Raw genomic sequence first — 114,630 nt, forward strand, 5'->3', positions numbered from 1 at the left:
ACGTGCGTCGAACGATTCTGCGACGATCGTGACTCTTACGAGGGCTTCTCCGACCCCTCTCTGCCCGGATTCCGACTCCTCCGTGTCATGATCCGCCCGGTTGTGCGTGGGACCCCTACCCGGCGCCACCCATACGGCAGACTGGAGCCCGACGCCGGCGCCGGTGCCCCCGCTGCGTCCACCGCGCCACCCGGTGCGCCGGACGCACCCGATGCTCCCGTTGCTCCCGCTCCCGGAAAGAGGCCCCATGCCCCAGAGTCTGCCGACCGACCCGACCCACTTCGCCGCCGACATCGACACCGGTCTCGACGTGGAGACCGACGTGTCGGCCGACCCGCGGACCGCCTCGGCCGCCGGTACCGAGATCCTGCTGGAACTGGTCGACGACGAGGGCGTCACGATCGGCACCGCCGAGAAGCTCTGGGCCCACCAGCAGCCGGGTCGGCTGCACCGCGCCTTCTCGGTGTTCCTCTTCGACCGCCAGGGCCGCCTGCTGCTCCAGCGCCGGGCCCTCGGCAAGTACCACTCCCCCGGCGTCTGGTCGAACACCTGCTGCGGCCACCCCTACCCGGACGAACCGCCGTTCGTCGCCGCCGCCCGGCGCACCGCGGAGGAGCTGGGCGTCGCCCCGGCGCTGCTCTGCGAGGCCGGCACCGTCCGCTACGACCTGCCGGACGAGGCGTCCGGGCTGATCGAGCGGGAGTGGAACCACCTCTTCGTGGGACTGGTCACCGCCGCGGTCGAGCCGAACCCGGACGAGGTCGACGACTTCGCCTTCGTGACCGCGCAGGAGCTGCGGGAGCTGCGGGCCGAGCGGCCGTTCTCGGTCTGGTTCGAGACGGTCTTCGAGGCGGCGCTGCCGGGGATCCGGGAGATCGCCGGGCGGGACTGGTAGGCGGTCGGTCCCGGTGCGGGGCCGGCGGCCGGTCCGGGTGCGTCGCTCGTCTACGGCGGACCGGTCAGCGCTCGGGCTCCGGGGGGACGGGCAGTGAGGCCCAGATGACCTTTCCGCCCTCCCCGGTCCGCTCGACGTCGCACACCCCGCCGGCCTGCAACGTGACGCTCTTCACCAGCAGCAGGCCGCGCCCGCCGGTACGTCCGGTGTCGTTCTCCAGCGCCTTGGGCCGGTACGGGTCGCCGTCCTCGACCGACACCCGCACCCATCCCCCGCGCACCGACAGCTCGGTGATCACCTCGGGCGAGAGCTCGGCCGCGTGTGTCACCGCGTTGCTCACCAGCTCCGAGACGATCAGCAGCAGGTCGTCCACCAGCTCCTGGTAGCGCACCCCGGCCATGCCCTGGGCCAACAGGCGGTCGCGCACCGCGTGCCTGGTGAGCGGCACCGAAGCCTCGGCGGCGGGCACCGGGAAGCGCCACAGGCCCTCGGCGGGGCCGTTCCCCGGACTGCCGCGTCTCGGTTCGGCCTCCGCCGTCCCGCTGATCTGCTCCACGTCCAGCCGCCCTTCGTCCGCGACCCGGGAATCAGGCGATCCGCTCATGGCGCCCTCGGTCCACAGAGGCTAGGAGAGCGGTCCCGGCGACTGTGGCACCGTCGACAACTTGCCCGTGTCGGATCGCTTCCGACCGGAACCGATCGCTGGCGCCACCGGAGTCGACCGGTTCCTTCGCGGTCGCCATCGCTTCGGGCGGGGTTCGAGCGTGTTCGCCAGCTGTACCAACCTGTGCGGCGGGCCTCCCGGGGCACCCCGGGGCCCTCCGGGCAGGTCTCCGGGCCCCTCGGCGTCCCTCGGGGTCCGGAGCCGAGGAAGCGCAGGTGAGAAGCACTCCAGAACCCTGGTAATGTTCTCTCTGTCGCCGAGGGGACGAGAGAAAAACCCCCGAAGCACACACCCTGTCCGGGTGGCGGAATGGCAGACGCGCTAGCTTGAGGTGCTAGTGCCCTTTATCGGGCGTGGGGGTTCAAGTCCCCCCTCGGACACAGTTGAATTCCCCGTGGGATCCGAAAGGAACCCGCGGGGAATTTTCTTTTTCCCGTCCGAGTTCCCGTCCGACTTTCGGCCGCTTCCCGACCGCAGCCTCCCGTGGCGGTGTGGCGTCGGCCTCTCCGCAGGTGCTCGCCGGTCCGGAAACCGGACACGAGATGGCAACGATCGAACGGTTTGAGCTTCCTCTGAGGTATTCGCCCGTTTTTGGACCATAAGCTGCTGTGCGTTTGTCCGGAATACGGACTCAAAACCGCAAAAACACCGACACCACCCCATGAACCCCGAGCGAAAGGACCGATACGTTGAGTGAGCCCGAATCCTCGACGGCATCACACCAGAACTACCGCCGATCGCTCGGCACCATCAGCCTGACCGCGGTCGGGCTGGGGTCGATCATCGGATCCGGGTGGTTGTTCGGTGCCGAGCGGGCCGCCAGGCTCGCCGGGCCGGCCTCGATCCTCGCCTGGGTGATCGGCGCCGCGGTGGCGCTGACCATCGCCCTCACCTACAGCGAGCTGGGCTCGATGTTCCCCAAGGCCGGCGGCATGGTCCGGTACGGCCAGTACTCGCACGGCTCGCTGGCCGGGTACCTGGCCGCCTGGGCCAACTGGATCGCCATCGTCTCGGTCATCCCGGGCGAGGCCACCGCCTCCGTCCAGTACATGAGCTCCTGGCACTTCGGCTGGGCGAAGGGGCTCTTCGACGGCCAGGAACTGACCCTCAGCGGTGTGGCCCTGGCCAGCGTGCTGCTGGTCGTCTACTTCATCCTGAACTGGTTCGCGATCACGCTGTTCGCCAAGACCAACACGGCGATCACCGTCTTCAAGGTCATCGTGCCGACGCTGACCGCCGGCGCGCTGCTCCTCGCGCACTTCGACACCGCGCACTTCACCGACCACGGCGGCTTCGCGCCGAACGGCTGGAGCGCGGTGTTCACCGCCGTCGCGGTCTCCGGCATCGTCTGGGCCTTCAACGGCTTCCAGTCGCCGCTCAACCTGGCCGGCGAGGCCCGCAACCCCGGCAAGTCGCTGCCGAAGGCCGTCATCGGCTCGATCCTGATCGCCCTGGTGATCTACGTCGCGCTGCAGATCGCCTTCCTCGGCGCCATCCCGAGCGGCGACCTCTCCAAGGGCTGGAGCGGCCTCGGCTACACCTCGCCGCTGGCCGACCTCGCGATCGCCTGGGGCATCAACTGGCTCGCGATCCTGCTCTACGCGGACGCCTTCATCTCGCCGTCCGGTACCGGCATGATCTACGCCGCCACCACCTCGCGCATGATCCACGGCGTGCAGGAGAACGGCCACCTGCCGAAGATCTTCGGCAAGGTCGACGCCAAGACCGGCATCCCGCGCCCGGCGCTGCTGCTCAACCTGGTGGTCGCCTTCCTGTTCCTCGCGGTCTTCCGCGGCTGGGGCTCGCTGGCCGAGATCGTCTCCGTGGCCACCGTGATCTCGTACATCACCGGCCCGGTCGCCGTGATGGCACTGCGCCGCCTCGCCCCCGACCTGCCGCGCCCCGTCCGGCTGCGCGCAATGCCGGTCATCGCCCCGGTCGCGATGGTCTTCGGCTCGCTGGTGCTGTACTGGGCCCGCTGGCCGCTCACCGGCAAGGTCATCCTGCTGATGGCCGCCGGTCTGCCGATCTGGGCCTGGTACGAGCTGCGCAAGCCGTTCGCCGAGCTGAAGCCGCACCTCGCGGCGGGCGCCTGGATGGTCGCCTACCTGTTCGTGATGGCCGGTGTCTCGTGGGCCGGCAGCAGCGACTTCGGCGGGCACGGCTACCTGCCGGAGGGCTGGGACCTGCTGATCGTGGCCGCGATCGGGCTCGCCTTCTACTACTGGGGCGTCGCCAGCGCCTGGGCCAACCCCTCGCTGGCCGCTGTCCGGCAGGAGATGGCGGAGGCGGAGCTCGCCGAGGACGCTTCGGCTCCCGCCGAGGCGGGCGAGCCTTCGCGGGTCTGAGCCGCTGAGTCTCCGAATCGGGTGACATGTCGAAGGGCCGGTCGGGTACCGGCCCTTCGGCGTTCCCGCAGGACTTGCCCGGCTTCAGGACTTGCCCGCCTTCAGGACTTGCCCGGCTTCGGGACTTGCCCGCCTTCAGGACTTGCCGGCGGTCAGGGCTTGTCCGCCGGCACGCAGGAGGCCCGGACGGTCAGGTGGAAGGTGTCCGGGGCGGTGTCGGGCTCGCCGAGCACCACCGAGGCGGTGAACTCGTCGGATCCCTTGGCGAGGTCGAGCCGCCGGTCGTCACGGTGCCGGACGCCGAAGCCGTCCTGCGCGAGCCGCTGCCGTACCGCTTCGAAGACCTCCGGCGCCTTCGAGGCAGACAGCCCGCTCAGGTCGTACGTCAGGTACGGCAGGTAGGTCGGGGTCGAGCCGACCGGCCCGGGAGCGCACTCGTCCCTGTCGGGCTGGGGTGCGGACACCCGTGCCGCGTCCTTCCCGGGGACGGCGGCGAGCGCGGCGGTGGCGTAGGCCCGGACCTTCTCCTCGGCCCGGCCGAGCCGCATCGACGGGGTGTCGCTGCCGCAGGCGGCGAGGGCGAGGAGGGTGGCGGGCAGCAGCAGGCCGAGCGCGGCGGTCCGCCGGGGGTGGGTGGGCCGGATCATGTGACCGGCTGTCCCGCGATGACCTGGCCGAAGGCCTTCCAGGACGGCGTGTTCGCGTTCCAGTAGTGGTCGTGGTCGGTGTCCTGGGCCGGCAGGTGCTGGGCGCCGAAGGCCGGGTTCATCGGGTCCCGGCCGAACCGCAGGTGGTAGTCGTCGCTGGTCGGGTCGAGGTTGTCGATGTCGATCGCCGGGGTCCAGTCCGTGATCGAGTCCTTGCCGCCGAGCACGGTGTAGACGTGGCTGGGGTCGATCTTGGTGCCGTTCCCGAGGTCGGTGTTGAGGTCGGCGGCCCGTTCGACGCCGACGCCGGGACTCCCGGCGAAGATCACGGTGTCCACCGGCAGTCCCTTGTCGCGCATGGTGTAGCCGACCACGGTGCTGCCGTAGCTGTGCCCGATGATGGTGTTGTGGGACGGCGTGCCCTGGTGGGTGGCGCGCAGGCCGGACTGGAAGTTGAACAGGTCCTGCTCGGCGTCCTTGGCGTAGCCCTCGTAGGCCGCGTCCGGGACGGGCGCCCCGAGCGTGGGCGAGGCGGTCTGGGGCGCCGCGTAGTTCACGTACGCGATCGTGGAGACCTTGGCGCCCGGACTGGACTGTTCCGCGCTGCGGTACATCTCCTTGGCCTTGTCCATGGTGCCGCCGACGCCGCCGAGCCGGGACTCGGTGCCGGGCACGAAGGTGGCCACGTGGTCGGCGGTGTCCGGGTCGTTCAGGGCCAGGATCGCGCGGCCGCCCACCGCCGCGGCGTCGAGCCGGAGCAGGTACGGCCGCGGGTTGCTGTCGGTCACGGGCTGGGCGAGGCGGTCCTGGAGCGTCTGGAGGCCGTGCAACTCGTCCTCCAGGCCCTTGCGCTGGGCCTCCCAGACCACGTGCTCCGGGTTCTTGGCGGCGCCGCCCGGCGTACCCACCCAGGAGGTCGGCTCGGCCTGGTCGAGGGCGGCGAGCTGGGTGCGGAGGTCCGACTGGGCCCGGGTCAGGTTGGTCCGGTTCGCCTGGTCCCGGGCAGCGGCGGGGATGCCGTCGAGATTGCCGACCTGGTCGGGGTGGTTGAGGATCAGCCGCTGCTGCTGGGCCGACGTCAGACCGTCCCACCAGGTCTTGACGTCCGCGGGCTTGGTGCCGGCCGGCGGGACGTGGTCCGTCGCGTCGTCCGCGGCCCGGTCGGCCGAGACCGCCGCGCCGGTCAGGCCGGTGCCGTCGGCGGCGTGCTGGGCGAAGCGGTTCAGCCGGCCGGTGATCGCCCGGTCCGCCTGGGCTCCCTCGTTGAGGGCCGCGGTGATCCGCGCGCTGATGTCCTCCGCCCGCTTGCGCATGGCCTCGTCGGCCGAGGCCGCCTGGGTGCCCCCGGGCTGACCGGGGGCGGGACCCCAGCTGATCTGACCGTCGGGGGCCACCGTGAGACCGTCCGCCTTGGCGTCGTCGAGGGCGGCCACCAGGTGGGACTGCGCCAGTGCGAAGGCCTCGCCGGCGGCGCTCAACGAGCGGCTGACGAAAACGAGTTCCTCGTGCGCGTTCTGCAGCTTGGTGGTGAAGGCCTGGAGGTCGCCGAAGACCTGGGTGGCGGTCGTGCCCGTCCAGCCCGACAGCCGGTTGACGACGGTGCTCTGCCAGACGTCGATGTGCTCGGCGAACTTGCCGGCCAGGGCTTCGTAGGCGTTCTTGGCGCCGGCCAGGTCGTTGAGGTCGGCGTCGTGGAGCGTCGCGATGTCCACGGTCACCGTCCCTTCGCGGACTGGTCGCCGACGATCACCGTGTTGAACGGGTCCGGTCTGGACGGGCCGGGCGTGGACGGGGAGGTGCTGGCGGCCGTCCGGGCGGCAGTGCCGTCCAGGTCGTCGGCGATGTTGCGGTCGCTCGACCCGTAGGACTGCGCGATCTGCTGCAGCTTGGTCCCGTACCGGCCGAGGTCGCCCGCCAGACTGTTCAGCAGCGTGGCCCAGTTGGCGGTGCAGTTGTGCAGGGCCGTCGCGGTGGTCCAGCCCTTGAGGCCGCCCTCGGCCTTTCCGCTCGCCTCGGTCAGCGCCTGGTCCTCGCCCGGGACGGCCTGCGCCAGTTGCTGGGCACTCTGCCCACTTGCCGTCAGATCGCTTGGCCTGACGACGAGTTCGAGTGCTTTGTCCGGATCCACTGTCGCTGTCCCCCCTGATCGCCCGTCGATGGACGAGGACAAGGACGCCGGGGACCGGAGGGCAGTTCCGTGCGGAACCGGGCTTCGTGTACCTCCGTTCTGCCTGGTCCGAGGCCTCCTGGTCACCCCCTTCGAGGATGGCCTCCGTCTCGGTTCGCGCGCCCGGCGTGGTGGCGGGCAGTCCTCGCCAGGGAGGTCGGGAGCAGCGTTGCGGCACCCGGATCGGCGCGGTGGCGGATGGCAGGCCGGTGCCGTCGCCGTGCGAGGACCCGGAGCGGCTGGACGCGCGGCGCGCCGAGGTGGGCATCGAGCGGTTCGACAAGTGCACCGCACGGTTCTGCCCCGTGGAACCGGCAAGTTGCCGGGCCGGATGGGCTCTTGCGCGCGGCTGCCCGGCCGTTTTGACTGGCCTCCGACCAGCACTGTCAGTCAAGCGGCTGAGCTGACGAGAGGACAACCGGTGCAGCAGTACGCGGAGTACAGCGACCAGTACATCGACGGGGCCTGGCGGCCCTCCGGGGACCCCGGCTCGATCGCCGTCCTGAACCCGGCGACCGAGCAGGTGCTCGCCACGGTGCCGGCCGGCGGGACGACCGACGTCGACGCGGCGGTGGCGGCAGCACGCCGGGCCGCCCGGAGCTGGGCCGCGACCACCCGCGAGGAGCGGCTGGACCTGCTGACCCGGCTGCGCGACGGGCTCGCCGCCGCACAGAACGAGATCACCGAGACGGTCGTCGCCGAACTGGGCGCCCCGGTCGGCTTCACCGCCGCCGTGCACGCCGGGCTGCCGCTGACCGTGGCGACCTCCTACCTGACCCTGCTCGCCGAGCACCCCTTCGAGGAGCGGATCGGCAACTCGGTGGTACACGCCGAGCCGGCCGGGGTGGTCGCTGCAATCACGCCGTGGAACTACCCGCTGCACCAGATCGTGGCCAAGGTCGTCCCCGCCCTGGCGGCCGGCTGCCCGGTGGTCCTCAAGCCGGCCGAGGACACCCCGCTGGTGGCCCGGCTGTTCGCCCGCCTGGTGCACGAGGCCGGGTTCCCGGCCGGCGTGTTCAACCTCGTCACCGGCACCGGGGAACTGGCGGGCGCGGCGCTCGTCGCCCACCCGGGGGTGGACGTGGTCTCGTTCACCGGCTCCACCGCCGTCGGCCGGCAGGTCGCCGAGACGGCCGGCCGGGGCCTCAAGCGGGTCGCCCTGGAGCTCGGCGGCAAGTCGGCCAACGTCGTCCTGCCGGGCGCCAACATCACCCGCGCGGTCAAGACCAACGTCGCCGGCGTCTTCGCCAACTCGGGCCAGACCTGCAGCGCCTGGACCCGCCTGCTGGTGCACGAGGACCAGTACGAGGAGGCGATCACGCGAGCCGCCAAGGCTGCCGCCCCGTACGTGCCCGGCGACCCCACCGACCCGCAGACCCGGATCGGCCCGGTGGTCAACGCCAAGCAGCTGGCCCGGGTGCGCGGCTACATCGACGGCGCGCTGGCCGAGGGCGCCCGGCTGGTCGTCGGCGGCTCGGAGCCCGTCGCCGAACTGCCCACCGGCTTCTACGTCCGCCCGACCGTACTCGCCGACGTGGCACCGGAGATGGCGGTGGCCCAGGAGGAGGTCTTCGGCCCGGTCCTGGTGATCCTCGCCTACCGCGACGAGGACCACGCCGTCGAACTCGCCAACGGCACCCTGTACGGCCTGGCCGGCGGCGTCTGGGCCCGCGACACCGACACCGCCGCCGCCTTCGCCCGCCGCCTCGACACCGGCCAGGTCGACCTCAACGGCGGCCGCTTCAACCCCCTCGCGCCGTTCGGCGGCTACAAGAACTCCGGCCTCGGCCGCGAACTGGGCCGCCACGGGCTGGAGGAGTTCCTGCAGTACAAGTCGCTGCAGTACTAGCGGAATCGGGTGTCGCCCGGGGCCGCCGGCGGAGGTGCCGGCGGCCCCGGGCGTTCCCGGCGGGGTGTGGGGGTGCGGGGGGGTGTTGGGGGGCTCCCCGTGTTCCGGGCGGTCGTCAGGCGAGGTCGATGCCCGGGTAGAGGGGGTACGGGGTGAGGAGGTCGGCGGCGCGCTTGGCGGTGGCGTCGCGGAGGGCGGCGTCGAGGGTGTAACCGGCCTTGGACGGGGTGCCGTTGGCGGCGGTGGTGGGGATGGTGGCGCGCAGGACGGTGTCGATCAGTTCGGCGATCTCGTCCATCTCGGCAGCGCCGAGGCCGCGGGTGGTGAGGGCGGGGGTGCCGAGGCGGATGCCGGAGGTGTACCAGGCACCGTTGGGGTCCTGCGGGACGGAGTTGCGGTTGGTGACGATGCCCGAGTCGAGCAGTGCCGCCTCGGCCTGCCGGCCGGTCAGGCCGTAGCCGGAGACGTCGGCGAGGACGAGGTGGTTGTCGGTACCGCCGGTGACCAGCTTGGTGCCGCGGCGCAGCAGGCCCTCGGCGAGGGCCTGGGCGTTGGCGACGACGGCGTGGGCGTAGGCCTGGAACTCGGGGCGGCGGGCCTCGGCGAAGGCGACGGCCTTGGCGGCCATGACGTGCGAGAGCGGGCCGCCGAGCACCAGCGGGCAGCCGCGGTCGACGTGTTCGGCCAGCTCGGCGGTGCAGAGCACCATGCCGCCGCGCGGGCCGCGCAGGGACTTGTGGGTGGTCGTGGTGACGATGTGGGCGTGCGGGACGGGGTCGTGGTCGCCGGTCAGCACCTTGCCCGCGACCAGGCCGGCGAAGTGCGCCATGTCGACCATGAGGGTGGCGCCGACCTCGTCCGCGATCTCGCGCATCAGGCGGAAGTTGACCAGCCGCGGGTAGGCGGAGTAGCCGGCGACGATGATCAGCGGGCGGAACTCGCGGGCGGTCTCGCGCAGCGCGTCGTAGTCGATCAGGCCGGTGGCCGGGTCGGTGCCGTAGCTGCGCTGCTCGAACATCTTGCCCGAGATGTTGGGGCGGAAGCCGTGGGTGAGGTGGCCGCCGGTGTCGAGGGACATGCCGAGCATGCGCTGGTTGCCGAGCTCGTGGCGCAGCTGTGCCCAGTCCTCCTCGGTGAGGTCGTTGACGTTACGGACCCGGGCCCGCTCGAGAGCCGGGCTCTCGACCCGCTGGGACAGGACGGCCCAGAAGGCGGTGAGGTTGGCATCGATGCCGGAGTGCGGCTGGACGTAGGCGTGGTCGGCGCCGAACAGCTCGCGGGCGTGCTCGGCGGCGAGGGTCTCGACGGTGTCGACGTTGCGGCAGCCCGCGTAGAAGCGGCGGCCGGCGGTGCCCTCGGCGTACTTGTCGCTGAGCCAGTTGCCCATGGCGAGGAGGACGGCCGGGGAGGCGTAGTTCTCGCTGGCGATCAGCTTCAGCGAGGCGCGCTGGTCGGCGAGTTCCCGGCCGATGGCGGCGGCGATCCGCGGTTCGACGGCGGCGACCACCTCGAGGGCGCTGCGGAAGGCGGTGTCGGCGGCGGGGGTCGCGGCGGTGTGGGGCTGCTGGGCCAAGGCGGTCTCCTGACGGGGATGCGGATGGCCCAGGCGCTCGGCAACTTCACGTGAGGTTTCACGAGGCCGCTTCCCGATGGTTGATTCCATCCCTACGCGCCAGTCGCAGCCCACCGGGATCGTATCAACATCGGACGGACTGTGGCGGAGGTCTCAGAATGCGGAACGCCCGGTCCGATTTGCCATCTTATGTCCGTTTCTTTTGCGACGCCGGTGTTGCGGCGAAATGAAGCCGCCACATTTCCCGAAACAGTGTCGCAGGAATACCAACGAGCGCCCGAAAGGTGATTTGCGGTCCCTCGGACGCATCCGATCAAATGTCGTTCGAACGGCCCACGGGAAACCCCCGTAGGCCGTACCGGAAATGCACATCAGCGCACCCTCACCCATGGGCGGCGGAGAATTCGGGGGTTACGCCTCATGGCAGTGGTCGACACAGTCCCAGTCCCTACGGCCGGGCCCGCGACCGCCGCGGCCCCGAGCCCGCTCCGCCGGATCCTGCGGAACCGGGTCGGTGCCGCCGCCCTGGCCGTCGTGCTGCTGTTCCTGCTGCTCGCCATCGCGGCCCCGCTGATCGCCGCGCTGTACGGGAAGAACCCGGTCGAGCACTACGGCCAGAACACTCCGGGCCTGCTCAGCGACGGCGGCCTGCCGATGCTGCCGAACGGCGGGATCTCCGGAGATTTCTGGTTCGGCCTGGAGCCCGGCCTCGGCCGGGACGTGTTCACCCAGCTGCTGTGCGGCATCCGCACCTCGCTGCTGATCGCCTTCGCCGCCGCCACCGCGACCACCGCACTGGGCGTCCTGGCCGGTGTCGCGGTCGGCTATCTCGGTGGAATCGCGGACCGGCTGTTCGGATTCCTCGCCAATGTGCTGCAGGCCTTTCCGACCCTGCTCCTGCTGCTCGCACTCAGCCCGGTCATCCAGTCCCGGCTGGTCGATCCGGGCGCCGCGGAACCGGAATGGATGCAGTTCCTGGTGCTGATCCTGGTTTTCTCCGTGTTCGGCTGGATTCCGCTCGCGCTTTCCCTTCGGGCCACTGTGCGCTCGCTCCGAGAAAGGGATTTCGTGCAGTCCGCCCGGCCCCAGGCCGCGAGCCGGCTCCATGTCGTCGTCCACGAACTGCTGCCGAATGTGCGCTCGCAGCTGCTGGTCCACGCCACCATGGCGGTGCCGGGCTACGTCGCCTCCGAGGCCGCGCTGTCCTTCCTTGGTGTCGGCATCACCGAGCCGGTCCCGGACTGGGGGCGGATGATCTCGCGCGGTTCGGAGGTCTTCCAGGCCGACCCCACCTACCTGGTCTTCCCCGGGACGGCGCTGCTGCTGTTCGCGATCGCCTTCAACCTGCTCGGCGACGCCGTCCGGGACGCGCTGGATCCGCGTGCCGGCGTCCGCTGAGACCTGCTGAACCCTGCTGAATCCGCTGAGTCCCGCTGCGTCCGCCGAGCCACACCCTTCCCATCCGTCAACCCGAACCCTCCCCGGCGCGATCCGCCGGGGCGAGGAGAGATTCGCCATGCGCTGGACCAGACCGTCCCTCGCCGTCACCGCCACCGTCCTGCTGGCGACCTCCTGCTCGGCCGGCGCGGGCAGCACCGGCTCCGCCGGCGCCGGGGCCTCCGCCAAGGAGACCTCCCCGCTGACCGCCGTGCACGGCACCGAGCAGGACAGTGCCGGGCCGGCCCCCGCCGTCCCGGGCGCCCGCGCGGGCGGCACGCTGAACGTGTACAACAGCGTCGAGTTCCGCCACCTCGACCCGCAGAAGGTCTACGCGGGCGCCACCTACAACACCTCGCTGCCCTGGGGGCGCCCGCTGACGCAGTATCAGATAGTGGACGGCAAGGCCAAGTTGGTCGGCGACCTGGCCACCGACACCGGCACCTCCGCCGACGGCGGGCGCACCTGGACGTACCGGCTCAAGCAGGGCGTGGCCTGGGAGGACGGCAAGCCGATCACCGCCCAGGACGTCAAGTACGGCATCGAACGCACCTTCGGCAAGGGCTACGAGGTCGGCCCGCCCTACTGGCCGCAGTGGCTCACCGGCGAGGCGAACTACGAGGCGGCGCGCGCCCAGTACGCGGGCCCGCGGGACGGCGACCTGGCCGCGATCGAGACCCCGGACGAGCGCACCGTCGTCTCCACTTCCCGCAACCGCAGGCCGACGTCCCGTACATGGCCGCGCAGTCCTCCTCCTCGCCGGTGCGCCGGGACAAGGACACCGGGGGACGGACTACGACCGCCGGCCGTTCGCCACCGGCCCGTACCGGATCGTCGAGCACGTCCAGAACACCCGGATGGTGCTGGAGCGCAACCCGGCGTGGAAGCCCGAGACCGACCTGCTCGACCGGGTCGGCATCCCGACGGCCCGGGTGCGCGACTACCCGCACCAGTTCTCGGGCGGGATGCGCCAGCGCGTGATGATCGCGATGGCGCTGATGAACGATCCGCAGCTGCTGATCGCCGACGAGCCGACCACCGCCCTGGACGCCCGCGTCCAGCGGCAAGTCCTCGACCTTCTGGGCGAGTTGCAGCGCGAGCACGGCACCGTCGTGCTGCTGGTCAGCCACGACCTGGGCGTCGTCGCCGGGACGACGGACCGCACGCTGGTGCTGCGCGGCGGCGTCCGGGCCGAGTCCGCGCCGACCGCCGACCGCCGAACTGCTGACCGCGCCGGGTGAGCCGTACACCCGGGCACTCGTGGGGGCCGCGCTCCGACTGGGCTCCGTACCGGGCACGACACTGCCGACAGTTGATGGCCCGTCACTTTCGCGGGCGTACCGGCCGAGGGTCGTCGAGCGATCCGAGCGATGGCTGGTCGAGGTGGAGGACCTCACCGTGCACTTCCCCGGGCGACGGCGCCTCCTCGGAAGGCGTCGCTTCCCCGGAGGGTGGCGTCTCCCCGACCTGCGGGCCGAGCCGGTCCGGGCGGTCGAGGGCGTCAGCCTGCGGATCGCGCCCGGCGAGACGGTCGGGCTGGTCGGCGAGTCCGGCTCCGGCAAGTCCACCACCTCGCGGGTCCTGGCCGGCCTTCAACGGCCGACCAGCGGAAGGGTGTTGTACAACGGCCTGGACGTCACCCGCCCGGACCGGGAGCTGCGGCACCGGCTCGGCCGCGAGATCCAGTTGGTCTTCCAGGACCCGTACGCCTCGCTCAACCCGCGCCGTACCGTCGCCCAGACCCTCGACACCCCGCTGCGCCTGCACACCCCGCTGACCCCGGCCGAACGGCGGGAGCGGTCCGCCGAGTTGCTGGAGCAGGTCGGACTGAACGCCGGACACCTGGACCGTTACCCGCACGAATTCTCCGGCGGGCAGCGCCAACGGATCGGCATCGCCCGGGCCCTGGCCCCGCAGCCGCGCCTGATCATCGCGGACGAACCGGTCTCGGCACTCGACGTGTCGGTGCGGGCACAGGTGCTCAACCTGCTGATGGAGCTGCGCGAACGCCTCGGCGTGGCCTTCCTGTTCGTCTCGCACGACCTCGCCGTGGTCCGGCACTTCTGCGACCGGGTGGCCGTCATGCACCGGGGCCGACTGGTGGAGTCCACCGACCGGGACCGGCTGTTCGCCGCGCCGCACACCGAGTACACGGTCCGCGCGGGCGGGGTTCCTCGCGGGCGGGTTCCTCACCGACGGCTCACGCGGGCGGCCCGCCCGGGCGGCTTCGCTCGCGGGGTCAGCGCGGGTCGTCGGGGAGGAGCGCGTAGAGGTACATGTCGCGGCGCTCCCCGCCGATCGTGCGGTGGGAACGCAGCAGGCCCTCGCGGCGGAAGCCGGTCCGCTCGGCGGCGCGCAGCGATCCGGTGTTCCACGGCTCGATGGACAGCTCCAGCCGGGCCAGGCCCAGTTCGTCCAGCGCCCATTCGGCGACGGACCGCAGCGCATGGCCCGCCACGCCCCCGCCGCGCGCCGAGGGAGCCGTCCAGTAGCCGATCGAGGCACGGTCGTCGGGCTGCGGGAACAGGCCGACGAAGCCCACGGCCCGGTCCGGCGCCTCTGCCCCGTCCGCTTCTGCCCCGCCGCCCGCCCCTCCCCCGTCCGCCTGGCAGGCGACCGCGAAGGAGCAGCCGGCGCCGTCGGCGGCCTTCGCCCACTGCCGCTCGACGAAGGCCCGCCCGGCCGCCTCGTCGTACGCGGCCGGAACGGTGGTGACCAGCGGGATGTACGGGTCGGCGGCGGCCTCCCGGATGACCGGCAGGTCGGTGAGGCGCCAGGGGCGCAGGGTGAAGGGGCCGGCGGAAAGGGTTGGCACGATCAGGGGCGGGCGGTTCATGATCGAAGCCTGCCAGGTCCGATCGAAGAGGTGTAGCGAATATGTCCACCAGCAACCAGGCACCCGTGGACACGGAGCTCGTCGAGGCAGCCCAGGAGGTGGCGCGGCGGTACGCGCGGGGCGACAACCACACCGTGGCGGCCGCCGGGCGCAATGCCGACGGGCGGATCGTCACCGCCCTGAACGCCTACCACTTCACCGGCGGGCCCTGCGCGGAGCTGGTGCTCATCGGGGCGGCGGCCGGGCAGGGGGCGTACGAGCTCACCACCGTCGTGGCGGTCGGCGACCGGGAGCGCGGGGTGATCCCGCCGTGCGGGCGCTGCCGCCAGGCGCTGCTGGACTACTTCCCGCAGGTGCGGATCATCGTCGGGCAGGGGTCCGAGCTGCGCACCGTACCGGTGCTGGACCTGCTGCCGGAGACGTACGTCTGGGCCGACCACCAGGAGGACTGACCACCCGGGGGGATGGCCCCAGGAGAACTGACCACCCGGAGGATTGAGGGCACGCTTAGCAGGCCGGCACTCGGGTGCACGGGGGAATCAGCAGCCGGTCACCCGCATGTGCGAACCGGCGGCGGGCTTCCCGTGTGCGGCCGACGGCGCTCAGTAACGTGCGGCGGAACGGTCCACGCAGCACGCCCATCGACTTCGCCGCGCCCGGCGCCCCCCGCCAGGTCGTCGCCAGCCTTCACCGGTGCCCGATGACCCGCTCCCACCACCCCTGAGCCCACCGACTGCGCTCGCGCAGGCATTCGCCCTTCGTTCTGCTGCGCGATTCCGGCTCAAGGCGTTAGCGTGCAGGCGATGTGACATAGCAGACGTAGGAATCGCCAGCCCGAGGGGGCACATTGTCGGACGACCTGCTCAACGCGAAGATCCACCACGGTTTCGATCACCTCGACGCCGACGGCGACGGCCTGCTCACCGAACGGGACCACGTCCTGATGGGCCACTCGGTGGCCCGCTCGCTCGGCCACCAGGAGGGCTCGGAGGCGGAAGCCGTCATCGTCCGCGCCTACCTGACGATCTGGCACGACCTCCACCTCGCCCGACTGCCCGCCGGCACCGAGGCGATCACCCGCGAGCAGTTCACCGCCTCGACCGGCTCGCTCGCCGGCGACCCCGAGGCCGCCCGGGACATCCTCGGCGCGCTCGCCGAGGCCTTCCTCGCCGTCGCCGACGCCGACCACAGCGGAACCGTGGACGCGGGCGAGTTCTTCGTCTTCCAGCGCGGCCACTTCGCCGGCCTCGGCCGCGACGACGCCGACGAAGCCTTCCGCCACCTCGACACCGACGGCGACGGCGTACTGTCCGCGGCCGAGTTCACCAACGCCATCATCGAGTACTGGACCAGCCGCGACCCGGACGCACCCGGCAACTGGTGGACGGGCAAGCCCCCGCACGGCTTCTGAGCCGGGCTTACGGACGCGGCGGAGCGAAGGATCGTCCCGGTCAGGCGGACGGGACGATCCGCTCGACGATGGTGTCGACCAGCGCCGAGAGGCCGTCGACGCCCAACACCTCGGGCAGGGTGAGGTGTTCGATGATCAGGCCGGTCATGGCGAGGTAGAGCACGATGACGGTCTCCCGGTCGCCGGGGAAGCCCTCGCCCAGGTGGTAGGCGATGTTGGCCTCAAGGTCGTCCCGGATGGTGCGGGTGAGCTGGGCCCGCAGGTCCGGGCGGCGGGTGGCCTCCAGACGCAGCTCGAGCATCGCGAGGTAGCCGGCCCGGTCGGCGGTGATGCGGCGGATCAGCTCGTGCATCAGGGCCGTGACCAGGGCGCGGTCGCGGGGGGCGCGCATCAGCTCGTCGATGATCGCCGGGTCCGGGATGATCCGGTGGTGGATGTGCCGGGCGGTCTGGTGGAGCAGGTGGTCCCGGCTCGCGAAGTAGTTGGAGGCCGTGCCCTTGGGGACGCCGGCCTGGACGTCGACCGCGCGGAAGGTGAGGCCGCGGGCACCCTCGTGGGCGAGGACCTCGATGGCGGCGTCGGCGAGGGCGGTGCGGCGGGCGGGGTTCTGGACCATGGGCCGATTCTGCCTCCTGCGGACTTCCGGGACTCGGGGCGGTACCGGATCGGGGCGACATGGGCTCGAGGAGCCGGTTTCAGGAGATCCCTTGTTTCAGGAACCCCTTGATTTCAGGAGACCTCTGGCAACCACTACGACTGGAGTACTATAAATGTCGTGGTTCATGGAGCAGGCCTGCACGGCCCGCGCCGCGTCCCGATCCCGTTCATCGATCCCGAGGACCTGAATGCGCAAGCTCAGCTACTTCGTCGGCACCACCATCGACGGCTTCATCGCAGCCCCGAACGGTGACTTCGACTTCTTCATGCCGCACCTCACCGAGGACTTCGCCCCGACGCTCTTCACCGAGTACCCGGAGACCATCCCCACCCCCGGCCGCACGGCGGTCGGCATCGCGGAGGCACCCAACAAGCACTTCGACACCGTGCTCCAGGGGCGCGGCAGCTACGACGTCGGGCTGGCCGTCGGCCTCACCAGCCCGTACGCCCACCTGCGGCAGATCGTCTTCTCCCGCACCCTGGAGTCGAGCCCGGACCCCGCGGTGGAGGTCACCGCCGAGGACCCGCTGAGCGTCGTCCGCCGGCTCAAGCAGGAGGACGGGCTCGGCATCTGGCTCTGCGGGGGCGCCGACCTGGCCGGCCGGCTGCTGCCCGAGATCGACGAACTGATCATCAAGCAGTACCCGGTGGTGGCCGGGTCGGGTATCCCGCTGTTCCGCACGGGCTTCGAACCGCGCACCTTCACGCTCACCGACAGCCGGGTCTTCGAGCGTGGGAACGTCATCCTCACCTACGCCCGGACGACGCCTTCGACGGACGCGAACGCGCAGGACGCCCCGGCCGCGCAGAACGCCGCGGCCGCCGGCTGACGCTCACCACCAGGCAGACGCCCGCGACCACGATCGCCCCACCCGCCAGGGTGGAGCCGGTCAGCGGCTCGGCCAGGATCAGCCAGCCCAGCAGCACCGCGACCACCGGGTTCACGTACGCGTACGTGCCGACCAGCGTCAGCGGGGCGGAGCGCAGCAGCCAGGCGTACGCGGTGAAGGCGACCAGCGAGCCGAACACCACCAGGTAGGCGAGGGCCAGCCAGGACCGGCCGGAGACGGTCGCCAGGTCCAGCCCGTGCTGCTCACCGCGGACCAGTCCGATCAGCAGATCGCAGAGGCCGCCGGCCAGCATCTGGTACGCGCTCGCGGCGAGCACGTTGCCCGGCAGCGGGATCTTCTTGCTCGCGAAGGAGCCGGCCGACCAGAGCAGCGTGGCGCAGATGATCAGGATCACGCCGAGCGGCTTGATGGACCCACCGATCGCCGGGGCCGACAGCACACCGAGGCCGACCAGCCCGAGCAGCACACCGGCGAGCTCGGCGGGCTTCGGACGCTCACCGCCGAAGGCCGTCAGCACCACCATCCACAGCGGGACGGCCGCCACCAGCAGAGCGGCCAGGCCGGAGGGCACGGAGGTCTCGCCCAGGACCACCAGTCCGTTGCCACCGGTCAGCAGCAGCACGCCGACCAGGGCGGCGGAGGCCAGCTGGCGTCCGCTCACCTTCAGCCCGGCCGGGCCCTGGCGCACCAACAGGTAGCCGGCCAGCAGGAGGCCCGCGGTGAGGAAACGGGCGGCGGCGGAGAGGAACGAGGGCATCGTCTCCACGGCGATCCGGATCGCCAGGTAGGTCGAGCCCCAGACGACGTAGACGACGGCGAGGGCCAGCCAGACCGCGCCGCCGAGGCGGGCGGCGGGGCGGGCGTCGCCGAGCGGGGACGGGCTGGTGGAGGGGGTTGTGGCGGGCAGGCTGGTGGAAGGCGGGGCGGGGGCGGGACCGGGGGCGGTGGCTGGTTGGGATGAAGCGGGCGATGTCATGTGTGTCCCCCTTGGACGGTGCTGGCCGAACATCCGATATGACAGCGCATCGACGACCTGGTGCGCCAGTCGGTATCACGAATCGGACCGAAGGACGTACCGTGGGCGCTCCCCAGTCAGGAGGTCGAACCCGTGTCCGAGTCCGAGGAGGACCTGCCCTTCTTCGTCTACGGCACCCTGCGCAGCGGCGGCCGCAACCACGCTGCGCACCTGGCCGGACGCTGTGCCGACATCCGCCCGGCGGTACTGGACGGCGCCGCGCTGCACGCGGGCCCCGGCTTCCCGTACGCGGTGCTCGACGCGACGCCCGGACGCCGGATCACGGGTGAGCTGGTCACCGTACGCCCAGGCGCGTACGCCGGAGCACTCGCGGCCCTGGACCTGCTGGAGGAGTGCCGCGCGGACGGGACCGGGCTGTACGTGCGGCGGCGGATGGCGGTGCGGACGGCGGCGGGTGAGCCGCGGGACGCGTGGGTCTACCTTGCCGGGCCGGCCGCCGAGGCGCGACTGCGCGAGCGGCCGGCGCTGATCGAGTCGGGGGACTGGGCGGACAGGTGACGGCTGACGGGGGCGGCTGACGGCTGACGGCTGACGGCTGACGGCTGACGGCTGACGGGGCGGCGAATAGCTGACAGCGGACAGAGTTCAGCGGACAGAGTTTGAAATCTGTCATCTGTCCACTGTCATCTGTCACCCGTGAGATCCGGCCCGGACCTCCCGGATACCGCCAGGTAGGCTGCCCCGGCCAGCATGATCGCTGGATCCCCAGGATCGAACGGACGAGGAGCCACCGGTGCCCGAGCTGCCACCCCCGATCACCGTCGTCGGGATCGGGGCCGACGGCTGGCCCGGCCTCGCCGCCACCTCCCGGGCCGCCCTGCGGGACGCCGAGGTGGTCGTCGGCGGCCCCCGCCAGCTGGACCTGCTCCCCGACGACGAGGTCACCGCCGAGCGCGTCCCCTGGCCGTCCCCGTTGCGCCCGGCCGTCCCCGGCCTGCTCGCCGCCCACGCCGACCGCCGCGTCGCCGTCCTGGCCAGCGGCGACCCCATGTTCTTCGGCATCGGCCGCACCCTCGCCGAGACCGTCGGCGTCGAGCGGCTGCGCGTCCTGCCGCACCCCTCCGCCGTCTCCTACGCCTGCGCCCGGCTCGGCTGGCCGCTGGAGGCGACCGAGGTGGTCAGCCTGGTCGGCCGCCCACTGGACACCCTCGCGCTCGCCCTTCACCCCGGCCGCCGCCTGCTGGTGCTCAGCGCCGACGCCGCGACCCCGGCCGCCGTCGCCGCGCTGCTCACCGAGCGCGGCTACGGCACCGCCCGGCTTCGTGTCCTCGAGAAGCTCGGCCACGCGCGCGAGCGGCAGCTCGACGGCCCCGCCGACGGCTGGCCGCACCCGCCCGGCGACCCGCTGAACCTGATCGCCGTCGAACTCGGCGACGGCCCCCGCAGCTCCCTCGTCCCCGGGCTGCCCGACGCCGCGTACGAGAGCGACGGCCAGCTCACCAAGCGCCACGTCCGCGCCGCGACCCTCGCCACGCTCGCCCCCTCCCCCGGCGAGCTGCTCTGGGACGTCGGCGGCGGCTCGGGCTCGATCGCCGTCGAGTGGCTGCGCGCCCACCGCGACTGCCGGGCCGTCAGCGTCGAGCGGGACCCGGTGCGCGCCGAGCGGATCGCCCGCAACGCCGCCGCGCTGGGCGTGCCCCGGCTGCGCGTGGTGACCGGCCCCGCCCCCGCCGCGCTCACCGGACTCCCCACGCCCGACGCCGTGTTCATCGGCGGCGGCCTCACCGTGCCCGGCCTGCTGGACAGTTGCTGGGCCGCACTGCGCCCGGGCGGCCGGCTGGTCGCCAACACCGTGACCCTGGAGTCCGAGGCGCTGCTCACCGAGTGGTACCGACGCCACGGCGGCGAACTCGTCAAGCTGGCCGTCGCCCACGCCGTCCCGGTGGGCGGCTTCACCGGGTGGCGCCAGGCCATGCCGGTCACCCAGTGGTCCGCCGTCAAGACCGACACCCCCCAGGAGGACGCCTCGTGACCGTCTACTTCATCGGAGCCGGCCCGGGTGCCGCCGACCTGATCACCCTGCGCGGCCAGCGCATCCTGGCCCGCACCGAGGTCTGCCTGTTCGCCGGCAGCCTGGTGCCGCGCGAGCTGCTGGACGAGTGCCCGCCCGGCGCCCGGCTCATCGACACCGCCCACATGACGCTGGACCTGATCATCGACGAGATGTCCCGCGCCCACCGCGAGGGCAAGGACGTGGCCCGGCTGCACTCCGGTGACCCGTCCGTCTTCTCCGCCGTCGCCGAGCAGATGCGCCGCCTGGACGCGGTGGGCATCCCGTACGAGGTGGTCCCCGGCGTGCCCGCGTTCGCCGCCGCCGCGGCCGCGCTGAAGCGGGAGTTGACCGTGCCGACCGTCGGCCAGACCGTCATCCTCACCCGGATCGCCAAGCGCGCCACCCCGATGCCCGAGGGTGAGGACCTCGCCACCCTCGGCCGCAGCGGCGCCCTGCTGGTGCTGCACCTGGCCGCCGGATACGTGGACGACGTGGTCGAGCAGCTGCTCCCCCACTACGGCGCCGACTGCCCGGCCGCCGTCGTCGCGATGGCCAGCCGTCCGGACGAGCTGGTGCTGCGCGGCACCGTCGGCGACATCGCCGAGCAGGTCAAGGCGGCGGGCGTGGTCCGCACCGCCGTCATCCTCGTCGGCCGGACGCTGGCCGCCGAGCACTTCCGCGACAGCCACCTCTACTCGGCGGACCGCGAACGCCCGCACGAGCCCTGCGGGTCCTGATGCGCCACCTGCTCATCCTCGGCGGGACGACGGAGGGGCGGACGCTGGCCGCCGCCCTCGACGGCCGCCCGTCCCTGCGGGTCACCAGCTCGCTGGCCGGCCGGGTCGCCCAGCCCCGGCTGCCCGCCGGGGAGGTGCGGATCGGCGGCTTCGGCGGCCCGGACGGCCTGGCCGCCTGGCTGCGCGCGGAGCGGGTGGATGCCGTCGTCGACGCCACCCACCCGTTCGCCGTCGGCATCTCGCGGAACGCGGCCCTCGCGGCCGCCGCCACCGGCGTGCCGCTGCTGGTGCTGCGCCGCCCCGGCTTCACTCCCGTCGACGGGGACCGCTGGCTCCCCGTCCCCTCGCTCGACGCGGCGGCCGAACTGCTGCCGCGGCACGGGGAGCGGGTCTTCCTCACCACCGGACGCCAGGGCCTCGCCGCCTTCGCCCACCTCGACGGGGTCCACTTCCTCGCCCGCTCGGTCGACCCGCCCGAGCCACCGCTGCCGCCGTCCTTCGAAGTCCTGCTGGACCGCGGCCCGTTCACGCTCGACGGCGAACGGGCGCTACTGCGCGAGCACCGCATCGACGTCCTGGTCACCAAGGACAGCGGCGGCGCCGCGACCGCCCCCAAGCTGACCGCCGCCCGCGAACTGCGCCTGCCCGTCATCATCGTGGAGCGTCCGCCGGTGCCGGACGGCGTGCCGGTCGTGCCGGACCTCGAGGGCGCGGTGCGCCGGCTGGAACAGCTGGGCCTGGAGCCGCCGGGCTGAGTCCGGTCCGTGAAATTGCCGGGCGGTCCCGCCGACCGCCCCGGCAGGATGGCCTGATGAGCGACGACCAGCGCACCCCGACCCCGCGTACCTCCGACGAACGCACCACCCTGACAGGCTTCCTGGACTACCAGCGCGACACCCTCGCGATGAAGTGCGTGGGCCTGACGACCGAGCAGCTCCGTGCCCGGGTGCTGGAACCCTCCGGGCTCTCGCTGCTCGGCCTGGTCCGGCACCTCGCCGAGGTGGAGCGCAGCTGGTTCCGCAACGTCTTCAACGACGAAGCCAGGCCCGGTTTCTGGAAGAACCCTGACGGCACGTTCGCCGAGTTCGACACCGAAACCGCCGACCCGGACGAGGCCTTCGCGATCTGGCGCCGCGAGTGCGACCACGCCCGGGAACTCGTCGCCGCCGCGGAGTCGTTGGACGTCCTGGGCCGCCACGGCGAGGAAGTCTTCTCGCTGCGCTGGATCCTCACCCACATGATCGAGGAGTACGCCCGCCACAACGGCCACGCCGACCTACTCCGCGAACACCTCGACGGCACCACCGGCGAGTAGCACCCGCGAGTAGCACCGGCGGCTGGCACCGGAGCCTGGCGGCGCCAGAGGGAGCAGGGATGCGGACCCGCCGCAAGGAACGCGATCCGGCTGGTTCGGGAACGGCGGTCGCCCTGGGCGCTGAACAACCCGGTGTTCGTGGAGTACCTGAACACCGGGTTGGACGTGGCCATCCTGCTGACCGGACTCAACGGGTGAGGCCTGCCGCCAGAATGACGAGCTATCAGATACCTCGGATATCTCAGATGTCGCGGAAGGTCTCGATCTGGGCGCCGATCGAGTTGAGGCGCTCGGCGAGGTCCTCGTAACCGCGGTTGATGACGTAGACGTTGCGCAGGACCGAGGTGCCCTGGGCGGCGAGCATCGCGAGGAGGATGACGACGGCGGGGCGCAGCGCCGGGGGGCACATCATCTCGGCGGCGCGCCAGCGGGTGGGGCCCTGGACCAGCACGCGGTGCGGGTCCAGGAGCTTGACGTCCGCGCCGAGGCGGGTCAGCTCGGTGAGGTAGATCGCGCGGTTGTCGTAGACCCAGTCGTGGATCATCGTGGTGCCGTGGGCGGCCGCGGCGATGGCGGCGAAGAACGGCACGTTGTCGATGTTGATGCCGGGGAACGGCATCGGGTGAATGGTGTCGATCGGGGCGGTCAGCTTGGAGGGGCGCACCGTGAGGTCGACCAGGCGGGTGTGGCCGTTGTGGGCCCGGTACTCCGGGGTGCGGTCGTAGTCGAGGCCCATGCCCTCGAGCACGGCGAGCTCGATCTCCAGGAACTCGATCGGCACCCGGCGGATCGTCAGCTCGGAGGAGGTGACGACGGCGGCGGCGAGCAGGCTCATCGCCTCCACCGGGTCCTCGGCCGGGGTGTAGTCGACGTCGCAGGTGATCTGCGGGACGCCGTGCACGGTGAGGGTGGTGGTACCGATGCCCTCGATCCTGACGCCCAGCTTCTCGAGGAAGAAGCAAAGGTCCTGGACCATGTAGTTGGGCGAGGCGTTGCGGATGACGCTCACGCCGTCGTGCCGCGCGGCGGCGAGCAGGGCGTTCTCGGTGACGGTGTCCCCGCGCTCGGTCAGGACGATCGGGCGGTCCAGCGGGGCGCCCGGCTCGACCGAGGCGTGGTAGGCGCCGCCGGTGGTGGCGACCTCCAGCCCGAAGCGGCGCAGCGCGGTCAGGTGCGGCTGGACGGTGCGGGTGCCGAGGTCGCAGCCGCCCGCGTACGGGATGGCGAAGTGCTGGGCGCGGTGCATCAGCGGGCCGAGGAACATCAGCACGCTGCGGGTGCGGCGGGCGGCCTCGACGTCCATCGCGGCGAGGTCCAGCTCGGCGGGCGGGGTGAGTTCGAGGTCGCGGCCGTCGTTGATCCAGCGGCTCTTGACGCCGATGCTGGTGAGCACCTCGAGGATGCGGTAGACCTCTTCGATCCGGGCGACGCTGCGGATCGTGGTGCGGCCGGTGGTCAGCAGCGAGGCGCAGAGGATCGCGACGCAGGCGTTCTTGCTGCTGCGGACGTCGATGGCGCCGGAGAGGCGGGTGCCCCCGGCGACCCGCAGGTGCATCGGGCCGGAGTAGCCGAGGGAGACGATCTCGCTGTCGAGGGCTTCGCCGATGCGGGCGATCATCTCAAGGCTGACGTTCTGCTTGCCCTGTTCGATGCGGTTGACCGCGCTCTGGCTGGTACCGAGTGCCTCTCCGAGCTGCGCCTGGGACCAGCCGCGGTGCTGGCGCGCGGTACGGATGAGGGTGCCGATTCGGGTGAGATAGTCGCCTGTCACTCGCCAGACCATATCTCATGGCTGAGATGACGATGGAACCGATGGACGGTGCGGCGCTCCTTTTGTCCGTTTCCCTCCCTGTATGGCCGTCAGATCTTCACATCACCACGTGGTGTCGTCACGCTCCCGTGACAGTCGTGACAATCTCACGGGCCCGGCGGCATCACGGCCCGCGGCATGACGACCCGGCGGCATCACGGCCCCAGTGGCTCCGCCCGGCCGACGACGGTGCCCGCGCGGTCGATGCAGATGACGTCCACCGCGACCGGCGAGCCCCGCAGAACGGCGAGCGCCGTCGCCCGGGCCGCCTCGGCGACCAGGTCCCCGAGCGGAACCCCGGCCGCGCGGCACAGCTGCACCGCCTCCAGACCCGTGTTGGCCGCCGCCACCGCCTCCGCCAGCGCCTCATCCGCCCCACCCCGCCGGGCCAGTTCGGCCAGGTACCCCTTGTCCACCTGGGAGCGCGCAGAGTGCAGGTCGAGGTGGCCGGCCGCGAGCTTGGACAGCTTGGCGAAGCCGCCCGCGATGGTCAGCCGGGGCACCGGGTGGCGCTTGAGGTACTTGAGCACGGCGCCGGCGAAGTCGCCCATGTCCAGCAGCGCGTCCTCGGGCAGCCCGTGCACCGCGACCGCGACCTTCTCCGAGGTCGACCCGGTGCAGCCGGCCACGTGCGTGCGCCCCGCCGCCCGGGCCACGTCCACGCCGCGGCGGATGGAGTCGATCCAGGCCGAGCAGGAGTAGGGGACGACGATCCCGGTGGTCCCGAGGATCGACAGGCCGCCGAGGATGCCGAGCCGCGGGTTCCAGGTCGAGCGGGCGATCTCCTCGCCGTGGTCGACGGAGATCTCGACCACCACGTCCCCACTGCCGCCGTGCTCGGCGGCCACCTCGGCGACGGCGTCCCGGATCATCTGTCGGGGCACCGGGTTGATCGCCGGCTCGCCGACGGGCAGCGGCAGGCCGGCCTTGGTGACCGTCCCCACCCCCGGGCCGGCCCGGAACACCACCCCTGCACCGGGCCGGCCGGCCCGTACGGTCGAACGGATCAGTGCACCGTGGGTGACGTCGGGGTCGTCGCCGGCGTCCTTGACCACTCCGGCCATGGCACTCCCACCCGCGGCGAGCTCCTCGGCGGTCGGCCCCCCGTCCAGTTCCTCGGCGGCGAGGGCGAAGGCGGGCCGCTGGCCCTTGGGCAGGGTGATGACCACGGGGTCGGGGAACTCGCCGGTGAGCAGCGCGGTGTACGCGGCCTTGGTGGCGGCGGTGGCGCAGGCGCCCGTCGTCCAGCCGTGCCGCAGGCCGCTGCTCTTCAGCTGACCTGCCCGGCCTCCCGCCCCGGCTTCCGCCTGGGCTGCGCCTTCGGCTCCCGCTGCGGCCACCTGCGCCTCGCTTCCGACGGCGCCCGCGCCGTCCGTCCTGCTTCCCGGGCGGCCGGTCCGGCCGCCGCCGCCGATTTTCCCCCATTCGCCCGGGCGGGGCCCGACCGGGGTGGCCCGTGGCACCCCGGGGCGGGGGCGCCGGGAAAGCCGGTGTGCGAGCTGCGCGGGAGCCGTTGTCCCGCGTTCCCGAAGTGTTCTCCGCACGGGTCTCGCTCCCTGGGCCTACCAGTGAGTAATCTGGCGGTCCGCCAGAAGCGGGGTCATGACACGTGGGTCCGGTGATCGGGCAGTCCGCCCGGCCGGGCCATCAGTATGTGGGGGTTTTTTGTGGCAGGGATGAGTCGGCGTACGTTCCTCACGGGTACGTCGGTGGCCGCCGCGTGGTCCGCCTTGTCGCTGGGCGGCGCACAGTTCGCCTCCGCCGCGACGCGCGACCAGGCGCTGGCGACCACGGCCGCGCGGGCGGTCAAGGTCACCGGGACCACGCTGGAGCAGGTGGCCACGCCGGTCGGCACCGGCGGCTACAAGCGGCTGACGGCCGGGCCGGGCTGGCCGCTGGTGGTCCGCGGCGACCTGGCGGCGGCGGGCACCGGACGGGACGACCGCCGCACCGGGCTGGCCAGCTTCGTCCAGTTCAGCGACCTGCACCTGGTGGACACCGAGTCCCCGGTGCGCTTCGAGTACCTGGCCCGGTACAACGGCAGCGCCTACCGGCCGCAGGAGGCCCTGAACGCCCGCGGCGTCTCGGCGCTCGTCGAGCGGGTCAACTCGCTCGCCACCGGCCCCTACACCGGCATGCCGTTCAGCATGGTGATGGCCACCGGTGACAACACCGACAACCACGAGCTCGCCGAACTCGACTGGTACCTCAAGGTCATGGGCGGTGGCCGACTGGCCCAGAACACCGGTGACCCGAACCGCTACGAGGGCGTCCAGAACTCCGGCAACGCGGCGTACTGGAACCCCGAACTCGCCTACAGCGACGGCTACAAGGCCAAGGGCTTCCCGCTGGTGCCCGGCTTCCTCTCCGCCGCCGGCCGCCCCTTCGACGCGCCCGGCCTGCGCACGCCCTGGTACACGACGGTCGGCAACCACGACGACAGCATCGAGGGCACGCTGCCGGACCTCGGGCTGCTCAACGACCTCTACACCGGCCAGTACAAGCTGGAGGGCTGCGACGACGCGACGGCCGCCCAGCTGACGGACTCGCTGCGCCGCGACCCGGCGGGCGCCGTGCTGCTGCTCGCCAAGCTGATCGCCGACGGCGAGGCGGTGCGCCGGATCACCCCGGACGAGCGCCGCAAGCCGTTCACCCTCAAGGAGTTCGCCAAGGCCCACCTGAACCCGGCGGTCACCGGCGCGGGCCCGTTCGGGCACGGCTTCACCTCGGACATGGTGAGCAGCGGCAAGCTCTACTACACCTTCCGCATCTCGGAGAAGGTGGTCGGCATCAGCCTGGACACCACCAACCAGGCCGGGTTCGCCGACGGTTCGCTGGGCACCGCGCAACTGCGCTGGCTGGAGCAGCAGCTGCAGGCGCACAGCGGGCACTGGTACGACGCCGACGGGCGCCGGGTGACGGGCGGCAGCACGGACGACGTGATCATGCTCTTCAGCCACCACACCAGCACCTCGATGGGCAACCTGCTGCCGGACCCGCGCAACATCTTCGAGCGGCGGCACGACGGCAACGAGCTGGTGACGCTGCTGCAGCGCTACCCGAACGTCGTCGCGTGGGTGAACGGGCACACCCACATGAACAAGATCACGCCGCACGGCCACGCGGTGCCGGAGCGGGCGTTCTGGGAGATCAACACCGCCTCGCACATCGACTACCCGCAGCACGGCCGGATCATCGAGGTCGTGGACAACGGGGACGGCACGCTCTCGCTGTTCACCACGCTGATCGAGTCCTCCGCGCCGTACACGACGGACTTCGGCGGCACCTCGGACGCCAACCTCGCGGCGCTCTACCGCGAGCTGTCCTACAACGACCCGAACGGGCGGCCGACGGCGCTGCTGGGCGCGGGCGAGGACCACAACACGGAGCTGCTGATAGCCAAGCCGACCCGCTGACGGCCGGCAGACAACGGCTGGCGGGCAACGGCTGACGGCTGACAGGTAACAGCAAACAGAGGACAGCTGACAGATGATGAAATCTGTCAGCTGTCCTCTGTCATTCGTCCGCCGTCACCCCTCCGGGTATCGCCGGGGCGTCCAGACGACCTCCACGCCGCCGCCCCGCTCGACCGCCTGGGTCTGCGAGGAGCCGATCAGCAGGATCGTCCGCATGTCGACCAGCGCCGGATCCAGCTCGCCGAGCCGGACGATCCGCACCCGCTCGGTCGGCCCGCCGACGTCGCGCGCCATGACCACCGGGGTCTCCGGCGCCCGGTACTCCAGCAGCAGGTCACGGGCGAGGCCGACCTGGGTGGTGCGGGACTGCGAGCCCGGGTTGTACAGCGCGAGCACCAGGTCCGCCTCGGCGGCGGCGCGCAGCCGCTTGGCCACCACGTCCCAGGGCTTGAGCCGGTCCGAGAGCGACACCACCGCGTAGTCGTGCCCGAGCGGGGCACCGGCCCGGGAGGCGGCCGCGTGGGCGGCGGTCATCCCCGGCAGGATCCGCACCGGGACGTCCCGGTAGTCCTCCTCGCAGGCGACCTCCAGCACGGCGGTGGCCATCGCGAACACGCCCGGATCGCCCGAGGAGACCACCGCGACCCGGTGCCCGCGCCGGGCGAGGTCCAGGGCGTACTCGGCACGCTCCGACTCCACCTTGTTGTCCGAGCCGTGCCGCCGCTGCCCGGGGCGCTCCGGCACCCGGGCCAGGTAGGTGGTGTAGCCGACCAGGTCGGTGGCCTCGGCCAGCGCGCCGCGCGCCTCGGGGGTGAGCCAGAGCGGTCCGGCCGGCCCGGTGCCGACGACGGTCACGCTGCCCACGCCGTCCGACAGCCGGACCTCGGGCTCCAGCGGCGCGACCTTGCTCGGCAGCACCGCGACCGAGAAGTACGGCACCGTCTCGCCGTCGATCTCCGCGAGCGGCGCGATGCGCTCCCCCGCCATGAAGGCCCGCTCGACGTACTGGGCGTCCGCCAGCCTCCCGGCCCGTTCCAGGGCCCGGCGGACGGTCGGGAAGGTGCGCCCCAGCTTCATGATCACGGCGGAGTCGGCCGACGCGATCCGCGCCGTCAATTCCTCCTCGGGCAGCGTGCCGGGGATGACGGTGAGCGTCTCGTCGGCTTCGGTCAGCGGCTGTCCGAGCCGGGCCGCCGCCGCGCTGACCGAGGTCACGCCGGGCACGACCTCGGTCGGGTAGCGGTACGCGAGGCGCTTGTGCATGTGCTGGTACGAGCCGTAGAAGAGCGGGTCGCCCTCGGCGAGGACGACGACGTCGCGCCCGGCGTCCAGGTGGGCGGCCAGCCGGGCGGCGGCCTCCTCGTAGAAGTCGTCCAGCGCGCCCCGGTAGCCGCCGGGGTGGTCGGTGGTCTCGACGGTGAGCGGGTAGACCAGCTTCTCCTCGATCTGACCACCCGTCAGGTAGCGTTCGGCGATCGAGCGTGCGATGGACCGGCCGTGCCGGGCGCTGTGGTACGCCACCACGTCGGCCTTGCCGATGAGTTCGGCGGCGCGGACGGTCACCAGCGACGGGTCGCCCGGGCCGAGTCCGACGCCGTACAGCCGTCCGGCCGTGGCCTTCTGATGATCCGTCACTCTTCTTCGCTCGCAATCGCGTTGATGGCACCGGCCGCGATCGCGCTGCCGCCGCGCCGGCCGCGCACCACCAGGTGCTCCAGGCCGGACGGGTGCTCTGCCAGGGCCTGCTTGGACTCGGCGGCGCCGATGAAGCCGACCGGGACGCCGATCACCGCGGCCGGGCGCGGCGCGCCCGCCTCGATCATCTCCAGCAGCCGGAACAGCGAGGTCGGCGCGTTGCCGACGGCGACCACAGCGCCCTCCAGCCGGGGCAGCCACAGCTCCATGGCCGCGGCGCTGCGGGTGTTGCCCATCTTCCGGGCGAGTTCGGGCACCGACGGGTCGGTGAGAGTGCAGATCACCTCGTTGTCGGCGGGCAGCCGCTTGCGGGTCACCCCGCTCGCGACCATGTTGACGTCGCAGAGGATCGGCGCACCGGCGTGTAGCGCGGCGCGCGCGGAGGCGACCACGCCGGGCGAGTACACCAGGTCCTCGACCAGGTCGACCATCCCGCAGGCGTGGATCATCCGCACCGCGACCTGGGAGACGTCCGCCGGGAGGGCGGCCAGATCGGCCTCCGCGCGGATGGTGGCAAAGGACTGGCGGTAGATGGACGCGCCGTCCTTCTCGTACTCGATCACTTCGTGGTCCTCCTGGCCTCGGCGACCGCCTCGGCCATCTCCTCGTTCGACACGTCGTTCGTCAGGTCGTTCGTCACGGCATTCGTCACGCTATTCGTCACGGCGTTCGCCACGTCACCGACCGTGGGGCCGACCGCCGGTCCGTTCACCGTCACCCGGTAGCCGTGCCCGGTGGCGAGCACGTCCACCCACCGCCCGGCCGGGTGGCCGCAGCGCCGTTCACAGCCCGACCAGTGCACGGGCAGCGCGCCGGACCCCCCGCCGCCGCCCGCGGGCCAGGGGCCGGCGTCCAGCGCCCGGGCCGCGTCCGAGCGGACGTCGGCGAGCGACTTGGCGCACCCCGGCAGCCCGGTGCAGGCGGTGGCCCGCTCCCAGGGCGAGCCCGGCTCGGTACGGAACCCGGCCTCGGCGAGCGCGGGCAGCAGGTCGGCGGGCGCGCCGGGCAGGACCACGCCACGCCAGGGCGTCAGCCGCAACCCACCGGACCACGCGGACACCGAAGCCGACGCGTCCGCCGAAGCCGAGGCAGCCGCGGCCAGCGCCCGCCACTGCGCGGCGCTCGCACGGCCGAAGCGCAGGCCCACCGAGAGCCCGCCGGGGTGCGCGCCGACGGCGGGCGCCGTACCGGCGAAGGCGGGCAGCGGCACCGAGCCGGCCGGCAGCAGGTCGGGCACCTCGCGCAGGTGCCAGGCCTGGCGTCCGCTCGTCCGCAGCGCGTCCAGGAAGGAGCGGGCCGCGTCCAGGACGGCCGTCACCTCCTGTCCCGCCCGGACCGGGTGCCCGTGGCTCGACCGCCCGAGGCGCAGCACGGTGGGCCGCTCCGAAGCGGCGGCCCGCGAGCCTGCGATCAATGTCACATCGGCGTCGAGCGCGGCGACGTCGCCCCGCCCGTCGTCCAGCGCGAACAGGAACTTGCCGGAGAGCCCGGCCGCCCAGTCGCTCGCGCACAGCCGCGCGTCCAGTTCCCGCACCCAGGCCTGGACATCGGCGACATCGGCTACATCGGCAGAAGGTGCGGAAGGTGCGGAAAGTGCGGAACCGGTGGCGTCCAGCCCGGCCAGCGGCGAGGCGACGATGTTGCGGACCCGTTCGTGGGTGTCCGAGGGCAGCAGGCCGACGGCGCGCAGCCGTTCGGCGAGGTCCGCCGCGCACTGCGAAGCCAGCCCGCGCAGTTGGACGTTGCCGCGCGAGGTGGTCTCCAACTCCCCGTCGCCCAGGGCCTCGGCGGCCTCGGCCAGCGCGAGCGCCTGACGGACCGTCAGCAGGCCGCCGGGCAGGCGGATCCGGGCCAGGGCGCCGTCGTCGGCCGGGTGCAGACGCAGCGCCCCGGGGCAGGCGTCCGCGCGCCCCCGGTCGGGCACCTCCCGGTCGGGCACGGCGGCGCCCGGCGCGGTGGCGTCGGGTGTCGGTGGCATGGCGGCGAGCATACAGATGATCCGATCGGTTGCCTCCGTCCGCTGCATCACACTCCGGCGCACCCGACGCGTGCGCCCGGCGGGCGTCCCGGGCGGTGCGAGCCCATGCGCCGGGCGGGCGTCCCGGGCGGCGTCGGCCCGTCCGCCGGGCGGTGCGAGCCCATGCGCCGGTCGGCCCGGAGTGCGCGACCGAAAGCTCACTCTCCCCCAGCTCAGCCGCACCCCGTACGATGCTGGGCGGACGGTCCTGGCGGACCGTCCGCACGCCAGCGACGGCGCAGGGGAGGAAACCGGTGCAAGCCCGGTGCGGTCCCGCCACTGTGACCGCGGTTCACCGGAAAACCGGTCGGCCGCGGGAGCCAGGAACTCCTGCCGTCCTCCACCGGCCCGGGGCGCGGACCCCGAGGAAGGCAGAAATGCACCAGCGCTGTCGCATGCCCGCGCACGCGTCCACGGCCGTCACCACGGCCGACTCTGCCGTCAGTACGACGGCTCCGGCCCGCATCCAGGCCGTCCCGGCCGACTTCACGGCCGTCCTGGCCACCCTCGAGGCCGGGAGGGCCTTCTCATGATCCTGCTGCTGTCGACGTCCGACACCGACCTGCTCAGTGCCCGCGCTTCCGAGGGCCCGGTGCGCTACCGGCTCGGCAACCCGGCCCGGCTCACCCCCGAGGACCTGCCCGCGCTGCTGGAGGGCACCGACCTCGTCGTGGTCCGCCTGCTCGGCGGGCGCCGTGCCTGGCAGGAAGGCCTGGACGCGCTGCTGGCCGGCCCCCGCCCGGTGGTGGTGCTGACCGGTGAGCAGGCCCCCGACGCCCAGCTGATGGAGCTGTCCACCGTCCCGGCCGGCATCGCCGCCGAGGCGCACGCCTACCTCGCCCACGGCGGCGCGGCCAACCTGGCCGAGCTGGGCGCCTTCCTCTCCGACACGGTCCTGCTGACCGGCCACGGCTTCGCCCCGCCCGCCTCCGCGCCGGCCTGGGGCCCGCTGGAGCGCGAGGCCCGTACGTCCGTGGGTCCGACGGTCGCGGTGCTCTACTACCGCGCCCACCACATGAGCGGCAACACCGCCTTCGTGGAGACGCTCTGCCGGGCCGTCGAGGACCAGGGCGCCCGGGCCAAGGCCTACTACTGCGCCTCGCTGCGCGGCGCCGAGCCCGAGCTGCTGGCCGCGCTCGGCGAGGCCGACGCGATCGTCACCACCGTGCTCGCCGCCGGCGGCACCCGCCCGGCCGACGCGCAGGCCGGCGGCGACGAGGAGGCCTGGGACGCGGGCGCGCTCGCCGCACTGGACCGCCCGATCCTGCAGGCGCTCTGCCTGACCTGGTCCCGCGCCCAGTGGGAGAGCAGCGACGACGGCCTGTCCCCGCTGGACACCGCCACCCAGATCGCCGTGCCGGAGTTCGACGGCCGCCTGATCACCGTCCCGTTCTCCTTCAAGGAACTGGACGAGGACGGCCTGACCGTCTACGCCGCCGACCCGGAGCGCGCCGCCCGGGTCGCCGGCACCGCCGTCAGCCACGCCCGGCTGCGGTACGTCCCGGCCGCCGAGCGCCGCCTCGCGCTGGTGCTGTCCGCGTACCCCACCAAGCACGCCCGGGTCGGCAACGCCGTCGGCCTGGACACCCCCGCCAGCGCCGTCCGCCTGCTGCACCGGCTGCGCGAGGAGGGCATGGACCTCGGGGACAGCCTGCCCGGCCTGGACGAGGGCACCGAGGAGGGCCACGAGGGCGACGCGATCATCCACGCCCTGATCGCGGCCGGCGGCTACGACCAGGACTGGCTCACCGAGGACCAGCTGGCCCGCAACCCGGTGCGCATCCCCGCCGCCGACTACCGCCGCTGGTACGCCACCCTCCCCCAGGCCCTGCGGGAGCAGGTCGAGGAGCACTGGGGCCCGGCGCCCGGCGAGCTGTACGTCGACCGCTCGCAGAACCCGGACGGCGACATCGTGCTGGCCGCGATCCGCTCCGGGAACCTGCTGGTCCTGATCCAGCCGCCGCGCGGCTTCGGCGAGAACCCGGTCGCGATCTACCACGACCCCGACCTGCCGCCGAGCCACCACTACCTGGCCGCCTACCGCTGGATCGAGGCCGCACAGGAGGACGGCGGCTTCGGCGCCCACGCCGTCATCCACCTCGGCAAGCACGGCAACCTGGAGTGGCTGCCCGGCAAGACCGCCGCGCTGTCCGCCGAGTGCGGCCCGGACGCCGTCCTCGGCAACCTCCCGCTGGTCTACCCCTTCCTGGTCAACGACCCGGGCGAGGGCACCCAGGCCAAGCGCCGCGCCCACGCCACGCTGGTCGACCACCTCGTCCCGCCGATGGCCCGCGCCGACTCCTACGGCGACATCGCGCGCCTGGAGCAGCTGCTGGACGAGCACTCCAACATCGCCGCGATGGACCCGGCCAAGCTGCCCGCCATCCGCGCCCAGATCTGGACCCTGATCCAGGCGGCCAAGCTCGACCACGACCTCGGCCTGGACGAGCGCCCCGAGGACGACGGCTTCGACGACTTCCTGCTGCACGTCGACGGCTGGCTCTGCGAGGTCAAGGACGCCCAGATCCGCGACGGCCTGCACGTTCTCGGCCAGGCGCCGACCGGGACCGACCGGGTCAACATCGTGCTCGCCATCCTGCGCGCCCGGCAGATCTGGGGCGGCGTCAGCGCACTGCCCGGCCTGCGCGAGGCGCTCGGCCTGGACGAGGCCGCGCTGACACTCGGCGCCACCGACGCGGCCGAGGCCGAGGCCCGCGCCCTGGTCGAGGCGATGGAGGCGGCGGACTGGGCACCCGAGGCGGTCGAGAAGGTCACCGCCGACCTGCCGGAGACCGTCCAGGAGGCCGTCCGGGCGGTGCTGGCCTTCGCCGCCGCCCAGGTGGTGCCGCGCCTGGCCGCGACCACCGACGAGCTGGACGCGGTGCTGCACGCGCTGCAGGGCGGCTTCGTCCCGGCCGGCCCGTCCGGATCGCCGCTGCGCGGCCTGGTCAACGTCCTGCCGACCGGCCGCAACTTCTACTCGGTCGACCCGAAGGCCGTCCCCAGCAAGCTCGCCTGGGAGACCGGCCAGGCGCTCGCCGCCTCGCTGGTCGAGCGGTACACCGCCGACAACGACGGCGCCTACCCGCCCTCGGTCGGCCTCTCGCTCTGGGGCACCAGCGCGATGCGCACCGCCGGCGACGACATCGCCGAGGCCTTCGCCCTGCTCGGCGTCCGCCCGGTCTGGGACGAGGCCTCCCGCCGGGTCACCGGCCTGGAGCCGATCCCGCTGGAGGAGCTGGGCCGCCCGCGCATCGACGTGACGCTGCGCATCTCCGGCTTCTTCCGCGACGCCTTCCCGCACGTCGTCGCCCTGTTGGACGACGCGGTGCGCCTGGCCGCCGCCCAAGAGGAGGCCGACGAGCAGAACTTCGTCCGGGCCCACGTCCGGGCCGACGTGGCCGTCCACGGCGACGAGCGCAAGGCCACCGTCCGCGTCTTCGGCTCCCGCCCGGGCACGTACGGGGCCGGCCTGCTCCAGCTGATCGACAGCCGGGACTGGCGCACCGACGCCGACCTCGCCGAGGTGTACACCGTCTGGGGCGGCTACGCGTACGGGCGCGGGCTGGACGGGCGGCCGGCCCGCGAGGAGATGGAGACCGCGTACAAGCGGATCACCGTCGCCGCGAAGAACACCGACACCCGCGAGCACGACATCGCCGACTCGGACGACTACTTCCAGTACCACGGCGGCATGGTGGCCACCGTCCGCGCCCTCACCGGCAAGGCGCCGACCGCCTACATCGGCGACTCCACCCGCCCGGAGACGGTCCGCACCCGGACGCTGACCGAGGAGGCCGCCCGCGTCTTCCGTGCCCGCGTGGTCAACCCGCGCTGGATCGAGGCAATGCGCCGACACGGCTACAAGGGCGCCTTCGAGATGGCCGCGACGGTCGACTACCTGTTCGGGTACGACGCCACCACGGGCGTGGTCGCGGACTGGATGTACGAGAAGCTGACCCAGGAGTACGTGCTCGACCCGGTCAACCGGGAGTTCCTCGCGGGCGCCAACCCGTGGGCGCTGCACGGGATCAGCGAACGCCTGCTGGAGGCGGCGAGCCGCGGGCTGTGGGAGCAGCCGGACCCGGAGCTGATCGCCCAGCTGCAGGCCGCGTTCCTGGAGACCGAGGGGGACCTGGAGGGCGGCGAGGGCGGCGAGGGCTGAGGCCCGCCGTTCCGGCGCCGTTCGAAAGGTGGGTCGCCACCGCCCTGTTGGTGTTCCCGTCGTCCATTCGGGTGACGGGAACACTGGTGGGCTACGCCGTCCAAGCGGACAATACGGGGCATGTCGCGCCGCATCGGTCCCACCAGCCCAGCCCTGAGCACGACCCCCGCAGCCGAAGCAGGGAAAGCGGAGGACGCGGAGAAAAACGAGGAACGGGAGCAACGGGAGCAACGGGAGCAACGGGAGCAGGCTGAGCCGCGCGCGCCGCACCGGTACCGGGCGCGGCTCGGCGCACTGGCGGCCGGGGCCGTGCCGGTGCTCGCGTTCCCGGCGCCCGGGCAGGCCTGGCTCGCCTGGGTCGCCCTCGTCCCGGGGCTGCTGCTCGCGCAGCGGGCGCCGTCGGGGCGGGAGGCCGCGGTGCGCGGGTGGTGGTTCGGGGCGGGGTTCATCCTGACCGCGATGTACTGGCTGGTGCCCTCCGTCGGACCGGCGCTGCCGGTGCTCGCCGTGCTGTTCGGGGCGCTGCAGGCGCCGCTCGGGTACGCGGTGCACCGGCTGCTGCGCCCGCCGCTGACCACCCGTCGGGCGCTGCTCGCGCTGCTGGTCGTCCCTGCGGTGTGGGTGAGCACCGAGTACGCGCGGTCCTGGCATGCGCTCGGCGGGCCGTGGGCGCTGCTCGGCGCCACCCAGTGGCAGCACCCGGCGATCCTCGGACTCGCCTCGGCGGGCGGGATCTGGCTGGTCAGCGCGGCGGTGGCGGCGGTGAACACCGGGGTGCTGATCGTGCTGACCTCGGTGCACTGGCGGCCGCGGGCCGTCGCGGCCTCGGCGGCGGTGCTGGTCCTGGCCTCCGGTCCGCTGCTGTTCGCGCTGGGCGAGGCACCGGCCGGGGCCGGGGCGGTCACGGCGGCGCTGGTCCAGCCCGGCATCGTCGAGGACCCGCAGGCCCGCTTCGACGCGAGCGCCCGGGCCACCGCGGACCTGGTCGGTCAGCCGGTGGACCTGGTGGTGTGGGGCGAGAGCAGCACCACCGCCGACCTCGACCGCGACCCGGCCGCCCTGGACGCCCTGCGCCGGCTCGCCGTCACCACCGGCGCCGAGGTGATGGCCGGGGAGGACGCCCGCAAGGCGGACGGGCGGATCTCCAAGGACGCGGTGCTGGTCTCCCCGGCGGGCGTGGTGGACCGCTACCGAAAGATCCGGCTGGTGCCGTTCGGCGAGTACATCCCGCTGCGACCGGTGCTCGGCTGGATCGCCGGGGTCAGTCGGGCGGCGGGCGAGAACCGGGCGCCAGGCACCGCCTTCCACGTGCTGCCGGCCACCGACCGGACGGGCGCACCGCTGCCGGTCGGAGCGCTGATCTGCTTCGAGTCGGCCTTCCCCGACATGGCCCGCACCGCCGCGCGGGACGGCGCCCGGGTGCTGGTCTACCAGTCCTCGACCTCGACGTTCCAGCACACCTGGGCGCCCGAGCAGCACGTCTCGCTGGCGGCGATCCGCGCCGCCGAGACCGGGCGGCCGGCCGTCCAGGCCTCGCTGACCGGCGTCTCGGCGGCCTTCGACGCCCAGGGCCGGGAGCTCGCCCGGCTCGGCACCGACGGCACCGGCACACTGACCGTCCGGCTGCCGCTCACCGCGCCCGACACGCTGACCTGGTACGACCGCGTCGGCGACGTGGTGCCGGCGGGAGCGCTGCTGATCACGGCGGGGGCCGCGGTGGCCGCGGTGGCGGGACGGCGCCCGCGCGCCGCCCGGCGCCCGGCTCAGCCCTCGGCGGGGGCGCGGTAGATGCCGAAGGCGGCGCCCTGCGGATCGCGCAGCACGGCGATCCGCCGACCGCCCGCCATCGAGAAGGCGGGCATCAGCACGTCCCCGCCCAGGGCCACCGCCCGGCTGACGGTGAGGTCGGCGTCGGCGCACGAGAAGTACGGCAGCCAGTGCGGCGGCACCTCCGGCGGGAAGCCGTCGTCCATCACCAGCATGCCGCCGAAGTCCTGACCGGCCAGGCCCCACTGCGTGTAGTGCTCGGAGGGCGCGACGGACCAGCCGAAGACCGCCGGGTAGAAGGCGGTCGCGCCGGCCGGGTCGCGCGTGAGCAGTTCCACCCAGCCGAGCGAGCCCGGCTCGTTGAACACCCCGGCGCCCTTGAAGGCGCCGGCCTGCCAGAGGACGAACACCGCGTGGGAGCGGTCGGCGGCCACCGCGAACCGGCCGTGGTCGCGCACGTCGGTGGGCTCCTTCAGGAGGGTGCCGCCGGCGTCCACGATCCTCGCCGCGGTGGCGTCGGCGTCGGCGACCGCGAAGCAGACCGTCCAGGCCGTCGGCTGCCCCGGCGCGTAGCGCGGGGTGATCGCGGCGACCGGGGTGTCCTTCAGGAGCATCCGGATGTAGTCGCCGTCCTCGGGGCGCCCGCCGTCGTCCTCCAGCCAGCCGAACAGCTCGCGGTAGAAGGCCCTGGCGGCGGCCGGGTCGGCGGTGCCCAGCTCGACCCAGCAGGGCGCGTCGGTGGTCACGGAGGTCTGCTTCATGGCGTCTGCTCTCCAGCTCGTTCTCGGCCCCCGGCCCTTCCCGCCCAGGATGCGGGGCGGGAAGGGCCGGGGACGGGCGCTGGTGGGCCGAACGGGGGCGGGCGGAGGGCGGACGAATGACAGATGACAGCTGACAGAGTTCGAAATCTGTCAGCTGTCATCTGTTGAACGTCATCTGTCAGTTGTCAGCTGTCCACCCTCGGGCCGCCGGGCGGGCAGCCCCTCAAGCCGCAGGCCGCCCGGCCGCAGCCCCGTCAGCTCCGCAGAGCCCGCGACACCGGGATCCAGAGCTCCGCCTCGGCGTCGGCCGCCCCCGGGACGAAGCGGGTCTGCAGGATCTCCGGGCCCGGCCGGGCCTCGTACGGGTTGGACGGGAACCACTGGCTGGCCACGTGCCCCCACATCTCCTGCAGCGCCTGCGGGAACGGCCCGGTGTTGCGGAACACCGCCCAAGTGCCGGCCGGCACCTCGAGCACGTCCAGGTCCTCCGGGACGACGGCGTCCTCGCGCGCCACCACCGCGTGCCAGTAGGTGAGTTCGGACCCCTCCTCGCGGTTCGGCGAGTAGTCGTCGGTCACCGACACGATGCCGGCCGGGTCCGGCCCGGTGAGGGCCGTGATCCGCTCGACGGCCTCCTGGCCGAGCCCCTTGATGAACTCGGCAATCCCCGGGTTGACCCCCTGGTAGATCAGGGTGACCCGGGCCTTCCTGCCGACGATCCGGAAATCCGGCTTCTCGACGATTCGGTATTCCATACTGCTGCTTCCTTCCACGACGAGTCGGAAGGACATCCGGGGCTGGGAGGTGAGCACCGCACCGTCGCGCCGGGCCTCCCCCGGCCCGACCCCGTGCATCGCCCGGAACGCCCGGGCGAAGGCCTCGCCCGAGGTGTACCCGTACCGGACCGCGATGTCGAGCAACGTCTGCTCGCCGTCGAGGACTTCGGCCCCCGCGACGGTCAGCCGCCGACGCCGGACGTACTCCGACAGCGATATCCCGGCGAGCATCGAGAACAGCCGCCGGAAGTGGTACTCCGACGTCATCGCGATCCTCGCCAGCTCGGCCACGTCGACCTCGAAGTCCAGCTGCCGTTCGATGTGCTCCATCGCCCGGTTCAGGTGCTCCAGCATCCCAGCCCCGTCCTTCCTTGCTGATCACCGTAGGAAGGACCCACCCTGCCGTACCCGACAATCGGTGCCCGCTCCGGTCGGGTACCGATTGCCGGGTGCCGATCGCCGGTACCGATCTCCGGATGCCGATCGCCGGGTCAGCGGCGGGAAAGGCTGGTCAGACCAGGCCCTGGGCCAGCATCGCGTCCGCGACCAACTCGAAGCCCGCGATGTTGGCGCCCACCACGTAGTCGCCGGGGTGGGCGTAGCGCTCGGCGGTGGTGAAGCAGGAGTCGTGGATGTGCTTCATGATCCCGGCCAGCCGTTCCTCGGTGTGCTGGAAGGTCCAGGAGTCGCGCGAGGCGTTCTGCTGCATCTCCAGCGCACTGGTCGCAACGCCGCCCGCGTTCGCCGCCTTGCCCGGGCCGAAGGCCACCCTGGCCTCCTGGAACACCCGCACCGCTTCCGGCGTGGTGGGCATGTTGGCGCCCTCGGCGACCGCGAGCACGCCGCTCCGCACCAGCGCGAGCGCGTCGGCCTCGGTCAGCTCGTTCTGGGTGGCGCAGGGCAGCGCGACCTCGCAGGGCACGCTCCACACACTTGATCCCTCGACGAACCGGACGTGGCTGCCGCGCAGTTCGGCGTACTCGGACACCCGACCGCGCCGGACCTCCTTGACCTCCTTGAGCAGGTCGAGATCGATGCCCTTCTCGTCCACCACGTAGCCGGAGGAGTCGGAGGCGGTCAGCACCGTCGCGCCGAGCTGCTGCGCCTTCTCGATCGCGTAGAGCGCGACGTTGCCGGAGCCGGAGACGACCACCCGGCGTCCGTCCAGGCTCTCGCCGCGGCTGTGCAGCATCTCGGCGGTGAACAGCACGCAGCCGTAGCCGGTGGCCTCGGTCCTGACCTGCGCGCCGCCCCAGCCGAGGCCCTTGCCGGTGAGCACGCCGGACTCGTAGCGGTTGGTGATCCGCTTGTACTGGCCGAAGAGGTAGCCGATCTCGCGGCCGCCGACGCCGATGTCTCCGGCCGGCACGTCGGTGTGCTCACCGAGGTGGCGGTGGAGCTCGGTCATGAAGGACTGACAGAACCTCATGATCTCGGCGTCCGAGCGGCCCTTGGGGTCGAAGTCGGCGCCACCCTTGCCGCCGCCGATCGACAGCCCGGTGAGCGCGTTCTTGAAGATCTGCTCGAAGCCGAGGAACTTGACGATGCCGAGGTTGACCGAGGGGTGGAAGCGCAGCCCGCCCTTGTACGGGCCGAGGGCGCTGCTGAACTCCACCCGGAAGCCGCGGTTGACGTGGATGTCGCCGGAGTCGTCCGTCCACGGCACCCTGAACATCAGCTGCCGCTCGGGCTCGCAGATCCGCTCGATGATCCGGGCGTCGAGGAGTTCGGGCCGCTGGGCGAGCACCGGGGCCAGGGTCTCCAGCACCTCGTGGACGGCCTGGTGGAACTCCGTCTCGCCCTTGTTGCGGCGGACCACGTCCGCGTAAAGGGCCTCGACCGCCCGCTGTTCGGCGTCGAAGCGCGGCCGGATCGCGGTGTCGGGGGTGGAGGCGGGGCGGCTCATGGGCATCTGATCAGGACCTTCCGTCGTTGTCGGTGGTCGTGCGCGGGCGTTCCCGTGCCCAGGAAACGGGGGAAGTCTCGCAGTGTCCACCCCCTCGTCCACGCGCCATCCACATGGTGGAAGCCGGCGGGGAACGGTCGCGGGAACAGACGGGGCGGGGCGGGTGTTCTGCGCCTCGTGATCGCGGCGGGCACCGTCGGTATCCAGTTGTTCAAATTGGAACTAACGAGTACGGTCGACATCCGATCCAGCCCGGTCCACCCCTGATCGACGGAGGCCCGTTCCATGCCGCTGCCCGGCCCCACCACGGTGCGTTCGCGAGTGCGCATCCCGCTGACCTTCCCCGACGGCTACCGCGCCGAGGCGGAGGTCTTCACCTTCCACGGCCTCGCCGACGGCGCCGAGCACCTCGCACTCGCCCTCGGCACGGTCCCCGAAGGCGGGACGCCGCTGGTGCGACTGCACTCCGAGTGCCTGACCGGGGACGTCTTCGGCTCGGACCGCTGCGACTGCGGGCCGCAGCTGCGCGAGGCGGTGGAGCGGATCAGCGAGGCCGGCGGGTACCTGCTCTACCTGCGCCAGGAGGGCCGGGGCATCGGGCTCTACAACAAGCTCGACGCGTACGCCCTGCAGGACTCCGGGTTGGACACGTACGACGCCAACACCGCGCTCGGCCTGCCCGAGGACGGCCGGGATTACACCGCCGCCGCCCAGATGCTCACCGCGCTCGGCGTCACGGACGCGACGGGCGCGACGAGCGCGACAGATGGGACAGATGGGACAGGCGGCATCGACCTGCTGAGCAACAACCCGGACAAGGCGGCGCAGTTGGCCGACCTCGGGATCACCGTGCGGCACCGGGTGCCGACGGGCGTACACCTGTCGGCGAGCAACGTCCGGTACCTGACGGCGAAGGTGGAGCGGACAGGGCACTCGATCGAACTCTCCCGGTTGGTCGGCTGAACACCCCGCCCGAGTACGGCCGGTCGCCCGAGCATCCCACCCGAAGGCGAAGCCGGCCGGCAGCGGTTCCGGCCGTCAGGCGTCGCGGAACCCGATGGCCCGTTTCACCACGCCGCGCAGTCGGCGGTCCGCTGCCGTCAGCGGCAGGCGCTCGCGGTAGTAGGCCGGGGAGGACACCGGCCGTGCGCCGAAGCTCTGCTTGAACGCGGCCAGCGAGGAGTCGGGCCGGGCGTCGCCCATGTCGTAGACGAGGCTCCCGGCCGCGCACGCGTCCTCGACGGCGAGCCGGTGCAGGAGGTGGTTGGCGTGGACCGGATGCGCCAGGCGCCGGTCCATCGCCCCACGCCAGTACTTGGTGTGGGTGCCGTGCCGCAGCACCACGATCGCGGCGGCCGGCTCCCCGCCGCAGCTGGCCAGCCAGATCGCGCAGGAGGCGCCGAAGCGCTCCGCGACCGCTTCCAGGAGGCGCGGCGGTTCCTCCCGCCGATGGCGCCAGCGGGCCAGGGCCAGCGGCTCGTGCTGCTGTTCGGCCCAGCGGGCGACCGACTCCTGGTGGAGACGCCGGAACTGCGGCACCAACCGCCCGCCCCGGCCCACCTCGACCTGTACCTCCGCGCGTTCGGCCTGTCGCACGCCCCGGCGCACCTGCGGGCGGAAGCTGTGGGCCCATACCTCCTCGAAGCCGCCCTCCAGGTCGAGGAGGTAGGTGGTGCGGTCGAAGGCCGCGAAGGCGTCCGGAACGGTCGCGTTCCAGACCGCGGCGGACCGGGGGTCGAACCGTACGGCGACCCGCAGTGCGGGGCGGTCCGCGAGATCCTCGAAGACGAGCCGGGCCTCCTGCGGGTCGGGTGGTCCGTCCGGCACGACGGCGCCGCCGACACCCCACCCGGGCCAGGACTCCTCCGCCAGCATGCGGGTGGCCCAGCCGCGGCGACGAACCAGCGGGACGAGGACCTGCCGCCCGCCGTCGAACCGGTACAGCCGACTCGCGTCCGCCAACGGCCGGGCGTCGCAGAGGCAGTCGAGCCAGGTCGGTGTCTGCGTCACCAGCGCTCCGTCATCGCGCTCGATCAGTTCCCACCACAGCTCGCGCGGTGCCGGACTGGTCACCTCGACACCGGCGGGAGGCGTCCTGGGCATGGCACGGTCGCTCCTCTCCGGTGAGTCCGCCAGCCCCCGCTTTCCAGGCTAGGTGCGCCCGCGGACCCCCGCCCGGCCGCGGCACTCCCCACGCCCCACGCACTCCCCCGCCGCAGCGCACTCCCCCGCCGCGGCCGGGCGCCGACCGGGTGGCGGGTCATAAAATGGGCGGGCTGGCCCATACCGGCTCCGGGCCGCGTCCGAGGCCGGGAGGCCGAGGACGGGAGCTGCTGGTGGTGAGCAACGGAGCCCGCGCGTCGGCCGCCGTCGTCCGATCGCTGCGATCGCGGGGCAGGGCGGTCCTCACCTCCGCCGGGCGCTACGACCCGTTACTGCGCAACGCCCATCTGCTCACCCTCAGTTCGCTGTTGACCTCACTCTTCGGCGCCCTGTACTGGGCACTCGGCGCCCACTGGTACAGCCCCGCCACCGTGGGCCGCAACTACGCCGCGGTCTCCGCGATGATGTTCCTCGGCGGGGTGGGGCAGCTGAACCTCGCCAACGCCATGGTCCGTTTCGTGCCCTCCGCCGGGCCGCGCACCGGGCGGCTGGTGGGGCTGGCCTATCTCGCGGCCTCGCTGGTCACCCTGGTCTTCGCCGCCGGGCTGGTGCTGCTGATCCCGGTGCTCTCACCCGGGCTCGGGTTCCTGCGCACCTGGGGGCTGGGCCTCTGCTTCGTCGTGGCGACCGCCGGCTACGCGATCTTCAACCTCCAGGACGGCGTCCTCACCGGCCTTCGGCGAGCGGACTGGGTGGCCCTGGAGAACGGGCTCTTCTCGATCGAGAAGATCGGGCTGCTGGTCGTGTTCGCCGCCGTCGGTGCGCAGAACGGGATCCTCCTCTCCTGGATGGTCGGCATCGCGCTCGCGCTCGTCGTGACGAGCGCCTTCATCTTCGGCCGCGCCCTGCCCCGGCACGAACGGGCCGCGCCCACGGCCGGCGCGGACACCTCGAGGCCGACCCTCGGCTACATCTCCGCGGACTACGTGGGTGCGATGTGCTGGCTGGCGGCGGTCAACCTGCCCCCCGTGATCGTGCTCAACCGCCTCGGCGCCGCCGACAGCGCGTACTTCTCACTGGCCTGGATGGTGCCGTTCGCGCTGTACTGCTTCAGCTCCAACATGGGCTACTCGCTGGTCGTGGAGTCCGCCCGGGACATCACCCGGCTCGACGACTACCGGCGGGTGCTCCGGCACTCCGGCCGGGTGCTCGTGGCGGCGGTCGTGCTGCTGATCGCCGTCTCGCCGTGGGTGCTGCGCCTGTTCGGCGCCGGGTACGCCCGCCACGGCACGGTCGTCCTGTGGCTGCTCGCCCTCTCCGCGCTGCCGAACCTGCTCAACACCACGGTCGTCGCGCTGTCGCGGGCCCGGCGCCGGATGGGCGTCGTGGTCGGCGTGCTCGCCGGGCTCTCGCTCGTGGTGCTGGCGCTGACCGAATTGCTGCTGCCGGTGCTCGGCATCACCGGCGCCGGCGCGGCCTGGCTGATCGGCCAGACCCTCGTGGCGGCCGTACTGCTCTGGCGCCGCTCCTGGTGGCTGCCCGCCCCGCCGCGCGGGCGTCGCGACCCGGCCCCCGGAGGGCCCCACCCCGTGGAAAGCCCCGCACCTCAGGACGGCCCCGCACCTCACGAGGGCCCCATGCCCCAGCGACCGGCGTCCCAGCGGCCGGCTCCTCAGCGGCTCCCGCCTCCGCGGCCGGCCCGCAGGACGGTGCGCCGGATGCCGAGGCAGGCGAGCGGCAGGGCGATCAGGAGGGCGGCCCAGAAGGCGCTGTGGCCCCACAGGTCCGCGATGCCGCCGTACAGCGGCTCGGCCATGGGGATGCGCAGCGCCTCCAGCGGGCCGAGCGGCGGGGGCACGGCGCCGAGCAGCAGCGTGCCGAGCAGCCAGAGCGCGAAGAGCCGACGGGCGGCCGCGGGCCGGGCCAGCGTGGCGGAGGCCGACAGGGCGGCCAGCAGGACGGTGAACCCGGCCTGGTACGCGGCCCCGACCCGGCCGGTGCCCCAGGACTCCGGCGTGGGGTGGTGCCCGGTGGCGGCCAGTCGAACCTCGACGGTCGCCCAGAGCAGGACGACCAGGACGAAGGTGCTGCCGAGCGCGAACCGGGCGCGTTCGCGGACGCCGGCGCCGGCCGGCCCCCAGTGCCCCTCGGCGGATCCGGGCCCGCCCGTACCGGCCCGGGTGGTTCCGCCGGCGGGCCTGGAGCGGCGGGCGAGGCGCCGCCACTGTTCGGCGGTCCGCTCCCGGGCGGTCCGGGCCGTCCGCATCAGCCGGGCGGCGCGCTCGGCCAGCACCAGGGCCACGACGATGCCGACGGTGGCCACCACCCCGGACCAGCTGCCCATGCCGCCCTCGAACGTGACCACCCGGTCGGCCACGGTCGGCGGCGGTTTGAGCACCGTCATCGGCGGCCCCAGCCGCAGGTAGCCGATCGCCCCTGCCCCGGCCGCGGCCAGCGCCAGCGTCCCCCGGCCGACCCGGGCGGGGAACGCGACCAGGATGACGGCGGCGGCCAGGGCCGCACCCAGCTGCGGGGTCACCCACCGGGCCGCCTGGTCACCGGCGGTGCGCAGCCGGTCGCCGAGGAGGCCGTTCGGCAGGATCTTCAGCTGGTTCCCGGCATCCACGCTGATCCGCGCGAGCGACCCGGCCCAGAGCAGCAGCGCGAGGGCGACGAGCAGCAGCAGGGCCGCGGCCGTCTGGCGTGGCAGCGCGGTCCGCGCGTTCGCCCACCAGATACGGGCCCGGGGTGCCAGCCAGGCCCGGAGCCGCCCGGCCAACGGTGCAGCGCCGCCCGTCTGCCCCGCCGGGCCGCCCTGCCCGGCGGTGGCGCGCCTGGCCCGCAGCGCCTCGGCGGCGACCAGGGTCGCGCAGCCGGCGACCGTCCCGGGGTCGGCCCGCACCGCGCGGCGGCGCAGCGCGGACCAGCGGCGGCGCACCCCGGCCGCCGGCTCCTGGCGTGCGGCGGCGGACACGGCGGCCCAGCCGGCCAGCGTCATGTCTGCCACGACCGCCGCGACCACGGCCATCATGGCCGACACCCGCCAGGACAGCGGCAGCCGGTGCAGCGCCGCGGGCAGCGGGGAGAGCCGGCCCAGCAGCCGGGGGTGCTCCTCGTGCTGGACGGTCAGCCAGACGGCCAGCCGGTACGCCTCGGCCCGCTCGTCGGCGCTCAGCCCGTCCCCGGTGCGGCGGCCGCCGCCGAGTTCCCGGGCGGCCCGGTCCGTCTCGAGCACGACCTCCGGAACGCGGGCGAGCGCGAGGAGCCGCCCGCAGTGCTCGCCCTGACACTCCGGGTGGTCGCAGTCGTAGCGGGCGGCGATGGCCGGCACGGAGGCGGCGAGCAGCTCGTCGACGAAGGCGACGGCGTCCGGCCCGGCGGCGACCCGGGTGAGGCCGGCCGAGTCGATCGGGCGCTCGCGGTAGACCGGGGTGGCGGAGGGCGCGAAGGCGGCGCCGAAGGCGAGGACGGCGAGGGCGGCCGCGCCGGTCCGCCGGGCGCCCCGGGCGCTGTCGACCGCGCGGAGGTAGTGCAGGTCGAAGAGGGTGTCCCGGACCTCGTCGCGCAACCAGACCAGCAGCTGCTGCGCACCGCCGTCGACCAGCCACTCGGCCGCCTCGCCGGAGCGGTTCAGCATGCTCCAGGCCAGCACGGACGGGGCGTGGTACGGGTCGCCGAGGAAGGTGACCGGCCGGTGGACGTAGCCGCCCGCGGCGCCCCCGGCGGGCGCCTGGGGACGCACCACGGCCGGGTTGCCGCCCGCCAGCCAGCCGGTGACCTGCTGGGCCCGCCAGCGGTGGGCGGGGTTCCTGGTCAACAGGCCCTGGAGCAGCAGCAGTCGGCGCGGATCGGCGACGGCGGAGAGGTTGACCCCCTCGCCGAAGACCAGGTCGTACTGCAGCACCTCGTCGCTTACCAGGTAGCCGTCCGCGTCCAGGTAGTGCGGCCGGCCGGTGAACAGCTCGTACAGCACGTTGCCCAGGCCCCACCACGGCCCGGCCGGGTGGTTGGCGCCGGCCAGCTGTTCGGGGGCCATGTAGGCGATGGTCACCTGCATCTCGGACGAGAAGCTGCGGCTGGCGGTGAGCCGGGCGACGCCGCCGAAGTCCGCGATCACGAACTCCCCGGGGCCGGCGCCGGGCCGCACCAGGATGTTGGAGGGCTTGAAATCCACCGGGTTGCGTTCGATCCGCCGCTGCCAGAAGTCGAGCATGGCGACGAGTTCGCGGACGATGTCCTCGGTTTCGCGCGGGTCGGCGTGCCGGCGCTGCTCGCTCAGGGCGGCGATGCGGTCGGCGAGGGTGACCGGGAGGTACTCCATCGCCACCCAGTCGCAGCCCGTCCCGGCGTGCTCGACCCGGCCGTAGTCGATGATCTGCGGCGCGTGCCGCCGGTAGGCCTCGTCGCGCAGGTGCTCCAGCAGTTCGGTGTCCATGGCCTGGCCGGCCCGAGTGACCTTCACCGCGGCGTCCCCGCCGCCGTCCAGCCTCCGGACGTGCCAGACGGTGCCCTCGGAGCCCGAGCCGGCGACCTTGTACGGCTCGTACCGGTCCAGCAGCGCCGCGGGGAAGGCACCGCCGAAGTGGCCGCCGCGTGCGGGCGCGGGGCGGCGGGTGACGGTCCCAGGGACGGCGTCGCGCGGCGTCGGGACCGCGGTCGGCGCGTCCGGGCCGGCCCGGAACCGCTTGAGCCGCGAAGGCGGGCCGGGTGTCGGGGTGTCCTCACGGCGGCCCCAGGGCCGCCGGTCCACCCGTGTGCGTGGTCCCGCTTCCGTCGGCGCGCCGTCGGCCATCCTGTCGTTCCCCCTCCAGCCGGCCCAACCTTGACTCGTCATCATGTCGCAGGCGCACGGGGATGGTTGCCGAGTTCGGCCGCTTTCGCCCGGCCCCGTGGCCAAGCCGTTATCCGCCCCGCGACCAGATGTCCCCGATCGGGGCGGCGGCCGCGGCGGCACCGGTGGGCGGCAGGCCGTAGGCGTCCTCCAGGGTGCGCAGCAGCCGGTAGTGGTCGATCCGCTCGTCGTAGCTCCCGGGCCTGACCTGCGCGCCGACGACGACGGTCGGGATCCGGTTGCCCTGGTTGTTGTCGTCCTCGTCCCACGTGACCACCAGCAGGCTGTTGTGGGTGCGGGCCCAGTCGGCGTAGCCGGCCAGGTTGTCCCGCAGCCAGGTGTCGCCCTGCTGGACGGAGCCGTCGTGCATGTCGTGGGTGAGGTCCGGCACGACGAACGACAGGGTGGGCAGCGCGGCGTAGTCGTGCGGGAAGGCGTTGAACGGCAGGTTGACCTCGGACGGCAGGGCGTCGAAATCCACCCACGGATTGTGCCTGCGGGCGTACCCACCGCTGTCGCAGCCGGTGTAGCCGGCGCTCGGCAGGCCTTCGGAGTACCCGGCGAAGGTGAGGCCCGCGGTGAGCAGCGCGGAGCCGAGGTTGGCCGCGGAGAAGGTCTTCGGGCAGGAGTCGTCGGTGACGCCCTGCACCGAACCGGAGAAGAGGGCCAGGTAGTTGGGCTGGCTCGGGTGCGTCACGGCGAACGAGCCGGTGAAGCTCGCGCCCTGCCCGGCGAGCTGGTTGATGAACGGCGCCTCGGCCGTCCTTCCGATGACGTCGGAGTACGACCGGTTCTCCTCGACCACCACCACGACGTGGTCGGGGCGCGGCACTGCGGCCGCACCGGGCGCGGACGTCGTGGAGGGCGCGGACGTCGCGGAGGGCGCGGAGGGCGCGGACGTGGAGGGCGCAGGGCCGCCCGGGGCCGCGCACCCCGTCACCAGCAGGACGAAGACGGCCACCGCCGCTCCGGCCGCCCCGCCCGTACGGCGGCGGCGCCCGGGGCTCCGGCTGCCCACAGTGGTCACACCATCCAGCCTGGCCGCCCGGAGCGGGAGCGGCAACGTCTCCGGATGACCCAGGGGGCAGCCGGGGCGCCGGATGCTTAGAGTGGGAAGGAATAGCGACTGCACGGCCCCGGGGGTGCTGTCTCCTCCCTCGGGAGCTCACGGGAGTCCACGAATGAACGATGCGCAGACCGCGGCGGGCGACGGAGCGCGAGCACCGGTGGACCTGCACCTCACGGTGCCGGAACTGACCGACCGCCTGCTCGGGTGCGCCGCGGATGGACAGTGGCCGGACGCCTTCCTGGTGAGCGCCGGACTGGTCCAGGTGGTCGAGGACGTGCTGGAGGGCACCGCGTGGCGGCCCCGTCGGCTGGTGGAGCACCTGGCGAAAAGCGGCCGGCCCGGCGCGGTCGGGGCGGCCCGGGGCGGGCTGCGGGCGGCGACCGGGCTGTGGCTGGCCGCCCCGCCGGCACGCGGCCTGCGTGCCTGGTGCGACGGAATGGCCGCACTGCGCGACCGCCTCGCCCTGCGGGCGCTCCACCCGGGCCCAGCGGCTGGGGACCCGCACGCCGAACTGGCCGCCGCGGTGGCCGGGCTGGCCCGGCTGCCCGGGGCCCGTCGGCTGCTCGCCGGGGCGGTGCAGCGCCCGCCCGCCTGCTTCCGCAGCTTCGACCAGCACCCGCAGGACTGCGCCGCACTGGCCCGGCTGGTCACCGCCCGCCACCCGGACCGGAACCGCCCGGTGCTGGTCCTGGGCGTGCGCACCTCGGGCAGCTACCTCGCACCCCTGCTCGCGGCGGAACTGCGACGGCTCGGCCACCGGTCGGTGACGGTCGGCACCACCCGTCCGGGCTCGGCGCTGGTGCCGGGGCGGACGGCGCTGGTGCGCGACCTCCGGCGCAGGGCGGGCCTGGTCCTGCTCGTCGACGACCCGCCGGTGACCGGCGGCTCCCTGGCGGGCCTCGCCGCGTCGGCGGTCCACTGCGGCTTCGAGGCCGCGGCGGCCGTCCCGGTCCTCGCGACCTTCGACGACGCCGGCGAACTGCCGCCGGCCCTGCGCGGTCTGCCGTGCGTGACGCTGCCGGGCCGTGACTGGCACGTCCGGACGCTGCTCGCCCCCGAGGCCCTGGGCCCGCTGCTGGCCCGGCTGCTGCCGCCCGGGCGGCGGCTGCTGGACCTGACGGTCGGCGCCCCGGGGCCCCTCTCCCGCCACGGCCACCTGTCGGTGCCGTGCTCGGCCCGCGTGGCCGAGCCGGACGGCGGCGTCCGGAGCCTGCCGCTGCTCGCCGAGTGGACCGGCGTCGGCTACTTCGGGGCGTACGCGCCCGCGGTGGCCGGAGCGCTCGCCGGGCTGGTCCCGGAACCGCTCGGCTTCGCCGGCGGCGTGCTGGTCCGCCCCCGACCGGAGAACGGACCAGCGGACGGACCAGCGGACAGACCGGCGGACGGTCGGAGCGTCCCGTCCGCGGAGGTCGCCCGGTACGTGGCCGCCCGGCAGCGGGTGCTGGCCGTACCCGCCGACCGGAGCCTGCGGCTGGCCGGGCGCGACCCGGTCTGGGAAGCCTCCGCCCGCCAGCTCGCGCCCGTCTTCGGACGGCTGCACACCGTGCTGCGCCCGGTCCTGCTGGACCCGCTGACCCGCACCCTGCTGGCCTCCGGGCGCCCCTGCGTGACCGACGGCCTCACCGCGCGCCATCGCTGGATGCCCGACGGCGCCGGCGGCTGGTGGAAGACCGCCTACGCCGACGGGGCCTTCGGCCACCTCAACCTCGCCAGCTACGACGCCGCCTACGACCTCGCCGCCTGTGACCTATCCGACGCAACCGGTCCGGACGACGCGCAGGCCCGGTCGGCGCCGGACGACGACGACACCGAACTGCTCACCGAGTACCGCCGGCTCACCGGGGAGGAGGTGTCCGCCGCCCGGTGGTGCCTGCTGCGGCTGGTCCAGGCCCGGCACTCCGCCGTCCAGGACGGTCGGCCGCCCTCCGAACGGACCCGGGCCGATGCCCGGCGGGCCCAGGCCCGCGCGGTGCAGCGGTTCCTCGCCGGCCTCTACCTCGCGGATCTGGACGCCGAGCCCCGGGGTCCGTACTGCGTCCTCGACCTGGACGGTGTCCTGGAGTCCGACGTCCTCGGCTTCCCCGCGTCCGCCCCCGCGGGCATGCTGGCGCTCCGCGCGCTGCGCGCCCACGGCTACCGCACGGTGATCGCCACCGGCCGCTCCGCCCCCGAGGTCGAGGACCGCTGCGCCGCCTACCGGCTGCCCGGCGGGGTCGCCGAGTACGGGGCGGTCCTGGTCGACGCGGCGGCCGGCACCACCGAGGTCCTGCTCGACGACGGGCGCCGCCGGATCGGTGACGGGGGGCTGCGCGGCCGGCTGGGCACCCTGGACCCGCCCGCCGTCACCGACCCGCTCGCCCGCTGGTGCGTGCGCGCCTCCGTCCGCGCGCCGGAGAACGGCCGACGACACGCACTGGCTCCGGAGGTCGTCGCCGCCCTCCTCGGCGAGGCGCCGTTCGGCGAGCTCTTCGAAACCGTGCCGGGCCAGGCCCAGACCGACTTCGTCCCGCGCGGCGCCGGGAAGCTGGCCGGAACGCGCGCCCTGCTGGCCCGGCTCGGGGACGGCGGCCCGCCCGCGCTGGCGATCGGGGACGGCGTCGCCGACGTGGGCCTGCTCGGCTGGGCCCGACGCGGCACCGCTCCGGCCAACGCGGAGTCGGCGGTCCGGGCCTCGGGTGTTCCGGTGGCCCGGCACGCCTACCAGGCCGGGCTCGCCGACGCGGTGGGCGGTCTGCTCGGGCACCGGCCGGGCGGCTGCCGGCTCTGCCGGGCGCCGCGCCCGCCCGCCGACGCCCGCGCACTGCTCGCCCTCCTGGCCGTACCGGAGGCCGGCCGGGCCGGGGCGCCGCTGCGCCTCGCCCGCCTCGCCGTCCGAGCCGCCCAAGCCGCCCAAGCCGCCCGCAGCGCACCGGCCGCGCGGGCATCACAGGCCGCACAGACCTCAGAGACCTCAGACACCGCCCGTAGCGTCCGCACCGTCCGTACCGTCCGGGCCGCGCACAGCGCTGCGGCCGCGCCGACCCGCCGGGGCCCGACCAGATGAGCCGCGCGGTGCAGCGGCTGGACCGCGCCCCCGGGCCGCACAGGTCGCGGGTCCGGTCCCTGCTGGCCGCCGCCCGCCGGTACGACCCGCTGCCGCCCTCCCCCCGGGCCCTGCTGCCGCTGCGCCGCCCCCGGCCGGTATACCGCGTCGCCGACGGGTGGAAAGCCCGCCGGATCGCCCGCCGGCTGCGTCTGGACGACGGCTGCACGCTGCGGCCCGGGGCCCCCGGACTGGCCGACGTCCTGGTGCTCTCCCTCGACCCGCCGGGCGACACCACGGGCAACACGCCGGGCGGCACCACGGGCAGCATGCCGGGCGGCACCACCCGCGACACCCCCGGCCGGGCCCGGCTGGCGGTCAAGCACGCCCGGAACAGCCACGCGGTCGCCTCGCTCGACCACGAGTGGCGGGTGCTGGAGACGCTGGCCGCCGACGACCGGCTCGGCGCCTGGCGCGCCCTCGTCCCGGTCCCGCTCCGCCGGGAACTGACCGGACCCCTGCCGCTGATCACCGAGAGCTGGCTGCCCGGGACCACCGCCGACCGACTGCTGCGGGAGGACCCCGGCCTGGACGGCGAGGTCGCCGAGCGCGCGCTCACGGCCATCGCCGGACTGCACCGGGCCACCGGACGAACCGAGACCGCCACCGAGCGGCTGGCGGCCTGGGTGGACGATCCGCTGGACGTGCTTGGCACCGGCATCCCCTGGTGCCGGACCGGAACCGGGTCCGCCGGACTGGCCGGCGTCCGCGCCCGGCTGCGTGCCGGCCTGGCCGGCACCGAGACCACCGTCGCCTGGACGCACGCCGACTTCCACGCGGGCAACGTCCTGCTCGACGAGCGGGGCGGCCGGGTCACCGGTGTGATCGACTGGGGCGGGGCCCGGCCGGACGGCCCCTGCGCCATCGACGCCTACACCTTCGTGCTCGCGCTGATCTGCCGCCGCGAGGGCCGCCAACTCGGAAGCACCGTCCGCGAGGTGGTGCGCCGCGGGGCGCTGCCCGGCCCGGACCTCGCCCTGATCGCCGGCACCCGCGCCGACCTGGTGGACCTGCGCCGGGGCGGCCCGGCCGGATCGCCGGACGGCGCCGTGCTGCCGCTGCTGACCTGGCTGTGGCACATCGTCTCGAACGTCACCAAGTCCCCCCGCTACGCACGCAGCCACTGGTGGGTGGCCCGCAACGTGACCCCGCTCCTGAAGGAGGCCGCCACATGGCCGGCGACCCGGCCGTGACGCCGCTGTCGGCGCCGAGGCCGCGCCCGCCCACCGGGTCGGCGGGAAGCCGCCCCCGGTGGTACGCCCGCCTGCCCACCCTGGCGCCCCGCGTACTGCTGCCGGTCTCCCTGGTCATCTGGCTGGTGTCACTGCGCAACGTCGACCTGGCCCGGATGGGCGACCTCGGCCTGCTGCAGGTGCTGCCCGTCCTCTACTGGGTCGCGGCGGGCCTGCTGACCGCGGGCTTCGTGCTCGCCCTGCGGGACCGCAGCCTCGGGTCCTGGTGGCTCGTCTCCTACGTCCTGGGCCTGATCGCGGTCATCCACGCCACGCCCACCCTGCTCTACGCCAACCTGCGGTACCCCTGGGCCTGGAAGCACGTCGCGGTGATCGACGCGATGCTCCGCCACGGCGGCCCCGTGCCGCACGCCGGCCTGCTGGACCCGTACAACCAGTGGCCCGGGTTCTTCATCGTCAACGGCCTGCTGCTGCGGGCCACCGGCCTGCACTCGGCGCTCGGGTACGCGAGCTGGGGCCCACCGCTGTTCAACGCGCTGCTGCTGGCCCCGCTGCTGCTGCTCTACCGGGCGATCAGCTCCGACCGAACGCTGGTCTGGGGGGCGGTCTGGGTCTACTTCTCCTGTTCCTGGGTCGGCCAGGACTACTTCTCCCCGCAGGCGTTCGCGCTGGTGCTGTACCTCGCGGTGATCGCCTCGGTGGTCCACCGGCTGCCCGACCGGCCCGTCCCCCGCACGCCCGGCCCGGGCCCGCCCGGCGGGTCGCACCGGTCCGCGGCGCCCGGGGCGGCGGACCGCGGCGTCCAGGCCGGCGGATGGGGGCCGGTCCGGCTGCCGATGGTCCTGGTGCTGGAGGCCGCGATCATCTGCTCGCACCAGCTCACCCCGCTGATGCTGATCAGCTCGCTGGCCGCGCTGGCGGTGCCGCGCCGCAACCGGCGGGTGGTCCTGCCGCCGCTGCTGGCCGCGGTGGCGATGACGGTGGTGTGGGACGCCACGGTGGCCCGCCCGTACCTGTCGGCCAACCTCGGCCAGTTCGTCCGGGCGCTCACCACCCCGGACTCCAACGTCACCTCCGGGTTCGCCAACCTCGGGGTGGTCTCGCCGGACCAGCTGATGGTCGGCTGGATCGACCGGGGGCTGTCGGCGGCGGTGGTCCTGCTGGCGGTGATCTGCTTCGTCCGCCGCCCCTGGGTCCGGCGTACCCCGCTGCCGTACCTCGCGCTGGCCCCGCTGCCGCTGTTGGCGGCCAACAGCTACGGCGGCGAGATGCTCTTCCGCGCCTACCTGTTCGCGCTGCCCGCCTGCGCGTTCCTGCTCGCCGCGCTCGTGCTGCGGCCCACGCCGCGGCCGCGGCTGCGGTCGGCCTGTTCGCTGGTCCTGTTGCTGGCCCTGCTGGGCGGCCTGTTCTTCGGCTACGACAGCAAGGAGCGGATGAACTGGTTCACCGACCGTGAGGTCGCCGCGACGAAGCAGTTGTTCGCGGCCGCGCCGCCGTACTCGGTGGTGGTGTCCGTGACCGGGGCCGTGCCGGGGATCTACGACCACTACGAGGACCACCCCGAGGTGCGGCTGGTCGAGACGACGGGGCAGACCAGGGAGCTGTTGACGGAGGATCCGCTGGGCGGACTGGAGGCCGCGGTCAGCTTCACCCATCCGGGTGTGCCCGCGTACGTGGTCCTGAGCCGGGCCCAGGCCGCCGAGTGCTCGCTGACCGGCCTGCTGCCCGCCGACACGGTGGACCGGCTGACCGAGGTGCTCGCCCGGACCCCCGGCTTCGAGCTCGTCTACGGCAACGCCGACGCCACGGTCTACCGCTTCGTCCCCAACCCGCTGCCCACCCAGGCCCCCGGCCTCGGCCGGCCCCCCGCCCAGTCGCCCGTCCAGCCCCCCGGGCAGCCCTCCGTCCACGTCCAGCCAGGAGGCGGCCCATGAACGGCAGCCCGTCCGTGAACGACGCCCGGATCGGCTGGGCGCTGGCCCTCTCCGGGTGGGTGGCCCTCGCCGTCTTCACGCTGGCCGACGCCAACCCCGTGCGGGTGGCGGTGAGCAGTGCGTTCCTGCTCTGCTGCCCCGGGCTGGCGGCGGTGCGCTCGGCCCGACCGCGGCTGGCTGCGAGCGGCGTGCCGATGGGGAGGCTGGAGGCCTGGATGCTGACGGTGGCGCTGAGCCTGGCCATCGACACGGTGATCACCATGGCCTTCTACCTGACCGGCGGGTTCATCAGCGGCTGGGCGCTGGCCGCGACGGCCGGCGCCACCACGCTGTTGGCTCTGCCGCTGTGCCTGCCGCGCGGCGGTCGGCCCCTGGGGCGCGGCGCGCGGGCCCGGAAGCGGAGCACGCCGGACGCCACGGACCCGACCCCCACGGACCCGACCCCCACGGACCCGGCCTCGAAAGACCCGACCACGAATGGCCGGAGCACGAAGCACCGGCGCAGGCGGCGGGGGGCGGGCGGGGCCGCCGTGGCGGGTCTGCTCCTGGTCGCGGCGTGCACCGGCGGCACCACCACGGCGCCGCCGACCACGGACAGCGGCGGCGGCGGATCGGCCGGCCCCGACGCTGGGCCGGCGGCCCCGGTGGCGCCCGGCTCCTGGCGCCTGGTCTTCAACGACGCCTTCGACGGCGACCGGCTCGACCCCGCCAACTGGACCACCTGCTACGACTGGAACCAGGACGGCTGCACCAACGCCGGCAACCACGAGCTGGAGTGGTACCGCCCGCAGCAGGTGACGGTGGGCGGCGGCAGCCTGGCGCTGACCGCGAAAAGGTCGACCACCACGGGCAGCGACGGCAAGAGCTACCCGTGGACCTCGGGCATGGTCTCCACCGGCCGGGACTCCTGGAACGGGCAGCCGCGGCACACCTTCACCCACGGGTACTTCGCCGCCGCGGTGCGCATCCCGCCCGAGGCCGGCATGTTCCCGGCGTTCTGGCTCCTCCCCGCCTCCCGCACCACCCCGCCGGAGCTCGACGTCGCGGAGTTCATCTCCACCACCCAGTACGTCCAGATGACCCTGCACCACGCCGGGCCGAACGGCGAGGACCTGGACCAGTGGGAACGGTACGGCCCGGAGGACTTCGCGGCCGGCTACCACGTGTTCGCGCTCGACTGGGAGAGCAACTCGCTCACCTGGTACGTCGACGGCGTCCAGCGCTACCAGGTGACGGATCCCGACAAGGTCCCGGATGTCCCGATGGAGCTGCTGCTCAACCTGGCCGTCGGGTACCCGAGTTCACCGCCGCAGGAGGTCACCTCGGCGCGGATGACGGTGGACTGGGTCCAGGTCTGGCAGCACTGATCCGGCAGCGCCGAATCCGACACCATCGAGCCCGGCAGCGCTGAATCCGGCAGGACCGAGCCGCTGTCGCGGACCACGCGCGTTCAGGCCGACGGCGGCCCGCCCACCGGACGGCCGAACGCGGCCCGGCCACGGCGGAACGCCCGCCACCCCCTGGTCCGCAGCCGCTCCGGGTACGGCGCCACCGGGGCGCCACCGCCGTCCACCCAGCCCTGGAAGACCTCGACCGAGGTGTCCGCGCGGACCATCAGCCGGGAGATCCGCAACGGCTCGTCCCCCTCCGAGCTGAAGGCGTTGCCGACCGCGCAGGCGGACGTCCAGCCGGCCTTCTGGACCTTGCGGCGCACCGGGACGCTCGAATAGCCGTGGGGGTAGGCGAACGCGGTGACCTGGTGGCCCACCGCGTTCTCCAGCTCCCACTTGCAGCCCCTGACCTCCTCCCAGACCTGCCGGCCGCGCTGCGTGTCCAGCTGGGGGTGGGTGCGGGTGTGGCCGCCGATCTCGACGCCGAGGGCGTCGAGGGTGGCGACCTGGCGCCAGGTCAGCATCGGGGCCGGCGGCAGCAGGCTGCCCTGACCCGGGTGTCCGGGGATGTGCACGGCCCCCGTGGTGACGAACAGGGTGGCCGACAGGTCCCGTTCGCTCAGCATCGGGGCGACCGTCCAGTAGAAGTCGGCGAACCCGTCGTCGAAGGTGAGCACCGCGCAGCGCTCCGGAAGCGGGGGTCCGCCGCGCAGCGCCGAGACCAGCCGGCGCAGCGGGATGACGGTGCGTCCCCCGGCCAGCAGCCGGTCGAGCTGCTCGGCGAAGACCCGGGGGGTCACCGTGTAGCGGGAGATCCAGTCGGGCGGGTCGTCGGAGACGGAGTGGTAGAGCAGTACCGGCACGGGGGTCATGGCGCGCCCCCCGCGACCGCCGGGCTCACCTCTCCGTCCGGGCGGGCCCAGGACCGGGCGGACCACGCGGCGGTGAGCCGTCCGACGCCGTATCCGAGCACGGTGAACGCCACGCCCCCGGCCAGGGCGAGGAGTTCGCGCGAATCGGCGGCGGTCCGCAAGCAGCGGGCCAGGGCGGCCGGGACGGTCGAGGCCAGGTAGCGGCGTTCGCTCGCGAGCGCCGCCCGGGCGCCGCTGTGCCGGGCCACGACGGCCTTGGAGCGGCCCTCGGCGTAGCAGCGGGCACGGTAGTAGGCCCAGGTGGCCCGGCCCGCCGGGACGTGGTGGCGGACGGCGGCGGCGGGCTCGTAGAGCAGGAGGGCCCGGGGGTGCCGTTCGGCCAGACGCAGGCACAGTTCGGTCTCCTCGCAGCCGAGCGGGCGGGTGCCGACGCGTCCGAGGTCCGTGCGGAAGCCGCCGGCGGCGAGGAGCTCGGCGCGGCGGAAGGACATGTTGGCGCCGATGAAGTTCCGCACGGTGGTCCGGCGCTCGGGCAGGCCGCGGTAGGAGCAGCCGACCACCCAGTCGAACTCGGCCGGGAACCAGGACGGACGGCCGTCGTCCCAGCGCGGCACGACGAGGCCGCCGACCCCGTACACGTCCGGGTCCCGGTAGGGGGCGAGCAGGTGGGTGGTCCAGTCCGGCTCCGCGGCGGCGTCGTCGTCGAGGAAGGCGACGACCTCGCACCCGGCGGCGGCGACGCCGGTGTTGCGGGCGCCGGAGAGGCCGTTGCGGTGGCGGTTGGACAGCACGTGGACACCGGGGAACGCCGCCCTGGCCCGGCGGGCGAGCTCCGGGCAGTGGTCGCAGACCAGCAGGATCTCGTCGGGGGGCCGGTGCTGGGCGTGCAGCGAGCCGATCGCGGCGCGCAGGTCGTCCCAGCGGTCGAGGGTGTAGGCGCAGACGATGACGGACAGTCCCGGGGTGTTCACGGCCGTCTCCGTTCGGGGGTCGGAAGCCAGCGCGGCAGGGTGCACAGCAGCGGGACGGCGAGCACGGTGGCCGCGATCAGCCAGGCCAGGCCGACGCCGACGAGGCCGAACCGCGGCAGCAGCCAGGCCGTCAGGCCGAGGACCAGAGCGCAGTAGGCCCCTTGCAGGCCGATGATCAAGCCCAGTCGCTGCCGGGCCCGGGCCGTGTCGACGGCGACGCTGACCAGCAGGTTCGGCAGGGCGGACAGGGCCAGCAGACGCAGCACGGCGGTGCCGTGGTCGTCGTACTCGTCGCCGAACCAGGACAGCAGCCACGGCGCGGCCACGACGGTGACGAGCACGCCGGCCGCGATCAGGGCGCCGGCGTGCCGCAGCACCCGGCGTCCGTGCTCGGCGAGCCGCCCGGGGGCCCGCGCGGCCTCGACGATCAGTGAGCTGCCCATGTTGAGGGCCACGAGGTAGAAGGTGTACGCGATCACCCAGGGGAGCGAGTAGTAGGCGATCTGCTCCGGCCCGAGGGTGTTCAGCACGTACAGCGGCACGACGGTGGCGGCGGCCAGCCGCAGCAGGGCACCGACGTAGTCCGCGGTCGCGTAGCGGGCGAGCCGGGGCGCGGCCGGGCCGTCCGGGCCGTCCGGGCCGTCTGAGCCGCCTGAGCCGCCTGGGCTGGCTGAGCCGGCTGAGCCGTCCCGGCCGGTGACCCCGGGGAGCAGTCGGCGGAACAGCAGCAGGTTGGCGACGGCGAGGGCGACCAGCAGGGCCCCGGCCCAGGCGAGCACGATCCCCACGTGCAGCGCCCAGCCCGCGAGAGCGGCCAGCAGCACGATCTTGACGGCCGCGAACAGCGCGTTCTCGCCGAGGACCCAGCCGGGCCGGCGGAGGCCGGTCAGCGCGCCGTCCTGGAGGACGAAGAGCGTGTAGCCCGCGGTCATGGCGACGAAGGCGACGGCGGGCGCCGGGCTGCGCAGGAAGCCGAGGCCCGGGGCGATCACGGGCACCAGCCCGATGAAGACGCCGCCGACCACGATGTCGGCGGCCGTGGCGACCAGGTAGCAGCGGATCAGCAGGCCGCGGGTACGCCGGCCGGCGGCGGGCAGGAAGCGGACCAGGACGTCGGCGAGGTTGAGCTGGCCCACTTCGGAGAGCAGCGTCGCCGCCGAGAGCACGGCGTAGCCGAGGCCGACGTACTGCGCGCCGTACCAGCGGGTGGCGAGCATCCAGAAGACCGCGCCGAGGCCGGCGGTGACGATCGAACTGGCGGTCAGCACATGGCCGTTGCGCAGCAGCGGCTCACCGGCGGTGGCCGCCCGCAGCCGGGCCCGCAGCAGGGTGGCGTACGAGCACTCGCAGGGCAGCGGCAGCGGACAGGAGCAGGGCCGGCTGCCCCGGTCGGGCGCCGTGGCGTACGTAAGGGTGGGCGCCGCGGTGGACGTCACGGTGGGCGCCGCGGTGGGCGCCGCGGACGTCGCTGACGTGGTGGGCTTGGTGGGCGCGGACACGGCGGGCTCACCCCGTCACCCGTGCGCCGGCCCGGGCGCGGCGGACGCTGCGCGCGTACCCGACCGGACCGTACAGCAGCCCCTGGAGCTCCAGTCGTGCCAGGCGCCAGGTCGGGCAGCGGCCCGCCGCACCACCGGGGTCCGGCCGGGTGCGGGCGCGGTGGGCCGCGTAGCGGAGGCCGCCGGGCAGGCGGCGCAGCAGGGCGGGCAGCATGGCGGGTTCGTGGTGCAGGGCCGCCGTGAGGTAGGCGCCGAAGCCGGCTCCGTAGCCGAAGGCCTGGGCGGGCACCGCGTCCATGGTGCGCCGGTGGCGGTGCCAGACGATGGCGTCGGGCGCGTAGGCGAGGGCCTGGCCGGCCACCAGGATGCGGAAGAAGGCGAGCAGGTCGTCGCCGCCGCGGGCCGGGGTGCCGGTGCCGGTGGCGGGGTCGAAGCCACCGAGGGCGCGCAGGCGCGCGGTGCGGAAGGCCATGTTGGCCCCGGAGCCGAAGCGGCCGGCGGCGAACGGGAAGAGCGGGTCGGTGTGCCGGTCGGCGAGGGTCCAGGTGCGGGCGGCGAATCCCTTGGCGAAGCAGCCCTGGTGCTCCAGCGCGACCTGGGCGGGGGTCTCGAGCTCGGCGGGCAGGATCAGGCCGGTGACGCAGCCGATCCGCTCGTCCTCGGCGAAGGTCTGGGCGAGCGCCTCGATCCAGCCGGGGTCGGCGAGGGTGTCGTCGTCGGTGAAGGCGGTGATCTCGCCGGTGGCGGCGGCGAGCCCGGTGTTGTGGGCCCGGGCCAGGCCCGCCACCGGCTCGCGCAGGTAGCGGACCCGGCCCCGGTACCGGTCACGGATCAGCCGTTCGGCGGCGTCGTCGGCGGGGGCGTTGTCCACGACGATGACCTCGAAGTGCGGATAGCCGTTCCGCAGCAGGGAGTCGAGGCAGAGTCGCAGCAGACCCACCCGGTTGTGGGTGGCGACGACCACGCTGACCGTGACCGGGCCCGCAGGCACCCGGGCGCGCCCGACCCGACCGGGGCGCGCCGCGGGTGTCGCGGTGGACAGAGCGGGAACACGCAGTTCCCGGTGGGCGGCGTCGACCAGCGCCCGGCGCAGCGCGGCGCTCTCGCCCGCTGCTCCGGTGGCCGTGACCAAGCCGAGCGGGTGTCCGTGCAGCCGCACCAACGCCAGCACGCGGCCGGCCGGGTCGCCGGCCCCGAGACCGCCGGGCGAGCGCAACTCGCCGGGCTCGTCCAGGTCCAGTTCGACGACGCGGACGGGGGTGCGGAGCGAGTCGCGGGCGGCGGGGCGCGGGCAGGCTGCTGCGGTGCGCCGGTCGGTGCCACTCATCGGTTCTCCCCTGCGGGGACGGCCGCCGAGGGCCGGGCGCCGGGACGCTCGGCAATCAGGGTCCTCAGCACCCGGCGGCCGTCGGAGACGGCGTGCAGGTGGGATCGGCCGCTGCGGCGGGGGAGCTCCAGGCTCGGCACTTCGGCGATCCGCAGCCCGGAGCGCAACGCGTGCGCGACCATCTCGGCCTCGATCTCGAAGCCGGTGGAGCGCAGGTCGAGCGCGTCCAGGAAGGAACGGCGGAAGGCGCAGTAGCCGTAGCACAGGTCGGTGAGGCGCGCGTCGTAGACGCGGTTGACGACGGCGAGCAGGGCCCGGTTGCCGAGCGAGCGGATCCTGGTGAGGTCCAGCGAACCGCCGCCGGCGATGCAGCGCGAGCCCTTGACGAAGTCGAAGCCGTGGTCGAGGAAGTGCAGGTAGTGGGGGATCTCGCCGGGCCACATGGAGCCGTCGGCGTCCATCATGACGATGTACTCGCCGGCGGCTGCGGCGAACCCGGTACGCAGCGCGTTGCCCTTGCCGGGGCCGCTCTGCTGGACGCTGCGGACGGTCGGCAGGCAGTGCCGGGCCATCGGGACGGTCGCGTCGTCGGACGCGCCGTCGACCAGGATGACCTCGTCGACGCAGCGTGGGATCTGCTCGAAGACCCAGGCGATGTTGCGGGCCTCGTTCTGGGCGGGGACGACCAGGCTGACCGTGTGGGTGGTGGCGACGCCGTCACCGGCCCGGCGCATCGGGCGGTGCACGGTGACGCGGTCCTCGGCGCGGCGGCGCGGGTGGCGGTCCCCGTTGAGGTCGGGGGCCCGTCCGGCATAGGGGTACCGGAGGACGTCGGGGTACGGGACGGCATCGGGGGGCAGGGTGGGGCTCATCGTGAGCGGCCTCTCGGGGGGAGGCGGGGGCAGGCGCCGGGCACGGCGCGGCCCTTGCGGTGTGACGAACGGGCGGCGGGCGCGGACGGATACGCGCGGGCCGAGCCCGGAGGGAAGCCCGTCGAGGGGCTGCCGAAACGTTGAGGGCGCTGTGGCGGCCGTGTGGGGGGTGCGCACCGCCGGGCCCTCCCGGCGCCTCGGGCGCCGGTCGTACGAACTGGCTGATGGACTACCGCACCTACGGGTGCGGGCTATGCCAGGACCTCATCGTCTGTCGGTACGGACAGTCACGTCAAGGGGTCTTTGTCCGGTTTTTACCGTAACTTCCCATGACGTGCGGTAACGCTTTGTCACCATCCTTCTCCGCACCCGCAGCGCCCTACCTCGCAGCCCCTCACCTCGCAGCGCCCTACCTCGCAGCGCCTCCGGCGGAGCTCACCCCTCGACGGGACGGCCCTGCGGCTCCTCCGCGATCCGGCGGGCGATCTCGGCCGGCCGCACCGGGCGCCCGAAGTGCCAGCCCTGCGCCCAGTCGCAGCCGATGGTCCGCAGCCGCTCGGCGTCCCTGCGAGTCTCCACGCCCTCGGCGGTGACGGTCAGCCCGAGCGCGTGGGCCATCGACACCAGACCGCTGACGATCCGCCACCCGGTGGACTCGTCCTTGTCGGGTTCGTGCAGGTCGCCCACGAAGGACCCGGCGATCTTCAGCCCGGAGACCGGCAGGTCGCGCAGGTACGCGAGGTTGGACCAGCCGGTGCCGAAGTCGTCCACGGCCAGCGACACCCCGAGGTCGACCAGCCCGTGCAGGGTGCGCAGCGCCTCGTCCTCGGGCCCGACCACCGTCGACTCGGTGATCTCCAGCTGGAGCCGGGCCGGGTCCAGACCGGTGTCGTCGAGGATCCGGGCGAGGTCGGAGACCAGCGCGGAGCTGCGCGCCTGACGCACGGCCAGGTTGACGTTCAGTTGCGGCGCGGCGTCACCGAAGCGCTTGATCCAGTCCGCCGCCTGCCCGCACGCCTGCTCCAGCACCCAGCGGCCGAGCGGCATGATCAGCCCGGTCTCCTCGGCCGTGGTCACGAACTCGTCCGGGCCGAGGACGCCGAGTTGCGGGTGACGCCAGCGCACCAGCGCCTCCGCGGCGGCCAGTCGGCCGTCCTCGAGCCGATAGAGCGGCTGGTAGTCGACGAAGAACTCGCCCCGGTCGAGGGCGGCGGGCATCCGCACCGACACCGCGTAGCGGCTGACCGCGCGGGCGTTCTCCTTGGGGTCGAACAGCGTCCAGCGGCCGCGGCCGGCCTCCTTGGCCCGGTAGAGCGTCAGGTCGGCAGCCCGGACCGCGGCGCCCGGGGTGGTCGTGGACACCCGCCGCTCCAGCACGCCCACGCTCGCGCCCACGGCCAGCTTGTGATCGCCGATCAACACCGGCCCGGCCAGGGCCTTGAGCACCGTCTTCGCGGCGGCCACCGCCTCCTGCTCGCCCCGGCAGTTCTCCAGCAGCACCACGAACTCGTCCCCGCCGAGCCGGGCCACCAGGTGGCCGAGCGGGGTGAGGGCCGCCTTCAACCGGGCGGCGACGGCGGACAGCAGCTGGTCGCCCATGTCGTGGCCGAGGCTGTCGTTGACCACCTTGAAGCCGTCGAGGTCGACGTAGCAGAGGCCGAAGCGGGCGCCCGGCTCCGGGTCCTCGAACAGCTTCTCCAGCCGCTCGAAGAAGGCCGCACGGTTGGGCAGGCCGGTCAGCGGGTCGTGGGTCGCCTGGTGGCGCAGCCGCTCCTGCAGCCGGTAGCGGTCGGTGACGTCCTCGAGCATCGCGACCTGGTACTGCGGGCGGCCGTCGTCGTCGCGGATCAGCGAGACCGTCAGGTGCGTCCAGACCACCTCGCCGTCCTGCCGGTAGTACGGCTTGTCGAACTGGAAGTAGTCCCGCTTGCCGCCGATCAGCTCCTCGTACGCCTCCCAGACCCCCGGGGTGTCCTCCGGGTGCACGAGATCGCCGACCCGGCGGCCGGTCATGTCCTCCGGGCTCGCGCCGAACAGCTCCTGCAGGGCCTTGTTGACGGCCAGGATGTTGCCGTCCGTGTCGCCGATCCCGATGCCGATGGCCGCGCTCTCGAACAGCGCCCGGAACCGGGCCTCGGAAGCGCGCAGCGCCCGCTCGGCCTCCCTGCGGGCGGTGTCGGCGGCGGTGCGGATCGCTTCCTGCTCACGCAGCGTGCGCTCACGCAGCGCGGCGGCCCAGCCGGCCGCGAAGGAGCCGGTCAGGGCGGGGCCGCGGGCGTCGGCGAGCGGCTGCGCCTGGAGCAGCTCGACGGCCCGGGCCAGCAGCACCGGGTCGGTGAAGTGCGCGTCGACCAGCTCGGCGCCGGCCTGCGCGGCCAGGCGCGGCTCGAACGGCGCGTCCTCCTGAGCGCGGTGCAGCAGCGCGGCGGTGCGCGCGACCAGCCGGCTGAGCAGGTCGGGGTGGACGGCGATGCCGTGGTCGGCCGAGAGCAGCCGGGCCCAGTCCTCGTGGAACCGCTCGGCGCTGCCGCGAACCGGAGTGGTGTTCATCGGCGCACCCCGGGGCCGCGGCCGGCGCCGGACAGCACGACGCTCCCGGCGGCGCTGGGCAGCACGACGCTCCCGGCGGCCGCCGCGCCGGGCGGGCGGCCGTCGGTGCCTCGTGCGCCGCATCCGATCAAGGGCGGAACCCCACGCCCGCCACCCCGGTCATCCGCTCGGGGTGCTCGCCGACCGTGTCGGGCTGGTCCGGGCGCCACTGCGGCAGGTAGACCACGCCCGGCTCGACCAGCTCGAAGCCGGCGAACATCGCGGTGATCTGCTCGTGGTTGCGCATGGTCAGCGGGGTCGGCGTCATCTTGTAGAGCTTCTGGTGGTCCTCCGCCTGGTCCGGGCGGCCCTCCAGGGAGGCGTGCGAGAGCACCAGCGCGCTGCCGGGCGGGAGGGCGTCGCGGATCACCCCGATCAGCTTCCACGGGTCCTCGTCGTCGCTGACGAAGTGGGCGACGGCCACCAGCAGCACGGCCACCGGCTCGCCCTCCGCCAGCAGCGCGGTCACCTCGGGGCGGCCCATCAGGTCGTCGACGTCGCGCAGGTCGGCCTGGACGACGAGGCTTGCCGGGTCGTCCTCCATCAGCAGGCGGCTGTGCGCGACGGCGACCGGGTCGCGGTCCACGTAGACGACCTTCGCCTCGGGGCGGATCGCGCGGGCGATCTCGTGCACCGCGCCGAAGGTCGGGATGCCGGAGCCGATGTCCAGGAATCGGGTGACGCCCCGCTCGGCGAGGAAGGTCACGGCGCGGCGCAGGAAGGCGCGGTTGGAGCGCATGATCTGCGGCAGCTCCGGCCACAGGGCCATCGCCTTGCGGGCCATCTCCCGGTCGACCTCGAAGTTGTGCGAGCCCCCGAGGTAGTAGTCGTAGACCCGCGCGGCATTCGGTTTGTCCAGGTCCGTGCCCTCCGGTACCCAGCTCGGTCGCCGCATGCCTGTGACTCCTTCACTCCGGTTATGGGGCGGCAGTGCCGCACGGACACCGCTGTGACAGATGAGACTACAAGCACAGAAGATCCTCCTCCGCACCCCGAACGGGTGCAAGCGGAGTGCCCGGCTCCTGGCCGGCGGGCGGGCGTGTCGGGTGGGCGTGTCGCGCGGGGATGCGGGTGCGCGGGTGCCCGTGGCGGCCTTCCTGCCGCGCGGGTCGGCGGCGGCGCGCCCCACAATGGGCGTGATGACCGGAGGCATCGAGGACTACGCCCTCATCGGCGACCTGCAGACCGCCGCCCTGGTGGGTCGGGACGGATCGGTCGACTGGCTGTGCCTTCCCCGCTTCGACTCCCCCAGCTGCTTCGCCGGACTCCTCGGCGACCAGCGCCACGGCGCCTGGCGGATCGCCCCGGCCGGCGCCGCCGAGTGCCACGCCCGCCGCTACCGCGGCGACAGCCTGGTGCTGGAGAGCGAGTGGCAGACCGCCGGCGGGCGGGTGCGGATCATCGACTTCATGCCGCAGCGCGGTCAGGGCGGCCGGCGCGAACCGCAGCTGATCCGGATCGTCGAGGGCCTCGACGGCACGGTGCCGATGCGCGGGTCGCTGCGGCTTCGCTTCAACTACGGCCGGATCGACCCGTGGGTCCGGCGCACCGGGCACCACCGGGTCGCCGTCGCCGGGCCCGACTCCGCCTGGCTGCGGGTGCCCGCAGGAGTCCACACGTACGGACTGGACGGCGTCACCACCTCGGAGTTCACCGTCACCACCGGGCTCCGGGTCCCCTTCGTCCTCACCTGGCAGCCCTCCCACCTGGCCTCCGCCCCGCGCACCGACTCCGAACAGGCGCTCGTCGCCACCGTCGCCCAGTGGCAGGGCTGGGCGTCCGGCTGCCAGTACCGGGGCGAGTGGCGCTCGGCCGTGCTGCGCTCACTGCTCACCCTCAAGGCGCTCGCCTACGCCCCCACCGGCGGGATCGTCGCGGCGGCCAGCGCCTCCCTGCCGGAGGTGATCGGCGGCGCGCGCAACTGGGACTACCGCTTCTGCTGGCTGCGCGACTCCTCGATGACGCTCTCCGCCCTGCTGCGCGGCGGGTTCCGCGACGAGGCCGCCGCCTGGCGCCGCTGGCTGCTACGGGCCATCGCCGGCGGGCCGAGGCACGTCCAGGCCGTGTACGGGGTCGCCGGGGAACGGGTGCTCGGCGAGACCACCGCCGACTGGCTGCCCGGGTACGAGGGCTCGCGACCGGTCCGGTTCGGCAACGCCGCCGTCGACCAGCTCCAACTCGACGTCTACGGCGAGGTGGTGGACACCCTCAACCTCGCGCTGCGGGCCGGGATCCCGATGGAGCGGCACGTCTGGACACTGCTGCGCTCACTGATGGACCACGTGGAGCGGCACTGGCGCGAGCCGGACGAAGGGCTGTGGGAAGTACGCGGCGGGCGGCGGCACTTCGTCCACTCCAAGGTCATGTGCTGGGTGGCCGCCGACCGTGCCGTCCGGCTCGCCGAGGCCACCGGACTGCCCGCCCCGGTCGACCGCTGGCGGGCGCTGCGCGACGACATCCACGCCGACGTCTGCGAACAGGGATACGATCGGCAGCGCGGCGTGTTCGTCCAGCACTACGGCGGGCGGGGGCTGGACGCGGCGACCCTGTTCGTACTCAAGAGCGGCTTCCTCCCGCCGGACGACCCCCGGGTGGTGCGCACCGTGGACGCCGTCCGTGACGAACTCGGCCACGGCGGACTGGTGCACCGTTACCGGGCCGGGTACCACGGCGACGGGCTGCCGGGCGGCGAAGGAGCCTTCCTGGCCTGCTCGTTCTGGCTCGCCGACGCGCTTGTCGCGACGGGACGCCGGGACGAGGCGCGGACACTGTTCGCGCGGGTGGTCGGACTCGCCAACGACCTCGGACTGCTCTCCGAGGAGTGGGATCCGCGCTCCGGGCGCCAACTCGGCAACACGCCACAGGCGTTCAGCCACGTGGCACTGGTCAACACGGCCTTCGCCCTGGCCGAGCCGGGGTAGCGGACGCGGGGGTGACACGAGGCTAGGGTGGACCCGTGGACCCCAACCACTACCGTTTCCGGGGCATGTGGCGACTCGCGGCGCCGCCGGACATCGTGTACGCGGCGCTGGCGGACGTACGGAGCTATCCGCTGTGGTGGCCGGAGATCCGCGAGGTCCGGCCGACCGGCGAGGATTCCGGGGAGGTGGTGGTGCGCGCGCTGCTGCCGTACCGGCTGGTGATCGGCCTGGAGGCGAGCCGGCGCGACCCGGCCGCCGGGGTGCTGGAGGCGACCATGCGGGGCGACCTCACCGGGTGGTCCCGGTTCACGGTGGCGGCGGACGGCGCAGGACGGGCGCGTCGCGCGGCCGGCCGGGACGGCGCGGGCCGTGCAGGCGGCGCGGGCAGCCGGGTGCTGTTCGAGGAGGACACCCGGCCCGGCTCGGCGCTGTTGCGCCGGCTCGCCCTTCCGCTGCACCCGGTTTTCCGGGCCAACCACGCGGTGATGATGCGCCGGGGGCGGCGGGGGCTCGCGGCGTACCTGGCGGCGGGCGGGGGTGACGGATGACGGCTGACAACTTTCAGCGAACAGATGACAGCTGACAGATTTCGAAATCTGTCAGCTGTCGTCTGTTCGCTGTCGTCTGTCGTCTGTCGTCTGGCAGCTGACATCCGTCCGCCCGTCGCCCGCGCCCGCCCGCCGACACCCGCCGCCCCTCACCCCTTCGCCCCCGGAAACAGCCACCGCCGCAGCGCCCGCGTCACCACCGGCAGCGCCGCGTACGTCATCAGCAAGCTGATCAGCGGCGCGGTGACCAGCGGTCGGACGGCCACCGGCAGGCCCGTCAGGTGCGGCCCGAGCACGACCGCGGAGGCCACGACCAACGGCGCGATGGCAATCGTCGAGGCCACCGCCATCTTCCAGCGCACCGGCGGTCGGCGCTGCGCGGCGCCCGGGGTGGTGGCGAACCAGCCCTCCATCCCGTGGATCTCGTGGCGGTGGACCTCGTGGTGGTGGCCGTCCGCCTTGGCGAAGCAGGCTGCCCGCACCGGGGAGGTCTGCCAGGAACGGAACGCCTCGGCGTCCCGGAAGTGCAGCAGCAGGTGCCAGGGTTCGTCCGGGCCGGACGGACGCAGCAGCCCGGTGCCGAGGTTGCCCGCGTGTTCCGTGGCCGCGGCGAGGATGTTCTCCGCCCACCACTCGAAGGCTTTCTCGTAGCCCGGCTCCACCCGCCGTGCCACGAACAGCGTGACCTCCTCGCCCTGGTCGCTCTGCTCATCGACCGTCCCCCGTACCGTCGCCGCCATCCTCACTGCCCCTCTCCCCGTGCGTCCCCGCGTCTGCGCCCCCGTGCCTCACCGGCCGCGAGCCGCCGGGCAGCCTACGGGCCGTCCGGTGATCCGCCCACCCTGCGCCCGAACCGTGGGACGCGACGGCCCCGCCGGGACTAGCGTGGCCGGAGCGTCCCGACGCACCGGAGGCCCGCCCATGACCGCCACGCCCCCTACGCCCACCACACCCGCCACGCCAGCCACACCCACCGGCCCTATCGACTCAGCCGGCCTCACCTTCGGCTTCGACGCCCCCTTCGACCGCGCCGGCACCGGCAGCAGCAAGTGGGCCCGCGCGGGCGGCGCCCCCGGGGTGATCCCGATGGGCCTCGCCGACATGGACCTCCCCGGCCCGCCCGCCATCGCCGAGGCCCTGCGCCAGCGGGCCCGCCACCACGCGTACGGCTACACGGTGTGCGACCCGGCGGGCCGGCCGCTGGTGGCGGACTGGTACCGCGCCCGGCACGGCGTCGACGTGGATCCGGACTGGGTCCTGCTGCTGCCCTGCGGCCCGCGCACCGCCCTGCGCGTGCTGCTGGAGGCCGTCCGGCCGGACCCCGGACGGCCGCAGCCGCCCGTCCTCTTCCCGACCCCCGAGTGGGGCGGCTTCGCCCAGCTCTGCCGCGCCGCGCGCGTCGCGTACCGGGAGCTGCCCCTGCCGCTCGGCCCCGGCGGCTACCGGCTCCCGGACGGCCCGCTCCCCGGGCCCGCCACCGCCGTACTGCTCAGCAGCCCGCACAACCCCTCCGGCCGGGTCTGGCCCGCCGACCAGCTGCGCGGCCTGGCCGAGCGGGCGGCAGAGGCGGGCGCGCTGCTGGTCTCGGACGAGGTGCACGGCGACCTCACCCACCCGGATATCGCCCATCCAGACCCCACCCACCCAGATATCACCCACCCCGGCCGGGTCCACCCCGTCGCCGTGACCGCCGTCGACCCGGCGCACCGGCACCTCGTCGTCACCCTCAACTCCGTCGGCAAGACCTTCAACTGCTCCGGCATCCCCAGCAGTTTCGCCCTCGTCCCGGACCCTGGGCTGCGCGCCCGGTTCGCCGACGCACTGGCCGGCTACGGCCTCTGGGAGGGCGGCCTGCTGGAGCAGACCGTGCAGCGGGCGGCGCTGTGCGAGGGCGGCCCGTGGCTGGACGCGCTGCTCGCCCACCTCGCTGCTGCCCGCACCCGGCTCACCGACCGGTTCGGGCCCGCCGTCCGCTCGGCCCCGCAGGCCTCCTACCTGCTCTGGCTGGACGCCGCCGCCCTGGGCCTGCCGCCGACGGCCGCCCGGCAGGCCCTGTTGGAGCGCTGCGGCCTGGAGGCCTCCGACGGCGCCGAGTTCGGCTCCGGCGGCCACGGCGCGCTGCGGTTGAACTACGCCCTGTCGGGCCCGGTGCTGGACACCGTCCTGACGCGGCTGGAGCGGCTCGACCTCGGGTGACCCTGGCACGTGCCGGGGTCACGCACCCCGTGTACGCGCTCGCGTACAAGCCGCCCAAAACCCCGCAATCACCCGTTCGCCACGCCCCTGACCTGCGGAAACCAACGTTCACGCGATTTTTGCGGAGCGCCCCCGCATGCTCCGTAGCAGACTGGGCAAAGTAGACCGGGCCGCAATCGTGATCCCGAGGATGGTGAGTCCGGTGATACCCATATCCCACACCACTCCGCCCGACCGGCAGAGCGCACCACCGCCCCCGACGGGGGTGACCCCGCTGACCGAATCGGGGGCGCGCAGCCACGTGTCGGGTGTCTGTTTCAAGATCGGACCGCCCCGACTGGTAGGTGTCGAGGTCGAGTGGTTCGTCCATGACGATCGATGTCCCACCCGGCCCGTCCGGCCGGAACTGATCCACGCCGCGCTGGAGTCGCTGCCCCTCGGCGGCACCGACGGCACCTCACTCCCCTCCGGTTCGCGCCTCACGCTCGAACCCGGCGGACAGGTCGAGCTCAGCTCCCCGCCCGCCACCGGCCTCCTGGCCTGCGTCGACGACACCCGACGCGATCTGACCGCCCTGCGGGCCGCCTTCGCGGCACAGGGCCTGCGACTCACCGGCACCGGGACGGACCCGCTGGCCCGCCCCCGACGGATGGTGCTGGACCACCCCCGCTACCTCGCGATGGAGCGCTTCTTCGACTCCGCGGGGCCCTGGGGCCGGATCATGATGACCGGTACCGCGTCGGTGCAGGTATGCCTGGACGCCGGCGAAGCGGACGGCCCGCACGCCGTGGAGCGCCGCTGGCAGCTGGTCCACCGGCTGGGCCCGGTGCTGGTCGCCGCCTTCGCCAACTCCCCGCTGCTGGACGGCAGGCCGACCGGTCACCGGTCGACCCGGCAGACCGTCTGGTCCCGGATGGACCCGACCCGCACGCTGGCCCCGGAGCCGGACCACGGCGACCCGCGCGAGGCCTGGGCGCGGTACGTACTGGACGCCGAAGTGCTGTGCATGCAACGGCCTGAGGGACTGCCGTGGACGGTCCCGCCCGGGCTGACCTTCCGTGAGTGGATCCGCGGCGGAGGCGAACGACCGCCCACCCTCGCCGACTTGGACTACCACCGCACCACCCTCTTCCCGCCGGTGCGCCCGCGCGGCCACCTGGAGCTGCGGATGATCGACGCCCAGCCCGGGGACGGCTGGACAGTGGTCACCGCGCTGGTCACCGCACTGCTGGACGACCCGGTGGCCGCCGATGCCGCGCTGGCCGCGCTGGAGCCGCTCGCGTGCGCGGACGGTCCGCGACCGCCGCGCAGCGACGTCTGGTGCCGCGCCGCCACCCTGGCGGTCGCCGACCCCGAACTGCGCCGCGCCGCCCTCACCTGCTTCGCCGCCGCCGACGCCGCACTGGGCCGCCTGCCCGGTGCCGGGCGGCTGCGCACCGCCGTCGCCGAGTTCGCCGAGCGCTACCCCGCGCGCGGCCGCTGTCCGGCCGACGACCAGCTGGACGCCCTGCGCTCCGGCACCCGACGCACTCCCACGGAGGAGGCCGCACCATGACCGACGTCCGACCGAACGGCCCGACCGCAGCCCCCGCCCAGGAGGTCGGGACAGCACCCGGGCTCGAGGATCGCGGCATCGAAGACCGCGGCTCCGAGGCCGCACGCGGCATCGACGCAGCCCGCGGCATCGAGGACCTGCGCGAGACCATCGCCGCCGAGCTGTCGGCCGCCCGCGCCCGGACCGCCGCGCTGACCGACTGCGTCGAGGACGGCGACCTCACCGCCCAGCACTCCCCGCTGATGTCCCCCCTGGTCTGGGACCTCGCGCACATCGGCAACCAGGAAGAGCTCTGGCTGCTGCGCAACGTCGGCGGCCGGGACCCGATGCACCCGGAGATCGACGGACTGTACGACGCCTTCCAGCACCCCCGGGCCGAACGCCCCAGCCTGCCGCTGCTGCCGCCCGCCGAGGCCCGCGCGTACGCCCATGAGGTGCGCGGCCGGGTGCTGGACATGCTCGCCGCCAGCCCGCTGGAGGGCGCGCCGCTGCTGGAGGCCGGGTTCGCATTCGGGATGATCGCGCAGCACGAACAGCAGCACGACGAGACGATGCTGATCACCCATCAGCTCCGCAGGGGCGCGCCGGCCCTGGCCGCTCCCCCTCCGCCGCCCGCACCCGCCGACGCCGCCACGCTGCCCGCCGAAGTCCTCATCCCCGCAGGACCGTTCACCATGGGAACGGACACCGAGCCATGGGCGCTGGACAACGAGCGCCCGGCCCACACCGTCGACCTGCCGGCCTTCCTGCTGGACACCACGCCGGTCACCAACGCCGCCTACCAGCGCTTCATCGCCGACGGCGGCTACGACGACCCGCGCTGGTGGACGCCGGAGGGCTGGACGCACCGGCAGCGCGCCCGGCTGACCGCCCCGCTGTTCTGGCAGCGCCAGGGCGGCGAGTGGCTGCGCCGCCGCTTCGGCTCGGTCGAGCCGGTCGAGCCGAACGAGCCGGTGCTGCACGTCAGCTGGTACGAGGCGGACGCGTACGCCCGGTGGGCCGGGCGGCGGCTGCCGACCGAGGCGGAGTGGGAGAAGGCGGCCCGGCACGACCCGCTCACCGGCCGCTCCCGCCGCTACCCCTGGGGCGACCGGACCCCCGGCCCCGAGCACGCCAACCTGGGCCAGCGCCATCTGCGCCCGGCCGGGGCCGGCTCCTACCCGGAGGGACAGTCCCCGTACGGTGTACGGCAGTTGATCGGCGACGTGTGGGAGTGGACGGCCGACGACCTCCACCCCTACCCGGGCTTCCGGGCCTGGCCGTACCGGGAGTACTCGGAGGTCTTCTTCGGCCCCGAGTACAAGGTGCTGCGCGGCGGCTGCTTCGCGGTGGCGCCGGTCGCCTGCCGGGGCACGTTCCGCAACTGGGACTACCCGATCCGGCGGCAGATCTTCGCCGGGTTCCGCACCGCCCGCGACGCGGAGCGCGACTGATGTGCCGCCACATCGCCTACCTGGGCGAGCCCGTGGCTCCACAGGAGCTGCTGGTGCACCCGCCGTACGGGCTGTACCGGCAGTCCTGGGCGCCCCGGACGCAGCGGTTCGGCACGGTCAACGTGGACGGCTTCGGCCTCGGCTGGTACGCGGACGGTGACCAGGTGCCCGCCCGCTACCGCCGGACCGGGCCGATCTGGGCCGACGAGACCTTCGCCGACCTGGCCCGGGTGGTCCGCACCCGCGCGCTGCTGGCCGCCGTGCGCTCCGCCACCGAGGGCTGCGCGGCGGGCGAGAGCGCGGCCGCGCCGTTCGCCGCCGAGCGCTGGCTGTTCAGCCACAACGGCGCGGTGGCCGGCTGGCCGGGCAAGCTGGACGCCCTGGCCGCGCTGCTCCCGTCGGCCGAGCTGCTGGAGCTGGAGGCGCGCACCGACTCGGCCCTGCTGTGGGCCCTGACCCTGCACCGGCTGCGGGCCGGCGCCGGGCTCGACGAGGCCCTGGCGGGCACCGTCGCGGACGTCGCCGCGCACACCACCGGGCGGCTCAACCTGCTGCTCACCGACGGCACCGCGCTCGCCGCGACCACCTGGGGCGACACCCTGCACCACCGGACCCTGCCGGGCCTCGGGACGGTGGTGGCCTCCGAGCCGTACGACGACGGACCGGGCTGGACGCCCGTGCCGGACGGCTCGCTGCTGCTGGTCGGCGGCCACGGCGTCACCGTCCGTCGGCTCCCCAGTCACTACTGACCCTCCACCCTCCCTTCATCTTCTGAACAGAGGAACCACCCTGTCATGGACACCTTCGAGCTCACCCGACTGCTGCCCGCCGACCACTTCAGCACCACGTTGCGCCAGGACGTGCAGCACGGCCTGACCTCGGAACCCAAGTGGCTGCCGCCGAAGTGGTTCTACGACGCGCGGGGCAGCGAGCTGTTCGAGGAGATCACCCGGCTGCCCGAGTACTACCCGACCCGCGCCGAGCGGGCCATCCTCACCGCCCGGGCCGGCGAGATCGCCGCCGCCACCCGGGCCCACACCCTGGTCGAGCTGGGCTCCGGCTCCTCCGAGAAGACCCGGCTCCTGCTGGACGCGCTGCGCGCACTCGACACCCTGGAGACATACGTCCCGGTGGACGTCAGCGAGAGCGCGCTGACCGCCGCCGGCTCCGCGCTCGCCGCCGAGTACCCCGGCCTGGCCGTGCACGGCGTGCTGGCCGACTTCACCGCTCGGCTCGGACTGCCCCCCGAGGGCGGCCCGCGCCTGGTCGCCTTCCTCGGCGGCACCCTCGGCAACCTGCTGCCTGAGGAGCGCGCCGCCTTCCTGCGCGGCCTGCGTGCCGCCCTCGACCCCGGCGACTTCCTGCTGCTCGGCACCGACCTGGTCAAGGACCCGGCGGTGCTGGTCGCCGCCTACGACGACTCCGCCGGGGTGACCGGCGAGTTCAACCGGAACGTGCTCAACGTGCTCAACCGCGAGCTGGGCGCCGACTTCGACCCGGACGCCTTCGAGCACGTCGCGCGCTGGGACGCCGAACAGGAGTGGATCGAGATGCGGCTGCGCTCGCTGCGCTCGCAGACCGTGAAGATCCCGGCCCTGGACCTGCCGGTGCACTTCGCCCGCGGCGAGGAGCTGCGCACCGAGGTGTCGGCCAAGTTCCGCCGCGAGCGAGTGGCCGGAGAGCTGGCGGCGGCGGGACTGCGGCTGAGCCACTGGTGGACGGATCCGGAGGGCCGGTTCGGGCTCTCGCTCTCCGCCCCGGTGTGAGCGGCACCGCCCCGAACCAAGGCGGCGCCCCGGCCCGAGGCGGAGTCCCGGCCCGAGGTGGAATCCCGGCCCGCGACGGAGGCCCGGTGGCTCGGTGGCTCAATTTGCTAGTTCACCTTACGAATTCTCGGAGCGAAAATTGAGCCCCCGGTCTACAAGAGTTAAATGAATAAGGGTTACGATCTCGGCGACCGAGCTCAGCGTTGAGTACCAGGAGTCAGATCGTGAGCGTCACCCAGAAGCCCTCCGGGGCGGTCGAGGACCCCGCGCCCGGCCGCCTCGGCTTCGTCGTCTTCATCACCGCCGCCGCGGCCCTCGGCGGGTTCCTGTTCGGCTACGACAGCTCCGTGATCAACGGCGCCGTCTCCGGCATCCAGGCGAAGTTCGGCGTCGGCGACGGCGTGACCGGCCTGATCGTCTCCTCGGCCCTGCTGGGCTCGGCGATCGGCGCGGCACTGGCCGGCCGGTTCGCCGACCGGTACGGCCGCATCAAGGTCATGAAGGCAGGCGCGCTGCTGTTCGCGGTCAGCGCCGTCGGCTCGATGCTGCCCTTCTCCGCCTGGGACCTCGCCCTGTGGCGCGTCCTCGGCGGCGCGGCCATCGGCATCGCCTCGGTGATCGCCCCGACCTACATCGCCGAGGTCGCGCCGACCAAGTACCGCGGCCGACTGGCCTCCTTCCAGCAGGCCGCGATCGTGCTCGGCATCGCGATATCCCAGCTGATCAACTGGATGCTGGCGCAGGCCGCCGGCGGCGACACCCGCGGCCGACTGCTCGGCCTGGAGGCCTGGCAGTGGATGCTCGGCATCTGCGTCGTCCCCGCCGCGGTCTACTTCGTGCTCTCCTCGGTCATCCCCGAGTCCCCGCGCTACCTGATCCAGGCCGACCGCCTGGCCGACGCCCGCAAGGTGCTCGCCCAGGTCGAGGGCGAGGGTGTGGACACCGACACCCGGATCGCCGAGATCCGGACGCTGATCGACTCCGACCACCGCCCGCGCTTCCGCGACCTGCTCGGCGGCCGCTTCGGCCTGCTGCCGATCGTCTGGGTCGGCATCGGCCTGTCGGTGTTCCAGCAGCTGGTCGGCATCAACGTGATCTTCTACTACTCGTCGATCCTGTGGCAGTCGGTCGGCATCGACCAGAGCAACTCGCTGATGATCAGCTTCATCGGCTCGGTCATCAACATCCTCGGCACCGTGATCGCGATCGTGCTGGTCGACCGGATCGGCCGCAAGCCGCTCGCCCTGATCGGCTCGGTCGGCATGGCGGTCGCACTCGGCACGGCCGGCTGGGCGTTCTCCTCGGCCACCGGCAGCGGCGACAACCTCACCCTGCCCGACCTCCAGGGCACCGTCGCCCTGATCGCCGCCAACGCCTTCGTGCTGTTCTTCGCGATGTCCTGGGGCGTGGTCGTCTGGGTGATGCTCGGCGAGATGTTCCCGAACCGGATCCGCGCCGCCGCGCTCTCCGTCGCCGCCTCCGCGCAGTGGATCGCCAACTGGGCGATCACCGTCTCGTTCCCGTCCATGTCGCGGTGGAACCTGTCGGCGACCTACCTGATCTACGCCGCCTTCGCGGCGCTGTCCGTCCCCTTCGTGGCGAAGTACCTGAAGGAGACCAAGGGCGTCCGACTGGAGGACATGGGCTGACAGCCGGAACATCGGCTGATCCGACAGTCTGACCTTCGGCCCCCGCACCCTAGCGCGCTCCGCGCGGGTGCGGGGGCCGAATCGTTCACTCTCTGCGGTGGGCCGGACACCTCCGGTACTCCTGTGCGACAGGAGGGATGTGTCCTTGATCTTCAACCGGCTTCGCACCCGCAGAACCGCGGCCGCCACCATGACCGGCGGCTGCCCGTACGCCCACGACCACGCGCACCAGCAGCCGCAGGCCCACGTCGGCAGGCCAGACCCGGCGGCGTACCAGGCCCAGGCCTTCCGGGACCAGGCGTACCAGGGCCAGGCGTTCCAGGACCCCCTGACCGCGTCCGCGACCGCGCCGCCGCCGTTCACCGACCCGGACCAGGCCGCCGACTTCATCCGGCAGTTCCACCACGAACAGCCCGCCTCCGGGGACCCGCAGCCGCGGCTGCGCGCCGTTCTCGACGAGATCGAGCGCACCGGCAGCTACCGGCACACCTCCGCCGAACTCGCCTACGGTGCCAAGCTCGCCTGGCGCAACGCCGCCCGGTGCATCGGCCGGCTCTACTGGCGCAGCCTGGTCGTCCGGGACCTGCGCCACCTCACCTCGGCCGACGACATCGCCGCCGAGTGCTTCGAGCACCTGCGGCTGGCGGGCAACGGCGGCCGGATCCGCCCGGTGGTCTCGGTGTTCGCCCCCGACCGCCCGGGCCGCCCGGCCGCCCGCATCCTCAACCAGCAGCTGGTCCGCTACGCCGGCCACCGGGTCGGCGAGGGCGTCGTCGGCGACCCGGCCGGCATCGCGCTCACCGCCCGCGCCCGCGACCTGGGCTGGAAGTGCGCCGAGGACCGCTTCGAGGTGCTGCCACTGCTGGTCCAGGAGCGGGCGGGCGAGCGGCCCGTACGGTACGAACTGCCGGACGGCACCACGCTGGAGGTGCCGCTGAGCCACCCCGAGTACGGCTGGTTCGCCGACCTCGGGCTGCGCTGGTACGCGGTGCCCGCGATCAGCGACATGACGCTGGAGATCGGCGGCGTCCGCTACCCGGCCGCGCCGTTCAACGGCTGGTACATGGGCACCGAGATCGGCGCCCGCAACCTCGCCGACGCCGACCGCTACGACATGCTCGGCACCGTCGCCGAACGGCTGGGCCTGGACACCTCCAGCGACCGCACGCTCTGGCGCGACCGCGCGCTGATCGAGCTCAACATCGCCGTACTGCACTCCTTCCAGGAGGCCGGGGTGACGATCGCCGACCACCACACCGAGTCGGAACGTTTCCTCAAGCACGTCGCCCAGGAGAAGCGGCTCGGCCGGACGACCCCGGCGGACTGGAGCTGGATCGTGCCCCCGGTCTCGGGCGGGCTGACGCCGGTCTACCACCGGTACTACGACCCGGTGGACCCGGCGCTGCGACCGGCCTTCGTCCCGCGCGAGCCCTGGTAGCGGTGCCGGCGCCGCGAGGTCAGGGCCGTGCCGGGAGCCGCTCGAAGCGCAGGGCGAGCCCGTCCAGCAGGGCCTCCAGGCCGGTCTCGAAGGCGCCCTCGTCGACCGCCCCCCGGTGTCCGGCCAGCCGGTGCGCCTCGCCGAGGTGCGGGTAGTCGGCCGCGTCGTAGACCTCGGCGTCCGCCGGGAAGCCGGCCGCGAACGAGGCCAGTGCGGAGCCGGTGACGAAGTAGCGCATCAGCGCGCCGATCCTGGTGGCCTGGCCGCGCGGCCACCCGGTCTCGACCAGGTGACCGAAGACCGCGTCGGCCAGGCGCAGCGCGTTCGGCCGCCGCCCCGGGCCCTGGGCGAGGACCGGGACGATGTTGGGGTGGGCGGCCAGCGCGGCGCGGTAGGAGCGGGCCCAGTCGCGCAGTGCCTGCGGCCAGGGAGTCCCGACGGTTCCGGTGGTCCCGACACTCCCGAACATCGACAGGTCGACTTCGCCGATGACGCTGTCCACCACCGCGTCCAGCAGCTCGTCCTTGGTGGCGAAGTGGTTGTAGAGCGAGGGCCCGCTGACCGACAGCTCGGTGGCGAGGCGGCGGGTGGAGAGGGCGTCCAGCCCCTCGTCGTCGATCAGCCGCAGGGCGGCGGCGACGATGCGCTCGCGGCTGAGCAGCGGGGTGCGTGGACGGGCCATCTCGGCGGCTGCCTCCGGTTCCTCCGGTCGGGTGTGCTGGGGACCGATTCTGGCAGGTGCCTCTTCCCAGCGCGGGCCGGGCGGGGCTACAGTCCCCCCAGAAAACTTGCAGCGCTAGTTTAATCGGTCCGGACCTCGCCCGGACCCTGGACACGGGATTCGGGAGCCACCGTGAACCTGGAGTTGTCCGAGGAGCAGAGCGCCGTCCGGGACCTCGCCGCCTCCTTCACCGACCGCGAGATCGTGCCGTACGCCACCGAGTGGGACCGCGCCGAGTCCGTCGACCGCGCGATCATCGGCAAACTGGCGAAGGTCGGCTTCCTCGGCCTGACCATCCCCGAGGAGTACGGCGGCAGCGGCGGCGACCACCTCGCGTACTGCCTGGTCCTGGAGGAGCTCGGGCGCGGTGACTCGGCCGTGCGCGGGATCGTCTCGGTCTCGCTCGGCCTGGTCGGCAAGTCGATCAACGGCTTCGGCACCGAGGAGCAGAAGCGGCACTGGCTGCCCCGGCTCACCTCGGGCGAGGCGCTCGCCTGCTTCGCGCTCACCGAGCCCGGCACCGGCTCGGACGCCGCCAACCTCACCACCCGCGCGGTGCGGGACGGCTCGGACTGGCTGATCAGCGGCGCCAAGACGTTCATCACCAACGGCACCTGGGCCGACGTCGCCCTGGTCTTCGCCCGCACCGGCGGCAGCGAGCCCGAGCAGCGGGGGCACCGGGGCATCACCGCCTTCCTGGTCCCCACCGATCTGCCCGGCTTCACCCGCACCGAGATCCACGGCAAGCTGGGCCTGCGCGGCCAGGCCACCGCCGGATTCTCCTTCGAGAACGTCCGGGTGCCGGACAGCGCCCGGCTCGGCGAGGTCGGCAAGGGCTTCACGGTCGCGATGGCCGCGCTGGCCAAGGGCCGGATGTCGGTCGCGGCCGGCTGCGTCGGCATCGCCCGCGCCTGCCTGGAGGCCGCCGTCCGCTACGCGGGCGAGCGCGAACAGTTCGGCCGGACGATCGCCTCGCACCAGCTCGTCCAGGAGCTGCTGGCCGGCATCGCCGTGGACGTCGAGGCGGCCCGGCTGCTCACCTGGAAGGTCGCCGACCACATCGAGCGCGGCCTCCCGTTCGCCACCGAGTCCTCCGTCGCCAAGCTCTACGCGAGCGAGGCCGCCGTCCGGGCCGCCAACAACGCGCTCCAGGTGTTCGGCGGGTACGGATTCATCGACGAGTACCCGGTCGGCAAGTACCTGCGCGACGCGCGGGTGATGACCCTCTACGAGGGCACCAGCCAGATCCACCAACTGCTCATCGGACGCGCCCTCACCGGCGTCAACGCCTTCTGACCCACCCTCTTCGCTAAGGAGCCCGACGACGTGCGTCCTGTCTACTTCGCCGCCGCCCGCCGCACACCCATCGGCCGGCTGCGCGGAGCGCTCGCCACGGTCCGCCCGGACGACCTCTCCGCCACCGTGCTGCGCGCCCTGCTCGCCGACGTACCCGCCCTCGACCCGGCCCGGATCGACGACGTCTACTGGGGCGCCGCCAACCAGGCCGGCGAGGACAACCGCAACGCCGCCCGGATGGCCGTCCTGCTGGCCGGCCTGCCGGAGACCGTCCCCGGAGCCACCGTCAACCGGCTCTGCGCCTCCGGCCTGGAAGCCGTCACCCTCGCCGCCCGGGCCATCGGTTCCGGCGAGGCCGACGTGGTGCTGGCCGGCGGCTGCGAGTCGATGACCCGCGCCCCCTTCGTCCTGCCCCGCCCCGACGAGGCGCTGCCGCACCGGATGGAGACCTACGACACCCGGCTCGGCTGGCGGCTCACCAACCCCCGGATGGCCGACCTGCACGGCGTGCTCAGCATGGGCGAGACCGCCGAGGAGGTGGCCGGCCGGTACGGCATCACCCGTGAGCGCCAGGACGCCTTCGCACTGCGCAGCCACCAGCGGGCCGCCGCCGCCCGCAAGGACGGGCACTTCGACGCCGAGCTGATCCCGGTCGAACGGCCGGACGGGGTGACGGTGAGCCAGGACGAGAGCATCCGCGAGGACACCAGCCTGGCGAAGCTCGCCGGGCTCAAGCCGGTCTTCCGGCCCGGAGGTACCGTCACGGCCGGGAACGCCTCGCCGATGAACGACGGCGCGGCCGGACTGGTCCTGCTCAGCGAGGAGGCCCTGCGCGACCTCGGGCTGCAGCCGCTCGGCCGGTACGTGGCCGGCGCCTCGGCCGGGGTGCACCCGGACGTCATGGGCATCGGCCCGGTGCCGGCGACGGCGAAGGTGCTCGGGCGGGCCGGCTGGTCGCTCGCGGAGCTGGAGACCGCCGAGCTCAACGAGGCCTTCGCCGCCCAGGCACTGGCCTCCGCCGACGGCATCGGCTTCGACCCCGAGCAGGCCGACGCGCTGGTCAACCCCAGCGGCGGGGCGATCGCCCTCGGCCACCCCCTGGGCGGCTCCGGCGCCCGCATCCTCACCACCCTGCTGCACCGGATGCGCCGTACCGGCGCCCGGCGCGGCCTGGCCACCATGTGCGTGGGCGTGGGGCAGGGTACGGCCGTGCTGGTCGAGAACGTCTGACAGCGGACAGACAGCAGATGGCAGCCGACACACTCTTCCAAGGAGTTCACATGACGCGTTTCGCGGGCAAGGTCGCCGTGGTGACCGGCGCGGCACAGGGCATCGGGGCGGCCACCGCCCGTTTGCTGGCCGAGGAGGGCGCGGCGGTCGCCGTGGTCGACCTCAGCGCCGAGCGGGCGGCCGGGACGGTCGCCGAGATCACCGCCAAGGGCGGCACCGCCCGAGCGTACGGCTGCGACGTGGCCGACTACGACGCCGTCGAGGCGGTGTTCGCGCAGATCGCCGCCGACCTCGGCGGGGTGCACATCCTGGTGAATAACGCCGGGATCACCCGGGACAACCTGTTCTTCAAGATGCCCAAGTCCGACTGGGACACGGTGCTGACGGTCAACCTGACCAGCGCGTACAACTGCAGCCACGTCGCACAGAAGTACATGGTGGCGCAGAAGTACGGGAAGATCGTCTCGCTCAGCTCGCGCTCCGCCCTCGGCAACCGGGGCCAGGCGAACTACGCGGCCGCCAAGGCCGGCATCCAGGGCCTCACCGCGACCCTGGCCATCGAGCTCGGGCCGTTCAACATCAACGTCAACGCCGTCGCCCCGGGCTACATCGCCACCCCGATGACCGCGGCCACCGCCGAGCGGGTCGGCAGCACGGCCGAGGACCACCAGACCGAGGTCGCCGCCCGTACGCCGCTGCGCCGGGTCGGGCAGCCGGAGGAGATCGCGTCGGTGGTCGCCTTCCTGGCGAGCGAGGACGCCTCGTACGTCAGCGGGCAGACCCTGTACGTCAACGGCGGGGCGCGGTAGTCCGGGGGTTGAACCGGGCGGGGTCAGTGGATACGCTTGATATTCATTGAATATGACTGACGTGTCATCAGATGGCCGTTCCAGGTGCATGGTTACCTTCACCTGGGACGGCCTTTACCTTTTCTCGTGGCCGAGCATGACCATGGCGGTGATCACATGACCCCACCAAATGACTATGGCATGATCATGTGGCACTCGATGGGATGGCCCAACCGACCCGACCGGACCCGGTCGGGCCCTGCGTCCCAAGGAGTTCCATGGGCAGCCCCGCTCCCCTCCGCCGCGCCATGGCGCTGCTCGCCGTCGGAGCCACCGCTCTGACCGCCGGCACCGTCGCCGTCCCGGCCGCCGGCGCCGCGACCGCCGCCCCCTCGCACAACCTGACGGGCGTCCACGTCCGCCCCGCCTCCTTCGGGCACCACAACGCCCAGGCGCGCCCCGCCCCTCTGACCACCACCCAGTGCGTCAGCCAGATCGGCATCCACTGCTACTCGCCGCTGCAGTACCGTGCCGCCTACAACCTGAGCCCGCTGTACGACCAGGGGATCACCGGCAAGGGCCGCACGATCGTCATCGTCGACTCCTTCGGCTCGCCGACCATCCAGCACGACCTGGAGGTCTTCGACAAGCAGTGGGGCATCCCGGACACCAACGTCGAGGTGGTCAAGTGGGGTAACGTCCCCGTCTTCGACCCCACCAACCCCGACCACACCGGCTGGGCCGGCGAGACCACCCTGGACGTCGAGTACGCCCACGCGGTCGCCCCCGACGCGCACATCGTCCTGGTCGAGACCGGCGTCGCCGAGACCGAGGGCACCACCGGCCTGCCCGAGATGATGGACGCCGAGAAGAGCCTGATCAAGTCGGGCCGCGGCGACGTCATCTCGCAGAGCTTCGGCGCCACCGAGAACACCTTCCCGGGGTACGACAAGGGCGACTTCAAGTCGCTGACCGACCTGCGCTACGCGTTCCAGGCCGCCGCCGACCACAACGTCACGGTGCTCGCCGCCTCCGGCGACAACGGCGCCACCGACGCGAAGGAGAACGGCACCGACCTGTACCCGTACAAGGTCAACTCCTGGCCGTCCTCGGACCCGCTGGTCACCTCCATCGGCGGCACCCAGCTCACCCTGGACGACTCCGGCAAGCGCACCGCGGCCGACAAGGTGTGGCACGACAACTACGGCGCCGGCGGCGGCGGCGTCTCCGGCATCTTCGAGCGCCCGTGGTACCAGGCCGGCGTCGCCAACGTGACCGGCAACCACCGCGGCACGCCCGACATCAGCATGAGCGCGGCGGTCGACGGCGGGGCCTGGACCTACGAGTCCTACGACCCGACCGCGGTCGGCTGGCACCTCACCGGCGGCACCAGCGAGGCCACCCCGATCTTCTCGGGTGTCGTCGCGCTCGCCGACCAGCTCGCCGGCCACCGCCTGGGCCAGCTCAACTGGCGCCTGTACGGCCTGAACCTGCTCCCGAGCCAGTGGAGCGGCATCGTGGACGTGAAGGACGGCGACAACGGCTGGGGCGGAGTCACCGGCAACAACGCCACCGCGGGCTACGACCTCGCCAGCGGCCTGGGCACCATCGACGCCGCCAAGTTCGTGCACGCGATCGCCGGTCGGTGATCGGGTAGCGGCTCGGTCGGCCGGTAGCGGCTGAAAGGCTGAAGGGCCGGACGGCTGCACAGCTGACAAACGACAGCGGACAGCTGACAGATTTCGAAATCTGTCAGCTGTCCGCTGTTTTCTGTTTGCTGTTCTCTGTCAGCTGGCCGCTGTCAGCTGTCTTCGGTTACCCGTCAGCCGGTGGCGGCCAGCTGGGCGAGGTAGCGCTCGGCGGCGCGGAGCTTGCGGCCCTCGGGACCCGGGAGATAGGCGCGCAGCTCGATGATCTCCGGGGCGATACGGATGGCCTCCGCGCGGTCGGTGATCGAGCGCCAGCAGGCCTCGGCGTTGGTGGCCGCCTGCTGGGTCTCCGGGTGCTCCGGACCCTGCGAGCGGAGCAGCGTCAGGGCCACCTCGCGGTAGATGTCCGCGGCCTCGGCCGGGCGGCCCGCGAGTCGGCACACGTGCGCCCGCACCTGGCGCACCTGGAGGACCGGCTCGGAGACGGCGCCGTGCTCGGCGATCGCCTCCAGTTCGAGGGCGAAGGCCAGGTCGGTCGCGGCGGCATGGTCCCCGGCGTCGGCACTGCGGACGATCCGTCCGATGACCTCGCGGTAGTCCGCGCGGGGCCGGCCGGCCGCCGGTGCATCAGCGGGGGCATCGGCCGGGGCATCGGCGGGAGCCTCCCCCGGAGCGGGCGGAGCGTCGGTCGGCACGGCGTCGGCGGGGACCTCGTCGGCCGCGACCTCGCCGGTCGGCGCCTCGTCGGTCGGCGCCTCGTCGGTCGGCGCGGCCTCGGCCGGGACGGCGTCCCGGGGTTCCTCCACGGCCACGGCCGTCTCCTCGGCCTCCTCTGCCGTCTCCTCGGCCTCCTCTGCCGTCTTCTCGGCGCCCTCCGGCGTCTCCGCGACGTCGGCAACCTCGGCCGCCTCCGAGGCCAGGGCCTCCGCGGCCGCCACCGCGTCCTCCACCTGCGGGAGTTCGGCCTCGACTACGGCCTCGGGTGCCTCCGGCCGGCCCTTGAGGAGCGTGACGCCGGCCTTGGGCGCAATCTCCTCGGGCACGGTGTCCTCGGGCGCGGTGTCGGCCGGGGTCGCCTTGCGCAGGGTCACGCCCGGTGCCACCACGGACTCGCCCGCCTTCAGCAGGCTGACCGGGCGGGCCGGCCGGGGCGGGGTGGGCGGCACGCCCGGCTTGACGAGGCTCACCGGGCCGCCGACGCCCACCGGATCGGAGGGAGGGGCCGGTACCGGCCACGCGGCGACGTCGTCCTGCGGCTGCGCCGGACGCGGCAGCAGCGGTGCCGCGGGCGGCGGGAACGCGGGCACCGCGTCCGCGAGCGGCACCGCGTCCGTCACCGGCGGCAGGTCGGCCACCGGGCCGTCGCCGCGCCGGGCGGTGTTGCGGAAGAACGGACGGTCCGTGGCGTGCGTGGCCAGGATGACCACGTCCGGCCGCAGCACCGAGTACACCTGTTGCCGCAGTTGTTCGGGCGCGATCACCTCGCCCGCGCCGGGCAGGCCGCCGTGCAGTGCCTCGATCAGGGCGCGGGTGAAGGTGCCGATCTGCTCCGGGTCCGGGCTGACGACAGCCCACAGCGGGATGCCCTCGCTGAGCGGCGAGACGGTGCCCTGGAGGTACGGCCAGGCGTTCTGGTCGGCGCTCAGGTCGGCGATGACCAGGGTCTGCCACTCGGCCGGGCGGTGGCTCAGCTCGGCGGCGATGGCCTGCCAGGGCAGGCCGTCCTGCCTGGCGTCGCGCAGGGTCAGCTGCAGCTGGCCGCCGCGCTTGTCGGCGACCACGTGGCCGCCCACGTGCACCAGTAGCGGCCCGGGGTGCCGGGAGGCGGCCCGCAGGTGGGCGAGGACGGTGTGCGGGTCGCTGGCGCCCGGGAGGTGGACGGCGTCCACCGCGTCGGCGGCGAGCAGGACCTGCGGCGAGACGGCGGCGAGCATCGCCGAGAGCACCGGTGCCTGGGTCGGGCCGCCCCGGCCCCAGGTGCGGCGGCCGGAGTTGCCGTACCCGCCCTCGATCACCAGGATCCGTCCGCGCGGCGCGGCACCGAGACCACCGAGCCCGCCGGCGGCCACACCCGGCGTGCCACCCGGCATTCCGCCCGCGCCCGCGACCGGGAACGGCGGCGGCGTCGCCGAGGACGCCGCACCTGCGGCGGGCAGGCCGGTGAGCGTCCATCCGGTCGGCGCAACGGGTGGCGCGACAGGCGGACCGGCAAGCGGACCGGCAGGCGGACCCGCCGGAGGGGCGAGCGGCGGCGTGGGCACCTGCAGGGGCTGCTGCGCAGCCGGAGCGGGCGCGGAAGCGGGCGCCGGGACGGGAGTAGGAGCCGGCGCCGCAGCGGGCACCGAAGCCGGTACGGCCGGGGGTGCGGGCGGCGGCTCGTAGAGCGCGGCGGGCCCGGGCGGGTGCTCCTCGGACGGGACCCGCGGGGGTGGCGGTACGGCGTCCCAGGGGCCCGAGTCCGCTGCCGGGTCGGGGCCTCCGGAAACCGCTGTCGTCTCCGCCATCTCCTGGTCACCGCCCCGCCCCGCCGCCCCGCGGCGTCTGATGCCCTTGCCTGTGTGGTGCTTGCCACCACACTCCGTGCGCGCCACCCTACGAGATCCCGGCGCACCCTATCCAGGCCGGGTCGCCGATCGGCTCGTCAGGCCGCCCGCGGCGCCCGCTATCGTGCCGCCATGACCGGTACCGACCGCCCCTTGCTCTTCCTCGACGTGGACGGACCGCTGATCCCCTTCGGTTCCGCTCCCCCGGGCGGCTACCCCACCTACCGCAGCCCGTCGGGCTCCGGCGCGACGCCGGGCGGGAACCCCCTGCTGACCCGCGCCAACCCTGCGCTGGGGCCGCGCCTGCTGAGCCTTGGCTGCGACCTGGTGTGGGCGACGACCTGGCTGGAGGACGCCAACGACTGCCTCGCACCGTGGCTGGGTCTTCCGCAACTGCCCGTCGTGGACTGGCCGCTGGAGGAGCAGGACGAGCCGGGCGGCGTGCACTGGAAGACCCGCACGCTGGTGGCCTGGGCTGCCGACCGCCCGTTCGCCTGGCTGGACGACGAGATCACCGAGGCGGACCGCCGCTGGGTCGCGACCCACTCCCCGGCCCGCGCACTCCTCCACCGGGTGAACCCCCAACGCGGCCTCACCGAGGCGGACTTCACCGCCCTGGAGACCTGGCTGCGCACCATCTGAGCAAGAACTCCGTGCACGAAATCCGAGCACACTGTCGGAGCACTAACCGCCCGGTCGGCTACGGCCTCGGGTGGGGCGCGACCGCGAGGCGCTCCGCGGCGGCGGCGATGAACGCCGCGACCGCCGCCTCGAACTCGGCTTCCTGGTCCTTGAGTTCGACCCGGTCGGCCGCCTCGCGCAACGCCCCCACGCACGCGAACGCGGCGTCGGCGAGCGGCTCGGGACGGCCGGACACCAGTCGCAGCCGGAACCGCGCCGTCTCGGCCAGGGCGCCCAGCCGGTCGGCCTCGGCGAGCACCGGTCCGCAGGCGAGCGGGTCCGACCGACGCAGCCATACGGTGACGACCGCCCGCTTGAGCTCGGTCACGGCCGCGGCGAACCCGCTGTACGCGGCCAGGCATTCCTGGCGCAGCAGTTCCTCGCGTGCCCTCGCCTCGGTCCGCGCGGCGGCCCGCTGCTGGACGAGGTGGGTGCTGAGGGCCCCAGCAGGGTGCCGAGGACCGCGATCAGACTCCCGAGCACCGCGCTCATCCTCCTCCGCACCCCGCTCCACGGCTGCCGACGGCGTGCCCCGACCGCGCGGCACCGGCCTCGGCACCGGCACCGGCACCGGCACCGGCACCGGCGGATGCCACGCGGCCGAGGACGGTTCCTCCCCGCAACGGAGCCCCTCAGGACCCGGCGAGCAGGTCCCGCAGCAGGGTGACGGTGTCGGAGTCGAGGTCGCGGCCGGTGCGGCGGCTGAGGGCGTCCAGCCGGTTGACGGCGCGCAGGAGCTGGTCGCGTGCGCCGGCCGAGGCGTAGGCGTAGAACAGGTCCCGGTGCAGGAGTTCGACGTCCGGGGCCACCGCGAGGCCGCGGAAGACGGCTGCCTCGGCGCTGCGGTGGTCGCCGTACTGCAGGCGGCGAGCGGCCAGTTCATGGGCGGTGTCGACGATCGCCGCGATCATGTCCTGGCGCTCGGCCTCGGCCCAGCCGTACGAGGCGGGCGGGGCCTCGGCGAACGGGGCGCCGCGGACCAGGGCGAGCGCGTGGGCCAGGGCGGCGTCGGCAGTGGCGCTGGTGCTGCGCATGCCGCGCCGGTAGAGGCTGCGGAACTCGTCCCAGTCGCAGGTGACCGCCGGGGTGAACGAGTAGCCCTCGGTGGTGTCGGTGGGCAGGAAGGCGCGGCCCTCGGGTGAGATGCCGAACCAGGCGGACAGGTCGGCGAGTTTGCCCGGCAGCGGGCTCTTGGCGTCGGCCGCGGTGGGATGCGGGTCGAGGTGTGCGGCGCCGGGGTGCAGGTCGTGGTCGAGGGCGTGGTGGTCGGAGCCGGGGCGCAGCGCGAGGTAGACGGCGAGCTCGGTGAGCCGGGGCAGCGCGCCGGTTTCGGCGGTGCCGAGGACGCCCGCGACGTCCACCGGGCCGAGCAGCCGGATCCGGGGCGCGTTGCGGGCGGCGTGCGCCTCCGGGGACCGGAGGATGGCGAGCAGGTCGTCGCTGTCGCTGCGACCGGGTGCGGTCCGGGCGACGGGGGCGACGGCAGCGGAGCCGGGCTCGGAGGCGGATCCGGAGGCGGGACCGGGCTCCACCACGGGCTCGGCGGCGCCGGCTTCGGCGTGCTCGGTCTCCACTGCCGCGGCCGCGGCCTCGGTTTCGGACACGGCTGCGGCTGCGGGTCCCGTCTCGACAGTCGGCTGCGGCTCCTCGACGGGCTCCGGGGCGACCGGACGCGGCACGACCGGCTGGACGGCGAGCACGGCCGTCGGAGCGGCCTCCGCCGGGGCGTCCACCGCCCCGGCAACCACCTCGCCAGTCGCCTCCTCGCCGACCCCGGCAGCGGTCCCCTCCGGCTCCTCGGCCTCCGGCGCTCCCGGCCGCCGCAGGTCCCGGGTGGCCTCGTCGCCCGCCGCCTGCCGTCCCTGCCCGTTGACCGCGAAACGCGCCGGACCGGCCGGAACCGAAGCCGGACCAGTCGGCGCCGGGGCGGGCGTCACCGGGTCCGTGCCCGCGAACGGGCTGGCCCCGGTGCCGATGACCCGGGCGAGCAGCCGCGGGCCGGCGGCCGTGTCCGCACCGCTCTCCGGCGCACCGCTCTCCGCCGCACCGCCGGAGGCCCCGACGGCGACCAGTACCGGTACGGCGGCGGGCAGTTCGGTGGTGTCGGTGTCCTCCGGCCCGTCCAGGGTCCAGGCCGGGGCGGGGTGCTGGGTGGTGTCGTCGGCGGCCCGGAGCAGCTCGGCGACCTGGTCGTACTGCCGCGCGCTGAGCCGCTGCAGCTCGACGGTGAGGTGCAGGCCGGGGATGGCGGCCTGGCCGGTGGTCGGGAGGGTCCAGCGGGCGACCGGGCCGGTTCCGCGCTCGGGGGCGAGGGTGATGACGGCGACGCAGGTGCGCGGACGGCCGTCGAGCAGCCGGCCGAGTTCGGCGGGGATCCCGCCGCCGGGCTGCTGGGCGCAGAGCACGATCTCGGGGATCCACGACTCGTCGGCCTGGCCCCGGCTGCGGGCGTCGCGCGGGCTGGCGGCCTCGGCGGCGACCAGGGTGGCGCGGGCCTTGGCGGTGCGCGGGCCGAGGGCGGCGAGCGCGGCCTCCAGGGTGGTGTGGCGGTGCACGCGTTCGGCGGCCGGGCCGCTGATCGGCACCTCCTCGGCGAGGTCGACCAGGTGCAGGTGGAGCCGGTCGGCGAGCGGGCTGTGGGCGAGTTCGATGGCGAGGGTGCGCAGCACGTCGCGGGCGTCGTCCGGGTGGCCGGAGAGGTGGAGCAACCGGACGGCCTCCAGGTCGGCGAGGACCACCGAGCCGTCGGGCGAGGTACCGAGGGTGACCAGCGCGGGGTACGGCGCGGCGGTCTTGCGGGCCTGGGCGGCGCTGAGCATGTCGCCGGACTCGGCGCTGCACCACCAGACGTTGGCGGCGTGCGCGGCGCGGAACGGCGCGATCGGGGTGGCCGGTCCGGACAGGTGCAGCTCGACGGTGTGGCCGGGGGTGATCCGGGCGGCGACGATGGCGGGCAGGCGTTTGCCGCCGCGCACGGTGTTGCGGGCCAGGGTGCGCAGTGCTCGGTCCAGCAGTTCGAGCCCGGCCTGGTCCTGCCGGGCCATCAGCTCGTTCTCGAAGGCGGCGGCCTCGGCGGCGGGCATCGCGATGCGGTGCCGGGGGCGGCGGGCGCGCTGCTGGGTGCCGCGCTTGTGGGCGACGGTGCCGACCATGATGGCGGCGAGCAGGATGCCGACGGTGGAGGCCGTGAGGGCGACGGTGTAGTCGTCGTTGGTAGCCGGGTCGGCGTGCGCGGCGGGCGCGGGCGCCGGGGTGGGCGCGTGCGTCGGCGCCGGCGCCGGCTGCGGCGCGCCCTGCGCCGGCGCGGGAGCCGGTGCAGGGGCCGGAGCGGGCGCTGGGGCCGGAGCGGGCGCCGGCACCGGCGCCGGAGCAGGGGCCGGAGCGGGCGCGGGCGTGGCGGCCGCCCCCGGCACCGTGAGCACCATCCCCGGCACCACCACGTCCGGGTTGGTCAGCTGCTCCCCGTCCGGTGCCTGCACTCCCTTGTTGGCCTCGAACAGCTTCGGCCACTCCTCCCCGTCCCCCAGCTCCCGCTGGGCGATGGCCGACAGGCTGTCCCCGGCCTGCACGGTGACGGTCCGCTGCCCGCCCGTGCCCGCGCCCGGCTCCGTCCCGGCCTGCGGCGAGGTCCCCTGTGGCGAGGCCCCCTGCGGAGTCCCCTGCGTCGTGTCGCCCGAGGGCGCGGGCGCCGGAGCGGGCGCGGGTGCCGGCGCCGGGCTCTTCGCCTCGTCCGGCTTGGCGTCCGCCGGCATCAGCAGTTCCCAGCCGGGCTGGATCGGCCGGTCGGCGTCGAAGCGGATGCCCGAATCGTCCATCACCCGACCGTCGTTGAGCTTGGCGATCTCCATCCACCGTTCGCCCGAGCCCAGTTGGCGCTCGGCGATGGACCACAGGCTGTCGGCGGGCCGGCTGTCCCGCACGGTGTACGTGGGCTGCTGCTCGGCGGCGGGTGTCAGGGCGGGCGCGGACTGCGCGGCGGGCAGGGCGGCGCGCTGCACCCCCGGGGTCAACTGGGCCTGGACGGCCGGAGTGTGGGCCAGTTCGGGCACGGCCGCGAAGGCCGAGCCGGCCACCGGCAGCAGGGCGAGCACCGAACCGACCAGCCCGGCCGCGATCCGCTGGCTCCAGCCGAAGGCCGGGATCCGGCGGGCGATCCGGCCGCGCAGCTGGGCGGGGATCTCCAGCAGGACGGAGAGCGCGAAGCACCCCCAGGCGAGCCAGCCGACCCCCACCAGCGCCCACAGGAACAGCCGTCCGTCGTCCGGGCTGGTGAGCGCCTCGCCCACGCCGCCCGGCGCGACGTCGCCCATCCCGGCGACCGCGTGGGTGCCGTACAGCAGCAGCGCGGGGACGCCGACCAGCAGGACGAGCAGGGTGACCAGCGCGGCGAGCGCGGTGATCAGGGCGCCGCCTCGGCCGCCGCCTCGCGGCGGTCGGGGCGTCGGCGCGCCGGGCCGTCGCGTGCCCCCGCCGCCTCTGTGCGTGGCTCCGGTATGCGTGGCTCCGGCCCGGCCGGTACGGGCCTGGGCGGTTCGGGCCTGGTCCTTGGCACGTGGCGCGGCCATCAGTCGGTCTCCGCTTTCTCGACTCCGTGGACGAGGGTCGCACTGCCCTTGCCCGTTACCTTCCGCTCCCCGAGGGCGCCCAGCAGGACGGGCCGGTAGTCGGCCTGCACGGTGACGGTGACGACCTTGCCGTCACCGGAGAACTCGATGCCGCCGGCCTTCAGGCCGTACAGGCCGAGGTAGGCGTCGGCGGCGTCCCGGACGTACTTCTCCTCGACCTTGAAGCCCGCCCCCTGCAGCACGGCGGCCTGGTCGAGCTGCTGTCCGCCGACCCGCGCGGCCTCCTGGGCGTAGGCGTCGGTGCGCTCGGCGACCCGCAGTCGGCCGCCCGCGTCGATCACCAGGGCGATGACGAGGACGACGTAGGCCGCGCAGATGGCGACGAAGAGGGCCACCGCGCCCCGGTCGGACCGGCGCGCCCGCGCCCGTCGCCGCAGACGGCTCACCACCCGCATCCCCTCCCCCCAATCCGCACGCTGTTCTCCCCACCGGCCCCACCGGGCGCCACTCGGTACCGTTGCGTCATCCCCCGAGCGCTCTCCGCTTGCGTCTCCCCCGCGGGGGCCGCCTCCAATCCCCCGTTTTCGCCGTGGCGGCGGCGCGCGTCGTCATGTGCCCCGGTAGCGGTCCACCACCGAGGTGAACTCGCCGACGAGGTGTTTCGTCACGGGCACTCCGGACGGTCCGCCGAGCAGGTCGGCCAGTTCGACGTCGCAGACCACCGTGACCTTGACGGTCGTGACCGGGCCGCCCGGCAGGTCCAGCTCACCCTTGACCACGTGGACGTCGCCGTTCCGGCAGGACACACCCTGCTGGCGCAGCGACGCGAAGGCGGAGTCCCTGGCCGGCTGGTCCATCCCGTCCACGCTGCGCTGCAGCGAGGCGGTCCGGGCGCCGGCGCGGGCGGCGGCCTCGACGCTGCCGGCCGTGGTCTGCACCCGTCCGGCGGCGATGGCCACCAGGACCAGCCCGACCACGGGCGGCACGACGATCGCCGCCTCGATCGCGACCCCGCCGCGGTCCCGCCGCCGGGGGCGCCACCGGCGCAGGCGTGAACCGGGCGGGCGCGCACCGGGCAGCCCCGGTCTCACGGCTTCACCACCGGCGGTACGAAGCGCTCGCGCGGCGCCTCGGCGAACTGCGTGACGCTGGGCGCCGAGAGCCCGGGTATCAGCAGCGGCGGCGTCAGTTCCACGGTGACCCGGATGGTCTCGGGCGTGCTGCCGTCGGTCCGCACCGTGTAGTCGTGCGCGCCCTGCCGGTCGAGGAAGTCCCGGGCCTGCCGGCGCGCCGCCTCGTTCTTCACCTCGTCCGTCGCGTTCCCCTGCACCCGCCCGGCGTCCACGCCCTCGCGGGCGGCGCTGAGCGCGACCTGCCGGTCGTACCACCACAGTGCGGCCTGGACGACGAGCAGCAGGAGCAGCAGGACGACCGGGAAGACGATGGCGAGACTGACGCTCATCGACCCCCGGTCGGCTCCGCGGCGGAGAGGACGGCGCATCACTTGGTGGCGCCGCCCGCGGCCGCGCCGCCCGGCAGGTTCGGGTCCTGCTCCACCTTCTGGACGACCTTGTCCTTCAGCAGGTACAGCGCGGTCGCGACGGCGCCTGCGACGAACACCAACGCGATGATGGCGAGGGCGAGTTCGATGCTGATCGCGCCGCGGTCGCCACGCGCCCGGGCGGCCCGCAGCCGGCCGAGCCGCAGTGTGAACAGCAGCAGGGCGAACTGCACCGGCAACAGGACGGGCCGCAGTGCCCGGCCGGCCAGCTGGGCGAGTCGTACGGTCATCGGGTTCTCCCGGGGATGTGCGATGTGGTGTGGGGTGGTGTGGTGTCGGCTGCTCTGGAACGGGCGTCGGTCAGACTCGGTCGGGCTCGGTCGGGCGTCAGTTGAGCATCTGGTGGAGCGCCGGGAAGACGATCAGGACGGTCATCAGCAGCGTCAGGGCGGCCCCCGGCGCGACCATGCGCTCGCTGTCGGCGTTGGCGCGGGCGAGGTCCTCGGCGAGGAGTTCGCCGCGCAGGCCCTTGGCGCGGGCCCGCAGGGTGTCGTACACGGCGGCACCGTCGGTGCCGGACAGCCGCATGATGTCGGCCACGTCCTGCAGCGGGGTGAGTCCCAACTCCTCGGCCAGCGCGTCGAGTCCGGCCCACGGCGGGAGCCGGTCGGTGGCCGCGCGCTCCAGCGCGTCGCGGATCCGCCGGAACACCGCGCCCTGCCCGACCGCGGCGGCCCGGCGCAGCGCCTCGGCGGGGCCGCAGTCGGCGGCGCGCTCCAGCGCGACGAGTTCCAGGTAGGCGGCGAGGCCGTGCAGGTACTCGGTGCGCGCCTCCTTGGCCTCGCCGCGCACGATGGCGTCCGGAATGAACCAGAGCAGGCCGGCCAGCAGCGGCCCGGCGACCAGCGGCAGCGCGAAGGGCAGGCCGATGTCCATCAGCCCGGCCATCGCGCCCAGGTAGGCGGGCAGCACCAGGCCGAGCGCGGCGAACAGCAGCTTGTGCACCATGAACCGGGCCGGGGTGCGGCCGATCAGGGCGAGTTCGCGGCGCGGGACGGAGACCCCGCGCAGGTGGACGGACCGCTCGCCGATCCGGTCGTACCAGCGCGGCCGCTCGTCCGGGTCCTGCTCGCGGTCGGCCGGGACGGCGTGCAGCCGGTCCAGCGCCTGGCGCAGGTCCGGGGCGGCGGGCCGCAGTTCGGCGACCAGCAGGGCGAGGCCGCCGGCCGCGACGGCGCCGGCCAGCACGGACCAGGGGGAGATCATCGGGCCTCCCCGAGCTGCTCGGCCGGCTCGGCCTCGGGCGTCTGCGCGCCCGTCCGCCGCCTGCTCCTGCTGCGCCGGTCCGGCGTGAGCAGCCGGGGCACCGGCGGGTGGGAGGCCAGCGCCCGCATCCAGGCGATGATCGCCACGAAGAGGGCGGCGACCACGGCGAGGACCAGCTGGCCGAGGAAGGTGCCGTACGGCCGGGTGTACTCGGTGTTGAAGGAGCCGACCGTGACGACCAGCACGATGATGCCGACCAGCCAGCGGATGGTGGTCCGGTGCTTGGCCCGGTCGGCCTCGATGACGCGACGCTGACGGACCTCCTCGCGCACCGAGTCGGCCATGTCGGACAGCGTGCGGGCCAGGCCCGGTCCGCTGTCCCCGGCCCGCAGCACGAGCGCGGCGAGCACCTTGTCGGCGGTGGCGTCGGCCAGGCTGTCGGCGAAGGCGTGCAGCGCCTCCTCGGGCCGCCAGCGGGCCTGCAGCCGGGCGGCCAGCTCGCCGATCTCGTCCTCCAGGGCGGCGGGGGCGGTGCGGCGGCTGGTGACGATGGCCTGGTTCAGGCCGACGCCGAGCAGCAGCACGTCGGCGATCCGCTGGGTCCATTCGGACAGCGCTTCGAGCCGCTCGATCCGGTGGGTGTCCGCGCGGGTGGTGTCGAACAGCCAGGGCAGGCCGAAGATGGCCAGCGGCGCCAGCAGCGCGGTCAGCGGGATGCCGGTGAACAGCCAGGCCAGCGGCCCACCGACGAGCGCCAGCGGCAGCTGGACCCGGCGCAGCCGCACCATCCGGGGCGCGGCCGCCCCGGGGGCGCCGTACCAGAACACGTGGGCGCGCCCGGCGAGCGGGTTGGTCCGCGCGGCCGCGTCCTCGTCACCGGGCTCGCTGCCGCGGGACCAGGCCGCCAGGGCGACCAGGCCGCCCGCGACCGCCAGCCCGCACAGGGCGAACAGCAGCATCACCGCGCGCCACCGCCGATCCGCAGCTGCAGCGGGGCGGCCCAACTCCCGTACCGGGAGTCGAGCAGTCCGGCGTCGAAGCCGGCCCGGCGCAGGTCGTCCAGGCACTGCGGCGGGGTGTGCGGGACGGCCCGCGGCTCACCGAGGTCCGGCCGGGGGCCGAACACGGTGTTCAGCGCGGGCCGACCGCTCTCGCCGAGGCCGGTGACCTCCAGGACGTGGGAGACGAAGCGGTGCCGGCGGCCGCCCACGGCGGTCTCGTCGACCATGGTGACGTGCACGATGAGGTCCAGGGCGTTGGCGGTGAGCCGGTAGGCGAGCGAGTCGGTCATGTGCGAGCCGTACTCCAGGCAGAGTTCGGCGATGCGGTCGACCACCATGTGCGGGCCGCGGGCGTGCAGGGTGCACATCGAGCCGCCTTCGCCGTTGGTCATCACCCGCAGCATCGGGACGACCTCGCCGGAGCGGACCTCGCCGACGATGATGCGCGAGAGGGTCATGCGCAGCGCGGCCGGGATGAGGTCGCCGATCGTCAACTCCCCGGCCAGCCGCCCCTCGACGCGTTCGCCGTTGCCCTCGCGGGCCTCCATCGGAACGACCTGACGGAGGTGGCCGAGGGTGTGCAGCCAGAGCTCGAACTCCGACTCCAGGGTGCCGATCCGCTCGTCCGGCGGGATCTCGGCGGCCATCGCGCGCAGCAGGCTGGTCTTGCCGACGCCCTGGGTGCCGGTGATCATCACGTTCTTCCGGGCCCGGATCGCGGCGGCCAGGAAGGCGGCCAAGGTGGCGTCCAGGGTGCCGAGTTCGACCATCTCGGGCAGCGTCGCGGAGGCCACCCGGTGGCGCCGGATCGCCACGTACGGGCGGGGCGTCACCTCGGTGAGCGCCTGCAGGCGCATGCCGCCCTCCAGCCGCAGCGCGAGGGTGGGGCTGGCGGTGGACAGGCTGCGCTCGCCACCGCCGTGCTGCCGGGCCAAGTCCTGCAGCAGTTCGATGAGTTCGGCGTCACTCTCGGCCACCGGCGGGACCTGGCGCAGGGGTTGGTGCACCTTGGAGACCCAGACGTCGTCACAGCCGTTGATCAGGATGTTCTCGATCTCCGGGTCGTCCAGGTAGGGCTGGAGCCGGCCGGCCCGGAAGAGCAGGTCGAAGACGGCCTCGGCGAGGGCGCGGTCCTGCTCCCGGGTGGGCGGGATGCCGTGGGTCTGCGCGTAGGCGTCGGACCAGCGGGCGACGGCCTCCTCGATCAGCGCCCGGCCGCGCTGACGGCGGGTGGCGCGGTCCGGCTCGGAACCGGAGGCGGTGGTCAACCGGCTGATCTGCTGGTGCAGTTCGGCCGCGACCTGACGCTTGAGCTCCCGGGCGACCTGTGGGTCGACGACCGGCCGGGTGGCGGAGCCACGCACGTCCAGCGAGGGCAGCTGGGAGGGCACGGCGGTCGGCGCGGCCGAGCCGGGCACGACCGGGCCGGGGGCGACGGGGCCGGGGGCCACGGGCTGCGGCGCGACCGGGCCGGTCGCGGGCGGCGGCGTGGCCGTCGGCGTGACCGTCGGCATCGGTGCGGCCGCCGGAGCGGCCCAGGGCAGCGCGGCCGGGTCGGCCGCCGGGCGCTGGTGCAGGGGGCTACCGCGCACGGAGCACCTCCCCGGGGTTGTGCGGGTACTGCCCGTTCACCTGCACCTGATCATCCGTCACAGTCGGTTGCTGAAGCGGGTACCGGTCGTCCTGCTCGGCCCGCTGCGGCGACTGCACGTGCGCCGGGAACGGCGCCGGTGCGGCCGGCTGCGGCGCCAGCCCGGCCAGCGGCGCCACCGGACCGGTGATGATCGCCGGCGGAACCGGCTGCGGCGGGGTGTACGACGGCGACTCGGCCTCCACCGGACCGTAGGGCGACTGCCCGTACCCGGCCCGGTCGTACGCGGTCTGGCTGTACGCGGTCTGCCCGTACGCGGGCTGGCTGTACGCGGGCTGGCTGTACGCGGGCTGGCTGTACGGGGCCTGTCCGTACGTGGTCGGGGCGGGCGTCGGCACCGGCTGGGTCGGCACCGGAGGGGTGGGCACCGCCGGGGTCGGCACCGCAGCCGCCACCGGAGCGCCCGCCACCGGAGCGGCCGCCGACAGCCGGGCCGGCGCCTGACCCGGCCGCGCCGCCGAGCCCGCGCCCGGCGCGAGCCGCTGCCGCCTGCGGCGGACCAGCAGCTGCACCTCGTCCGCCGCCGACCGCGCCGTCCGCATCAGCTCGGAGCGGATGAACCGCCGATCGGTGGTGTCGCCGCCGTCGGAGAGCACCTTCGCCGTCCGGGTGGCGTGCGGCAGCATCCCGAGCACCGGCAGCCCGAGTTCGCGCGCCACCTCCGCGCGCGTGTACGGCCCCTCGGCGACCAGCAGCAGCCCGAGCGCGTCCGAGCCGGTGCCGGCGGAGGCCAGGTCCTCGGCGAGGGCGGACAGTCGGGGCCGGATCGAGCTCAGTCCGCGCAGCGTGGTCCGGACGGTCACCGCCACCACGTCCGCCCGGCGGGCCAGCACCGCGCTCGCGCCGGTGGCGCCGGAGCGGCCGAGGTCCACGATGACGTCGTAGCCCTGCTGTTCGACGGCGTGCAGCAGTTCGGCGAGCGGCTCCCAGGTGTAGGCGAGCCCGGGGGCCTGGGTGGGGTCGGTGAGTCCGGGGAGCAGCAGACGTTCGGCGTCGCCGTCCGGCGAGAGGTCGATCAGCTGCTCCCAGATGGTCTGCGCGAGCAGTCCGCGCCGGTCGGCCACGGCCAGGTTGCGCAGCCCGTAGACGGCTTCGACCCGGCCTTCCAGGGCGCCCGCGAGCACGGCGCCGCCGTCCGGGTCGGCCTCGACCAGCAGGATGCGCCGCCCGGGCTGGAGCGGCCAGGCCAGCAGCAGGGCCAGCGCGGTCGTGGTCGCGCCGGGCGCGCCCGGGCCGCCGACCACCGCGATCACCGCCATCAGGCGCCCCCGGTCGCGGTCGGGGCGGCCCCGGACGCACCGGTCCCGGCCGGGGGCGCAGCGGCGGAAGGAGCACCGACGGCGGGGCTGCCGCTCGGCGCCGGGCCGGGCGTGGTGCCGCCGCCCGCGCCCCCGGCCGAGGCGCCGCGCGGCGCCAGCAGCACCTGGATCCGCCCGCTCGCCACCCACTGCGCCAGCCGGGGCCCGTCCGCGGTGCCGACCGCGACGTCGATCACCTGGCTGCCGTCGGTGTCCACCCGGCCGACGGTGATCACCGTCGCGGCCAGCGAGTCGGCCCGGCCGTTGTCGGGCGTGTAGACCACGACCAGTTGCACCCCGGGCTGGAGCCGGCTGGCGGGCAGCTGGCTGCGCTTGGCCGACACCCCGACCACGATCTGCCCGGGCTGCACGGTGAGGCCCTGGGCCAGGTCGCCGCTGGTGAGCATCGCGCCGCGCTTGAGGTCGGTGGCGGCCCGCATGCCGACCGCCTTCGTCCGGTCCTGGGCCGACACCGGGTGCAGCGCCGGGTCGCCCGCGATCCGGGCCACCACCAGGTCGTCCTCGGTGATCACCTGGCCCCACGGCACGTCCCGGGCGAGCGCCAGCACCGCGACCCGCTGGCCGGTGCTGTTGTAGAGGACGGCCCCGCCCAGCCCGCCGGCCGCGATCAGCGCGATCGCCATCGCCAGCACCGCCGGGCGCCGCCGCCTCGCCCGCATGGTCCGCCCGGGCGCGTGCGGCACCGCCCGCCCCCGGCCACGGCCCTTGCCCGGACCGCCGGCCTGCTCCTGCTGCTCCGGGAGCGCCACGGAGGCCCCGGCGCCCGCGGGTGTGCCGGATCCCGGCGTCGCGAATGTACGGTTCTCCACCGGGTTCCGCCCTTCCCTTGTACGTTGCCGGATCGTCAGTAGTCGAATCGCCGCCGTGCGGCGGTCAGTTGAGGACCTGCACCTCGGCGACCTTGAGCGTGAACTTCGAGGACTGCGGGATGTCGACATCGAAGACCTTGGCGTTCGGCCCGGTCACGACGACGTGGCCCTGCCAGTTCGCCGTCACGGTGCCGGCGAAGACCCCGTCCTTCTTGGTGCCCGATCCGACGGCGAACGCGTACCCGCAGTCCGGCGACGCGGCGGCGCCGTACTTCGGGTCGTACGGCGTTCCGGGCTTGTCGCAGGTCACCTCGACGCCCGTGTCGAAGGTCCAGGTCACGTTCTTCAGCACGGGCGTGACGGTGACCGAGGCTCCGGGCACCTCGAGCTTCTTCGGATCGGGCGCCCGCACGCCGTCCAGCCAGAGCCAGACCGGCGCCTTGACCACGGCCGTGCCCTTGGGTGCCACGCCGGCGGCCGGCTTCGGGAACTTCATCTCGTGGGCGAGGCTGAGACCGACGGCCGCCAGGTTCAGCACCGGCGGACCGGCCGGCGCGCTCGACTCGAACACGCTCTGGACGCCGTCCGTGCCACCGCCCGTCTGCGGGCAGATCTTCGTGTAGATCGCGCCTTCCGTGGACTTGTGCCCCTCCCACTCCGGCGCGCCCTCCGGCGGCTGGGGGTCCTGCACCCTGAAGTAGCAGCCCACGTCGCTGTTGAACCAGCCGCGTTCCGGGTCGTGGCAGGCCCATTCCACCCCGTGGTAGCTGCACACCAGCGGGCCGTCGGACGAGCCGCCGCCACCGCCCGACTGGGTGGAGCCGGGATCGGGGGTCTTGCCGCCGGTGTGGACGTCCGAGCAGATCTTGTCGGGGGCACATTGGGTGGCACCCCCGCTCGGTGGTTCGTCCGCCGACGCCACCGCCGCCGTGGACAGCAGCAACCCGGCGGACAACGGTGCGAGGATCACGAATCGCCGGGCCCGATAGCGCCTGTTCAGCATGTCCGGTCCACCTCCCGCTTGAAGTCGTAGATCAGCCAACGTGCTTGGAACCAGCGCAGGGACGCCGTCGCCAGGTAGCGGTTCAGCCGTTGGGCCGGATCTTTCGCGGCCCGCGTGACGGCATCGACACGATGCCAGTCGGTCACATCGACGCAGTCCTCGATCACGGCGGTCTGCGGATCGGCTTTGAGGTCAATGGCCTTGACCACCGCGGAATTGCGCGGCGTTCCGGTCATCACCAGTTTGGCGTCGTGAAGTTGGCGGAGTCCGACCAGGACGTCCGACAGTGCGCGTCCGGAGGAGTACGACTCCAGCGAGAATCCGTCCGAATCCGTACGGGCGAAGGCGTCGGCCTGCGCCTGCCACCAGTCCTGATAAGTCTTCAGGGCCAGTCGGCCCATCGCCCCTTCCGGTCCGTCGGTCGGCGCGATCGAGGCGTTTGACGAACCACTCGAAGGAGTTACCGGAGCCGCTCCCGCAACCGTGGGCGCCGTCGCCCCGAGGTGATCGACGGAACCGCCGGAACCACCGCTCGCACAAGCGCCGAGCAGTAACACCAGAATCGCCCCACCGACCCCAACGGCCCCAGGGCGCAACACATTTCCGCGCTGCCGCATGGCCCCACCTCGTCGCGACCGACCCGATCCGTGATCCACGGCCGCCAGAAGAATTCCGCTGTCCCGCCGGTCTTTCCGCTGGGGATCGATTCTTCGCCAACCCACCCCATCACGGCAACACCTCAGGCCCCCTGACCTTACGCGGAAGGCGGTTCCGTCGGGGCACTTTCCCGCCACAGAACGGCCAACAGTTCTTCGGAAAGCGACAATCCGGCCAATGCGCCCCGAACCGCGGCCCGATTGCGCATCAAGAGGCGTCCGCCCTGCGGCGGAACGAGCAGGCGCGCGCCCGGCGCACCCGAACTACCGGCCGACTCCCGCCCGTCCGTCAGTGCCGCCACGGCTGGCTGGAGGTCCGACGGGGCGACGGCCGCGGGGGCACCCGGAACGCCCTGGCGCAGGACGGTGGTCAGCGCCCGGCTGAACGAGCCCTCACCGCCCGGCAGTACGGCGTCCCGGCCGCGTCTGCCCGGGGCGTAGCGCCCGATCCGGCCCCACAGCGGGACGCGCGGGAAGCTCAGCAGCTCACCCGCGCTGTCCTCGCCGCCGCGCTCCAGGGCCGCCCAGGTGTCCCGGTCGGCCACCGCGTCGACCAGCAGCAGCGCCTCCTCCTGGTCGCCGTGCACCATCGCGCTGACCACCCAGTCCCAGGCCAGGCCCCTGCGGTAGGCGTTGTCGGGGGTGCTGCCGCCGGTGACCAGGGCGAGCCGGCGCCCGCGCGGGTCGGCCACCAACTGGCCGACCACGCAGACCACCAGCCAGCGGCCCGGGTGCTGGGCCGCGTCCCGGACGGCGGTGAGCATCGCGTTGGCGTCCGCATCCGGCGGCGCCGCGGTGACCCGGCAGCCGGCCGCGCCGGTGTCGAAGCACATCCCGGGCAGCACCTCGGCGAGCAGCCGGGCCCCCTCCGGCGCGAGCGCCGCACCGCCGAAGGCCCGGTCGGGCCCGCCGTCCGCCCCGATCACCACCAGATCGACCCCACCCGCCATCGGTCTCCCCCTCCTGGCCGGCCCCGGCGCACCCGGGGCCGCCGCCCGCCACTGTGGTGCGCCCGCCGAGCACTTCGCGGGCGAGCCACCGTCCGCGTCACCGCTCGCCGCACCATTCCGGTCCACGTCACCGTTCCGGTCCACGTCACCGTTCCGCCGCCGGGCAGGCTATCGCCCCGGGCGGCCGCCGACGGGGCTCCCGACCCGTCCGCCCAGGGACCATGGGCCCTATCGACGCCCGCGCCGACCGAGGACGATCGGACGCATGGAGCCTGAGGACCGTGTGGAGACCTTGAGCGAGGCCGAGTGCCTGCGACTGCTCAGCACCGTGCCCGTCGGGCGCGTGGTGTACACCGAGCACGCACTGCCGGCCGTCCTGCCGGTCTCCTTCGAGGTCCTGGACGGGCGGCTGGTGCTCGCCGTGCGCCGGGGAAGTACCACCGCGCGCGGGCTTGACGGCACCGTGGTCGCCTTCCAGGCCGATCTGCTGGACCCCCTCACCCGCACCGGTTGGAGCGTGCTGGTGCACGGGCGCTCCGACGTGGTGCGCGACCCCGAGCAGGTGCGGCGGGTGCTGCGTTCCGGCCTGCGGCCGTGGACCGGCGACCCGGAGCCGCTGTTCGTCGCCCTGGTGCCCGAGCTGGTCAGCGGCCGGCGGCTGTTCCCGACCGGGCAGGGCGCCCCGGGGCGCGCCGCGCTGCGGCCGTGAGCAGCTCGGCCGGGATCTTCCGCTCGGCCTCCTGCCGGGGGCTTCCGCTCGGGCTCCTGACAGATACCGGTGGGTAGGCATACGCTTCCGGCGTCCTGACCCCTCCCCGGGCCTGTCCCCCCACCAGGAGCGCACCGTGACGACCTTCGCCTCCCTCGCCGAGCTGACCGCCGCCGTCGGCACCGAGCTGGGCACCAGCGAGTGGCACACCATCGAGCAGCGGCAGATCGACCTGTTCGCCGAGGCGACCGGCGACCACCAGTGGATCCACGTCGACCCGGAGCGGGCTAAGGAGAGCCAGTTCGGCTCGACCATCGCGCACGGCTACCTGACCCAGTCGATGATCCCGGTGCTGGCGAAGGAGTGCTACGCCGTCGAGGGCGTGCGGATGGCGCTGAACTACGGCTCCGAGAAGGTGCGCTTCCCGGCGCCGGTGCCGGTGGGCACGGCGATCCGGGCCACCGCCGAGCTGCTCTCGGCCACCGAGGTACCCGGCGGCGTCCAGGCCGTGGTGCGCTTCACCATCAGGAGCGAGCAGAGCGCCAAGCCGCACTGCGTCGCGGAGACGATCACCCGCTTCTACGCCTGACCGGGTGGGGCGGGTACCGCGGGTACGGCGGATATGGCGGGTACGGCGGGCCGCGCCGCCGATGCCTGCCGGGTGGGGCAGGTACGGCGGGTACGGCGGTCCCCCGATTGGACCGCGCCGAGCCCTCCACCAGGTCCGGACGGCCCACGGCGAGTAACCTCCGACGAGATGGTTGTCGTATCGCAGCGACCTCGGCCGCTCGCAGTGCCCCGGCCGCCGCTGCGGTGCGCGTCCCGGCACGCCCGGTAGCCGTGACCGTCCTTGGAGGAGCCGTGCCCCGCCCCGCCCCGTGGTTCTCCCGCCTCGCCGGTCTGTCCTCGCAGTTCGCCCCGCCGCCCGCGGGCCCCGCCACCGACCGAGCCGCCGAGCGCGCCGTCCCCGGACTGGCCGGGCTGCCCCGGGCCGCCTGGCACCGGGTCCGGACCGACGCGTTCGGCGCCGAGCCCCGGGGCGAGCGGCTGGCCCGGATCCGCCGCTCCCCGCAGTTCGCCGACGGCGCCTTCCGCAACCCCGTGCCGACCCGCCGCCTGGTGTACGAACGCAGCCCGCTGGAGATCACCCGCGCCCAGCTGACCGGGGACAAGACCCTCCGGTTCCCGGCCGCCGCCGTACCCGTGCACCGGCTGCTCCCGGCCGACCTGGCCACACCGCCGGAGTCCGGGCTGCGGCTGACCTGGCTGGGCCACGCCACCGTGCTCGCCGAGATCGGCGGGCGGCGCGTCCTGCTCGACCCGGTCTGGGGCGAGCGCTGCTCCCCGTTCGCCTGGACCGGCCCCAAGCGGCTGCACCCGGTGCCGCTGCCGCTCTCCGAACTCGGGCCGGTGGATGTGGTCGTGGTCTCCCACGACCACTACGACCACCTGGACATGGCCACCATCCGGGCACTGATCGGGACGGAGGCCGTGTTCGCCGTACCGCTCGGGGTCGGGGCGCACCTGGAGCACTGGGGCGTGCCGGCCGAGCGGATCGTCGAGCTGGACTGGTGGGAGTCCGCCGAGGTCGCCGGACTGACCCTGACCGCCACGCCGGCCCGCCACTACTGCAGCCGCGGCCCGCGCACCAGCGCCCTGTTCTTGTGGGCCTCCTGGGTGGTGTCCGGCGGCGGGCACCGGCTCTTCCACAGCGGGGACACCGGCTACTTCCCCGGCTTCGCCGAGATCGGCCGCCGACTCGGCCCGTTCGACGCGACGATGGTGCAGGTCGGCGCGTACAGCGACTTCTGGCCCGAGGTGCACATGACGCCCGAGGAGGGCGTGCGGGCGCACCTGGACCTGGGCGGCGAGCTGCTGCTGCCGATCCACTGGTGCACGTTCAACCTCGCGCTGCACCCCTGGGAGGAGCCCGCCGAGCGGGTGGTCACCGCCGCCCAGGCGCTCGGCGCGCGCCTCGCGATGCCCCGGCCGGGCAAGCCCTTCGAGCCCGCCGACCCGCCCGCGCTGCGCCTGTGGTGGCGCGCCGTCACCGCCGCCCCGCGCAGCTTCGAACCTCCGGTCGTCGGCGAGCGGGAAGCCGTGGCAGGGACGGCTCCGGAGACGGCCGCGGTGCGCGAAGAGGTGACGGAGTTCAGCTGACAGCTTTCAGCGATCAGAGTTCAGCGAACAGATTTCAACATCTGTTCGCTGAATGTTGTCACTGACCGAGGGGTCTGGCAGTCCCATCAGAACGACGCACGACTGAAACGTGTTCTACCGCACCCTCCGTCAAACCCCCACCCTCGCCGAGTTACCCACGTCACACCACGACACGGTTGGCTTCTGCCACTATGGCCTCGTGACCGACCTGACCGAACCGCCCGTCCGGGCCGCCCGGGACGCCCGCCCGACCTCCCCGTTCGCCGAGCTGCTGGAGCTCGAGCAGCTGGACGAGAACACGTTCCGGGGCTACTGCCACGCCGGTGCCCCGATGCGCGCCTTCGGCGGCCACGTCGCCGCGCAGGCGCTCGTCGCCGCCGGGCGCACCTGCGAGGACCGGCGCCCGGTGCACTCGCTGCACGGCTACTTCCTGCTGCCGGGCACCCCGACCCGACCGATCGACTACGTGGTCGAGCGGGTGCGCGAGGGCATCTCGTACACCACCCGCCGGGTGACGGCCATGCAGAAGCAGAACGAGATCTTCTCGCTCTCCGTCTCCCTCAAGCACCCCGAGCCGGGCGGCGACCGCCGCCGCGAGATGCCGCCGCTGCCCGCCCCGGAGTCCCTGCCGGACGCCGTCGCCGAGGCCCCGGAGGAGGTCCGCAGGATGGTGGCGGCCAGCGGCGGCTTCCGCGACCTCGACGTGCGCTTCGTCCCGCCGGGGTCGCCCGGGGTGCCGCCGTCCGTCCCCGGACTGCTCCAGCAGTTCGTCTGGATGCGCACCGCCTCCCCACTTCCGGACGGCGACCCGCTGCTGCACGCCGGCGCGCTCACCTACCTGTCCGACCTCACCCTGGCCTCCACCGCCGGGCTGGACGAGCAGCCGAACTTCTTCCAACGCACCGAGCCGCCCACGCTGCTGATGGCCTCGCTGGACCACGCGATGTGGTTCCACCGCCCGTTCCGGGCCGACGAGTGGCTGCTGTTCGCCCAGCGCAGCCCGTCCTCCTCGGACGGCCGCGGCCTGGCGCTCGGCGAGTTCTACGACCTGGACGGCCGGCTGGTCGCCTCGGCCGTCCAGGAGGCGCTGATCCGCCGGCAGTCGTAGCGCCTCCGGGCCCCGGTGGCCTACCGGCGAACGGAAGGCGGCCGGTCGGCGTCATACTCCTGAGCGGCCCTGGCCCGTATCATGGTGCGGGTGACCAAGGTTGACCTGTCACCACGGCCGGTGGAGGCCATGTCTCCACGTCAGCTCCAACGCCGCGAAAGCCTGATCGCGGCCGCGCTCGCCCTGGTGAACGAGATCGGCGTCGAGCGGCTGCAGATGAAGCAGGTCTGCGAGCGGTCCGGAGTCGCCCTGGGGACGGCGTACCGCTACTTCTCCTCCAAGGACCACCTCCTGGCGGCGGCGATCGCCGAGTGGCACCGCCTGCTGCTGGCCGACCTGGTGGCCGAGCTGCGCGGGCCCCGGGCCGGGCCGGGGGCCACCGACCGGGCGGTCCGGTTCGTCCGGGGCGGGATGCGGGCCTACCAGCGGCAGCCCGAACTCGCCCGGCTACGGGTGGCCGTGGCGGCCTCCACCGATCCCTTCGCCAGCGAGGCGCTGCAAGGCATGGCCCGGGCCGACAGCACTGCCCTGCAGACGGTGACGGCCGAAGTGCCGGCCGCGTCCAGCGACCTGGTGCGGCACATCGTCGCCCACGCCTGGCAGGGCGAGCTGACCGCCTGGGTGACCGGCCGCACCACCCTCGGGGACGCCAGACGGCGCCTGGAGGACGTGGTGCGGCTGGTGCTGACCCCGTACGAAACGCGGTACCCGGCCCCGTACGAGGTCCACTCCACCGGCTGAGCCCCGCCCGGCCCGGGGTGCGGACCACCGACCGACCCTCAGGCGGGTCGGTCGACGGGCCGGCCCCGGGGCGGGTTCAGACCACCGTCACCGGGTGGGCCACCACCGCGCCGAACAGGTAGCCCTCCCGGTTGAACGCCGCCCGCTCGGGCTGGCTGTTGCCCCGGCGGTCCGTCGCGCGGGCGCGCAGCTCGTACCGGCCGGGCCGCTCGGGGTGCCAGTCGAAGCTCCAGCGCGTCCAGTCGTCGGCGTGCGACCCGCCGTGCAGCGCGGCGCGCCGCCAGGTCCGGCCGCCGTCGGTGCTCACTTCGACCCGGCGCACCGCCGCCGCGCCGGACCACGAACGCCCGTGCAACCGGTGGCCGTGGCCGGCCTCCAGTACCGCGCCCGGGGCCAGCTCGAACGCGCTGCGGACCACCTGCGCGGAGAGCGGCTCGCTACCGCCGGGCGGGTAGTCGGGGCCGAACATCCGGTAGAAGTCGGTGTTCCACGGTGACTGGAGCGGGTGGTCGGCGACTTCGATGGTGCCGACCCACTTGATCGAGGCGATCCCCACCCAGCCGGGTACCACCAGCCGCAGCGGCGCACCGTGGTCGGGGGTCAGCGGCTCCTCGTTCATCTCGTACGCGAGCAGCGCGTCCTCCAGCGCCTTGGCGACCGGCAGCGGGCGGCGCACCGGGCCGTGGTTGACGCCGTCGACCACGTAGTCCGCGTCCAGCCCGGTCGGCAGCACGTCGACCGCCGCCCCGGTCAGCCCGGCCGCCCGCAGCACCTCCGCCAGCCGCACGCCCCGCCAAGCCGCCGAGCCGATCCCGCCGAGCGTCCACGGCGTGCCCGGGACGCACTGGCCCTGCTGACGGCGGAAGTAGTCACGGCCGTTTCCGGCGCACTCGATCACCGCGCTGATCCGGGTCGCGGGCAGCGCCCGCAGGCCTGCCAGGTCGAACTCCACCGGCCGCTCGGCCGTCGGGGCACCGCGCAGGCCGCTGCCGAACAGCCGCAGCCGCCAGGTGTCGGGGTCGATCAGCGGGGTGCCGGTGTGGTTGCGGACGAAGAACCGCTCCACCGGCACGTGCCGGCCGACGGCGGCCCCGCCCTGGGCGTCGCGCAGGGCCTCCCAGCGCATCTCGGCGTTGGTGCCGTGCGGGACGAACCACTCGGCGGGCAGCGGCTTGACGATTCCCGACGCGTCGTTGTCGGACCTGACGTGTCCCGACGCGATGTCACCGGAGCCGGGGCTTCCGGTCGTGACATCACTGAAGCTGACATCACTGAAGCCGGCGTTGCCGGAGCTGATATTGCCGGAGCTGACGTTTCCGGACATGGGGCCTGGGCACCTCCTCGGCGACCGCCCGGCCCGGGGCAACTCCGGCGCGGCCGACGCGGGCACGGTGAGCGCCCCGGCGGCAGAGAGCGTTCGTACGGTGTCCGAACGGCCTCCCTGGTCTCAGCGTAGGCGTTCCGGCGCGGTACGTAACCATGGCGGCGGTGCCGGGAGCGGGTTCCGGGCGTGTCGGCGGGTTGCCTCTCGATCCCGGATCAGGCCCGTGCGCTTGACCTTCTCACCGGTGTGAACACCTACCGTCCTCGCTGTCGGAGGAATCACCGTCCACGAAGGAGCGAAGCCATGCCTTCCGCCCCCGCCCCGCTCGCCCGGATCGTCCAGGGTGCCGGCCCCGGCCTGCTGCTCGCCCACGGTGCCGGTGGCAGCGCCCGGGACAACTGGGGCCCGCTGCTGCCCGACCTCGCCGTCCACCGCACCGTCGTCGCCCCCGACTTCCCCGGCTCCGGCGACAGTCCGTACGAGCCCGGCCGGCTCACCCTGGACGACCTGGCGGAGCGGCTGGTCGCCGCCGCCGATGCGGAGGGCCTGGACACCTTCGACCTGGCCGGCTACTCGCTCGGCGCCGCCGTCGCCGTCCGGATCGCCACCCGCCACCCCGAGCGGGTCCGCTCACTGCTGCTGCTCGCGGGCTTGGCCGGCGGCTCGGCGCGGATGCGGATCCTCTCCGAGCTGATCGTCGACCTCGAGGAACGGCCCGACGACCTGGCCCGGCTGGTACTCGCCGTCACGTTCGCCGGGTCCTGGGTGGACGCCCTGTCCGCCGAACAGCTCGCGGGGCTGGGGGAGGCGCTCAAGTGCCCGCAGCCGGCCGGTTTCCGGCAGCAGTTCCGGCTCGCCGGCGAGGCCGACGTGCGCGCGGAGCTGGCGGCGATAGCGGTGCCGGCCCTGGTCGTCGGCACCGCCGAGGACATGCTCGTCCCGCCGTCCCAGCACCGCCTGCTGGCCGAGGGCATCCCCGGCGCGCGCTTCGCCCAACTCGCCACCGGCCACCTGCCGATGGTCGAGGCGCTGCCCGAACTGCGCGACGTGGTGGTGGAGTTCGTCAAGGGCCTCGGAGAGGACTGAGCGGGCGGGGGCGGGCGCGGGAACACCCCGGCCGGCTGCGACGTTCGGCCGATCATGCGCATCGGAGAACTCGCCCGCCTGACCGGGGTGTCCACCCGGCTGCTCCGCTACTACGAGGAGCAGGGCCTGCTCCGGCCCGCCCGCACGACGGCAGGCTACCGCGAGTACGGCGAGCAGGACACCGTACGGGTGCGGCAGGTCCGCAGCCTGCTCGCGGCCGGTCTGAGCACCCGGGTCATCGCCGAGCTGCTGCCGTGCGCCGCCGGCCCGGTCCCAGTCCTGGAGGCCTGCCCGAACCTGCTCGCCACCCTGCGCGGCGAACTCGCCGACCTGGACGCCCGGATCGACGACCTCACCCGCAGCCGCCGGGCGCTCTCCCACTACCTCGCGACCGCGCACGATCCGGCCGAGGAGCGCGCCGCCTGACGGAACGCAGGCCCGCACCCGCCGCCTCCCCGGCGCGCCCTCCCGCCGCTCGCGGAACCGACTGGACACAGTGCGACATACAGATCGAATCCCGTATGTCGAGAGGTCCGTCCGATGAGCAGCCAGCCACCGCAGCCCGGCCAGCGCGTGAAGGAGCCCGACGAACCCGCCACGACCCTCCCCACGACCGGGCGGTCTTCGGATCAACGCGGTCCCGGTGCTCGGCTCGGCGACCAGCCTCGGCCTCGGCGCCCTGCAGGTCGCCGACGGCCTCGGGTACGTCACCTCCGTCCGCAACACCCAGAACGCCCAGCTGGTCATCATCGGCTCGTGAAGGAGCTCCGCGAGGACCGGCCGCCGGCCCCTCCCGCTTCCACCCGGCGCACGGCCTGCGGGACGCCGTCCGGGTCGCCGTCGGCGATCAGACCACACCGCGCTGACCTGCGCGTACGCCCCGCTCCCGACGAGTGGGGCGTACGCGGCCAACCGACGCCCAACCCCCGTCCGGACTTCACCCGCGCGTACCGACCGTTCACGCCGCCCTGGAAACCTCCCTGTCATGAACGCCAGCCCTCAGGCGCCCTACCAGGAACCGCGCTTCCCCCTCCCCAAGCGGCACCGCCGCCTGCTCGCCTGCACCGCCGTCCTCGCCTCCATCGCCCTCGGCACGCTGGGCGTCGGCGCCACCGTGGAAGCCGTCGACCACGGCCCTCTCGCCAGCGCGACCGCCAGCAAATAGCCGCACCCACCCCTCTCCATCCAGCACCGCCGTCCCGCATCCGGACGCGGTGCTTTTGCTTTCCCCGTCCCGAGACGGACACGGCGGCAGCACACCCGCCCTTCGCCGCGGGGGCGGGGCACGGGCGGGATGCGGCGGTGGGACGCGGGGGCAGGAGATGCAGGAGGTCGGACGCGGCGCAGGCGCTACGCCCGCTGTTCGGTGCGGGGGCCCGGTGGGGGCGGGACGAAGGGGCCGGGGCGGGAGTGGCGGCCGGTGCCGGGGGTGGGGCGGAGGTCCGGGGCGGGGGCGAAGCGGGCGGCGTGGGGACGCAGGTGCCAGGTCGGGGGGCGCTTGAGCTGGGGGGTGGGGGTGATCAGGCCGAGGCGGTGGAGGAGGTCCAGGGCGTCGCGGCGCAGGGCGGTGCGGTCGGAGAGGTAGCGGGCCGGGAGGCCGTACTCGTCGGCGATGTCGCCGAGGACGCCATCTATCAGCGCGTCGGCGATCGGGACATCGCCCTCGGTGGTCTCACCGGGCAGCGGGCGGACCTCCTCGACCAGGCGCTCGACCAGCAGCACGCTGGCCTGGGCGAGGGTGCCGGCGCCAGGGAGGGCGACATCGGTGAGTTCGGCGGCCGGGTCGAGCAGGGCGACGCCCTCGGCGCGCAGTTCCGCCTCCAGGCCGAGGAACTCGGCAAGCGCCGCGGGGCCGCTGAGCCGGTGCTCGTGCAGCCAGGCTCGGCGGTCCTCGGGGAGGTCGGCGGCGAGGACGGCGGGCGTCTCGGCGAGGAGACGGCGCACGGCGGTGGCGGGCTCGGCCTCGGCGGCACGGCGGATGAGGTCGGCGGCGTCGTCGGCGAGGGCGGGCGGGCCGGCCGGGACGGCGCGGGCGAGTTCGCGGTCCACGGTCAGCACGAAGGTGTCGTCGGCGGGGTCGCCCGGCGGATCGCCGAGCACCTGCCACTCGGCCAGCGTGGCGAGCGCCATGTCGAGGTCGGCCGGGTCGGCGGTCAGCCCGGGCGCGGCGGCGCGCATCGCGTCGAGCAGCCGCCGGTACTCGAGTTGCTCAGGTGCGTCGACCAACAAGGCCAGGGCGAGGGCGAGTTGGGCGTAGCCGCCGGGGGTGAACGGCGCGCCGGTGACGGGGTGTTCGAGGCGGCGGGCGGTGCCGGGGCCGAGGCCGGCCTTGCAGAGCCGGGCGTGCCAGGGCCCGACCTCGAGGCGGTAGCCGAGCAGGGTGTCGAAGCGCTCGGCGAGCCAGTCGCGGTGACGCCGGATCAGCGGGAAGCCGTCGGCGTGCGGGCCGGAGGCGGTGACCAGCGGGTGGGCGAGCAGCAGCCGGGCGGCGATCCGGCGCTCGGCGGCGGGAAGCTCCTCGCCGGAACGATCCTGCGCGACCGTGACCGCGAGCGGCGGCGGACACGCACTCGCGGCGGTCTCCGGCATCGCCCGGGTGCGCTCGGGCTTGCGGTGCCTGCCGGGCCCGCCCGGCTTGGCGCCTGACCGGACGACGGGCAGCGCGGCGGAGTCCCGCCGGGCGCGGCGCAGTCCGCCGTCGGCGCGGGCCTCTCGGGTACGCGCGGACGCGAGGCCGTGGGCGGTGGGGCCGTGCCACCAGCTGACGTCGGGGTCGGCGGGCTCGGCGGGCGCGCCGAGGTGGCGGGCGGGGTAGAGGCCGAAGGAGGCGGTGCAGAGGTCGTCGGCGGTGCCGGGGGCGGCGGCCGCGAACCAGTGGGCCAGCCGCAGCAGCCCCGGGTCGGGCGAGAGGACCGCGCCGGGCGGGGCACCGGCGGCCTGCGCGTCGTCAGTGGCGGCTGCGGGAGCGGTCCCGGGCGCCACGTCGGCCGCATCGGCGCCATCGACCGCGTCGACCGCGTCAACGGCACCGACGGAATCAACGGCATCGGCCCGCGCGGCTTCGCGTACGGCGAGGACGGCGGCGGCGGTTCCCCGACCTGCCCCGCCCGTACGTCCGTCCGGCCTGCCGGCGGCCACCCGGGTGGCGCCGACCGCGTACTCCTGCTGATCCATGTCGGGGTCCAGCGTAGACGGTGCCCGGGTCACCCGGTGGCAGCAACCGCCCTCCTGAGGAAGTCTCCGCAAGAGCGCTCGAATCGGCCGCCCGCCCTCCGCTCCGAGCCCTCCCGCCACCCCTCGACTCCCCAGCCACCCCGTCACCCGCCGGGCGCCGTCCGGGTTACGCACCGGTAACCCGCCCTTCCGCCGCTTGTTCGGCTCCCTTAGGGTCGGTGCGGATCCCCCCACCGCCCGACCGTCGGAGGCCGCGCCAGCATGAGCATTCGTACGACCACCCGTGCCGTCCTCGGCGCCCGCCTGCGTTCGGCCACCGGCCTGCTGGGCGGCTTCGCGGCCACCTCGGCAACGCATCTGGGCTCGATCCTGTCCGGCGCGTCGGTACTGCAGAACGCCACCAAGCCGGCGCTGATGCCGCTGCTGGCCGCGCACAGCGTGGCGGCGGCCAGGACCGCCGAGCGGGAGGCACCCAAGCTGCTGGCGCCGGCGCTGCTGCTGAGCGCGGGCGGCGACGTACTGCTCCAGCTGAAGAACGACCCCGCGTTCCTCGCCGGCATGGGCTCCTTCGCGGCGGCGCACGTCTGCTACGTGACGATGTTCGTCCAGCGCGGCGCGCTCACCGACCGCCGTCGGGCCCTGGTGGTCGCGGCCGCGTACGCGACGGCCTGGGTGGCGCTGGTGGGCCGGCTCTGGCCGGACCTCGGGGACCTGCGGGTCCCGGTGGCCGGCTACAGCCTGCTGCTCGCCTCGACGGCCGTCACCTCGGCCGGGCTGGGCCGGCGGACCGGGTTGGGCGGGGCGCTGTTCCTGCTCTCCGACACGCTGATCGCCACCAAGCTGGCGAAGTGGCGGGAGCTGCCGGGGCATCAGTTCTGGATCATGGCGACCTATGTGCTGGCCCAGTACCTGCTGGCGAGCGGCCTGCTCGCGCACGAGGACGGGCTCACGCAGGAGACGGGGCTCACGCAGGAGCCCGGGTTCGCGTGGCAGGACCCGCAGGGGCAGCAGGCCTGACAGGGCGCCGCGCCGCCGGACCCGTCAGGGTCCGGCGGCGCGGCGCTGCGGCGCGAAGGGGGTGAGGGCCGTCAGGCACCGCGCCTCCGAAGCAGCCAGAAGCCGCCGACACCTCCCGCGACCAGCGCGAGACCGCCGGCCAGCTCCGCCGGGTCCTCCACGACCGAGCCGCCGAGGCCGGTCTGCACGGCACCGTGCGGGGCGACCTGCTGGCTGCCGGCGCCGGACTGCCCGAGCGAGCCGGCCCACTCCCCCGCCGCCTTGCCCCAGTCGCCGAGGCTCTTGTCGGGGGTCGTGGTGGCGGCGACGGTGGTGACCGTCACGGTGGTGGAGAATGCGCCGCCGTCCGGGCAGGTGCCGTCGACCTTGCTGTCCCCGGAGTGCTGGGGGGCCAGCCGGGCGGAACCGGTGTGCTTGCCGTCGGAGCCCAGGGTGAGGGTCGCCGGGCCGCCCTCGAAGGCGGCGGAGCGGGCGGTGATGGTCTTGGCGTCGGGCTTGTCCGACTTCTCGCAGGAGACCGTGACCGTCACGGTCTGGCCCGGTGCGGCCTGGGACGGGCTGACCGAGGCCGCGCCGTCCCTGGCGGAAGCGAGGGGGGCCGTCAGGCCGGTCAGCGCCGTCGCGCCGATCAGGGCGGCGGCGGCCGTACGCAAGGGGCGCATGCCGGAACCTCCGGGATTCTCGGGCGCAGCCGGGGACTCCCATGTCCACGTAGTCGATCAACTGCACCCGGTCATTCACCGACGGTAGGCACGCGCCCCGCGATCAGCCAGCGCTCAGGACCGTTCGGGTTACGGCCCGTCTACCCGGGGTCACCGGCGACGGGCCCCCGGGCACGGCTCGGCGGCTGACTCATCCGGTGCCACTCAGCCGGCTGACTCATCCGCGCGGCTCACAGGTCGAGGTCCACCACGACCGGCGCGTGGTCCGAGGTGCCCTTGCCCTTGCGGGCCTCGCGGTCGACGTAGCTGTCGGTGACGGCGTCGGCGAAGGCCTTGTTGGCGTAGGTGAGGTCGATCCGCATGCCCCGGTTCTTGGGGAAGGCCAGCTGGCGGTAGTCCCAGTAGGTGTAGGGGTGGTCGTACTTCAGCGGGCGCGGCACCACGTCCTGCAGGCCGATCTCGCCGAGGGCCTCCAGCGCGGCGCGCTCGACCGGGGTGACGTGGGTGAGGCCCTCGAAGGCGGCGACGTCGAAGACGTCCTCGTCGGCCGGGGCGATGTTGAAGTCGCCGAGGACGGCGAACGGACGGGGGCCGGCGGCGTCCTCGACGGAGGCCTTTCGCAGCGCCTCCAGCCACTCCAGCTTGTAGTGGTAGTGCGCGTGGCCGACCTCGCGGCCGTTGGGCACGTAGACCGACCAGACCCGGACCGGGCCGCAGGTGGCGGCGATGGCGCGCGGCTCGACATCGGGCAGCAGGGCGCCGTCGGCGAGGTAGCCGGGCTGGCCGGGCAGGTCGCGCACGACGTCCTCCAGGCCGAGCCGGGAGACGATGGCGACGCCGTTCCACCGGCCGGTGCCGTGCGCGGCCGTCTCGTAGCCGAGCTCGCGGACCTCGTCGTACGGGAAGGCGTCGGCCGCGCACTTGAGCTCCTGGAGGCAGAGCACGTCGGGCTTGGCGCTCTCCAGCCACTCCAGGAGCTTGGGCAGCCGCGCGGTGACGGAGTTGATGTTCCAGGTGGCGATGCGGACGGTCACGGCGGGCGGCCTTCCCGG

At 73.9% G+C, this 114,630-nt stretch carries 93 protein-coding genes, 1 tRNA gene, 2 pseudogenes and 2 riboswitches; of the genes and pseudogenes, 48 read left to right on the forward strand and 48 right to left on the reverse strand.

Annotated features, from left to right (window positions below):
* Nucleotides 1–247: 247 nt before the first annotated feature.
* Nucleotides 248–895: an isopentenyl-diphosphate Delta-isomerase gene (idi, locus tag ACIBEC_RS00250; RefSeq protein ID WP_360489778.1), complete on the forward strand. Its 648-nt coding sequence runs from the start codon at nt 248–250 to the stop codon at nt 893–895.
* 64 nt (nt 896–959) lie between these two features.
* On the opposite strand, the gene ACIBEC_RS00255 is transcribed toward idi, so the two are convergent.
* Entirely contained in the window at nt 960–1,499 is a 540-nt protein-coding gene (locus ACIBEC_RS00255; RefSeq protein WP_360489780.1) for an ATP-binding protein, read from the reverse strand.
* Nucleotides 1,500–1,854: 355 nt separating this feature from the next.
* On the opposite strand from ACIBEC_RS00255, the gene ACIBEC_RS00260 reads away from it, so the two are divergent.
* Both ACIBEC_RS00260 and ACIBEC_RS00265 read left to right on the forward strand, forming a co-directional pair.
* Nucleotides 1,855–1,939: transfer RNA gene (locus ACIBEC_RS00260), tRNA-Leu, on the forward strand.
* A 309-nt stretch (nt 1,940–2,248) separates the two neighbouring features.
* On the forward strand, nt 2,249–3,907 hold the full coding sequence (locus ACIBEC_RS00265; RefSeq protein ID WP_360489782.1) for an APC family permease: 1,659 nt from the start codon (nt 2,249–2,251) through the stop codon (nt 3,905–3,907).
* 152 nt (nt 3,908–4,059) lie between these two features.
* Here ACIBEC_RS00265 and ACIBEC_RS00270 read toward each other — a convergent pair whose 3' ends face one another.
* From ACIBEC_RS00270 to ACIBEC_RS00280, 3 genes are read right to left on the reverse strand one after another with little or no spacing between them, the layout of a single operon-like run.
* Entirely contained in the window at nt 4,060–4,554 is a 495-nt protein-coding gene (locus tag ACIBEC_RS00270; RefSeq protein ID WP_360489784.1) for a hypothetical protein, read from the reverse strand.
* A complete protein-coding gene (locus tag ACIBEC_RS00275; protein WP_360489786.1) occupies nt 4,551–6,266 on the reverse strand; it encodes an alpha/beta hydrolase in 1,716 nt (571 codons plus the stop codon). The genes ACIBEC_RS00270 and ACIBEC_RS00275 overlap by 4 nt, the downstream gene beginning before the upstream one ends.
* Before the next feature lie 2 nt (nt 6,267–6,268).
* Entirely contained in the window at nt 6,269–6,682 is a 414-nt protein-coding gene (locus ACIBEC_RS00280; RefSeq protein ID WP_360489788.1) for a hypothetical protein, read from the reverse strand.
* Between the two features lie 460 nt (nt 6,683–7,142).
* Here ACIBEC_RS00280 and ACIBEC_RS00285 point away from each other — a divergent pair, with 460 nt between their 5' ends.
* The gene (locus tag ACIBEC_RS00285) at nt 7,143–8,570 is read left to right on the forward strand and encodes an aldehyde dehydrogenase family protein (protein ID WP_360489790.1); all 1,428 of its coding nucleotides are present in this window, start codon (nt 7,143–7,145) and stop codon (nt 8,568–8,570) included.
* 115 nt (nt 8,571–8,685) lie between these two features.
* Here the strand turns inward: ACIBEC_RS00285 and ACIBEC_RS00290 are convergent, their stop codons facing one another.
* Complete coding sequence (locus ACIBEC_RS00290; RefSeq protein ID WP_360489791.1) at nt 8,686–10,143, reverse strand: glycine hydroxymethyltransferase; 1,458 nt, start codon at nt 10,141–10,143, stop codon at nt 8,686–8,688.
* A 20-nt stretch (nt 10,144–10,163) separates the two neighbouring features.
* Nucleotides 10,164–10,260: riboswitch (ZMP/ZTP riboswitch) on the reverse strand.
* A 303-nt stretch (nt 10,261–10,563) separates the two neighbouring features.
* On the opposite strand from ACIBEC_RS00290, the gene ACIBEC_RS00295 reads away from it, so the two are divergent.
* The 4 genes and pseudogenes from ACIBEC_RS00295 to ACIBEC_RS00310 form a co-directional block, all read left to right on the forward strand.
* Entirely contained in the window at nt 10,564–11,541 is a 978-nt protein-coding gene (locus tag ACIBEC_RS00295) for an ABC transporter permease (RefSeq protein WP_360489793.1), read from the forward strand.
* Nucleotides 11,542–11,659: 118 nt separating this feature from the next.
* Nucleotides 11,660–12,289 (forward strand): annotated as a pseudogene (locus ACIBEC_RS00300) (ABC transporter substrate-binding protein); the annotation flags it as partial.
* Nucleotides 12,290–12,437: 148 nt separating this feature from the next.
* Entirely contained in the window at nt 12,438–12,821 is a 384-nt protein-coding gene (locus ACIBEC_RS00305) for an ATP-binding cassette domain-containing protein (RefSeq protein WP_396287643.1), read from the forward strand.
* Nucleotides 12,822–12,978: 157 nt separating this feature from the next.
* Nucleotides 12,979–13,467 (forward strand): annotated as a pseudogene (locus tag ACIBEC_RS00310) (ATP-binding cassette domain-containing protein); the annotation flags it as partial.
* A 352-nt stretch (nt 13,468–13,819) separates the two neighbouring features.
* Here ACIBEC_RS00310 and ACIBEC_RS00315 read toward each other — a convergent pair.
* The gene (locus ACIBEC_RS00315; RefSeq protein WP_360489795.1) at nt 13,820–14,416 is read right to left on the reverse strand and encodes a GNAT family protein; all 597 of its coding nucleotides are present in this window, start codon (nt 14,414–14,416) and stop codon (nt 13,820–13,822) included.
* A gap of 41 nt (nt 14,417–14,457) precedes the next feature.
* Here ACIBEC_RS00315 and ACIBEC_RS00320 point away from each other — a divergent pair, with 41 nt between their 5' ends.
* Nucleotides 14,458–14,868: a cytidine deaminase gene (locus tag ACIBEC_RS00320; protein ID WP_360489797.1), complete on the forward strand. Its 411-nt coding sequence runs from the start codon at nt 14,458–14,460 to the stop codon at nt 14,866–14,868.
* Between the two features lie 395 nt (nt 14,869–15,263).
* A complete protein-coding gene (locus tag ACIBEC_RS00325; RefSeq protein ID WP_360489799.1) occupies nt 15,264–15,827 on the forward strand; it encodes an EF-hand domain-containing protein in 564 nt (187 codons plus the stop codon).
* 40 nt (nt 15,828–15,867) lie between these two features.
* On the opposite strand, the gene ACIBEC_RS00330 is transcribed toward ACIBEC_RS00325, so the two are convergent.
* Complete coding sequence (locus tag ACIBEC_RS00330; protein WP_360489801.1) at nt 15,868–16,443, reverse strand: TetR family transcriptional regulator; 576 nt, start codon at nt 16,441–16,443, stop codon at nt 15,868–15,870.
* Between the two features lie 229 nt (nt 16,444–16,672).
* Here ACIBEC_RS00330 and ACIBEC_RS00335 point away from each other — a divergent pair, with 229 nt between their 5' ends.
* Complete coding sequence (locus ACIBEC_RS00335; RefSeq protein WP_360489803.1) at nt 16,673–17,314, forward strand: dihydrofolate reductase family protein; 642 nt, start codon at nt 16,673–16,675, stop codon at nt 17,312–17,314.
* Here ACIBEC_RS00335 and ACIBEC_RS00340 read toward each other — a convergent pair.
* The gene (locus ACIBEC_RS00340) at nt 17,232–18,311 is read right to left on the reverse strand and encodes an EamA family transporter (protein ID WP_360489805.1); all 1,080 of its coding nucleotides are present in this window, start codon (nt 18,309–18,311) and stop codon (nt 17,232–17,234) included. The genes ACIBEC_RS00335 and ACIBEC_RS00340 overlap by 83 nt on opposite strands.
* 132 nt (nt 18,312–18,443) lie before the next feature.
* On the opposite strand from ACIBEC_RS00340, the gene ACIBEC_RS00345 reads away from it, so the two are divergent.
* The 5 genes from ACIBEC_RS00345 to ACIBEC_RS00365 all read left to right on the forward strand — a co-directional run bounded on the left by ACIBEC_RS00345 (nt 18,444) and on the right by ACIBEC_RS00365 (nt 22,416).
* A complete protein-coding gene (locus ACIBEC_RS00345) occupies nt 18,444–18,869 on the forward strand; it encodes a gamma-glutamylcyclotransferase family protein (RefSeq protein ID WP_360489807.1) in 426 nt (141 codons plus the stop codon).
* A gap of 235 nt (nt 18,870–19,104) precedes the next feature.
* Entirely contained in the window at nt 19,105–20,343 is a 1,239-nt protein-coding gene (gene cbiE / locus ACIBEC_RS00350; protein ID WP_360489809.1) for a precorrin-6y C5,15-methyltransferase (decarboxylating) subunit CbiE, read from the forward strand.
* Nucleotides 20,340–21,101 (forward strand): precorrin-4 C(11)-methyltransferase, encoded by a 762-nt coding sequence (gene cobM, locus ACIBEC_RS00355; RefSeq protein WP_360489811.1) that lies wholly within the window; start codon nt 20,340–20,342, stop codon nt 21,099–21,101. Before cbiE ends, cobM begins: the two co-directional genes overlap by 4 nt.
* Nucleotides 21,101–21,856 (forward strand): cobalt-precorrin-6A reductase, encoded by a 756-nt coding sequence (locus ACIBEC_RS00360; protein WP_360489813.1) that lies wholly within the window; start codon nt 21,101–21,103, stop codon nt 21,854–21,856. Before cobM ends, ACIBEC_RS00360 begins: the two co-directional genes overlap by 1 nt.
* Nucleotides 21,857–21,912: 56 nt before the next feature.
* The gene (locus tag ACIBEC_RS00365) at nt 21,913–22,416 is read left to right on the forward strand and encodes a DinB family protein (protein WP_360489815.1); all 504 of its coding nucleotides are present in this window, start codon (nt 21,913–21,915) and stop codon (nt 22,414–22,416) included.
* A gap of 241 nt (nt 22,417–22,657) precedes the next feature.
* On the opposite strand, the gene ACIBEC_RS00370 is transcribed toward ACIBEC_RS00365, so the two are convergent.
* Nucleotides 22,658–24,187 carry a UDP-N-acetylglucosamine 1-carboxyvinyltransferase gene (locus ACIBEC_RS00370; protein ID WP_360489817.1) on the reverse strand — a complete coding sequence of 510 codons (1,530 nt, stop codon included), beginning with the start codon at nt 24,185–24,187 and terminating at the stop codon, nt 22,658–22,660.
* 194 nt (nt 24,188–24,381) lie between these two features.
* Nucleotides 24,382–25,566, reverse strand: a complete 1,185-nt coding sequence (locus ACIBEC_RS00375) for a cobalt-precorrin-5B (C(1))-methyltransferase (protein ID WP_360489819.1) — start codon at nt 25,564–25,566, stop codon at nt 24,382–24,384.
* 336 nt (nt 25,567–25,902) lie between these two features.
* Here ACIBEC_RS00375 and ACIBEC_RS00380 point away from each other — a divergent pair, with 336 nt between their 5' ends.
* A complete protein-coding gene (locus ACIBEC_RS00380; protein ID WP_360489821.1) occupies nt 25,903–27,642 on the forward strand; it encodes a TIGR03767 family metallophosphoesterase in 1,740 nt (579 codons plus the stop codon).
* Nucleotides 27,643–27,756: 114 nt separating this feature from the next.
* Here ACIBEC_RS00380 and ACIBEC_RS00385 read toward each other — a convergent pair whose 3' ends face one another.
* The 3 genes from ACIBEC_RS00385 to ACIBEC_RS00395 are packed head-to-tail and all read right to left on the reverse strand — an operon-like array spanning nt 27,757 to nt 31,315.
* Nucleotides 27,757–29,277, reverse strand: coding sequence for a precorrin-2 C(20)-methyltransferase (locus tag ACIBEC_RS00385; RefSeq protein ID WP_360489823.1), 1,521 nt, complete (start codon nt 29,275–29,277; stop codon nt 27,757–27,759).
* A complete protein-coding gene (locus ACIBEC_RS00390; protein ID WP_360489825.1) occupies nt 29,274–29,900 on the reverse strand; it encodes a precorrin-8X methylmutase in 627 nt (208 codons plus the stop codon). The genes ACIBEC_RS00385 and ACIBEC_RS00390 overlap by 4 nt, the downstream gene beginning before the upstream one ends.
* Complete coding sequence (locus ACIBEC_RS00395) at nt 29,897–31,315, reverse strand: hypothetical protein (protein ID WP_360489827.1); 1,419 nt, start codon at nt 31,313–31,315, stop codon at nt 29,897–29,899. The genes ACIBEC_RS00390 and ACIBEC_RS00395 overlap by 4 nt, the downstream gene beginning before the upstream one ends.
* A 283-nt stretch (nt 31,316–31,598) precedes the next feature.
* A riboswitch (cobalamin riboswitch) is annotated at nt 31,599–31,684 on the forward strand.
* Nucleotides 31,685–31,731: 47 nt separating this feature from the next.
* On the opposite strand from ACIBEC_RS00395, the gene ACIBEC_RS00400 reads away from it, so the two are divergent.
* From ACIBEC_RS00400 to lnt, 3 genes are all read left to right on the forward strand, one after another.
* Nucleotides 31,732–31,887, forward strand: coding sequence for a hypothetical protein (locus ACIBEC_RS00400; RefSeq protein ID WP_360489829.1), 156 nt, complete (start codon nt 31,732–31,734; stop codon nt 31,885–31,887).
* Nucleotides 31,884–35,519 (forward strand): cobaltochelatase subunit CobN, encoded by a 3,636-nt coding sequence (gene cobN, locus ACIBEC_RS00405; protein WP_360489831.1) that lies wholly within the window; start codon nt 31,884–31,886, stop codon nt 35,517–35,519. The genes ACIBEC_RS00400 and cobN overlap by 4 nt, the downstream gene beginning before the upstream one ends.
* Nucleotides 35,520–35,639: 120 nt before the next feature.
* The gene (gene lnt / locus ACIBEC_RS00410) at nt 35,640–37,307 is read left to right on the forward strand and encodes an apolipoprotein N-acyltransferase (protein ID WP_360489833.1); all 1,668 of its coding nucleotides are present in this window, start codon (nt 35,640–35,642) and stop codon (nt 37,305–37,307) included.
* Here lnt and ACIBEC_RS00415 read toward each other — a convergent pair.
* From ACIBEC_RS00415 to gdhA, 3 genes are all read right to left on the reverse strand, one after another.
* The gene (locus tag ACIBEC_RS00415; protein WP_360489835.1) at nt 37,283–38,047 is read right to left on the reverse strand and encodes a VOC family protein; all 765 of its coding nucleotides are present in this window, start codon (nt 38,045–38,047) and stop codon (nt 37,283–37,285) included. The two genes, lnt and ACIBEC_RS00415, sit on opposite strands and share 25 nt — an antisense overlap.
* A 254-nt stretch (nt 38,048–38,301) precedes the next feature.
* Complete coding sequence (locus ACIBEC_RS00420) at nt 38,302–39,177, reverse strand: AraC family transcriptional regulator (protein ID WP_360489837.1); 876 nt, start codon at nt 39,175–39,177, stop codon at nt 38,302–38,304.
* Nucleotides 39,178–39,334: 157 nt separating this feature from the next.
* On the reverse strand, nt 39,335–40,735 hold the full coding sequence (gdhA, locus tag ACIBEC_RS00425) for an NADP-specific glutamate dehydrogenase (protein WP_360489839.1): 1,401 nt from the start codon (nt 40,733–40,735) through the stop codon (nt 39,335–39,337).
* Nucleotides 40,736–41,014: 279 nt separating this feature from the next.
* Between gdhA and ribA the strand changes: the two genes are divergently transcribed.
* Nucleotides 41,015–41,692, forward strand: a complete 678-nt coding sequence (gene ribA, locus ACIBEC_RS00430; RefSeq protein ID WP_360489841.1) for a GTP cyclohydrolase II — start codon at nt 41,015–41,017, stop codon at nt 41,690–41,692.
* A gap of 75 nt (nt 41,693–41,767) precedes the next feature.
* On the opposite strand, the gene ACIBEC_RS00435 is transcribed toward ribA, so the two are convergent.
* The 4 genes from ACIBEC_RS00435 to ACIBEC_RS00450 form a co-directional block, all read right to left on the reverse strand.
* Nucleotides 41,768–42,832, reverse strand: coding sequence for a GNAT family N-acetyltransferase (locus tag ACIBEC_RS00435; RefSeq protein ID WP_360489843.1), 1,065 nt, complete (start codon nt 42,830–42,832; stop codon nt 41,768–41,770).
* Nucleotides 42,833–43,814: 982 nt separating this feature from the next.
* A complete protein-coding gene (locus tag ACIBEC_RS00440) occupies nt 43,815–43,955 on the reverse strand; it encodes a hypothetical protein (protein WP_360489845.1) in 141 nt (46 codons plus the stop codon).
* Nucleotides 43,956–44,504: 549 nt separating this feature from the next.
* Complete coding sequence (locus ACIBEC_RS00445) at nt 44,505–47,582, reverse strand: hypothetical protein (protein WP_360489847.1); 3,078 nt, start codon at nt 47,580–47,582, stop codon at nt 44,505–44,507.
* A gap of 151 nt (nt 47,583–47,733) precedes the next feature.
* Nucleotides 47,734–48,690 carry an alkaline phosphatase family protein gene (locus tag ACIBEC_RS00450; protein ID WP_360489849.1) on the reverse strand — a complete coding sequence of 319 codons (957 nt, stop codon included), beginning with the start codon at nt 48,688–48,690 and terminating at the stop codon, nt 47,734–47,736.
* A 154-nt stretch (nt 48,691–48,844) separates the two neighbouring features.
* Here ACIBEC_RS00450 and ACIBEC_RS00455 point away from each other — a divergent pair, with 154 nt between their 5' ends.
* Genes ACIBEC_RS00455 through ACIBEC_RS00470 form a run of 4 tightly spaced genes read left to right on the forward strand, consistent with a single transcriptional unit; the run spans nt 48,845 to nt 56,308 of the window.
* The gene (locus ACIBEC_RS00455) at nt 48,845–51,775 is read left to right on the forward strand and encodes a hypothetical protein (RefSeq protein WP_360489851.1); all 2,931 of its coding nucleotides are present in this window, start codon (nt 48,845–48,847) and stop codon (nt 51,773–51,775) included.
* A complete protein-coding gene (locus ACIBEC_RS00460) occupies nt 51,772–53,007 on the forward strand; it encodes an aminoglycoside phosphotransferase family protein (RefSeq protein WP_360489853.1) in 1,236 nt (411 codons plus the stop codon). The genes ACIBEC_RS00455 and ACIBEC_RS00460 overlap by 4 nt, the downstream gene beginning before the upstream one ends.
* On the forward strand, nt 52,986–54,941 hold the full coding sequence (locus ACIBEC_RS00465) for a glycosyltransferase (RefSeq protein WP_360489855.1): 1,956 nt from the start codon (nt 52,986–52,988) through the stop codon (nt 54,939–54,941). The genes ACIBEC_RS00460 and ACIBEC_RS00465 overlap by 22 nt, the downstream gene beginning before the upstream one ends.
* On the forward strand, nt 54,938–56,308 hold the full coding sequence (locus ACIBEC_RS00470; RefSeq protein ID WP_360489857.1) for a glycoside hydrolase family 16 protein: 1,371 nt from the start codon (nt 54,938–54,940) through the stop codon (nt 56,306–56,308). The genes ACIBEC_RS00465 and ACIBEC_RS00470 overlap by 4 nt, the downstream gene beginning before the upstream one ends.
* Before the next feature lie 83 nt (nt 56,309–56,391).
* Here ACIBEC_RS00470 and ACIBEC_RS00475 read toward each other — a convergent pair whose 3' ends face one another.
* The 7 genes from ACIBEC_RS00475 to ACIBEC_RS00505 all read right to left on the reverse strand — a co-directional run bounded on the left by ACIBEC_RS00475 (nt 56,392) and on the right by ACIBEC_RS00505 (nt 65,357).
* Nucleotides 56,392–57,204, reverse strand: a complete 813-nt coding sequence (locus ACIBEC_RS00475) for a polysaccharide deacetylase family protein (protein WP_360489859.1) — start codon at nt 57,202–57,204, stop codon at nt 56,392–56,394.
* Nucleotides 57,201–58,175 (reverse strand): glycosyltransferase family 2 protein, encoded by a 975-nt coding sequence (locus ACIBEC_RS00480; RefSeq protein WP_360489861.1) that lies wholly within the window; start codon nt 58,173–58,175, stop codon nt 57,201–57,203. The genes ACIBEC_RS00475 and ACIBEC_RS00480 overlap by 4 nt, the downstream gene beginning before the upstream one ends.
* Nucleotides 58,172–59,674 carry a hypothetical protein gene (locus tag ACIBEC_RS00485; RefSeq protein ID WP_360489863.1) on the reverse strand — a complete coding sequence of 501 codons (1,503 nt, stop codon included), beginning with the start codon at nt 59,672–59,674 and terminating at the stop codon, nt 58,172–58,174. The genes ACIBEC_RS00480 and ACIBEC_RS00485 overlap by 4 nt, the downstream gene beginning before the upstream one ends.
* 7 nt (nt 59,675–59,681) lie before the next feature.
* Nucleotides 59,682–61,001, reverse strand: coding sequence for a glycosyltransferase (locus ACIBEC_RS00490; RefSeq protein ID WP_360489867.1), 1,320 nt, complete (start codon nt 60,999–61,001; stop codon nt 59,682–59,684).
* Nucleotides 60,998–61,873 (reverse strand): glycosyltransferase family 2 protein, encoded by an 876-nt coding sequence (locus tag ACIBEC_RS00495; protein ID WP_360489869.1) that lies wholly within the window; start codon nt 61,871–61,873, stop codon nt 60,998–61,000. Before ACIBEC_RS00495 ends, ACIBEC_RS00490 begins: the two co-directional genes overlap by 4 nt.
* Nucleotides 61,874–62,308: 435 nt before the next feature.
* Nucleotides 62,309–64,423, reverse strand: a complete 2,115-nt coding sequence (locus ACIBEC_RS00500; protein ID WP_360489871.1) for an EAL domain-containing protein — start codon at nt 64,421–64,423, stop codon at nt 62,309–62,311.
* Nucleotides 64,424–64,550: 127 nt separating this feature from the next.
* A complete protein-coding gene (locus ACIBEC_RS00505; protein WP_360489873.1) occupies nt 64,551–65,357 on the reverse strand; it encodes an SAM-dependent methyltransferase in 807 nt (268 codons plus the stop codon).
* Between the two features lie 244 nt (nt 65,358–65,601).
* Between ACIBEC_RS00505 and ACIBEC_RS00510 the strand changes: the two genes are divergently transcribed.
* The gene (locus ACIBEC_RS00510; protein ID WP_360489875.1) at nt 65,602–67,383 is read left to right on the forward strand and encodes a glycoside hydrolase family 15 protein; all 1,782 of its coding nucleotides are present in this window, start codon (nt 65,602–65,604) and stop codon (nt 67,381–67,383) included.
* Between the two features lie 35 nt (nt 67,384–67,418).
* On the forward strand, nt 67,419–67,931 hold the full coding sequence (locus tag ACIBEC_RS00515) for an SRPBCC family protein (RefSeq protein ID WP_360489877.1): 513 nt from the start codon (nt 67,419–67,421) through the stop codon (nt 67,929–67,931).
* Nucleotides 67,932–68,080: 149 nt separating this feature from the next.
* On the opposite strand, the gene ACIBEC_RS00520 is transcribed toward ACIBEC_RS00515, so the two are convergent.
* Nucleotides 68,081–68,671, reverse strand: coding sequence for an antibiotic biosynthesis monooxygenase (locus tag ACIBEC_RS00520; RefSeq protein WP_360489879.1), 591 nt, complete (start codon nt 68,669–68,671; stop codon nt 68,081–68,083).
* Between the two features lie 181 nt (nt 68,672–68,852).
* Here ACIBEC_RS00520 and ACIBEC_RS00525 point away from each other — a divergent pair, with 181 nt between their 5' ends.
* From ACIBEC_RS00525 to ACIBEC_RS00555, 7 genes are all read left to right on the forward strand, one after another.
* Entirely contained in the window at nt 68,853–70,127 is a 1,275-nt protein-coding gene (locus ACIBEC_RS00525) for an aminotransferase class I/II-fold pyridoxal phosphate-dependent enzyme (RefSeq protein ID WP_360489881.1), read from the forward strand.
* 301 nt (nt 70,128–70,428) lie between these two features.
* A complete protein-coding gene (gene egtA / locus ACIBEC_RS00530) occupies nt 70,429–71,682 on the forward strand; it encodes an ergothioneine biosynthesis glutamate--cysteine ligase EgtA (RefSeq protein ID WP_360489883.1) in 1,254 nt (417 codons plus the stop codon).
* Nucleotides 71,679–73,115: an ergothioneine biosynthesis protein EgtB gene (gene egtB / locus ACIBEC_RS00535; protein ID WP_360489885.1), complete on the forward strand. Its 1,437-nt coding sequence runs from the start codon at nt 71,679–71,681 to the stop codon at nt 73,113–73,115. The genes egtA and egtB overlap by 4 nt, the downstream gene beginning before the upstream one ends.
* Nucleotides 73,115–73,864, forward strand: a complete 750-nt coding sequence (egtC, locus tag ACIBEC_RS00540; RefSeq protein ID WP_360489887.1) for an ergothioneine biosynthesis protein EgtC — start codon at nt 73,115–73,117, stop codon at nt 73,862–73,864. Before egtB ends, egtC begins: the two co-directional genes overlap by 1 nt.
* 45 nt (nt 73,865–73,909) lie before the next feature.
* Entirely contained in the window at nt 73,910–74,881 is a 972-nt protein-coding gene (gene egtD / locus ACIBEC_RS00545) for an L-histidine N(alpha)-methyltransferase (protein ID WP_360489889.1), read from the forward strand.
* A 221-nt stretch (nt 74,882–75,102) separates the two neighbouring features.
* Nucleotides 75,103–76,530: a sugar porter family MFS transporter gene (locus tag ACIBEC_RS00550; RefSeq protein WP_396287671.1), complete on the forward strand. Its 1,428-nt coding sequence runs from the start codon at nt 75,103–75,105 to the stop codon at nt 76,528–76,530.
* A 139-nt stretch (nt 76,531–76,669) separates the two neighbouring features.
* Nucleotides 76,670–77,968, forward strand: coding sequence for a nitric oxide synthase oxygenase (locus ACIBEC_RS00555; RefSeq protein WP_360489893.1), 1,299 nt, complete (start codon nt 76,670–76,672; stop codon nt 77,966–77,968).
* A 19-nt stretch (nt 77,969–77,987) separates the two neighbouring features.
* Here the strand turns inward: ACIBEC_RS00555 and ACIBEC_RS00560 are convergent, their stop codons facing one another.
* Nucleotides 77,988–78,650, reverse strand: coding sequence for a TetR/AcrR family transcriptional regulator (locus ACIBEC_RS00560; RefSeq protein WP_360489895.1), 663 nt, complete (start codon nt 78,648–78,650; stop codon nt 77,988–77,990).
* A gap of 171 nt (nt 78,651–78,821) precedes the next feature.
* Between ACIBEC_RS00560 and ACIBEC_RS00565 the strand changes: the two genes are divergently transcribed.
* The 4 genes from ACIBEC_RS00565 to ACIBEC_RS00580 all read left to right on the forward strand — a co-directional run bounded on the left by ACIBEC_RS00565 (nt 78,822) and on the right by ACIBEC_RS00580 (nt 83,652).
* Complete coding sequence (locus tag ACIBEC_RS00565; RefSeq protein ID WP_360489897.1) at nt 78,822–79,985, forward strand: acyl-CoA dehydrogenase family protein; 1,164 nt, start codon at nt 78,822–78,824, stop codon at nt 79,983–79,985.
* 30 nt (nt 79,986–80,015) lie between these two features.
* A complete protein-coding gene (locus tag ACIBEC_RS00570; RefSeq protein ID WP_360489899.1) occupies nt 80,016–81,215 on the forward strand; it encodes an acetyl-CoA C-acyltransferase in 1,200 nt (399 codons plus the stop codon).
* Nucleotides 81,216–81,265: 50 nt separating this feature from the next.
* Nucleotides 81,266–82,024: a beta-ketoacyl-ACP reductase gene (locus tag ACIBEC_RS00575; protein ID WP_360489901.1), complete on the forward strand. Its 759-nt coding sequence runs from the start codon at nt 81,266–81,268 to the stop codon at nt 82,022–82,024.
* Nucleotides 82,025–82,281: 257 nt separating this feature from the next.
* Nucleotides 82,282–83,652: a S53 family peptidase gene (locus tag ACIBEC_RS00580; protein WP_360489903.1), complete on the forward strand. Its 1,371-nt coding sequence runs from the start codon at nt 82,282–82,284 to the stop codon at nt 83,650–83,652.
* 173 nt (nt 83,653–83,825) lie between these two features.
* Here ACIBEC_RS00580 and ACIBEC_RS00585 read toward each other — a convergent pair whose 3' ends face one another.
* The gene (locus ACIBEC_RS00585) at nt 83,826–85,742 is read right to left on the reverse strand and encodes a hypothetical protein (RefSeq protein ID WP_360489905.1); all 1,917 of its coding nucleotides are present in this window, start codon (nt 85,740–85,742) and stop codon (nt 83,826–83,828) included.
* 585 nt (nt 85,743–86,327) lie between these two features.
* Here ACIBEC_RS00585 and ACIBEC_RS00590 point away from each other — a divergent pair.
* Nucleotides 86,328–86,837, forward strand: coding sequence for an HAD domain-containing protein (locus ACIBEC_RS00590; RefSeq protein ID WP_360489907.1), 510 nt, complete (start codon nt 86,328–86,330; stop codon nt 86,835–86,837).
* A gap of 58 nt (nt 86,838–86,895) precedes the next feature.
* Here the strand turns inward: ACIBEC_RS00590 and ACIBEC_RS00595 are convergent, their stop codons facing one another.
* The 14 genes from ACIBEC_RS00595 to ACIBEC_RS00660 form a co-directional block, all read right to left on the reverse strand.
* A complete protein-coding gene (locus tag ACIBEC_RS00595; protein WP_396287648.1) occupies nt 86,896–87,459 on the reverse strand; it encodes a hypothetical protein in 564 nt (187 codons plus the stop codon).
* A gap of 49 nt (nt 87,460–87,508) precedes the next feature.
* Complete coding sequence (locus tag ACIBEC_RS00600; protein ID WP_360489911.1) at nt 87,509–91,441, reverse strand: LysM peptidoglycan-binding domain-containing protein; 3,933 nt, start codon at nt 91,439–91,441, stop codon at nt 87,509–87,511.
* The gene (locus ACIBEC_RS00605; RefSeq protein ID WP_396287649.1) at nt 91,441–91,890 is read right to left on the reverse strand and encodes a hypothetical protein; all 450 of its coding nucleotides are present in this window, start codon (nt 91,888–91,890) and stop codon (nt 91,441–91,443) included. Before ACIBEC_RS00605 ends, ACIBEC_RS00600 begins: the two co-directional genes overlap by 1 nt.
* 159 nt (nt 91,891–92,049) lie before the next feature.
* Nucleotides 92,050–92,532, reverse strand: a complete 483-nt coding sequence (locus tag ACIBEC_RS00610) for a TadE/TadG family type IV pilus assembly protein (protein ID WP_360489915.1) — start codon at nt 92,530–92,532, stop codon at nt 92,050–92,052.
* Nucleotides 92,529–92,903 (reverse strand): TadE/TadG family type IV pilus assembly protein, encoded by a 375-nt coding sequence (locus ACIBEC_RS00615; RefSeq protein ID WP_360489917.1) that lies wholly within the window; start codon nt 92,901–92,903, stop codon nt 92,529–92,531. Before ACIBEC_RS00615 ends, ACIBEC_RS00610 begins: the two co-directional genes overlap by 4 nt.
* A 38-nt stretch (nt 92,904–92,941) precedes the next feature.
* Nucleotides 92,942–93,232: a hypothetical protein gene (locus ACIBEC_RS00620; protein WP_360489919.1), complete on the reverse strand. Its 291-nt coding sequence runs from the start codon at nt 93,230–93,232 to the stop codon at nt 92,942–92,944.
* A 97-nt stretch (nt 93,233–93,329) separates the two neighbouring features.
* Nucleotides 93,330–94,208: a hypothetical protein gene (locus ACIBEC_RS00625; RefSeq protein ID WP_360489921.1), complete on the reverse strand. Its 879-nt coding sequence runs from the start codon at nt 94,206–94,208 to the stop codon at nt 93,330–93,332.
* Nucleotides 94,205–95,167 (reverse strand): type II secretion system F family protein, encoded by a 963-nt coding sequence (locus tag ACIBEC_RS00630; RefSeq protein ID WP_360489923.1) that lies wholly within the window; start codon nt 95,165–95,167, stop codon nt 94,205–94,207. The genes ACIBEC_RS00625 and ACIBEC_RS00630 overlap by 4 nt, the downstream gene beginning before the upstream one ends.
* Nucleotides 95,167–96,723: an ATPase, T2SS/T4P/T4SS family gene (locus tag ACIBEC_RS00635; protein ID WP_396287672.1), complete on the reverse strand. Its 1,557-nt coding sequence runs from the start codon at nt 96,721–96,723 to the stop codon at nt 95,167–95,169. The genes ACIBEC_RS00630 and ACIBEC_RS00635 overlap by 1 nt, the downstream gene beginning before the upstream one ends.
* A gap of 67 nt (nt 96,724–96,790) precedes the next feature.
* A complete protein-coding gene (locus ACIBEC_RS00640) occupies nt 96,791–98,119 on the reverse strand; it encodes a hypothetical protein (RefSeq protein WP_360489927.1) in 1,329 nt (442 codons plus the stop codon).
* A complete protein-coding gene (locus ACIBEC_RS00645; protein ID WP_360489929.1) occupies nt 98,119–98,988 on the reverse strand; it encodes an SAF domain-containing protein in 870 nt (289 codons plus the stop codon). The genes ACIBEC_RS00640 and ACIBEC_RS00645 overlap by 1 nt, the downstream gene beginning before the upstream one ends.
* Before the next feature lie 64 nt (nt 98,989–99,052).
* Nucleotides 99,053–99,991 (reverse strand): hypothetical protein, encoded by a 939-nt coding sequence (locus ACIBEC_RS00650; RefSeq protein ID WP_360489931.1) that lies wholly within the window; start codon nt 99,989–99,991, stop codon nt 99,053–99,055.
* Nucleotides 99,985–100,392 (reverse strand): hypothetical protein, encoded by a 408-nt coding sequence (locus ACIBEC_RS00655; RefSeq protein WP_360489933.1) that lies wholly within the window; start codon nt 100,390–100,392, stop codon nt 99,985–99,987. Before ACIBEC_RS00655 ends, ACIBEC_RS00650 begins: the two co-directional genes overlap by 7 nt.
* A 353-nt stretch (nt 100,393–100,745) precedes the next feature.
* Nucleotides 100,746–101,597 carry a hypothetical protein gene (locus tag ACIBEC_RS00660; RefSeq protein ID WP_360489935.1) on the reverse strand — a complete coding sequence of 284 codons (852 nt, stop codon included), beginning with the start codon at nt 101,595–101,597 and terminating at the stop codon, nt 100,746–100,748.
* Between the two features lie 265 nt (nt 101,598–101,862).
* Here ACIBEC_RS00660 and ACIBEC_RS00665 point away from each other — a divergent pair, with 265 nt between their 5' ends.
* From ACIBEC_RS00665 to ACIBEC_RS00685, 5 genes are all read left to right on the forward strand, one after another.
* Nucleotides 101,863–102,306, forward strand: a complete 444-nt coding sequence (locus tag ACIBEC_RS00665; protein WP_360489937.1) for a pyridoxamine 5'-phosphate oxidase family protein — start codon at nt 101,863–101,865, stop codon at nt 102,304–102,306.
* A gap of 136 nt (nt 102,307–102,442) precedes the next feature.
* Nucleotides 102,443–102,895 (forward strand): MaoC family dehydratase, encoded by a 453-nt coding sequence (locus ACIBEC_RS00670; RefSeq protein ID WP_360489939.1) that lies wholly within the window; start codon nt 102,443–102,445, stop codon nt 102,893–102,895.
* A 383-nt stretch (nt 102,896–103,278) separates the two neighbouring features.
* Complete coding sequence (locus tag ACIBEC_RS00675) at nt 103,279–104,466, forward strand: MBL fold metallo-hydrolase (RefSeq protein ID WP_360490673.1); 1,188 nt, start codon at nt 103,279–103,281, stop codon at nt 104,464–104,466.
* 199 nt (nt 104,467–104,665) lie between these two features.
* Nucleotides 104,666–105,574, forward strand: a complete 909-nt coding sequence (locus ACIBEC_RS00680) for an acyl-CoA thioesterase domain-containing protein (RefSeq protein ID WP_360489941.1) — start codon at nt 104,666–104,668, stop codon at nt 105,572–105,574.
* Nucleotides 105,575–105,664: 90 nt separating this feature from the next.
* Nucleotides 105,665–106,315 carry a TetR/AcrR family transcriptional regulator gene (locus ACIBEC_RS00685; protein ID WP_360489943.1) on the forward strand — a complete coding sequence of 217 codons (651 nt, stop codon included), beginning with the start codon at nt 105,665–105,667 and terminating at the stop codon, nt 106,313–106,315.
* Nucleotides 106,316–106,391: 76 nt separating this feature from the next.
* Here ACIBEC_RS00685 and ACIBEC_RS00690 read toward each other — a convergent pair whose 3' ends face one another.
* Nucleotides 106,392–107,639 (reverse strand): sulfite oxidase, encoded by a 1,248-nt coding sequence (locus ACIBEC_RS00690; protein ID WP_360489945.1) that lies wholly within the window; start codon nt 107,637–107,639, stop codon nt 106,392–106,394.
* A gap of 303 nt (nt 107,640–107,942) precedes the next feature.
* Here ACIBEC_RS00690 and ACIBEC_RS00695 point away from each other — a divergent pair, with 303 nt between their 5' ends.
* The 3 genes from ACIBEC_RS00695 (at nt 107,943) to ACIBEC_RS00705 (ending at nt 109,890) form a co-directional block, all read left to right on the forward strand.
* A complete protein-coding gene (locus tag ACIBEC_RS00695) occupies nt 107,943–108,725 on the forward strand; it encodes an alpha/beta fold hydrolase (RefSeq protein ID WP_360489947.1) in 783 nt (260 codons plus the stop codon).
* Nucleotides 108,726–108,779: 54 nt separating this feature from the next.
* A complete protein-coding gene (locus ACIBEC_RS00700) occupies nt 108,780–109,151 on the forward strand; it encodes a MerR family transcriptional regulator (protein ID WP_360489949.1) in 372 nt (123 codons plus the stop codon).
* A gap of 559 nt (nt 109,152–109,710) precedes the next feature.
* Nucleotides 109,711–109,890, forward strand: coding sequence for a hypothetical protein (locus tag ACIBEC_RS00705; protein ID WP_360489951.1), 180 nt, complete (start codon nt 109,711–109,713; stop codon nt 109,888–109,890).
* 185 nt (nt 109,891–110,075) lie between these two features.
* Here the strand turns inward: ACIBEC_RS00705 and ACIBEC_RS00710 are convergent, their stop codons facing one another.
* Nucleotides 110,076–111,899, reverse strand: a complete 1,824-nt coding sequence (locus ACIBEC_RS00710) for a DUF2398 family protein (RefSeq protein WP_360489953.1) — start codon at nt 111,897–111,899, stop codon at nt 110,076–110,078.
* 261 nt (nt 111,900–112,160) lie between these two features.
* On the opposite strand from ACIBEC_RS00710, the gene ACIBEC_RS00715 reads away from it, so the two are divergent.
* The gene (locus ACIBEC_RS00715) at nt 112,161–112,916 is read left to right on the forward strand and encodes a lysoplasmalogenase (protein WP_360489955.1); all 756 of its coding nucleotides are present in this window, start codon (nt 112,161–112,163) and stop codon (nt 112,914–112,916) included.
* Nucleotides 112,917–112,987: 71 nt separating this feature from the next.
* Here the strand turns inward: ACIBEC_RS00715 and ACIBEC_RS00720 are convergent, their stop codons facing one another.
* Together ACIBEC_RS00720 and ACIBEC_RS00725 are read right to left on the reverse strand one after the other, a co-directional pair.
* A complete protein-coding gene (locus ACIBEC_RS00720) occupies nt 112,988–113,578 on the reverse strand; it encodes a hypothetical protein (protein ID WP_396287650.1) in 591 nt (196 codons plus the stop codon).
* A gap of 230 nt (nt 113,579–113,808) precedes the next feature.
* Nucleotides 113,809–114,612, reverse strand: a complete 804-nt coding sequence (locus ACIBEC_RS00725) for an exodeoxyribonuclease III (protein ID WP_360489957.1) — start codon at nt 114,610–114,612, stop codon at nt 113,809–113,811.
* Nucleotides 114,613–114,630: the final 18 nt, after the last annotated feature.

The organism is Kitasatospora sp. NPDC051164, assembly GCF_044455625.1.
Taxonomy (GTDB): Bacteria; Actinomycetota; Actinomycetes; order Streptomycetales; family Streptomycetaceae; genus Kitasatospora.

Excerpts from the sequence above, each read along its gene's own strand:
- idi (WP_360489778.1), top strand. The coding sequence starts at position 248 with ATGCCCCAGAGTCTGCCGACCGACCCGACCCACTTCGCCGCCGACATC.
- ACIBEC_RS00255 (WP_360489780.1), bottom strand. The coding sequence starts at position 1,499 with ATGAGCGGATCGCCTGATTCCCGGGTCGCGGACGAAGGGCGGCTGGAC.
- ACIBEC_RS00270 (WP_360489784.1), bottom strand. The coding sequence starts at position 4,554 with ATGATCCGGCCCACCCACCCCCGGCGGACCGCCGCGCTCGGCCTGCTG.
- ACIBEC_RS00295 (WP_360489793.1), top strand. The coding sequence starts at position 10,564 with ATGGCAGTGGTCGACACAGTCCCAGTCCCTACGGCCGGGCCCGCGACC.
- ACIBEC_RS00305 (WP_396287643.1), top strand. The coding sequence starts at position 12,438 with ATGGTGCTGGAGCGCAACCCGGCGTGGAAGCCCGAGACCGACCTGCTC.
- ACIBEC_RS00315 (WP_360489795.1), bottom strand. The coding sequence starts at position 14,416 with ATGAACCGCCCGCCCCTGATCGTGCCAACCCTTTCCGCCGGCCCCTTC.
- ACIBEC_RS00320 (WP_360489797.1), top strand. The coding sequence starts at position 14,458 with ATGTCCACCAGCAACCAGGCACCCGTGGACACGGAGCTCGTCGAGGCA.
- ACIBEC_RS00330 (WP_360489801.1), bottom strand. The coding sequence starts at position 16,443 with ATGGTCCAGAACCCCGCCCGCCGCACCGCCCTCGCCGACGCCGCCATC.
- ACIBEC_RS00335 (WP_360489803.1), top strand. The coding sequence starts at position 16,673 with ATGCGCAAGCTCAGCTACTTCGTCGGCACCACCATCGACGGCTTCATC.
- ACIBEC_RS00340 (WP_360489805.1), bottom strand. The coding sequence starts at position 18,311 with ATGACATCGCCCGCTTCATCCCAACCAGCCACCGCCCCCGGTCCCGCC.
- ACIBEC_RS00360 (WP_360489813.1), top strand. The coding sequence starts at position 21,101 with ATGCGCCACCTGCTCATCCTCGGCGGGACGACGGAGGGGCGGACGCTG.
- ACIBEC_RS00365 (WP_360489815.1), top strand. The coding sequence starts at position 21,913 with ATGAGCGACGACCAGCGCACCCCGACCCCGCGTACCTCCGACGAACGC.
- ACIBEC_RS00380 (WP_360489821.1), top strand. The coding sequence starts at position 25,903 with ATGAGTCGGCGTACGTTCCTCACGGGTACGTCGGTGGCCGCCGCGTGG.
- ACIBEC_RS00395 (WP_360489827.1), bottom strand. The coding sequence starts at position 31,315 with ATGCCACCGACACCCGACGCCACCGCGCCGGGCGCCGCCGTGCCCGAC.
- ACIBEC_RS00400 (WP_360489829.1), top strand. The coding sequence starts at position 31,732 with ATGCACCAGCGCTGTCGCATGCCCGCGCACGCGTCCACGGCCGTCACC.
- cobN (WP_360489831.1), top strand. The coding sequence starts at position 31,884 with ATGATCCTGCTGCTGTCGACGTCCGACACCGACCTGCTCAGTGCCCGC.
- lnt (WP_360489833.1), top strand. The coding sequence starts at position 35,640 with ATGTCGCGCCGCATCGGTCCCACCAGCCCAGCCCTGAGCACGACCCCC.
- ACIBEC_RS00415 (WP_360489835.1), bottom strand. The coding sequence starts at position 38,047 with ATGAAGCAGACCTCCGTGACCACCGACGCGCCCTGCTGGGTCGAGCTG.
- ACIBEC_RS00420 (WP_360489837.1), bottom strand. The coding sequence starts at position 39,177 with ATGCTGGAGCACCTGAACCGGGCGATGGAGCACATCGAACGGCAGCTG.
- gdhA (WP_360489839.1), bottom strand. The coding sequence starts at position 40,735 with ATGCCCATGAGCCGCCCCGCCTCCACCCCCGACACCGCGATCCGGCCG.
- ribA (WP_360489841.1), top strand. The coding sequence starts at position 41,015 with ATGCCGCTGCCCGGCCCCACCACGGTGCGTTCGCGAGTGCGCATCCCG.
- ACIBEC_RS00435 (WP_360489843.1), bottom strand. The coding sequence starts at position 42,832 with ATGCCCAGGACGCCTCCCGCCGGTGTCGAGGTGACCAGTCCGGCACCG.
- ACIBEC_RS00440 (WP_360489845.1), bottom strand. The coding sequence starts at position 43,955 with ATGTTGGAGCTGAAGCAGTACAGCGCGAACGGCACCATCCAGGCCAGT.
- ACIBEC_RS00455 (WP_360489851.1), top strand. The coding sequence starts at position 48,845 with ATGAACGATGCGCAGACCGCGGCGGGCGACGGAGCGCGAGCACCGGTG.
- ACIBEC_RS00460 (WP_360489853.1), top strand. The coding sequence starts at position 51,772 with ATGAGCCGCGCGGTGCAGCGGCTGGACCGCGCCCCCGGGCCGCACAGG.
- ACIBEC_RS00465 (WP_360489855.1), top strand. The coding sequence starts at position 52,986 with ATGGCCGGCGACCCGGCCGTGACGCCGCTGTCGGCGCCGAGGCCGCGC.
- ACIBEC_RS00470 (WP_360489857.1), top strand. The coding sequence starts at position 54,938 with ATGAACGGCAGCCCGTCCGTGAACGACGCCCGGATCGGCTGGGCGCTG.
- ACIBEC_RS00475 (WP_360489859.1), bottom strand. The coding sequence starts at position 57,204 with ATGACCCCCGTGCCGGTACTGCTCTACCACTCCGTCTCCGACGACCCG.
- ACIBEC_RS00490 (WP_360489867.1), bottom strand. The coding sequence starts at position 61,001 with ATGAGTGGCACCGACCGGCGCACCGCAGCAGCCTGCCCGCGCCCCGCC.
- ACIBEC_RS00495 (WP_360489869.1), bottom strand. The coding sequence starts at position 61,873 with ATGAGCCCCACCCTGCCCCCCGATGCCGTCCCGTACCCCGACGTCCTC.
- ACIBEC_RS00500 (WP_360489871.1), bottom strand. The coding sequence starts at position 64,423 with ATGAACACCACTCCGGTTCGCGGCAGCGCCGAGCGGTTCCACGAGGAC.
- ACIBEC_RS00505 (WP_360489873.1), bottom strand. The coding sequence starts at position 65,357 with ATGCGGCGACCGAGCTGGGTACCGGAGGGCACGGACCTGGACAAACCG.
- ACIBEC_RS00510 (WP_360489875.1), top strand. The coding sequence starts at position 65,602 with ATGACCGGAGGCATCGAGGACTACGCCCTCATCGGCGACCTGCAGACC.
- ACIBEC_RS00520 (WP_360489879.1), bottom strand. The coding sequence starts at position 68,671 with ATGGCGGCGACGGTACGGGGGACGGTCGATGAGCAGAGCGACCAGGGC.
- ACIBEC_RS00525 (WP_360489881.1), top strand. The coding sequence starts at position 68,853 with ATGACCGCCACGCCCCCTACGCCCACCACACCCGCCACGCCAGCCACA.
- egtB (WP_360489885.1), top strand. The coding sequence starts at position 71,679 with ATGACCGACGTCCGACCGAACGGCCCGACCGCAGCCCCCGCCCAGGAG.
- egtC (WP_360489887.1), top strand. The coding sequence starts at position 73,115 with ATGTGCCGCCACATCGCCTACCTGGGCGAGCCCGTGGCTCCACAGGAG.
- egtD (WP_360489889.1), top strand. The coding sequence starts at position 73,910 with ATGGACACCTTCGAGCTCACCCGACTGCTGCCCGCCGACCACTTCAGC.
- ACIBEC_RS00560 (WP_360489895.1), bottom strand. The coding sequence starts at position 78,650 with ATGGCCCGTCCACGCACCCCGCTGCTCAGCCGCGAGCGCATCGTCGCC.
- ACIBEC_RS00575 (WP_360489901.1), top strand. The coding sequence starts at position 81,266 with ATGACGCGTTTCGCGGGCAAGGTCGCCGTGGTGACCGGCGCGGCACAG.
- ACIBEC_RS00580 (WP_360489903.1), top strand. The coding sequence starts at position 82,282 with ATGGGCAGCCCCGCTCCCCTCCGCCGCGCCATGGCGCTGCTCGCCGTC.
- ACIBEC_RS00585 (WP_360489905.1), bottom strand. The coding sequence starts at position 85,742 with ATGCCGGGTGGCACGCCGGGTGTGGCCGCCGGCGGGCTCGGTGGTCTC.
- ACIBEC_RS00590 (WP_360489907.1), top strand. The coding sequence starts at position 86,328 with ATGACCGGTACCGACCGCCCCTTGCTCTTCCTCGACGTGGACGGACCG.
- ACIBEC_RS00600 (WP_360489911.1), bottom strand. The coding sequence starts at position 91,441 with ATGGCCGCGCCACGTGCCAAGGACCAGGCCCGAACCGCCCAGGCCCGT.
- ACIBEC_RS00615 (WP_360489917.1), bottom strand. The coding sequence starts at position 92,903 with ATGAGCGTCAGTCTCGCCATCGTCTTCCCGGTCGTCCTGCTGCTCCTG.
- ACIBEC_RS00620 (WP_360489919.1), bottom strand. The coding sequence starts at position 93,232 with ATGACCGTACGACTCGCCCAGCTGGCCGGCCGGGCACTGCGGCCCGTC.
- ACIBEC_RS00625 (WP_360489921.1), bottom strand. The coding sequence starts at position 94,208 with ATGATCTCCCCCTGGTCCGTGCTGGCCGGCGCCGTCGCGGCCGGCGGC.
- ACIBEC_RS00630 (WP_360489923.1), bottom strand. The coding sequence starts at position 95,167 with ATGCTGCTGTTCGCCCTGTGCGGGCTGGCGGTCGCGGGCGGCCTGGTC.
- ACIBEC_RS00635 (WP_396287672.1), bottom strand. The coding sequence starts at position 96,723 with ATGCCGACGGTCACGCCGACGGCCACGCCGCCGCCCGCGACCGGCCCG.
- ACIBEC_RS00640 (WP_360489927.1), bottom strand. The coding sequence starts at position 98,119 with ATGGCGGTGATCGCGGTGGTCGGCGGCCCGGGCGCGCCCGGCGCGACC.
- ACIBEC_RS00650 (WP_360489931.1), bottom strand. The coding sequence starts at position 99,991 with ATGCTGAACAGGCGCTATCGGGCCCGGCGATTCGTGATCCTCGCACCG.
- ACIBEC_RS00655 (WP_360489933.1), bottom strand. The coding sequence starts at position 100,392 with ATGGGCCGACTGGCCCTGAAGACTTATCAGGACTGGTGGCAGGCGCAG.
- ACIBEC_RS00660 (WP_360489935.1), bottom strand. The coding sequence starts at position 101,597 with ATGGCGGGTGGGGTCGATCTGGTGGTGATCGGGGCGGACGGCGGGCCC.
- ACIBEC_RS00665 (WP_360489937.1), top strand. The coding sequence starts at position 101,863 with ATGGAGCCTGAGGACCGTGTGGAGACCTTGAGCGAGGCCGAGTGCCTG.
- ACIBEC_RS00690 (WP_360489945.1), bottom strand. The coding sequence starts at position 107,639 with ATGTCCGGAAACGTCAGCTCCGGCAATATCAGCTCCGGCAACGCCGGC.
- ACIBEC_RS00695 (WP_360489947.1), top strand. The coding sequence starts at position 107,943 with ATGCCTTCCGCCCCCGCCCCGCTCGCCCGGATCGTCCAGGGTGCCGGC.
- ACIBEC_RS00700 (WP_360489949.1), top strand. The coding sequence starts at position 108,780 with ATGCGCATCGGAGAACTCGCCCGCCTGACCGGGGTGTCCACCCGGCTG.
- ACIBEC_RS00705 (WP_360489951.1), top strand. The coding sequence starts at position 109,711 with ATGAACGCCAGCCCTCAGGCGCCCTACCAGGAACCGCGCTTCCCCCTC.
- ACIBEC_RS00710 (WP_360489953.1), bottom strand. The coding sequence starts at position 111,899 with ATGGATCAGCAGGAGTACGCGGTCGGCGCCACCCGGGTGGCCGCCGGC.
- ACIBEC_RS00715 (WP_360489955.1), top strand. The coding sequence starts at position 112,161 with ATGAGCATTCGTACGACCACCCGTGCCGTCCTCGGCGCCCGCCTGCGT.
- ACIBEC_RS00720 (WP_396287650.1), bottom strand. The coding sequence starts at position 113,578 with ATGCGCCCCTTGCGTACGGCCGCCGCCGCCCTGATCGGCGCGACGGCG.